General features: G+C 54.2%; 111 protein-coding genes, 4 tRNA genes and 3 riboswitches (2 of these 118 running past the window's edge). Of the genes, 93 read left to right on the top strand and 22 right to left on the bottom strand.

Annotated features, from left to right (window positions below; genetic code table 11):
• The 4 genes from ACAF76_RS06355 to ACAF76_RS06370 all read left to right on the top strand — a co-directional run.
• Window positions 1–1,140 carry the 3' portion of an aldehyde dehydrogenase family protein gene (locus tag ACAF76_RS06355; RefSeq protein ID WP_400163089.1) on the top strand. 297 nt of this gene lie to the left of the window's left edge, so only the last 1,140 of its 1,437 coding nucleotides appear in the window; its start codon lies off the left edge, out of view; it ends in the stop codon at window positions 1,138–1,140.
• 10 nt (window positions 1,141–1,150) lie between these two features.
• Window positions 1,151–2,155, top strand: coding sequence for a proline racemase family protein (locus ACAF76_RS06360; RefSeq protein ID WP_400163090.1), 1,005 nt, complete (start codon window positions 1,151–1,153; stop codon window positions 2,153–2,155).
• Between the two features lie 368 nt (window positions 2,156–2,523).
• Window positions 2,524–3,876, top strand: a complete 1,353-nt coding sequence (locus ACAF76_RS06365) for a glycosyltransferase (protein ID WP_400163091.1) — start codon at window positions 2,524–2,526, stop codon at window positions 3,874–3,876.
• A 178-nt stretch (window positions 3,877–4,054) separates the two neighbouring features.
• On the top strand, window positions 4,055–6,022 hold the full coding sequence (locus ACAF76_RS06370; protein ID WP_400163092.1) for an EAL domain-containing protein: 1,968 nt from the start codon (window positions 4,055–4,057) through the stop codon (window positions 6,020–6,022).
• A 109-nt stretch (window positions 6,023–6,131) separates the two neighbouring features.
• Here the strand turns inward: ACAF76_RS06370 and ACAF76_RS06375 are convergent, their stop codons facing one another.
• A complete protein-coding gene (locus ACAF76_RS06375; protein ID WP_400163093.1) occupies window positions 6,132–7,298 on the bottom strand; it encodes a dicarboxylate/amino acid:cation symporter in 1,167 nt (388 codons plus the stop codon).
• A gap of 283 nt (window positions 7,299–7,581) precedes the next feature.
• Here ACAF76_RS06375 and ACAF76_RS06380 point away from each other — a divergent pair, with 283 nt between their 5' ends.
• The 18 genes from ACAF76_RS06380 (at window position 7,582) to ACAF76_RS06465 (ending at window position 29,116) form a co-directional block, all read left to right on the top strand.
• Complete coding sequence (locus ACAF76_RS06380; protein WP_400163094.1) at window positions 7,582–8,559, top strand: zinc-binding alcohol dehydrogenase family protein; 978 nt, start codon at window positions 7,582–7,584, stop codon at window positions 8,557–8,559.
• Between the two features lie 219 nt (window positions 8,560–8,778).
• Window positions 8,779–10,419: an ABC transporter substrate-binding protein gene (locus tag ACAF76_RS06385; RefSeq protein ID WP_400163095.1), complete on the top strand. Its 1,641-nt coding sequence runs from the start codon at window positions 8,779–8,781 to the stop codon at window positions 10,417–10,419.
• Window positions 10,420–10,432: 13 nt separating this feature from the next.
• Window positions 10,433–11,389, top strand: coding sequence for an ABC transporter permease (locus ACAF76_RS06390; protein WP_400163096.1), 957 nt, complete (start codon window positions 10,433–10,435; stop codon window positions 11,387–11,389).
• A 5-nt stretch (window positions 11,390–11,394) separates the two neighbouring features.
• The gene (locus tag ACAF76_RS06395; RefSeq protein WP_400163097.1) at window positions 11,395–12,288 is read left to right on the top strand and encodes an ABC transporter permease; all 894 of its coding nucleotides are present in this window, start codon (window positions 11,395–11,397) and stop codon (window positions 12,286–12,288) included.
• Window positions 12,289–12,305: 17 nt separating this feature from the next.
• Complete coding sequence (locus ACAF76_RS06400) at window positions 12,306–13,328, top strand: ABC transporter ATP-binding protein (RefSeq protein WP_400163098.1); 1,023 nt, start codon at window positions 12,306–12,308, stop codon at window positions 13,326–13,328.
• A complete protein-coding gene (locus ACAF76_RS06405; RefSeq protein ID WP_400163099.1) occupies window positions 13,306–14,313 on the top strand; it encodes an ABC transporter ATP-binding protein in 1,008 nt (335 codons plus the stop codon). Before ACAF76_RS06400 ends, ACAF76_RS06405 begins: the two co-directional genes overlap by 23 nt.
• 19 nt (window positions 14,314–14,332) lie before the next feature.
• Window positions 14,333–15,469 (top strand): M20 family metallopeptidase, encoded by a 1,137-nt coding sequence (locus ACAF76_RS06410; RefSeq protein WP_400163100.1) that lies wholly within the window; start codon window positions 14,333–14,335, stop codon window positions 15,467–15,469.
• A gap of 51 nt (window positions 15,470–15,520) precedes the next feature.
• Entirely contained in the window at window positions 15,521–16,480 is a 960-nt protein-coding gene (locus ACAF76_RS06415) for a RimK family alpha-L-glutamate ligase (protein ID WP_400163101.1), read from the top strand.
• Window positions 16,481–16,892: 412 nt separating this feature from the next.
• Window positions 16,893–17,819: an ABC transporter permease gene (locus ACAF76_RS06420; protein ID WP_400163102.1), complete on the top strand. Its 927-nt coding sequence runs from the start codon at window positions 16,893–16,895 to the stop codon at window positions 17,817–17,819.
• An 8-nt stretch (window positions 17,820–17,827) separates the two neighbouring features.
• Window positions 17,828–18,802, top strand: a complete 975-nt coding sequence (locus ACAF76_RS06425; RefSeq protein WP_400163103.1) for an ABC transporter permease — start codon at window positions 17,828–17,830, stop codon at window positions 18,800–18,802.
• 9 nt (window positions 18,803–18,811) lie between these two features.
• Complete coding sequence (locus tag ACAF76_RS06430) at window positions 18,812–19,816, top strand: ABC transporter ATP-binding protein (protein ID WP_400163428.1); 1,005 nt, start codon at window positions 18,812–18,814, stop codon at window positions 19,814–19,816.
• Window positions 19,813–20,796 carry an ABC transporter ATP-binding protein gene (locus tag ACAF76_RS06435; protein ID WP_400163104.1) on the top strand — a complete coding sequence of 328 codons (984 nt, stop codon included), beginning with the start codon at window positions 19,813–19,815 and terminating at the stop codon, window positions 20,794–20,796. The genes ACAF76_RS06430 and ACAF76_RS06435 overlap by 4 nt, the downstream gene beginning before the upstream one ends.
• 73 nt (window positions 20,797–20,869) lie before the next feature.
• The gene (locus tag ACAF76_RS06440; protein WP_400163105.1) at window positions 20,870–22,516 is read left to right on the top strand and encodes a peptide ABC transporter substrate-binding protein; all 1,647 of its coding nucleotides are present in this window, start codon (window positions 20,870–20,872) and stop codon (window positions 22,514–22,516) included.
• 162 nt (window positions 22,517–22,678) lie between these two features.
• Window positions 22,679–24,577, top strand: coding sequence for a helix-turn-helix domain-containing protein (locus tag ACAF76_RS06445; protein ID WP_400163106.1), 1,899 nt, complete (start codon window positions 22,679–22,681; stop codon window positions 24,575–24,577).
• Between the two features lie 54 nt (window positions 24,578–24,631).
• The gene (locus ACAF76_RS06450) at window positions 24,632–25,843 is read left to right on the top strand and encodes an MFS transporter (protein ID WP_400163107.1); all 1,212 of its coding nucleotides are present in this window, start codon (window positions 24,632–24,634) and stop codon (window positions 25,841–25,843) included.
• A gap of 87 nt (window positions 25,844–25,930) precedes the next feature.
• Window positions 25,931–26,920 carry an ABC transporter substrate-binding protein gene (locus tag ACAF76_RS06455; RefSeq protein ID WP_400163108.1) on the top strand — a complete coding sequence of 330 codons (990 nt, stop codon included), beginning with the start codon at window positions 25,931–25,933 and terminating at the stop codon, window positions 26,918–26,920.
• A 133-nt stretch (window positions 26,921–27,053) separates the two neighbouring features.
• A complete protein-coding gene (locus ACAF76_RS06460) occupies window positions 27,054–28,079 on the top strand; it encodes a FecCD family ABC transporter permease (RefSeq protein WP_400163109.1) in 1,026 nt (341 codons plus the stop codon).
• Entirely contained in the window at window positions 28,076–29,116 is a 1,041-nt protein-coding gene (locus ACAF76_RS06465; RefSeq protein WP_400163110.1) for a FecCD family ABC transporter permease, read from the top strand. Before ACAF76_RS06460 ends, ACAF76_RS06465 begins: the two co-directional genes overlap by 4 nt.
• 82 nt (window positions 29,117–29,198) lie before the next feature.
• Here ACAF76_RS06465 and ACAF76_RS06470 read toward each other — a convergent pair whose 3' ends face one another.
• Window positions 29,199–29,987, bottom strand: coding sequence for a DUF1836 domain-containing protein (locus ACAF76_RS06470; RefSeq protein WP_400163111.1), 789 nt, complete (start codon window positions 29,985–29,987; stop codon window positions 29,199–29,201).
• A gap of 232 nt (window positions 29,988–30,219) precedes the next feature.
• Between ACAF76_RS06470 and ACAF76_RS06475 the strand changes: the two genes are divergently transcribed.
• The 13 genes from ACAF76_RS06475 to ACAF76_RS06535 all read left to right on the top strand — a co-directional run bounded on the left by ACAF76_RS06475 (window position 30,220) and on the right by ACAF76_RS06535 (window position 39,457).
• Window positions 30,220–31,539 carry a hemolysin family protein gene (locus ACAF76_RS06475; RefSeq protein WP_400163112.1) on the top strand — a complete coding sequence of 440 codons (1,320 nt, stop codon included), beginning with the start codon at window positions 30,220–30,222 and terminating at the stop codon, window positions 31,537–31,539.
• A 142-nt stretch (window positions 31,540–31,681) separates the two neighbouring features.
• Window positions 31,682–32,614, top strand: a complete 933-nt coding sequence (locus tag ACAF76_RS06480) for a manganese-dependent inorganic pyrophosphatase (protein ID WP_400163113.1) — start codon at window positions 31,682–31,684, stop codon at window positions 32,612–32,614.
• Window positions 32,615–32,721: 107 nt separating this feature from the next.
• Entirely contained in the window at window positions 32,722–33,696 is a 975-nt protein-coding gene (locus ACAF76_RS06485; protein ID WP_400163114.1) for an MBL fold metallo-hydrolase, read from the top strand.
• An 89-nt stretch (window positions 33,697–33,785) separates the two neighbouring features.
• Window positions 33,786–33,974: riboswitch (cobalamin riboswitch) on the top strand.
• A 138-nt stretch (window positions 33,975–34,112) separates the two neighbouring features.
• Window positions 34,113–35,102: an ABC transporter substrate-binding protein gene (locus ACAF76_RS06490; RefSeq protein WP_400163115.1), complete on the top strand. Its 990-nt coding sequence runs from the start codon at window positions 34,113–34,115 to the stop codon at window positions 35,100–35,102.
• Window positions 35,103–36,149, top strand: a complete 1,047-nt coding sequence (locus tag ACAF76_RS06495; protein ID WP_400163116.1) for a FecCD family ABC transporter permease — start codon at window positions 35,103–35,105, stop codon at window positions 36,147–36,149. It abuts the gene before it with no gap.
• Window positions 36,146–36,922 (top strand): ABC transporter ATP-binding protein, encoded by a 777-nt coding sequence (locus ACAF76_RS06500; protein ID WP_400163117.1) that lies wholly within the window; start codon window positions 36,146–36,148, stop codon window positions 36,920–36,922. Before ACAF76_RS06495 ends, ACAF76_RS06500 begins: the two co-directional genes overlap by 4 nt.
• A gap of 43 nt (window positions 36,923–36,965) precedes the next feature.
• Window positions 36,966–37,553 carry a bifunctional adenosylcobinamide kinase/adenosylcobinamide-phosphate guanylyltransferase gene (gene cobU / locus ACAF76_RS06505; RefSeq protein WP_400163118.1) on the top strand — a complete coding sequence of 196 codons (588 nt, stop codon included), beginning with the start codon at window positions 36,966–36,968 and terminating at the stop codon, window positions 37,551–37,553.
• 62 nt (window positions 37,554–37,615) lie between these two features.
• Window positions 37,616–38,185 (top strand): hypothetical protein, encoded by a 570-nt coding sequence (locus ACAF76_RS06510; protein ID WP_400163119.1) that lies wholly within the window; start codon window positions 37,616–37,618, stop codon window positions 38,183–38,185.
• Between the two features lie 33 nt (window positions 38,186–38,218).
• A complete protein-coding gene (gene thiM / locus ACAF76_RS06515) occupies window positions 38,219–39,040 on the top strand; it encodes a hydroxyethylthiazole kinase (RefSeq protein WP_400163120.1) in 822 nt (273 codons plus the stop codon).
• Between the two features lie 61 nt (window positions 39,041–39,101).
• Window positions 39,102–39,175, top strand: a tRNA-Arg gene (locus tag ACAF76_RS06520).
• A gap of 19 nt (window positions 39,176–39,194) precedes the next feature.
• A tRNA-Gly gene (locus ACAF76_RS06525) sits at window positions 39,195–39,268 on the top strand.
• A 19-nt stretch (window positions 39,269–39,287) separates the two neighbouring features.
• Window positions 39,288–39,364, top strand: a tRNA-Met gene (locus tag ACAF76_RS06530).
• A gap of 17 nt (window positions 39,365–39,381) precedes the next feature.
• Window positions 39,382–39,457: transfer RNA gene (locus ACAF76_RS06535), tRNA-His, on the top strand.
• A 127-nt stretch (window positions 39,458–39,584) separates the two neighbouring features.
• Here ACAF76_RS06535 and ACAF76_RS06540 read toward each other — a convergent pair.
• Entirely contained in the window at window positions 39,585–40,055 is a 471-nt protein-coding gene (locus ACAF76_RS06540) for a DinB family protein (RefSeq protein ID WP_400163121.1), read from the bottom strand.
• A 145-nt stretch (window positions 40,056–40,200) separates the two neighbouring features.
• Window positions 40,201–41,118 (bottom strand): EamA family transporter, encoded by a 918-nt coding sequence (locus tag ACAF76_RS06545; RefSeq protein WP_400163122.1) that lies wholly within the window; start codon window positions 41,116–41,118, stop codon window positions 40,201–40,203.
• Window positions 41,119–41,255: 137 nt separating this feature from the next.
• Between ACAF76_RS06545 and rarD the strand changes: the two genes are divergently transcribed.
• Window positions 41,256–42,164 (top strand): EamA family transporter RarD, encoded by a 909-nt coding sequence (gene rarD, locus ACAF76_RS06550; RefSeq protein WP_400163123.1) that lies wholly within the window; start codon window positions 41,256–41,258, stop codon window positions 42,162–42,164.
• 75 nt (window positions 42,165–42,239) lie between these two features.
• Here rarD and pdxK read toward each other — a convergent pair whose 3' ends face one another.
• Complete coding sequence (pdxK, locus tag ACAF76_RS06555) at window positions 42,240–43,055, bottom strand: pyridoxine/pyridoxal/pyridoxamine kinase (RefSeq protein WP_400163124.1); 816 nt, start codon at window positions 43,053–43,055, stop codon at window positions 42,240–42,242.
• Window positions 43,056–43,238: 183 nt separating this feature from the next.
• Complete coding sequence (locus ACAF76_RS06560; RefSeq protein ID WP_400163125.1) at window positions 43,239–43,409, bottom strand: hypothetical protein; 171 nt, start codon at window positions 43,407–43,409, stop codon at window positions 43,239–43,241.
• A gap of 194 nt (window positions 43,410–43,603) precedes the next feature.
• Between ACAF76_RS06560 and ACAF76_RS06565 the strand changes: the two genes are divergently transcribed.
• Genes ACAF76_RS06565 through ACAF76_RS06575 form a run of 3 tightly spaced genes read left to right on the top strand, consistent with a single transcriptional unit; the run spans window position 43,604 to window position 47,318 of the window.
• On the top strand, window positions 43,604–44,305 hold the full coding sequence (locus ACAF76_RS06565) for an ABC transporter ATP-binding protein (protein ID WP_400163126.1): 702 nt from the start codon (window positions 43,604–43,606) through the stop codon (window positions 44,303–44,305).
• Window positions 44,306–44,327: 22 nt separating this feature from the next.
• Window positions 44,328–45,773, top strand: coding sequence for an ABC transporter permease (locus ACAF76_RS06570; protein ID WP_400163127.1), 1,446 nt, complete (start codon window positions 44,328–44,330; stop codon window positions 45,771–45,773).
• A 21-nt stretch (window positions 45,774–45,794) separates the two neighbouring features.
• Window positions 45,795–47,318: an efflux RND transporter periplasmic adaptor subunit gene (locus tag ACAF76_RS06575; RefSeq protein ID WP_400163128.1), complete on the top strand. Its 1,524-nt coding sequence runs from the start codon at window positions 45,795–45,797 to the stop codon at window positions 47,316–47,318.
• Window positions 47,319–47,389: 71 nt separating this feature from the next.
• Here ACAF76_RS06575 and ACAF76_RS06580 read toward each other — a convergent pair whose 3' ends face one another.
• Complete coding sequence (locus ACAF76_RS06580) at window positions 47,390–48,157, bottom strand: class I SAM-dependent methyltransferase (protein ID WP_400163129.1); 768 nt, start codon at window positions 48,155–48,157, stop codon at window positions 47,390–47,392.
• Between the two features lie 191 nt (window positions 48,158–48,348).
• Between ACAF76_RS06580 and ACAF76_RS06585 the strand changes: the two genes are divergently transcribed.
• The 3 genes from ACAF76_RS06585 (at window position 48,349) to ACAF76_RS06595 (ending at window position 51,512) form a co-directional block, all read left to right on the top strand.
• A complete protein-coding gene (locus ACAF76_RS06585; RefSeq protein ID WP_400163130.1) occupies window positions 48,349–50,388 on the top strand; it encodes a hypothetical protein in 2,040 nt (679 codons plus the stop codon).
• Between the two features lie 101 nt (window positions 50,389–50,489).
• Window positions 50,490–50,687 carry a hypothetical protein gene (locus tag ACAF76_RS06590; protein WP_400163131.1) on the top strand — a complete coding sequence of 66 codons (198 nt, stop codon included), beginning with the start codon at window positions 50,490–50,492 and terminating at the stop codon, window positions 50,685–50,687.
• 27 nt (window positions 50,688–50,714) lie between these two features.
• Window positions 50,715–51,512, top strand: coding sequence for an EcsC family protein (locus ACAF76_RS06595; protein WP_400163132.1), 798 nt, complete (start codon window positions 50,715–50,717; stop codon window positions 51,510–51,512).
• Here ACAF76_RS06595 and ACAF76_RS06600 read toward each other — a convergent pair.
• Complete coding sequence (locus ACAF76_RS06600) at window positions 51,505–52,053, bottom strand: GNAT family N-acetyltransferase (protein WP_400163133.1); 549 nt, start codon at window positions 52,051–52,053, stop codon at window positions 51,505–51,507. The genes ACAF76_RS06595 and ACAF76_RS06600 overlap by 8 nt on opposite strands.
• 152 nt (window positions 52,054–52,205) lie before the next feature.
• Window positions 52,206–52,390, top strand: a riboswitch (Lysine riboswitch).
• 79 nt (window positions 52,391–52,469) lie between these two features.
• Here ACAF76_RS06600 and dapD point away from each other — a divergent pair.
• The 6 genes from dapD (at window position 52,470) to ACAF76_RS06630 (ending at window position 57,633) form a co-directional block, all read left to right on the top strand.
• Complete coding sequence (gene dapD, locus ACAF76_RS06605; RefSeq protein ID WP_400163134.1) at window positions 52,470–53,180, top strand: 2,3,4,5-tetrahydropyridine-2,6-dicarboxylate N-acetyltransferase; 711 nt, start codon at window positions 52,470–52,472, stop codon at window positions 53,178–53,180.
• A 14-nt stretch (window positions 53,181–53,194) separates the two neighbouring features.
• Window positions 53,195–54,403, top strand: a complete 1,209-nt coding sequence (locus ACAF76_RS06610) for an aspartate aminotransferase family protein (protein ID WP_400163135.1) — start codon at window positions 53,195–53,197, stop codon at window positions 54,401–54,403.
• Window positions 54,404–54,406: 3 nt separating this feature from the next.
• On the top strand, window positions 54,407–55,549 hold the full coding sequence (locus ACAF76_RS06615) for an N-acetyldiaminopimelate deacetylase (protein WP_400163136.1): 1,143 nt from the start codon (window positions 54,407–54,409) through the stop codon (window positions 55,547–55,549).
• A 320-nt stretch (window positions 55,550–55,869) separates the two neighbouring features.
• Complete coding sequence (locus tag ACAF76_RS06620) at window positions 55,870–56,466, top strand: hypothetical protein (RefSeq protein ID WP_400163137.1); 597 nt, start codon at window positions 55,870–55,872, stop codon at window positions 56,464–56,466.
• A gap of 112 nt (window positions 56,467–56,578) precedes the next feature.
• Complete coding sequence (locus tag ACAF76_RS06625; protein WP_400163138.1) at window positions 56,579–56,941, top strand: DUF4912 domain-containing protein; 363 nt, start codon at window positions 56,579–56,581, stop codon at window positions 56,939–56,941.
• 122 nt (window positions 56,942–57,063) lie between these two features.
• Window positions 57,064–57,633: an alpha/beta hydrolase gene (locus tag ACAF76_RS06630; RefSeq protein WP_400163139.1), complete on the top strand. Its 570-nt coding sequence runs from the start codon at window positions 57,064–57,066 to the stop codon at window positions 57,631–57,633.
• Between the two features lie 18 nt (window positions 57,634–57,651).
• Here ACAF76_RS06630 and ACAF76_RS06635 read toward each other — a convergent pair whose 3' ends face one another.
• Window positions 57,652–58,284 (bottom strand): glycoside hydrolase family 73 protein, encoded by a 633-nt coding sequence (locus ACAF76_RS06635; protein WP_400163140.1) that lies wholly within the window; start codon window positions 58,282–58,284, stop codon window positions 57,652–57,654.
• Between the two features lie 142 nt (window positions 58,285–58,426).
• Entirely contained in the window at window positions 58,427–58,855 is a 429-nt protein-coding gene (locus tag ACAF76_RS06640) for a DUF1885 family protein (protein WP_400163429.1), read from the bottom strand.
• 176 nt (window positions 58,856–59,031) lie between these two features.
• Between ACAF76_RS06640 and ACAF76_RS06645 the strand changes: the two genes are divergently transcribed.
• The 5 genes from ACAF76_RS06645 (at window position 59,032) to ACAF76_RS06665 (ending at window position 63,296) form a co-directional block, all read left to right on the top strand.
• On the top strand, window positions 59,032–59,556 hold the full coding sequence (locus tag ACAF76_RS06645) for a MarR family winged helix-turn-helix transcriptional regulator (RefSeq protein WP_400163141.1): 525 nt from the start codon (window positions 59,032–59,034) through the stop codon (window positions 59,554–59,556).
• An 81-nt stretch (window positions 59,557–59,637) separates the two neighbouring features.
• The gene (locus ACAF76_RS06650) at window positions 59,638–59,937 is read left to right on the top strand and encodes a DUF3055 domain-containing protein (protein WP_400163142.1); all 300 of its coding nucleotides are present in this window, start codon (window positions 59,638–59,640) and stop codon (window positions 59,935–59,937) included.
• 60 nt (window positions 59,938–59,997) lie between these two features.
• Entirely contained in the window at window positions 59,998–60,801 is an 804-nt protein-coding gene (locus ACAF76_RS06655; protein WP_400163143.1) for a lysophospholipase, read from the top strand.
• Between the two features lie 119 nt (window positions 60,802–60,920).
• Window positions 60,921–61,046, top strand: a complete 126-nt coding sequence (locus tag ACAF76_RS06660; RefSeq protein WP_400163144.1) for a GapA-binding peptide SR1P — start codon at window positions 60,921–60,923, stop codon at window positions 61,044–61,046.
• Window positions 61,047–61,166: 120 nt separating this feature from the next.
• The gene (locus ACAF76_RS06665) at window positions 61,167–63,296 is read left to right on the top strand and encodes a hypothetical protein (protein ID WP_400163145.1); all 2,130 of its coding nucleotides are present in this window, start codon (window positions 61,167–61,169) and stop codon (window positions 63,294–63,296) included.
• 95 nt (window positions 63,297–63,391) lie between these two features.
• On the opposite strand, the gene ACAF76_RS06670 is transcribed toward ACAF76_RS06665, so the two are convergent.
• Window positions 63,392–64,864, bottom strand: a complete 1,473-nt coding sequence (locus ACAF76_RS06670) for an aminotransferase class I/II-fold pyridoxal phosphate-dependent enzyme (protein ID WP_400163146.1) — start codon at window positions 64,862–64,864, stop codon at window positions 63,392–63,394.
• 165 nt (window positions 64,865–65,029) lie between these two features.
• Between ACAF76_RS06670 and ACAF76_RS06675 the strand changes: the two genes are divergently transcribed.
• Complete coding sequence (locus tag ACAF76_RS06675) at window positions 65,030–65,992, top strand: NAD(P)H-dependent flavin oxidoreductase (protein WP_400163147.1); 963 nt, start codon at window positions 65,030–65,032, stop codon at window positions 65,990–65,992.
• 85 nt (window positions 65,993–66,077) lie between these two features.
• On the opposite strand, the gene ACAF76_RS06680 is transcribed toward ACAF76_RS06675, so the two are convergent.
• Window positions 66,078–66,737 (bottom strand): YktB family protein, encoded by a 660-nt coding sequence (locus tag ACAF76_RS06680; RefSeq protein WP_400163148.1) that lies wholly within the window; start codon window positions 66,735–66,737, stop codon window positions 66,078–66,080.
• A gap of 234 nt (window positions 66,738–66,971) precedes the next feature.
• On the opposite strand from ACAF76_RS06680, the gene ACAF76_RS06685 reads away from it, so the two are divergent.
• The 4 genes from ACAF76_RS06685 (at window position 66,972) to speD (ending at window position 69,973) form a co-directional block, all read left to right on the top strand.
• Window positions 66,972–67,574 (top strand): DUF2118 domain-containing protein, encoded by a 603-nt coding sequence (locus ACAF76_RS06685; protein WP_400163149.1) that lies wholly within the window; start codon window positions 66,972–66,974, stop codon window positions 67,572–67,574.
• A gap of 252 nt (window positions 67,575–67,826) precedes the next feature.
• Window positions 67,827–68,333 carry a DUF4446 family protein gene (locus ACAF76_RS06690; protein ID WP_400163150.1) on the top strand — a complete coding sequence of 169 codons (507 nt, stop codon included), beginning with the start codon at window positions 67,827–67,829 and terminating at the stop codon, window positions 68,331–68,333.
• Between the two features lie 347 nt (window positions 68,334–68,680).
• Window positions 68,681–69,277 carry a hypothetical protein gene (locus ACAF76_RS06695; RefSeq protein WP_400163151.1) on the top strand — a complete coding sequence of 199 codons (597 nt, stop codon included), beginning with the start codon at window positions 68,681–68,683 and terminating at the stop codon, window positions 69,275–69,277.
• Window positions 69,278–69,568: 291 nt separating this feature from the next.
• Window positions 69,569–69,973 carry an adenosylmethionine decarboxylase gene (gene speD, locus ACAF76_RS06700; protein WP_400163152.1) on the top strand — a complete coding sequence of 135 codons (405 nt, stop codon included), beginning with the start codon at window positions 69,569–69,571 and terminating at the stop codon, window positions 69,971–69,973.
• A gap of 93 nt (window positions 69,974–70,066) precedes the next feature.
• Here the strand turns inward: speD and ACAF76_RS06705 are convergent, their stop codons facing one another.
• Window positions 70,067–70,669 (bottom strand): YhcN/YlaJ family sporulation lipoprotein, encoded by a 603-nt coding sequence (locus ACAF76_RS06705; protein ID WP_400163153.1) that lies wholly within the window; start codon window positions 70,667–70,669, stop codon window positions 70,067–70,069.
• Between the two features lie 135 nt (window positions 70,670–70,804).
• Here ACAF76_RS06705 and typA point away from each other — a divergent pair, with 135 nt between their 5' ends.
• Complete coding sequence (gene typA, locus ACAF76_RS06710) at window positions 70,805–72,640, top strand: translational GTPase TypA (protein ID WP_400163154.1); 1,836 nt, start codon at window positions 70,805–70,807, stop codon at window positions 72,638–72,640.
• Window positions 72,641–72,718: 78 nt separating this feature from the next.
• Here typA and ACAF76_RS06715 read toward each other — a convergent pair whose 3' ends face one another.
• Entirely contained in the window at window positions 72,719–73,198 is a 480-nt protein-coding gene (locus ACAF76_RS06715) for a glutathione peroxidase (RefSeq protein ID WP_400163155.1), read from the bottom strand.
• Between the two features lie 153 nt (window positions 73,199–73,351).
• Here ACAF76_RS06715 and ACAF76_RS06720 point away from each other — a divergent pair, with 153 nt between their 5' ends.
• The 4 genes from ACAF76_RS06720 (at window position 73,352) to ACAF76_RS06735 (ending at window position 75,732) form a co-directional block, all read left to right on the top strand.
• A complete protein-coding gene (locus ACAF76_RS06720; RefSeq protein WP_400163156.1) occupies window positions 73,352–73,528 on the top strand; it encodes a hypothetical protein in 177 nt (58 codons plus the stop codon).
• Window positions 73,529–73,531: 3 nt separating this feature from the next.
• Window positions 73,532–73,867, top strand: coding sequence for a YlaH-like family protein (locus tag ACAF76_RS06725; protein ID WP_400163157.1), 336 nt, complete (start codon window positions 73,532–73,534; stop codon window positions 73,865–73,867).
• Window positions 73,864–74,136, top strand: coding sequence for a hypothetical protein (locus tag ACAF76_RS06730; protein ID WP_400163158.1), 273 nt, complete (start codon window positions 73,864–73,866; stop codon window positions 74,134–74,136). The genes ACAF76_RS06725 and ACAF76_RS06730 overlap by 4 nt, the downstream gene beginning before the upstream one ends.
• Before the next feature lie 195 nt (window positions 74,137–74,331).
• Window positions 74,332–75,732 carry a hypothetical protein gene (locus tag ACAF76_RS06735; protein ID WP_400163159.1) on the top strand — a complete coding sequence of 467 codons (1,401 nt, stop codon included), beginning with the start codon at window positions 74,332–74,334 and terminating at the stop codon, window positions 75,730–75,732.
• Window positions 75,733–75,739: 7 nt separating this feature from the next.
• On the opposite strand, the gene ACAF76_RS06740 is transcribed toward ACAF76_RS06735, so the two are convergent.
• On the bottom strand, window positions 75,740–76,072 hold the full coding sequence (locus tag ACAF76_RS06740) for a DUF5665 domain-containing protein (RefSeq protein WP_400163160.1): 333 nt from the start codon (window positions 76,070–76,072) through the stop codon (window positions 75,740–75,742).
• 112 nt (window positions 76,073–76,184) lie between these two features.
• Here ACAF76_RS06740 and ACAF76_RS06745 point away from each other — a divergent pair, with 112 nt between their 5' ends.
• From ACAF76_RS06745 to ACAF76_RS06755, 3 genes are all read left to right on the top strand, one after another.
• Window positions 76,185–76,640 (top strand): pyridoxamine 5'-phosphate oxidase family protein, encoded by a 456-nt coding sequence (locus ACAF76_RS06745; protein WP_400163161.1) that lies wholly within the window; start codon window positions 76,185–76,187, stop codon window positions 76,638–76,640.
• A gap of 106 nt (window positions 76,641–76,746) precedes the next feature.
• Window positions 76,747–76,863, top strand: a riboswitch (SAM riboswitch).
• A 94-nt stretch (window positions 76,864–76,957) separates the two neighbouring features.
• On the top strand, window positions 76,958–78,124 hold the full coding sequence (locus ACAF76_RS06750; protein WP_400163162.1) for an aminotransferase class V-fold PLP-dependent enzyme: 1,167 nt from the start codon (window positions 76,958–76,960) through the stop codon (window positions 78,122–78,124).
• On the top strand, window positions 78,121–79,308 hold the full coding sequence (locus tag ACAF76_RS06755) for a trans-sulfuration enzyme family protein (RefSeq protein ID WP_400163163.1): 1,188 nt from the start codon (window positions 78,121–78,123) through the stop codon (window positions 79,306–79,308). Before ACAF76_RS06750 ends, ACAF76_RS06755 begins: the two co-directional genes overlap by 4 nt.
• A gap of 34 nt (window positions 79,309–79,342) precedes the next feature.
• On the opposite strand, the gene ACAF76_RS06760 is transcribed toward ACAF76_RS06755, so the two are convergent.
• Entirely contained in the window at window positions 79,343–79,963 is a 621-nt protein-coding gene (locus ACAF76_RS06760; protein ID WP_400163164.1) for a YhcN/YlaJ family sporulation lipoprotein, read from the bottom strand.
• A 182-nt stretch (window positions 79,964–80,145) separates the two neighbouring features.
• Between ACAF76_RS06760 and ACAF76_RS06765 the strand changes: the two genes are divergently transcribed.
• Window positions 80,146–81,480, top strand: coding sequence for a PhoH family protein (locus ACAF76_RS06765; RefSeq protein WP_400163165.1), 1,335 nt, complete (start codon window positions 80,146–80,148; stop codon window positions 81,478–81,480).
• A 300-nt stretch (window positions 81,481–81,780) separates the two neighbouring features.
• Here the strand turns inward: ACAF76_RS06765 and ACAF76_RS06770 are convergent, their stop codons facing one another.
• A complete protein-coding gene (locus ACAF76_RS06770) occupies window positions 81,781–82,287 on the bottom strand; it encodes a hypothetical protein (RefSeq protein WP_400163166.1) in 507 nt (168 codons plus the stop codon).
• Between the two features lie 63 nt (window positions 82,288–82,350).
• Between ACAF76_RS06770 and ACAF76_RS06775 the strand changes: the two genes are divergently transcribed.
• Together ACAF76_RS06775 and ACAF76_RS06780 are read left to right on the top strand one after the other, a co-directional pair.
• On the top strand, window positions 82,351–82,995 hold the full coding sequence (locus tag ACAF76_RS06775) for an MBL fold metallo-hydrolase (RefSeq protein WP_400163167.1): 645 nt from the start codon (window positions 82,351–82,353) through the stop codon (window positions 82,993–82,995).
• Window positions 82,996–83,034: 39 nt separating this feature from the next.
• Window positions 83,035–84,384 carry a CapA family protein gene (locus ACAF76_RS06780; protein WP_400163168.1) on the top strand — a complete coding sequence of 450 codons (1,350 nt, stop codon included), beginning with the start codon at window positions 83,035–83,037 and terminating at the stop codon, window positions 84,382–84,384.
• Between the two features lie 14 nt (window positions 84,385–84,398).
• Here the strand turns inward: ACAF76_RS06780 and ACAF76_RS06785 are convergent, their stop codons facing one another.
• Entirely contained in the window at window positions 84,399–85,463 is a 1,065-nt protein-coding gene (locus ACAF76_RS06785; RefSeq protein ID WP_400163169.1) for a coiled-coil domain-containing protein, read from the bottom strand.
• A 130-nt stretch (window positions 85,464–85,593) separates the two neighbouring features.
• Here ACAF76_RS06785 and ACAF76_RS06790 point away from each other — a divergent pair, with 130 nt between their 5' ends.
• Window positions 85,594–86,718, top strand: a complete 1,125-nt coding sequence (locus ACAF76_RS06790; RefSeq protein ID WP_400163170.1) for a class I SAM-dependent methyltransferase — start codon at window positions 85,594–85,596, stop codon at window positions 86,716–86,718.
• Between the two features lie 59 nt (window positions 86,719–86,777).
• Here the strand turns inward: ACAF76_RS06790 and ACAF76_RS06795 are convergent, their stop codons facing one another.
• Window positions 86,778–87,044, bottom strand: coding sequence for a DUF2626 domain-containing protein (locus ACAF76_RS06795; RefSeq protein WP_400163171.1), 267 nt, complete (start codon window positions 87,042–87,044; stop codon window positions 86,778–86,780).
• A 112-nt stretch (window positions 87,045–87,156) separates the two neighbouring features.
• Window positions 87,157–87,861, bottom strand: coding sequence for a helix-turn-helix transcriptional regulator (locus ACAF76_RS06800; RefSeq protein ID WP_400163172.1), 705 nt, complete (start codon window positions 87,859–87,861; stop codon window positions 87,157–87,159).
• 285 nt (window positions 87,862–88,146) lie between these two features.
• Between ACAF76_RS06800 and ACAF76_RS06805 the strand changes: the two genes are divergently transcribed.
• Both ACAF76_RS06805 and ACAF76_RS06810 read left to right on the top strand, forming a co-directional pair.
• Window positions 88,147–88,524, top strand: a complete 378-nt coding sequence (locus ACAF76_RS06805) for a Spx/MgsR family RNA polymerase-binding regulatory protein (RefSeq protein ID WP_400163173.1) — start codon at window positions 88,147–88,149, stop codon at window positions 88,522–88,524.
• A gap of 209 nt (window positions 88,525–88,733) precedes the next feature.
• A complete protein-coding gene (locus ACAF76_RS06810) occupies window positions 88,734–89,366 on the top strand; it encodes an RsfA family transcriptional regulator (protein ID WP_400163174.1) in 633 nt (210 codons plus the stop codon).
• A gap of 65 nt (window positions 89,367–89,431) precedes the next feature.
• On the opposite strand, the gene ACAF76_RS06815 is transcribed toward ACAF76_RS06810, so the two are convergent.
• The gene (locus tag ACAF76_RS06815) at window positions 89,432–89,899 is read right to left on the bottom strand and encodes an N-acetyltransferase (RefSeq protein WP_400163175.1); all 468 of its coding nucleotides are present in this window, start codon (window positions 89,897–89,899) and stop codon (window positions 89,432–89,434) included.
• A 287-nt stretch (window positions 89,900–90,186) separates the two neighbouring features.
• Here ACAF76_RS06815 and ACAF76_RS06820 point away from each other — a divergent pair, with 287 nt between their 5' ends.
• From ACAF76_RS06820 to ACAF76_RS06860, 9 genes are all read left to right on the top strand, one after another.
• Complete coding sequence (locus ACAF76_RS06820) at window positions 90,187–91,533, top strand: acetyl/propionyl/methylcrotonyl-CoA carboxylase subunit alpha (RefSeq protein WP_400163430.1); 1,347 nt, start codon at window positions 90,187–90,189, stop codon at window positions 91,531–91,533.
• 36 nt (window positions 91,534–91,569) lie between these two features.
• Window positions 91,570–91,782, top strand: a complete 213-nt coding sequence (locus ACAF76_RS06825; protein ID WP_400163176.1) for an acetyl-CoA carboxylase biotin carboxyl carrier protein subunit — start codon at window positions 91,570–91,572, stop codon at window positions 91,780–91,782.
• A gap of 57 nt (window positions 91,783–91,839) precedes the next feature.
• Window positions 91,840–92,757, top strand: a complete 918-nt coding sequence (locus ACAF76_RS06830) for a hydroxymethylglutaryl-CoA lyase (protein WP_400163177.1) — start codon at window positions 91,840–91,842, stop codon at window positions 92,755–92,757.
• A complete protein-coding gene (locus tag ACAF76_RS06835; RefSeq protein WP_400163178.1) occupies window positions 92,754–94,289 on the top strand; it encodes an acyl-CoA carboxylase subunit beta in 1,536 nt (511 codons plus the stop codon). The genes ACAF76_RS06830 and ACAF76_RS06835 overlap by 4 nt, the downstream gene beginning before the upstream one ends.
• Before the next feature lie 203 nt (window positions 94,290–94,492).
• The gene (locus ACAF76_RS06840; protein WP_400163179.1) at window positions 94,493–95,458 is read left to right on the top strand and encodes a ketopantoate reductase family protein; all 966 of its coding nucleotides are present in this window, start codon (window positions 94,493–94,495) and stop codon (window positions 95,456–95,458) included.
• Window positions 95,455–95,853: a DUF3397 domain-containing protein gene (locus ACAF76_RS06845; RefSeq protein ID WP_400163180.1), complete on the top strand. Its 399-nt coding sequence runs from the start codon at window positions 95,455–95,457 to the stop codon at window positions 95,851–95,853. Before ACAF76_RS06840 ends, ACAF76_RS06845 begins: the two co-directional genes overlap by 4 nt.
• Before the next feature lie 58 nt (window positions 95,854–95,911).
• Window positions 95,912–96,469, top strand: a complete 558-nt coding sequence (locus ACAF76_RS06850) for a helix-turn-helix domain-containing protein (protein WP_400163181.1) — start codon at window positions 95,912–95,914, stop codon at window positions 96,467–96,469.
• Window positions 96,470–96,587: 118 nt separating this feature from the next.
• Entirely contained in the window at window positions 96,588–98,210 is a 1,623-nt protein-coding gene (gene bshC / locus ACAF76_RS06855) for a bacillithiol biosynthesis cysteine-adding enzyme BshC (protein WP_400163182.1), read from the top strand.
• A 93-nt stretch (window positions 98,211–98,303) separates the two neighbouring features.
• Complete coding sequence (locus ACAF76_RS06860) at window positions 98,304–99,341, top strand: S-layer homology domain-containing protein (protein WP_400163183.1); 1,038 nt, start codon at window positions 98,304–98,306, stop codon at window positions 99,339–99,341.
• 96 nt (window positions 99,342–99,437) lie between these two features.
• On the opposite strand, the gene ACAF76_RS06865 is transcribed toward ACAF76_RS06860, so the two are convergent.
• Window positions 99,438–100,721, bottom strand: coding sequence for an APC family permease (locus tag ACAF76_RS06865; RefSeq protein ID WP_400163184.1), 1,284 nt, complete (start codon window positions 100,719–100,721; stop codon window positions 99,438–99,440).
• A 122-nt stretch (window positions 100,722–100,843) separates the two neighbouring features.
• Between ACAF76_RS06865 and ACAF76_RS06870 the strand changes: the two genes are divergently transcribed.
• The 12 genes from ACAF76_RS06870 to murG all read left to right on the top strand — a co-directional run.
• Window positions 100,844–101,755, top strand: coding sequence for a LysR family transcriptional regulator (locus tag ACAF76_RS06870; RefSeq protein ID WP_400163185.1), 912 nt, complete (start codon window positions 100,844–100,846; stop codon window positions 101,753–101,755).
• A 114-nt stretch (window positions 101,756–101,869) separates the two neighbouring features.
• Window positions 101,870–103,129 carry an adenosylhomocysteinase gene (locus ACAF76_RS06875; protein ID WP_400163186.1) on the top strand — a complete coding sequence of 420 codons (1,260 nt, stop codon included), beginning with the start codon at window positions 101,870–101,872 and terminating at the stop codon, window positions 103,127–103,129.
• 150 nt (window positions 103,130–103,279) lie between these two features.
• On the top strand, window positions 103,280–103,711 hold the full coding sequence (mraZ, locus tag ACAF76_RS06880) for a division/cell wall cluster transcriptional repressor MraZ (protein WP_400163187.1): 432 nt from the start codon (window positions 103,280–103,282) through the stop codon (window positions 103,709–103,711).
• A gap of 19 nt (window positions 103,712–103,730) precedes the next feature.
• Window positions 103,731–104,681 carry a 16S rRNA (cytosine(1402)-N(4))-methyltransferase RsmH gene (rsmH, locus tag ACAF76_RS06885; protein WP_400163188.1) on the top strand — a complete coding sequence of 317 codons (951 nt, stop codon included), beginning with the start codon at window positions 103,731–103,733 and terminating at the stop codon, window positions 104,679–104,681.
• Window positions 104,682–104,709: 28 nt separating this feature from the next.
• The gene (ftsL, locus tag ACAF76_RS06890) at window positions 104,710–105,138 is read left to right on the top strand and encodes a cell division protein FtsL (RefSeq protein WP_400163189.1); all 429 of its coding nucleotides are present in this window, start codon (window positions 104,710–104,712) and stop codon (window positions 105,136–105,138) included.
• 80 nt (window positions 105,139–105,218) lie between these two features.
• Window positions 105,219–107,603: a penicillin-binding protein gene (locus ACAF76_RS06895; RefSeq protein ID WP_400163190.1), complete on the top strand. Its 2,385-nt coding sequence runs from the start codon at window positions 105,219–105,221 to the stop codon at window positions 107,601–107,603.
• 68 nt (window positions 107,604–107,671) lie between these two features.
• Window positions 107,672–109,591, top strand: coding sequence for a stage V sporulation protein D (locus ACAF76_RS06900; protein ID WP_400163191.1), 1,920 nt, complete (start codon window positions 107,672–107,674; stop codon window positions 109,589–109,591).
• A 126-nt stretch (window positions 109,592–109,717) separates the two neighbouring features.
• Entirely contained in the window at window positions 109,718–111,196 is a 1,479-nt protein-coding gene (locus ACAF76_RS06905) for a UDP-N-acetylmuramoyl-L-alanyl-D-glutamate--2,6-diaminopimelate ligase (RefSeq protein WP_400163192.1), read from the top strand.
• A gap of 43 nt (window positions 111,197–111,239) precedes the next feature.
• Window positions 111,240–112,211, top strand: coding sequence for a phospho-N-acetylmuramoyl-pentapeptide-transferase (mraY, locus tag ACAF76_RS06910; RefSeq protein WP_400163193.1), 972 nt, complete (start codon window positions 111,240–111,242; stop codon window positions 112,209–112,211).
• Window positions 112,208–113,572 (top strand): UDP-N-acetylmuramoyl-L-alanine--D-glutamate ligase, encoded by a 1,365-nt coding sequence (gene murD / locus ACAF76_RS06915; RefSeq protein ID WP_400163194.1) that lies wholly within the window; start codon window positions 112,208–112,210, stop codon window positions 113,570–113,572. Before mraY ends, murD begins: the two co-directional genes overlap by 4 nt.
• Window positions 113,573–113,645: 73 nt before the next feature.
• On the top strand, window positions 113,646–114,740 hold the full coding sequence (gene spoVE / locus ACAF76_RS06920; RefSeq protein ID WP_400163195.1) for a stage V sporulation protein E: 1,095 nt from the start codon (window positions 113,646–113,648) through the stop codon (window positions 114,738–114,740).
• A 68-nt stretch (window positions 114,741–114,808) separates the two neighbouring features.
• Window positions 114,809–115,343, top strand: partial view of an undecaprenyldiphospho-muramoylpentapeptide beta-N-acetylglucosaminyltransferase gene (gene murG / locus ACAF76_RS06925; protein WP_400163196.1) — the beginning only. The gene runs 569 nt beyond the window's last position; only the first 535 of its 1,104 coding nucleotides appear in the window; it begins with the start codon at window positions 114,809–114,811; the stop codon falls past the right edge of the window.

Consider the following 115,343-nt stretch of genomic DNA (forward strand, 5'->3'; position numbering starts at 1 on the left):
GAGGTGATGAGAGGCGTCAACCTCCTGCGCTACTACGCTGCCGAAGGAGTGCGGGCGATCGGCAGCGTCATCCCTTCTGTCGAATCCGATGTACTCCAGTACAGCAAGCGCGTGCCGCTCGGTGTAACGGCGGTCATAACGCCGTGGAATTTCCCTGTCGCCATCCCGCTCTGGAAAATCGCCCCCGCCCTCATCTGCGGAAATACCGTGATCTGGAAGCCGGCAGAAAATGCCTCGCTCACCGCCGTTCGCCTGATGGAAATTCTCTCCACGCAACTGCCGCCGGGTGCAGTCAATCTAGTGGTGGGCAAAGGGAGTGAAGCAGGGGCAGCGCTGATCGAGGAGGCGCAGGTGGACGCGGTCAGCTTTACAGGATCGACGGTGACAGGAAAAAAAGTCGCTGTCGCTTGCTCTGCGCGAAACATCAAATTCCAGACCGAAATGGGCGGAAAAAACGCAGCGATCATCTTGCGTGATGCCGATCTGGAGAAAACCGTCCCGCTGCTGCTGAGCGGCGCATTTCGCTTTGCCGGGCAAAAGTGTACGGCTACCAGCCGGATCATCGTCGAGCGGGAGGTGTACGACGCATTGGCGCAACGACTGCGCGATGCAGTGATGCAATGTGCGGTCGGATCGGCACTGGACCCACGTGTCTACCTGGGCCCGGTTGCCTCGCTCGAACAGTACAAAAAGGTGCGACACTACATGGACATCGCCAGCCGGGAAGCGAACGTGGTGGCCCAAGGCACGATGCTGTCCGAAGAAGGCGAGGGCTATTTCCTCAAGCCGCTCGTCGTCTCGGGTGTCGGCTGCGGACACGCGCTGGTACAGGAAGAAGTGTTTGGACCGCTCGCCGTTCTTTTGCCCGCAGACGACTTCGAGCATACGGTCGCGCTCTGCAACCAGACAGTGTACGGCTTGAGCGCTTCTCTGTTTACCCGTGATTTGTCCTTGGCACATCGCTTTCTGGATGAGGCGCAGGCCGGGATGGTTCGCGTCAACCAGGAGACGGCAGGGGTAGAGTACCAGGCGCCATTTGGCGGGATGAAGCTGTCCAGCTCGCATAGCCGGGAGCAGGGACAGGCGGCGCTGGATTTTTACAGCGCGATAAAAACGTGCGCGATCAAGTACATGCTGTAAGGAGGGCGCCATGAACATCAACCGCTTGTATACGACGATTGACGCCCATGCTGGCGGGGAGCCGCTGCGGATCATCACAGGCGGCATCCCGCCACTCCGGGGCGAGACGATGCTTGCCCAAATCGCTTATTTGCGGGAGCATGCTGACCACGTGCGCCGAGTGTTGCTGCACGAGCCGCGCGGACATCACGGGATGTACGGCTGTGTAGTCGTGCCGCCGGTCAACCCCGGCGCCGACTTCGGCGTCCTGTTTCTGCACAACGAAGGCTACAGCAGCATGTGCGGACACGGGATTATCGCCGCAGTGACAGCGCTCGTTGAGACGGGATATATGCCGGTGAGAGAAGCTACACCGCGCATCGTCATCGATAGCCCGGCTGGTACGATCATCGCCCGCGCCCGCCTGAAGGGGGGCGAGGTTGAGTCCGTCTCCTTTGAAAACGTCCCGTCCTTTGCCTACGCTCTGGACGTGCAGCTTGCGATCGACGGTGTTTCTTTTCCTGTAGACATTGCCTTTGGCGGGGCTTTTTACGCGATCGTGGAGGCAAATGCTCTCGGGGTTCGCGCCGAGATCGATCAGCTTGCAGCATTGCAAACATGGGGGAGAGCGATCAAGGAACAGATCGAGTCGAAGATGCAGATTCAGCATCCGTTCGAACCGCAATTGCAGGGCATATACGGCGTGATCGTTACCGATGAAGCGCAAAAACAAGGCTCTCATTCGCGCAATGTCACGATTTTTGCGGACCGCCAAATCGATCGTTCCCCTTGTGGCACCGGGACAGCGGCCAGGCTTGCTGTCCTCTACCATCGCGGGCAGATTGCCAATGGCGAAGCGTTTGTACATGAGGGGATTGTCGGCAGCCAATTTACGGGTACTGTGATCGGCACGACCAAGGTCGGCGCGTACGAGGCTGTCATCCCGACGATCGAAGGGCGGGCCTTCATCACGGGCTTGCATCAGTTTGTCAGTGACCCGGACGATCCGCTAGCGGGAGGATTTTTGCTCGGGTAATAGACGTGCTTAGGCGCAGCAATAGACCGGCTACCGGACAGAGGCGGTCTATTTGCTTTTTTCGGTTCCAAAATTCTCGCAAAAGAGAGTCGTTAATAAAAGGGAAAAATATGGTAAATTGTGACTTTGGATGGTTTGTGATGCTGCCATGTGGCAGACGAATTTGAAGAGAGTAGGAGCTGGAAATCGTGATAGAATTCGGAGCGGTTCATTTTGAATGGGGAACGATCCAGCAGGCTTTTTCCCTTTGCTGAAAATATGGAATACTTTTTCTTCGCCACACCGCGATGCCCTATGCGTATACTTGAGGTAAAGGCAGTTGGACATATTGCCTAGGACTGCCAGACCAAGTGGGAGTTATGTATACGATGTCACTTCAACCAGAATCGAACCCAATGACTGAAAACAAGAAACCGCAAAAAGACAACTATTTGCCCATCAAGTCGAAATTTTTGATCAGCCATGGGGTGGCGATGCTCTGGATGTGCCTTTCCATCTGGCTCTCCCTTCCCTGGTTGCGCGAATTGGGCGAAATCACGGGCATGTTGCTCGCTGTCGTCATTATTATGGGCATTTCCTACATTCCCGGCTATATGAATGCCTTCATGGTATGCAGCCTGCTCATTGACCGTCAGCCAGAGCTCAAGGTCAGGCATCCCGAGGAACCACTGACGATCCTGATCGCCTGCCACAATGAAGAACAGGGGATCGGCGAGACGATTCGTTACATAGCCGATCAGGACTACGACGGCCACATTCGTGTGATCGTCATTGACAATAACTCAACGGACAAGACAGCCGAAGCGGCGCGACTGGCGGGAGTCGAGCACCGAGTGGACGTAACGGTAATCGCCGAGTCTACACCGGGGAAAAACCATGCCCTAAACACAGCACTTCCCCATGTCGAGACGGAATTGATGATTACACTGGATGCGGATACGCTGTTGCACAAATCTGCGATTCGTCATATCGTCTCGCGGATGTTGACCTCGCCAGCCGACGTATGCGCCGTAGCGGGAGCTGTCCTCGTCCGCAACAGCCGCGGCAATCTGCTAGCGAGAATGCAGGAGTGGGATTATTTTTTGGGCATTGCCAGCATCAAAAGGCTGCAGGGCTTGTTCCAGGGGACTTTGGTGGCGCAAGGGGCGTTCTCCCTGTTCAAGACGGAGGCGGTTCGAAGTGTGGGCGGCTGGCCGGACGCCATCGGGGAAGATATTGTCCTGACCTGGAGGTTTCTCGGGAAAAACTGGCGTGTCTACTTTGAGCCATTGGCGGTAGCGTTTACGGATGTGCCAGAAAGTTTCCTGCATTTTGTCAGACAGCGCAGCCGCTGGGCGAGGGGGATGATCGAGGCGCTGAAGATCATCAAGCCGTGGCAGCAGCCGATTCCGTACGTCCGGTATTTGACGTCGTGCAATTACATCATGCCGTACCTCGACTTTATTTACACGCTGTTTTGGATGCCGGGGCTCGTCCTCGCCTTCTTCGGCTACTACTGGATCGTCGGCCCCTTTACCTTGTTCGTGCTGCCGCTTACATTGCTGCAAAACTACACGCTGTACCGGTATCAGCGCAATGTGTTTCGGACTCTGAACTTGCGCATCCGGAAAAACCGATTCGGATTTATCCTGTACGTCCTGTGCTACCAGATGATTATGAGCCCTGTCTCAGTCTGGGGATACATGCAAGAGTTTTTTCAGTTGAAGCGCGTTTGGAAGTAATAATACTGGAAAAGGTTGCCGTCAGAATGTATGATTAAGTCAAGATCAGTCAAAATAAGTCGATTTTTGTAAATTGACCGGACATAGATTTTCTATCTGTGATTGGAGTGGGAAACTCTGCATATTGACGGCAGCTATAATTACTACATTAGTTGCACTATCTTTTTTGATAGCGGTTATGGCATCGTATTCCGCGTTGAACATAGCAGCGAAAATCTCGCAGGCGACGGGAAGAAAAAGCAAGTTTCTCTGGCTGTTTGCCGGAGCGTTCGTGATGGGAAACGGCGTCTGGTCGATGCATTTTGTGGGTATGCTGGCTTTTCACTTGCATATGCCTGTCGACTATGATGTGTGGCTCACCCTGCTTTCGTTGCTGGCCAGCGTCGTCTCCTCGTACATTGCGTTTTACGTCACGATGCCCAAAGAGATCGACTATGGCAAACTGGCAATCGGCGGATTTTTCATGGGCAGCGGCATTGTCGCCATGCACTACATCGGCATGGAAGCGATGATTATGCCGATGGAGCTGACATACGATCCCATATGGTGGGGGCTTTCTGCGGTAATTGCGCTGGTCGCCTCGTATGCAGCGCTCTTTTTGTTCCAGTACTTCCGCAGACATCCGGATTCGAAGTGGTTCAAATGGCTCTCTGCCATCATTATGGGGTTGGCCATTTGCGGCATGCACTATACGGGGATGCAGGCGGCGCTTTTCCATTCCCATGACACCGTCAACTTGCAGGATTATGTTGCACCGGACCTCTTCTTGCTATGGGGCGTCACGGTCACCGTCTTCCTCATCTTGCTCGTGTCTTGGGGCGCGATGTTTTTCGATCGCCACGTCCTCGAGAAATTGGCTTTCCTGGACAGCCTGACTGATTTGCCCAACCGCAATGAAATGAACCGTTTTTTCGATACCCACGCGGGAAAAGAGCGGCTTTGTGTCATGTTCCTCGATTTGGACCAGTTTAAAGCGATCAATGATACGCTCGGCCACAATATCGGCGACCTGCTCGTCAAAGAAGTGGGCAACCGATTGCGGCAATACGTGCGTGACGATCAGTTGGCGTTTCGGATTGGCGGGGACGAATTTTTGATCATCTTGATCGGCCACAGCCAGGAGTATGCAGAGCGGTTGGCGGAACAAATACTGCAGCAGATTAAACAGGTATACCAGATTGAAGGAAACGAATTGTACGTCACCGGCAGCATCGGAATCAGCATCGGCTCCTTGCAAGACGGGAATCGTGCGGATTTGTTGAAATCGGCCGATACGGCGATGTACAAGGCGAAAAATATGGGGAAAAACCGCTACTGCGTGTACACGGAGGAAATGGGCATCCAGGAAGTCCGGAAAATGCAGTTGGAAAAGGACTTGCAGCGGGCTTTGGATAATCGGGAGTTTTTTATCGTGTACCAGCCCAAATGGAATGTAAAAAACAACCAGTTAGCCGGGTTTGAAGCATTGCTGCGCTGGAACCATCCGCGCCTCGGTGTGGTACCTCCGGGGGAATTTATTCCGATCGCCGAGGAAACGGGTCTGATCGTCCCGATGACCAACTGGACGCTGGCGGAAGTATGCCGCCAGTGCAAGGACTGGCAAAACCGGGGATTGGAGCAGCCTGTCTCCGTCAATCTTTCCGTGCGTTTGTTTCAGACCGGCGGCTTGACCGAATTTGTGCGCAGAATATTGTGCGAGTTCGAGCTTGACCCTGGCCTGCTCGAACTGGAAATCACGGAGTCCATGGTTTTTTACGATATGAAGGAAATCGTGTATCAGCTTGAGCAGATTCGTTCCTTGGGCGTCCGCGTCTCGATGGATGACTTTGGAACCGGCTATTCCTCGATCGGTTTGCTGGATCAGATTCCGATCGATGCGCTGAAGCTGGACCGCCTGTTTACGCGCGATCTGGAAAGTCCGAGCAAGCGTGCGATCATCCATGCGATTATCCTGATGGCGGAAAGCCTGAAGCTGGATGTGATTGCCGAAGGAGTCGAGAATCAGGAGCACATTCATTTCCTGACGGAGCTTGGCTGTCATGTCATGCAAGGGTATTACTACGGCAAACCGATGAAAAATCAGGAAGTGGAATTGTGGGTCCGCCGTGATCCCGATCAGATGAGTATTCAGCCGACGGTAACATAGCTTCGTTCGATGCACAAAAAAGAACCAGCCCGACAGGTTGGAAGGAGTCCGCGTCCTTCCCGGTCCGTGAGCTGGTTCTTTTTATTTTGCGATGAGGAACTGTCGCGCCTCAAGCGGCATCCGATTTGCTCAGACGATCTGTGATTGCGGCAAGCGCACCGTCGCCTGTCACGTTGCAGGCTGTTCCGAAGCTGTCCTGGGCGATGTAGAGGGCGATCATCAGTGATGTTAAGGTAGGGCCGAAGCCGAGCATGCTCTCCAGCAAGCCGATAGCTGCCATTACCGCTCCGCCTGGGACGCCCGGTGCTGCGACCATGGTCACGCCGAGCATCAGAATGAACGGGAAGATCATGCCAAACGAAGTGGACATGTCGTGCAGCATCATCACCGCCATCGAACAGCAGACGAGCGTAATCGTGCTGCCGGAAAGATGGATGGTCGCACAGAGCGGAACGACGAAATCGGCAATTTTTTCGCTTACGCCGTTTTTCTTGGTCTGGCGCAGCGTGACCGGAATCGTGGAGGCCGAGGATTGCGTTCCGATTGCCGTGAAATAGGCCGGGAGCATGTTTTTGATCATGCCCAGCGGATTTTTGCGGATCATTTGGCCGGCGACCAGGTACTGTACGAGCAGGTAGACGAGATGCAGGGCAATGATGATCACGAATACTTTGGCGAAGACGGACAAAATCATCTGTACTTGACCGCCGTACGTCAGGTTCGCGAACAACGACATGATGTGGATCGGCAGCAGCGGGATAATGACCGAGGAAATCAGCTTTTCCACGATCTCGCGCAGATCCACCATCACCTTTTGCAGCGTGTCTCCCTTGATTACGGCAGAGCCGAGTCCAATCGTAAAAGCGAGCAGCAATGCTGTCATCACGCCCATGACTGGCGGCATGTCGACCGTAAAATACGGAGGCAACAGCGCTTCCTCTGGATTGGCAAACTCTTTTGCCAGGCTGCCTACATCCAGGATGTGCGGAAAGAGGCTGGAACCGACGAAGAAAGCCAGCAGTCCGGCGGCAATCGTGGACAAATAGGCGAGTCCGGCTGTCAGACCGAGCAAGCGACCTGCCCCTTTGCCCAGTTCTCCGATGCCGGGAGCGATAAAGCCGATAATGATCAGCGGAATCACGAAGCCGAGCAAGTTGCCGAACAGCCCGCTAAATGTGGCGAAGACTTTGACTACAGCTTCCGGAGCGACCGCTCCAATTGCGATGCCGAGAATAAGTGCGATGAGAATTTTGGGTAGTAAACCAAGTTTTTTCATGGTGATCCTCCAGTAGCAGATGGAAGTGATGTCCGTGTCAGGTGGACACTGTTCCTCTTTATATGGACTGATGCAAACGTACCATAACAGGGCACCCCATGTCTCTATGTCTGACGAAAGTAACACTAGTAAAAATAGTTCGAATAGTAATGTTTTATTGAATAATATAACGTACCCGCGTCCTGCCGCCAGCCTGTGAGTTGCTGCACTTCTTCGTATCTTTTCGTTGCATTCATCAGGATGATTTTGGATGATAGACGTAACAGACAAAGGAGGCATGCACATGAAAGCGGTAGTCGTTACTGCCTATGGCGGAACGGAGCATATGGTCTATACGGATGTTGCGATACCGGAGCCGGGTCCGGGACAAGTGTTGATCCGCGTCACAGGGACGAGCGTAAATTTTGCGGACATCAAGTCACGGTATGGCAAAAAAGGCGGAAAGCTGCCATTTGTACCCGGATTGGACGTCACCGGGGTAGTAGAGCGCGTGGGCGAGGGAGTGGAGCGCATCCAGGTCGGCCAGCGGGTCATCGCTTTTCCCGCCGAAGGTTCCTACGCGGAATATGCAGTGGCGAGTGAAATGCTTACCTTTGCCGTGCCCGACAGCATCGACTTGCGGACGGCAGCGGCTTGCCCGATCGTTTCGTTTACTTCGTACAAGCTGCTGGCGGAGGTAGCCCGGGTCGAGCCAGGGGAGACGGTTCTTGTCCACGCGGCCGCAGGAGGGATCGGGACGACGGCGATCCAACTGGCGAAGCTGCTCGGGGCAGGCAAGGTGATCGGTACAGTTGGACAGGTCGGCAAGAGAGACATTGCCTTGGAAGCGGGAGCGGATGAGGTCATCGTCTACGAGAACGCCGCTTTTGCTGACCAGGTAAACGAGCTGACAAACGGCGAGGGGGCAAACGTCATCCTCGATTCCCTTGCTGGCAGAGTCACCGAAGAAAGCATCCGCTGCCTGGCTCCTTATGGCCGTCTCGTCCAGTTCGGGAATGCCAGCGGAGGAGTAGGCACATTCAAAACGTCAGACCTGCACACGAGCTGCCGTTCTGTGCTTGGCTTCAGCTTCGGTACGACGCGCAGCAAACGGCCGCAGCTCTTGAGCAGTACCGCTGAAAAGGTGCTCCGGCTGCTCGCGGATGGCTCTCTGAAGATCAAGATCGGCAGGAGCTTCCCGCTGGAACAGGCGGCGCAGGCGCACGATTGGGTGGAGAGCAGGCAAAGCACTGGGAAGGTGCTGCTGGAGGTAGTGGAGTAACAAAGTAGTTTTAGCTACATATCGAATGCGACTGTGCGTTGTTTTTGAACTGGCTTGGTCACAAGAGGAACTTTCCGGCGGCTGCTGCGGAAAGTTCCTTTTTTTGGATACCGGACAAACGGGTTGCAGTTTGCAGTGCCTAATTCCCTTAATTCCTACTTGACAACTATGTTTTATATGTTTACCTTAATATAAAACTACTGGGGGGAGAGTCCAGACATGAAACGATCATCACAACGCATTTTGGCAAGGCTCCATCTGAAAACGAAATTATTCCCCATTTTGCTTGCTGGGGTTTTTGCCTTGACCGCATGCGGAAACAACACAACCGGGGGAACTGCAAACGAGTCGGCAGGCACAGGAACGAGCTCCGCCGAACAGGAGGCCCCGGCGGCAGGCGGCGTGCTCAATATTGCCTATCCGGCCAAAGCAGCTACCCTCGATCCGCATACGACAACCAATGCCTCGACGAAAGATATTGCCCGGCAAATTTTTGAACCGCTGGTGACGTTGAACAGCAAATACGAAGTCGTTCCGATGCTGGCAGAGTCGTACGAGGTCAGTGAGGATGGCCTGTCGATCACCTTCCCGCTGAGAAAAGGCGTCAAGTTCCACAACGGCCAGGAAATGACTGCTGACGATGTCGTGGCGTCCATGGAGAAATGGCTGAAGGTTTCGACACAGGGAAAAGCCAACCTGGCTGGGGCGACGATTACCGCCCAAGATCCGTACACAGTGGTGCTGCAACTGGAAAAGCCATCGCTTTTGACGCTACATATCCTCGCTGACACTGCGCCATTCCCGGCGATCATGCCGAAGGAAATTATCGAAGAGAGCGGTGTCGAGGCAGTCAAGACGTTCGTCGGGACAGGTCCGTTTGAGCTGGTAGAGTGGAAGCAGGATCAGTACGTTCATCTGAAAAAATTCAACGACTACTCTGCCCGCACCGAGCCAAGCGACGGACTTGGCGGCAAAAAGGAAGCGCTGGTAGACGAGATTTACTTCCACTACGTGACCGATGAATCGACACGCGTGGCAGGGATTACGACCGGAGAGTACGATATCGCCTTCAGCATCCCGTTTGACAATGCGGAGCAAATCGAAAATACACCCGGCGTCGACAGCTTCGTCAGCGAAGGCGGCATGACCACGTTCGTCTTCAACAAAAAGTCAGGACTGTTCAGCAACGTGAAAGCGCGCCAGGCAGTCAATGCCGCGCTCAATCTGGAAGAAATCCTGATCTCTGCCTATCGCGACAACCGCTATTACACGCTCGACTCCGGGCTGGCGCTTCCCGATCAAACCGATTGGCACAGCAGTACAGGGAGCGAACTGTACAACCAGCACGACCTGGAAAAAGCGAAGCAGTTGCTGGCGGAATCGGGCTATAACGGCGAGGAAGTGACGATTCTCGTTACGCGTGATTACCCGGATTACTACAATGCCGCAGTCGTCGCACAGCAGCAGCTCAAAGAAATCGGGCTGAACGCCAAGCTGGACGTGTACGATTGGCCGACGATGCAGGAGCGGCGCAAGGATGACAAGGTGTGGGATTTCTTTGTAGTCGGTTTTGCAGTCCGTCCGACACTGCACCAGTTGCCGTTCCTCGACTCGCGAGCCGACTATCCGGGCTGGACCAACAGTCCGCAGATCGATCAGCTTCTCGACGGTATCCAAAGCGCATCGTCGATCGCAGAAGCGAAACCGCTGGTCGATCAACTGCAAGCCAAAGTGTGGGAGGAGCTGCCGATCATCAAGCTGGGCAACCGCGTCAACATGGCAGCCGTGGGTGAGCATGTCCAGGGGCTGCAGGACGTAATTGGACCGATTTTGTGGAATGTCAGTACGGCGAAACAATAGGGGGTAACATCGTGTGAGCGGGTACATCCTGAAGCGTCTTCTCTCCACGCTGCCGATTCTCGCAGTCGTAGCGACGGTCGTATTTCTGATCGTCCATTTGACTCCGGGCGATCCGGCGGCGGTCATGCTGGGAGATGAAGCGGGGGAAGCCGAAATTGCCGAGCTTCGGGAGCAGCTTGGCTTGAATCTTCCTCTTCCTGTCCAATTTTATCACTGGCTCGTCAACGTCCTGCAGGGAGACTTGGGACAATCGTACTTTTCGGGTATGCCGGTGACCCGCTCCTTTGTGGAGCATCTCGGACCGACGTTTTCACTCGCCGTCCTGGCGCAGATCATCGCCATTTTGATCGCGATTCCGATCGGCATTTTTGCAGCCAGACGCCGAGGGTCACTGGCTGATCAAGCGGTGATGGGAGTCTCTTTGCTGGGGATATCCGTGCCCAGCTTTTTGCTCGGCTTGTTCTTGATTTTGCTGTTTGCCGTACAGTTGAAATGGCTCCCGGTCGCCGGCTACAAGCCACTTGGCGACGGCTTGTGGAACCATTTGCGCTACCTCATCCTGCCGGCGCTGGCGCTCGGCTTTATGCAGGCTGCCTTGATCGCACGTATGACCCGCTCATCGATGCTCGACATCATCGCGGACAATTACATCAAGACGGCGCGTGCAAAAGGCTTGAAAGAGCGCATCGTCATCTACAAGCACGCCCTGCGCAATGCGTTTATCCCGATCCTGACGGTCATCGGCGAGACGTTCGGCGGGCTGGTCACGGGTGCTGCCGTCGTGGAAACGGTATTCAACATCCCCGGGATCGGCCAGTTGATCATCAGCTCCGTCGAGCGAAGGGACTATCCCGTCATCCAGGGGACCGTGCTGCTGATCACGGTGACCTACGTGTTTCTCAACCTGATCATCGACTTGCTTTACGGGGTGGTAGACCCGAGGGTTCGTCTGAATCGCAAAGAGAGGTAGTTGGCATGAAAGTCATTACGGAACGAGACGTTTTCTCGATGCTGGAGATCAAAAAGGAGCACCGGCAGCGTAACGTGCGCCGCTTTTTGGGCAACAGGCTGGCCGTGACCGGCTCTGCCATCCTGCTCATCTTCGCGCTGCTCGCTGTATTCGCTCCTTTTCTGACGGCATACGGTCCGCTTGAGGTGGACCCGGTAAACCGTCTGCAGGCACCGAGCAGCGAGCATTGGTTCGGCACGGACAACTTCGGCAGGGATTTGTTCAGCCGCGTGCTGTACGGTTCGCAGGTGTCCATATCGGTAGGCTTGTCCGTGGCGGCCGTCGCCTCCTTTCTCGGCTTGGTGATCGGCCTTGTGTGCGCCTATTACGCGATCCTGGATCATATACTCATGCGGATTTGCGACGGCTTGTACGCGTTTCCCTCGATATTGCTGGCGATCGCGATCGTGGCTGCGATGGGACCGAGGAAAAGCAATGTGATTCTGGCTCTCATCATCGTGTACACGCCCTCGGTTGCCCGCGTTGTACGCTCCGTTGCGTTGGTCGTGCGCGAGCAGATGTACATCGAAGCGCTGCGCGCCCAGGGTGCGAGCGCCTGGCGGATCATCTGGGTCCACATGGCGCCCAATTCTACTTCCCCGCTGATTATTCAGACGACCTATATCTTCGCCTCTTCGATCCTCACCGAAGCGGCACTCAGCTTTCTCGGGGCAGGCATTCCCGCTCCCGATCCGAGCCTGGGAAATATCCTCCTGGATGGCAAATCCGTCATCTTCACAGCCTGGTGGATGACCGTCTATCCGGGGATTTTCATCATGCTGATGGTCCTCGGACTCAACCTGTTCGGTGACGGATTGCGCGATTTGCTCGACCCCCGCCACAACGAGGCGAAGAAATAAGAAGAGGAGGAAGAGGTATGTCCAACGAGCATGAGCATCTGCTGGAAGTCAGGGAATTGCGCACCTCCTTTGCAACCGAGCGGGGATTGGTCACCGCGGTGGATGGCGTCTCCTTCCATGTTGATGCCGGGGAGACTGTCGGCGTAGTCGGCGAATCGGGCTGCGGCAAAAGCGTCACAGCCGAATCGATCCTGCGGCTCTTGGAAGAGAAAAAGACGAGGTATGAAGGCGAAATCCGCTATCGCGGCACGAATTTGCTCACGCTCTCCACGGAGGCGATGCAGCAGATTCGCGGCAATGAGATCGCGATGATTTTTCAGGACCCGATGACCTCGCTCAATCCCGTTTTTCCGATCGGCGACCAGATTGCAGAGGCGATCGTGCTGCATCAGCAATGCTCGAAAAAAGAAGCGCACGCACGCACGGTAGAGATGCTGCGGCTGACCGGAATCCCGGCACCCGAACAGAGGGTACGGGAATATCCGCACGAATTGTCCGGCGGGATGCGGCAAAGAGCGATGATCGCGATGGCGCTCGCCTGTCAGCCGCAGCTGCTGATTGCAGATGAGCCGACGACGGCGCTGGACGTGACGATTCAGGCGCAAATTCTCGATCTGATGCAGGAGCTGAAGCGACAATCGTCGATGGGCGTCATCCTGATTACTCACGATCTGGGGGTAGTCGCCGAAGTTTGTACGCGTGTCATCGTCATGTACCTCGGACAGGTGATCGAGGAGGCGGATGTGGAGACGCTGTTCGATAATCCGCTGCATCCGTATACGCAGGGGCTGATGAAGGCGGTGCCGACACTCGACTCGCAGCGCGGGCAAAAGCTGCACGTAATCAAAGGCATGGTCCCTTCGCTGCATCAGATTCCCCAGGGCTGCCGGTTTGCTCCGCGCTGCGAATACGCGGACAGCCGCTGCACCGAGGAGGCGCCACAGTTGCAATCCATTTCGGGGCAGCACAAGGTACGCTGCTGGCACGCCGAAAAATTCATCAAACAGGGGGAGGAACATGGACTCCACCAGGCAAACTGATACACAAAATGTACTTTTGCGCGTACGGGGATTGAAAAAGTGGTTTCCCGTAAAAAGCTCGCTGGGACGCACGGTGCGCCACGTCAAGGCGATCAACGACGTTTCTTTCGACCTGTACGAAGGCGAAACTTTTGGCCTCGTCGGGGAGTCGGGCTGCGGCAAGAGCACGACTGGACGCAGCATCCTGCGCCTGATCGAGCCGACAGCGGGAGAGATCACGTACAGGGGCAAAAATGTGCTGGAGCTAAAAGGAAGCGAGCTGCGCTCCATCCGCCAGGAAATGCAGATGGTGTTTCAAGATCCGCACTCTTCCCTCGATCCGAAAAAGCGGGTTGGCTACGCGATCGAAGAACCGCTGATCATCCACCGGCTCGGCTCCAAACAGGAACGGCTGGAGCGGGTCCTGTCCCTGCTCGAAAAAGTGGGGTTCAGCGAGGAGTACTACTATCGCTACCCCCATGAGCTGTCAGGCGGCCAGCGCCAGCGGATCGGCCTGGCCCGGGCACTCGCGCTCAATCCGAGGCTGATCGTGTGCGACGAGCCGGTATCGGCGCTCGACGTCTCGATCCAGTCCCAGGTGATGAACCTGCTGCAAGAGATTCAGGCCGAGCTCGGGCTGACCTATCTGTTTGTCGCGCACGACCTCAGTGTTGTCCGCCATATTGCCGATCGCGTCGGCGTGATGTACCTGGGACAACTGGTCGAGCAGGCGCCAACCGAGCAGTTGTACGCGGAGCCGCTTCACCCGTATACGAAATCGCTTTTGTCTGCAGTTCCCATACCGAATCCCAGGGCAAAGCGGGAGCGCATCCTGCTGCGTGGCGAAATTCCATCGCCATTGAATCCGCCGTCAGGCTGTATCTTTCACACCAGATGCCCGTTTGTCATGGAAGCGTGCAAAAGCGTAGTCCCGAAGAGCAGGGAGGTTGCCCCGAACCATTATGTGCAGTGCCATTTGTACGACGAGGACTTGAGCGCCAAATAAGAGAGGAGCGGGTAGTACGATGCATGCCTTTTTACAATCCAGGGAAGAAGAGATGCTGCAGCTATTGGAGAAGCTGGTGAACATCGACAGCGGTACCTACGTAAAGCACGGAGTCGATGCGGTAGGAAGCGTTTTGCAAAAAGAGTACGAGGCGCTCGGCTACGTGGTAGAAGTCCACGAGCAGCCGGAGCTAGGCAACAATCTCACCATTCGCCACAAGGACGCAGTGAACCCGCAAATTCTGGCGATCGCCCACATGGACACCGTCTTTGTGGAAGGAACCGTTAGCGAACGCCCATTTACCCGAGATGAAAAACGCGCGTACGGACCGGGCGTATTCGATATGAAAGGCAGCCAGGTGGCTCTGCTGTACGCCTTGAAGGCGCTGATTGAGGAAAACGAGGACGCCTGCAAAAACGTCGTCATTCTACTGAACAGCGACGAAGAGATCGGCTCGCCGCAATCCCGGCCGCTGATCGAAAAAGTGGCGCGGGAAACGAAGTACGCCCTGATCGTCGAACCGTCGCTGTCGAGGGAGACGGTCGTCTCTGAGCGAAAAGGCGGCGGCAAATACTTTTTGAAAGTAAGCGGGATCGCCGCTCATGCTGGCGGGGAACCGGAGAAGGGACGCAGCGCGATCGAGGAGCTGGCGCATAAGATCATCAAACTCCATCGATTGACGAACCTGGAAGCTGGCGTTACGCTTAATGTCGGGATTATTCAGGGCGGTACGTCCGTCAATACGATTTCGCCGCACGCATACGGTGCGTTGGATGTGCGCGTGGAAACCCCGGAGCAGGCGGAAGAAATCGACAGGGCGATTCGGGACATTTGCGCTATCCCTGATGTGGAAGGAACGACGATCGAACTGACCGGCAAAATGCGCAGGCCGCCGCTGATCCTAAGCGAGCAGTCGCGCGAGCTTCTCGCTGTCGTACAGGAAGCGGGACGCGAGCTGGGTGTGGAGATTACCGACACGAAAAGCGGGGGCGGCTCTGACGGCAACCTGACCGCAGCCGTCGGCGTGGCGACGATTGACGGGTTGGGTCCGATTGGCGGCAACGCGCACAGCGCCGATGAGTATCTGGAGATCGATTCACTGGTCGACAGAACCTTGCTGCTCGCCTCGATTATCAAAAAGCTGTCCGCAAAGTAAGGAAATTTCTGTACGATGTACACAAACGAGAATGGGAAGGGGCTGCATACTGTGAAGAAAATATACATCATCCATGAAAACAGCGAATGGACGGTTCACCTGACAAGAAGATTGGAAGAATTGGGGCTTCCTTATGAAGAGTGGTTTCTCGACGAAGGAACGGTTGACCTCTCTGCGGCACCACCGGAGGGAGTGTTTTACAATCGGATGAGCGCTTCTTCGCACACGCGCGGACACCGCTACGCTCCTGAGCTGACCGGCGTGGTGCTGTCCTGGCTGGAGGAGCACGGGCGCAAGGTGTTTAACGGCAGCAGGGCGATTCAGCTTGAAGTCAACAAGGTGTACCAGTATGCAGCGCTGGCCAAACACGGAGTCCGTACGCCGAAGACGATCGCGGCCGTCGGAAAAGAGCAAATCGTGAAAGCTGCCGAGCAATTCCTCGGCAAGCCGTTTATCACCAAGCACAACCGTGCGGGCAAGGGGCTCGGAGTGCGTCTCTTCTATTCGCTGGAAGGCTTGAAGGAATACGTGTACGGACCTGAGTTTGAAGACTCGGTAGACGGCATTACGCTGATCCAGGAGTACATTCAGGCACCCGAGCCGTACATCACCCGCTGCGAGTTTATCGGTGGCAAGTTCCTCTACGCTGTGCGCGTCGATACATCGGAAGGCTTCGAGCTCTGCCCGGCAGACGCCTGCCAGATTGGCAATTTGTTCTGCCCGGCTGGCGAGGAGACGGAGCAAAAGCCGAAGTTCCAGATCATCGAGGGCTTCCGTGACCCGATCATCGAGAAGTACGAAGCAGTGCTTGCGGCAAACAACATTCAAATCGCCGGTATCGAGTTCATTCGCGACCAGGCTGGTGAGATTTTTACCTATGACATCAATACCAACACCAACTACAACTCCGATGCGGAAGCGGCAGCAGGCACATATGCGATGCTGGAGCTGGCCAGGTATCTGGGCAAGCATTTGGAACAGGAAGAAAAGACTGCCAGTCCCGTACTGTAAAACAGCGCCTGCGACATCGATCGCATAAAGCGAGCCAGCTGATCAGAAGGCTCGCAACGTACACGAAAAGCACTCTCGTCCGAAACAGGAGGGGGTGCTTTTTTGGCTATAAAATTTTTACACCCCCTCATAAAAGATTTTAATACTACTTGAAGATAGGATCGGATATAATTATGCATAATTATTCGAAAATTACGATTTGAACGAAAGGAGTTGAAATTTAGATTTGAACGAAAAGTCATAAAACCCCTGTCCGGGAAGAGGTGTCTTTCCCCGAAATTTTTCTTCCTTCTTTCATCAGTAACTTCGGAAAACATCGGCAGTACCAAGTAACTCCTTGCCGGAAGCTGCACTGCTTGCAAGCATCCGCCGGAAGATGAGAGGATCACACGTTGCTGAAAGGAGTTAACGCATGGGCGGATATATCGTCAAACGGCTTTTGGCCGGTTTGCTCACCTTGTTTGTTTTGATTACCGTCACCTTTTTCCTCATGCATGCCATTCCCGGGGGACCGTTCAGCCCCGCGGAAGAACGCAAAATTCCCCGAGCCGTACTGGAGCGCATCGAAGACAAATACGGCTTGAACGATCCGCTGCACGTCCAGTACGTCAACTATCTGAAAAACCTTGCCCAGGGAGATTTGGGCATCTCATTCAAACAGATGGACGTCTCTGTCAACGAACTGATCGAACAAGGCTTCCCCGTCTCTGCCAAGGTCGGCATGATTGCGATTCTCGCGGCACTGATAGTCGGGATTCCCCTCGGCATTACCTCGGCTACCAAAAGAGGGCGTTGGCCCGACTGGATTTCCATGATTATCGCCACTGTCGGGATCTCCGTCCCCAACTTCGTCCTGTCCGTCCTGATGCTGTTTTTCTTCGCCGTCTGGCTCAAATTGCTGCCTACCTTCGGCCTGACGACGTGGCAGCATTACGTACTTCCCGTCGCTGCGCTGTCCTTTACGCCGATTGCCTACATCGCCCGCCTCATGCGTTCGAGCATGCTGGAAGTGATGCGGCAGGACTACATACGGACGGCGCGAGCCAAGGGCGTACACGAGTTGAAGGTCGTCTACAAGCATGCGCTAAAAAATGCCATCATTCCGATTATTACCTACTTGGGTCCGTTGGTTGCCGTTCTTTTGACGGGGAGCTTCGTCGTCGAGAGAATCTACTCGATCCCGGGAATCGGACGGGACTTTGTAACCAGCATCAGTGATCGCGATTATTCCGTGATTTTGGGAATGACCATCTTTTTCGGCGCGTTCATCATCATCTGCAACCTCATCGTCGACATTCTCTACGCAGTGATCGACCGTCGAGTAAAAATGGATAAGTAGGTGAACACATGATCTCAATCCGACTGGATGACAACGGTAAACCAAGAAAGCATGACGACCCGTACACAGACTTGCCAGACGATATGTTCGAGAAGCTGGACGAAGAGGGGAAGGGTAGCAACGAAACGATTGCCCGCCCCAGCGTCTCCTACTGGCAGGATGCCTGGCGCAGATTTCGCAAAGACCGCCTGGCGATGATCGGCCTCTGTTTTCTGATCGTGATGACGACATTTGCCATTTTCGGGCCGATGCTTTCGCCATACACGTACGATGGACAAAACCTGAGCAACGGAAATCAGCCGCCGTCGTCGGAGCACTGGTTTGGCACCGACAAGTTTGGCCGCGACATCTTTGTGCGCACGCTGTACGGCGCGAGAATCAGCTTGCTGATCGGCTTTGTCGCTGCTGCCATCAACATGGTAATCGGAATCATTTACGGTGGAATCTCCGGTTACTTTGGCGGCCGCGTGGACATGGTGCTGATGCGGATCGTCGACATTTTGATCGGCATTCCGGATTTGCTCTGGATCATTCTGGTGATGATGTTTCTCGGAAACAGTATACAAAGTATTCTGATCGCGCTTTGCCTCACCTCCTGGATCGGGACGGCGCGCATCGTCCGCTCGCAGGTCGTCAGCTTAAAACACCAGGAGTACGCACTCGCGGCACGCTCCATCGGTTCGTCCAACCTGCGCATCTTGTTCAAGCATCTGATTCCCAACAGCATCGGGCCGATTATCGTTACCGTTACTTTCCTCGTCCCGTCCGCCATTTTCTCGGAAGCCTTCCTGAGCTTTTTGGGGATTGGCATCCAGGTGCCGATCGCAAGCTGGGGAACGATGGTCAACGATGCGATTCCGACTTTGCTGACACAGCCGTACCAAATGCTGTTCCCTGCGCTGATGATCAGCTTCACGATGTTTGCCCTCAATTTTATCGGGGACGGACTGCGTGACGCGCTGGACCCAAGGCTGAAGAAATAAAGGTGGGTGTTGGATGTGAAATTGCTCGAAGTAAACAATCTGAAGACGACTTTTCATACGGATGCAGGGCAGGTGCAAGCCGTGCGCGGCATCTCGTTTCACGTAAACAAAGGGGAGACGGTGGGAATCGTCGGAGAGTCGGGATCGGGCAAAAGCGTCTCGATGCTCTCGATCATGCGGCTGCTCCCCGACAATGCCAGGGTCAATGCCGATCTGCTCGCGTTTGACGGCGAAGAAATTCTCGATATGGACCAGAAAGAGATGCGCAAAATCCAGGGCAACGAGATCGGGATGATCTTCCAGGACCCGATGACCTCGCTGAACCCGTTGTTTACCATCGGGGATCAACTGATCGAACCGATCCGCATCCACCAGAAGCTGTCCAAGGCGGAAGCGAAAAAAAGGGCGATCGAAGTGTTGAAGCTGGTGGAAATCCCCAGCCCGGAAAGCCGGCTGAACCAGTATCCGCATGAATTTTCCGGCGGGATGAGGCAGCGGGTCATGATCGCCATCGCCATCTCCTGCAATCCCAAGCTGCTGATCGCCGATGAGCCGACGACCGCGCTCGACGTTACGATTCAGGCGCAAATCCTGGACTTGATGCAGGAGCTGAAAAAGAAATTCGATACCTCGATCGTCCTGATTACGCATGATCTCGGCGTCGTCGCCAGCATGTGCAATCGCATCATCGTCATGTACGGCGGACAGATCGTCGAGGAAGGAACGACCCGGGAAGTGTTCTACAACCCGCAGCACCCGTACACCTGGGGCTTGATCCGTTCCATGCCGAAAGTAGAGGAAGGGGAGAAAAAGAAGCTCATCCCTATCCCCGGCAGTCCGCCTGATTTGCTGGCACCGCCCCAGGGCTGTCCGTTTACGGCCCGCTGCGAGCATGCGATGAAAGTCTGCGCGCAGCTTCCACCGGTCCCTCTCTCCGTATCAGAGAGCCATCGCGCCGCCTGTTGGCTGATGCACCCGAAAGCGGCCAAGGTGAAAGGGGGTGTGCCGGTATGACGTCAAAGCAGGAGACCCTGGTTGAGGTGCGGAACCTGAAAAAGCACTTCGTCGTGAAAAAAGGGCTGTTCGGCCGCAAAGCCACCTTCCTGAAAGCGGTGGACAACGTCAGTTTTTCCATCCAGAAAGGGGAGACGCTCGGCTTGGTAGGCGAATCCGGCTGCGGAAAAACGACCGCCGGACGCACGATTCTCAAGCTGTACGAGCCGACGGCAGGCGAGATTCTGTTTGCCGGAGCGCCGTTGCAGAACCTCACACACAAGGAACTGCTGCCCTACCGCAAAAAGATGCAGATGATTTTCCAGGACCCGTACGCCTCGCTCGATCCGCGCATGACTGTTGGCGAGATCATCGGCGACCCGCTGGATGTGCACAAGATGTACGAAGGACAAGACCGCACCGACCGGATCAAGGAGCTGATCGAGCTGGTCGGACTCAAGCAGGACCACATCAACCGCTACCCGCACGAGTTTTCGGGCGGACAGCGACAGCGCATCGGCATCGCCAGGGCGCTGGCGGTAGAGCCGGAGTTCATCGTCTGTGACGAGCCGATCTCGGCGCTCGACGTCTCCATCCAGGCGCAGGTGGTCAATATGCTGGAAGAACTGCAAGAAAAATTCGGCTTGACCTATCTCTTCATTTCCCACGACCTGTCGATGGTCCGACACATCTCGCACAAGGTAGGCGTGATGTACCTGGGCAATCTCGTGGAAATCGCTGATGCCCACGAATTGTATACCAATATGCAGCATCCGTACACGAAGGCGCTGCTCTCGGCCTTGCCGATTCCCGATCCTGACCTGGCGGAGAAAAGCGAGCGGATTCATCTCCAGGGCGATGTGCCAAGCCCGCTTAACCCGCCGCCGGGATGTGCCTTCCAAACCCGTTGTGCGTACGCGGTACAGGCGTGCCGGGAAACGAAGCCGCAACTGAAGGATATGGGCAATGGACATCAGGTTGCCTGCCATATTGTTCACTAAAAAACGATTGCGGGTATGGAAGCTGTCTCATACGACAGATTTTCATAGAAAACAAAACAAGAGGGGGAACAACATGAAAAAGTTCGTCAGCCTGATCGGCAAACTTGCTTTGGCGGCAACGGTCATCGCCGGCTGCAGCTCCACCAGCTCCACGCCAAGTCCGGGTACCAGCGAAACACCGGCGCCGGAAGCCAGCGGGGATCAAAAAGAGAAAAAGATTATTTACGCGCTACCGGACGAGCCGGAGACACTCGATCCCACGATGAACTCATACTCTCGTTCATCCATCGTTCTGCAAAACCTGTTCCGTGGGCTGTACAAGATCGACCAAAGCGGTTTGCCTGTGCCTGCTCTGGCGAAAGAGACGATCGTCGATGAGACGGCTACGAAGTACACCTTCAAGCTGGACCCGAACGCCAAGTGGAGCGACGGCCAGCCTGTGACCGCACATGATTTCGAATACTCCTGGAAGCGCGTGCTGAACAAGGACCTGGGCTCCGGGGCGGCATTTGACCTGTACTACCTGAAAAACGGCCTGGCGTACAACGAAGGCAAGGTCAGTGCTGACGAGGTAGGGGTAAAAGCAGTCGACGACCTGACGCTGGAAGTCGAGCTGGAAAACCCGACTACCTACTTCCTGAACCTGCTCTGTGCGACCTCCTACTATCCGGTTCGCAAAGATGTCGTAGAAGGCACCGACGTGTGGACAAAATCACCGGAGACGTACCTGTCGACCGGACCGTTCACCCTGGCGGAGATTCATCCAAAGCAAAAATACGTGCTGAAGAAAAATCCGAACTACCTGGATGCCGACAAGGTACAGATCGACACATTGGAGATCGTCTTTATCGAATCGCCGGAAGGGGAGCTGGCTGCCTACACGAATGGCGAAATTGACGTGTCCGACAACGTCAGCAGCGAAGCGACGGCGCAGTACAAGGATACGCCGGAGTACGCCACCGCAGCGCGGATCGGTACGTACTACTTCGACTTCAACACGACCCGCAAGCCGTTTGACGACCCGCGCGTGAGAAAGGCATTCGCGATTGCCATCGACCGCAAAGCGATCGTGGAAAACGTGCTGCAAGCAACGTACAAAGTCGCCTACGGGTTCGTGCCGTACGGAATGCCTCACCTGGTCGATACCGACAAGCAGTACCGCGACGTAGTCGGTGACTTGTTCAAGGAAGATATCGAAGAGGCAAAACGCCTGCTCGCCGAAGCCGGTTATCCGAACGGTCAAGGCATGCCGGAAATTCAATTCCTGACGATGTCCAGCAATACCGACAAAGACATCGCCCAGGCATTGCACAGCATGTGGAAGGAAAACCTCGGCGTCGAAGTCAGCATCCAGACATTGGAGTCGAAAATTTACTGGGATGAACTGGAGATGGGCAATTTCAGCATCGCCCGAAACGGCTGGACGGGAGACTACCTCGATCCGATGACCAACCTGGCACTGTTTGAGACAGTCAATACAGCCGACGACAATCGCTGGAGCAACGCCGAATACGACAGGCTGCTGAACGAAAACAGGGCCATCCAGGATCAGGTCAAGCGCTCCGAAAACTACGCCAAGGCTGAGCAAATCCTGATGGATGAAATGCCGGTCTTCCCGCTCTACTTCTACCAGGACGACTATCTGGTGAAGCCGCATGTAAAAGGCGTAATGAAAAACTACATCGGCCATACCTACTTCGAATACGCCTACATCGAATAGCAGATCGCGATGACGTGAAAGCTACAAGACCTTCGGGAGCACATCCCGGAGGTCTTTTTTCCGGGCAATGCGCTGTTTTTATTGATGATGAGAATCATTATCGATATAATAAATGCATCCAACCAAGGTATATGTTGACACGACGCGAGAGGGGGGAAGAACGTGTCGATACGAGATCAGCTACTGCTGTGGAATCATGCTGCCTTGCATGTGTTGGACGTGCGCCATACTGAACTGAGGTCGGGAGAGGTACTAGGTGGCGACCGGCTATCGGACAGCGTCTTTATGCTTGCCAGTCAAGGAAAGGCGACGATCACCATAGACGCGACCGCCTACGAGGCAGCTCCTTGTTGGATCGTGCACGCAGGCGCTGGAGCGACGGTAGAGACAGTCCGGGTATGGGAGGAATTCGCGTGCACCATCGTCACCTACCGCATGGTGCTAGCAGCCGCGACGCCTCTGCCAGCGGGGCTGCCGCAATCGATTGCCCGTTTGCAGAGGACATACAGCTTCCTGCCCCGCTATCCGCTCTCGCTTCTGCAAAAAATGGAGCAGATGCACCAAGGCTGGCAGGATCGCGACGAGCTGGCGAGGTTTCACGTCCAGGCACTGTTCCATCAATTTCTCTATGAACTTGTGAAGCAGATGCGTGAAGAGGGAAGCGAGCGGACACGTCCCACTCTGGTCGGGCATGCCGTACAATACATCGAGGAGCACTACGCCGAGGCGCTTTCGCTACAGTCCCTGGCGGCGATGCTGGATTGCAGCGCAAGGCAGTTGCAGCGCATGTTCCGGGCGGAGCTGAATGTAGGGCCGATGGAGTATTTGATCCAGGTTCGCCTGAAAAAAGCAAAAGACCTGTTGCTGCTGGAAGACGCGCCGATCGCGCACATCGCCGGAGAGGTCGGCTACGCGGACAGCTACTACTTCAGCCGTATGTTCAAAAAGTACGTGGGCATGTCGCCGAGCCAGTTCAAGGAACAGGCATTGCAGCAGGGACCCCGTCGCCAAAATCCATCTCGCGTGTCGCAAATGTACATTGTCTCCAAAGAAACGCTCTTATATAGTGAAGCTGTCGAGAATGGTTTTCTTTCTCACACGCAAAACGAAGCGGCAAAGCTCGCATACAGCGATTCACAAGCAGCGCTTCCGGTCGGCAGCGAAGATGGCGGAGGAGTGGCCGACAACAGCAAAAGAGAAGCCAGAAAAGAAGGGGGAATGGCAGTCAGCGCCAGCAGACCGCTTCCCTGCAAGCAGGACAGCAGGGGGTGGAGAAAGCGCCCCAGACGGATCGCCGTCCTTGATTACCAGTACGTTGACCAGCTTTGGGCGTTGGGCGAGCAGCCGGTGGCTAGCGTCGTCGGCACGAGCGACACCGGTTCATTTCTTCGCTACGTGAGTGATGAGCTGGAGGGAGTCAGGATGATCGGCACAAAGGATCAGCCTGATTTGCAGGCGATTGTCGCAAGCGAGCCGGACCTGATCATCTGCACCCAGCTCCATGTGCAGTTGTACAGCGAACTGGCGAAAATCGCGCCGACACTGGTACTCGACAGAAATGAGGACTGGCGCGTGACGCTGCCGGTCTTGGGAGAAATCGTCGGGAAGCCTCGGCAAGCGCAAAAAGTGATCGACGAATACAATGCAAAGATCGTCCATCTGAAGGATGCGCTGCGAGCCAAGCTGGGCAGGCAGACGGTTTCCCTGATTCGCCCGCGCGACAACGCGATCCGGCTGCATACGACCTCGCATCGAACCGCGAAGATTTTGTATCGCGATCTCGGTATCGCCGCTCCGGCCATGGCCGTGGATCACCAGCGGACAAGCTCGCTCTTGCCGCTTGACGCGATTGCGGCATTGGACGCGGACCGGCTGTTCGTCTTGCAAGACAATACGAATGCAAGGCTGACGAATGAGTACCGACAGACCGCGATTTGGCAAGGCCTGAACGCCGTGAAAGCCAACCATGTATGTACCGTGAACACGACGGTATGGATCGGCTACTACGGTCCGATCGGCAACAACCAAGTCGTCGATCAAATTGCACGAGCGCTTTTGTAAAAACCCGGTAGGGGGAAGGAATGGGCCATCATCGTGGAAAAGTGGAGACGGAACTTGTTCATTCTTTGTTTCGGGCAATTTCTCACCACGGCTTCCATGAGCTGCGTCACTCCGTTTTTGCCGCTGTACTTGCAGGAGCTGGGAGTTGCCGATCAGGGCGAAGTGCTCGTCTGGTCGGGTCTGATCTACGGTGCCAACCTGCTCACTGCCTTTCTCTTTTCGCCGGTTTGGGGGAAATTTGCTGATCGTTACGGGCGTAAAGTCATGCTTGTCCGCTCCGCCTTCGGCATGGCGATCACGTTTACCTTGATGGGGTTTGCGACGAGCCCTGCGCAGCTCCTGCTGCTTCGTCTGGCGAACGGAATCATGTCCGGCTTTGCTCCTGCTGCCATCGCCTTGACAGCGACAAATACGCCGCAGGAACGAAGCGGCTACGCCCTCGGTATTTTACATTCCAGCACGGTGGGCGGCAGCGTCTGCGGACCTCTGCTGGGAGCAGTGCTCGCGACCCAATTCGGCTTCAGTGCTGTATTTTGTATTACCGGGGTCAGCCTGTTTGTCGCTGCTGTGATCGTCATTTTCTGGGTCAAGGAGAAATTCGAGAAAAACCAAAGTACAGTGAAGCGAACGGACTTCGCCCAGGATTTCCGGCAGATCATCTCGCAAAAGCCTGTTGCGTCGCTGTTTGTCTCCGCTGCATTGGTCAAGGCGGCGATGATCGGCACCGTACCGCTTATCCCGCTGTACGTGCAGATGCTCGCACCCGATCAGCAAAACGTCGTCCTGCTGACAGGCGTCGCTACAGCAGCGCTGGGGATCGCCAACATGCTATCGGCGCCGCAATTGGGAAAGCTGGGCGACAGGTTCGGCACGCATCGCGTATTCAGGCTGGCAGTAATGGGAGCGATTGCGTTTATGGTTCCGCAGGCGTTTGTCCAACAATTGCCGCAATTCATCGCATTGCGGTTTTGTACAGGGGCGTGCCTGGGCGGTCTGATGCCGTCGCTCAATACGCTGATCCGCCACTACGCCCCAAAAGGCATGGAAAGCAGGACGTACAGCTATTTTCATTGCTCCGTGTTTTTGGGAGGAATCGTCGGCTCCAGCGGCATGAGCGTGCTCGCCTCGCATTTCGGGCTGCCGACTGTCTTTCTTTGTTCAGCCGCACTGCTCGCAGCCAACCAGCTTTGGCTGAAATGGAAGGTGATCCCGCATATCAGACCTGAATCGTCTGCTGATGCTGACGGGCTGGGAGGGGGCAGGTGAGTCGGGATGTGCGGCAATATGCCCCTTTATATATGAGAATGAGAATCAAATTCGAGAATGTTGATGAAAACAGAGGGGGAACGCAGCGTGTTTCGTAACAAAACATTATCCGTATTTCTTTCATCCGTTTTCCTGCTGGCATTGGTGATCGCGGGCTGCGGAGGCAGTCAGCAAGGCGCGGCGCCGAATACGCCGGCACCGGCAGAAACGCCATCTGAGGCGGCAGCGCCGCAAGCAGCCGAGACGAGATCGATCGAGCATGCGATGGGCACTACCGAGGTCACAGGCACTCCGGAAAAAGTGGTCACCTTGTTCCAGGGGGCTACCGATGCTGCCCTGGCACTAGGCGTCAAACCTGTCGGGGCTGTCGAGTCGTGGATCGAGCAGCCTTGGTATTTGTACATCCGCGACAAAATGGAGGGCGTGACCAATCTCGGTTCGGAAAACCAGCCCGACCTGGAGGGGATCATCGCCCTGCAACCGGATTTGATCATCGCATCGAAAACGCGCCATGAAGCGATTTACGAGCAGTTGTCGGCAATCGCCCCGACGGTGATGACCGAAGAAGTCCATCTGTGGAAAGATACGCTGAGCCTGTCCGCAGAAGCATTGAACAAAAAAGCGGAAGAGGAAGATTTCCTCGCCGATTGGGCGAAAACGGTCGCGGACTTCAAGGAAAAAATGGGCGATCAACTGAACCTGGAGGTAGGTATCGTCGACTTCCGTCCGGACCATGCCCGCATCGTTTACACCGGTTTTTCCGCGCTCGTCCTGGATGAGCTGGGCATCAACCGTCCGACGAGCCAGCAAGGCGAAGATTGGGGGATCAAGCTCACTTCCAAAGAGAACATCCCGCAGATGGACGCTGATCTGATTTTTGACCAGACGGCGCAAAGAGACGACGGACGACTGGATTTGCGCTCAGACTGGACCGGTCATCCGCTCTGGAAAAATTTGCGCGCTGTCGCCAACAACCGCGTGTTCGAGGTGGACGCAGCGGTGTGGAACAACGGCTCCGGTCCGCTGGCGGCGAAGGAAATGGTCGCGGATCTGTATGAGTTCTACGGATTGAAATAGCTACTAGAAAAAGGAAGCTGTTGACGGACAGTGTCGACAGTTTTCTTTTCGTACGATCAGATTTGCCTGTGCCTTATGGCTTGGCAGTTTGCGCTGTTTTCTTCATGTCCGCTCAAAAAAAGGGAGGATTGTTGTGAGACCATTGTTGCACCAGACCTTTTCAAAGGTGCTGGGTTTGGTGTTTGCCCTCATACTGCTTTCGATTTCCTTTATCGCAAGCATCGCCTTGGGAACGACCGATATTCAGTTTCAAACGGTAGTGGAATCGTTTCTCCGGTATGATATGGCTTCGGACGAGCATGTCATTATCCAGACGACCCGGCTTCCCCGCGCTGTATTTGCCAGCCTGATCGGGGCCAATCTGGCCGTCGCCGGAGCGCTGATGCAGGCCATGACGCGCAATCCGCTGGCCTCTCCGAGCATTTTCGGGATCAACTCCGGGGCGGTGTTTTTCGTCGTGCTGGCACTGGCTTTTTTGCCGATTTCACGCCTCGACCAACTGATCTGGATCGCTTTTCTGGGAGCGGGCATTTCCGCCTTTACCGTCTATTTTCTCGGCTCCCTCGGGCGCGAGGGGATGACCCCGCTGAAAATCGTGCTCGCCGGTTCTGCGATGTCGGCGCTGTTTTCCTCGATGACGCAGGGTATGCTCGTGCTCAATGAATCCGGTCTGCAAAACGTGATGTTCTGGCTGGCTGGTTCAGTGGCGGGCAAAGACATCAAGGACTTGCTGCCGGTCTTGCCCTACATGCTGGTCGCGGGGATTACCGCGCTGCTCTTGGCCTACCCGGTCAATATTTTGTCTACCGGCGAGGATGTGGCAAAAGGACTGGGGCAAAAAACTGGACTCGTCAAAGTCGTCATCGCGATCACGGTCATCCTGCTTGCAGGAAGCTCTGTCGCCGTAGCGGGCTCCATCGGCTTTGTCGGGTTGGTGATGCCGCATATCGCCCGCTTTTTCGTCGGGATCGACTATCGCTGGGTGATCCCCTACAGTGCGGTCCTCGGCGCGATATTGCTGCTGCTGGCGGATGTAGCGGGACGCTTTCTGATCATGCCCCAGGAGATGCCGCTCGGGGTGATGACAGCATTGATCGGGGTGCCATTTTTCATTTATACGGCTCGGACAGAGTTCCGCTCGAAAGGGGCTTCGCCATGAACCGGCTATTTGCTTTCCGCAGCAAGACAGGACGTTTTTCCTTTCTGTTGCCGCAAAAAACGATTGTCATCGTCAGCCTGCTGCTTGTCATACTGATCGCTGTTTTTGTGCTCAGTGTTATCCTCGGGAGCAAATTGATCTCGCCGATTGAGGTGTTTCGCACGGTCATGGGCTGGGGAACGGCGGAGAATGCCTTGGTGCTCGGCACGCTGCGGCTTCCGCGCGCTGTCCTCGCCGTGCTTGCCGGAGCGGCGCTGAGCGTATCCGGGGCGCTCTTGCAAGGGATCGTGCGCAACCCGCTCGCCTCGCCAGATATTATCGGCATTACGGGTGGGGCTGCGTGTGCAGCGGTGGCATTCATCACCTACCTGGGGGGAGCCGTCAGCATCAAATTGCTGCCGGCAGCTGCATTTACCGGCGCAGCTCTCGTCTCGCTGGTCATCTACGTCCTTGCCTGGAAGCGCGGAGTCACTTCGACGAGGCTCGTTCTGATCGGGATTGGCGTGGCCGCGGCGACGAGTGCGCTGACCATGCTGATGATTGTGCTCAGCCCGATTACTGCCGCGAGCAAGGCGTATATCTGGATGACGGGGAGCATCTACGGCGCTTCCTGGGTCCAGGTGTACACGCTGCTCCCGTGGGTGTTGCTTTTGCTGCCGGTGGCGATGCTGTACGCGCGTAATCTCAACATTCAGGAGTTGGGCGACGATGTGGCAAAAGGCTTGGGCAGTCCCGTCCAGCGCCATCGGTTCGTCCTGCTGTTTATCAGTGTGGCGCTGGCTGGTTCGGCTGTCGCGGTCGTAGGAGCGATTGGCTTCGTCGGGTTGATCGCCCCGCACATCGCGCGCAAGCTGGTCGGTCCTTCGTATGGCGGCCTGCTGCCGGTAGCGGCCCTGATCGGCAGTCTGGTGCTGTTGACCGCCGATACGATCGCGCGTACGGCATTCCTTCCCCTCGATATTCCCGCCGGGGTATTTACCGCCAGCGTAGGTGCGCCGTTTTTTATTTATCTGCTGTATCGCAGTCGACATGCATAAGACGCTTGTGTTCCGACATAAAAAAACAGGAGATCCCCTGCTGCGTATGCGAAAGGGATCTCCTGTTTTTTGCTCGCCTGCTTCACATCGGGCCGAGATTGCGCAAAAAAATCGTCGCGTTCAAGTATTGCTTGGACAGCTTCTGAAAGTAGGCAGACTGCACGGAGAGAATGGCGATGACGATCGTATTGGCGATCGCTTCCTTCTGCTCGCTGTTGAGATGGGTGAGCTCTTCCACGTAGCTTTTGGCTTTTTCCTGAATCCGGCTGTCCATCAACTGCACGTGGGCGCTTCCCGAAAACGGCTTTACCGCGGCATCCACGACGTGGTCGTTGTCGTGGTCCAGCTCTTCAAAAATCGAGGAGTATGCGGCGTACAGGTGGAGAGGGCTGAGCAGGTCGTCATCATAATCATCGGGATTGTGAAAGATAAGGGAGAAAAGTTTGCGAATCGATTCGAAGTCGAGCGTCGCTTTCAGGTCTTCCACGAGAAAGAGCAGCGCAGCCTGCTCAATCGAGTATTTTTTTCCCTGCCGTGGCGTTCCGATCCACTCCTTGATCTCGCGCTTCACCCAGTTTTGCACAGAAGTAATCGAAAAATGGGTATGCTCAATCTGATTTCCCAATGTGACGATTTCACTTAACGACAGGCCGGGGTTGCGATTCTCCTGTTTGATCAGCTTTTCCAGGATCGGCGGGAGCGAAGTGGCGATAAAGGCGGAGAAGCTCTTTCCGCTGCGAATATCCTGCTTGTGGTTGCTCGACCATGCCTTTTGCAGGATGGACAGCGGAGTGTCGGGATGCTCGCCATCGCCCTGCAAGCAGATCAGAAGCTGCGACATTTCTTTTCGGGTTAGTTGCAGAAGTTCCACATGACGTCCCCCTTTGCTACAAAAATAGATAAGTTCATGTGACCTTATATTATGATTAATCAATAGGATTTGTCAAAAGACGATTCCAGTGAAAGCCCCAATGACGTAAACTGGCAGGATCGTCGAAAATGAGTAAAAATCGACCGAAAACAGGCCTGGTGTCGTTTGCTTGGAATAGGCTGCTTTTTATACAATTACTGTAGAAGTTACAAATACAAAAGGGGATAGAACATTGTTAACTCTAAACTTGTTTCTGGTTGCTGTGCTGATTTTTCTCACTGCCTTTTTCGTCGCCACCGAGTTCGCGATCGTTCGCTTGCGTTCGAGCCGGGTAGACCAGATGGTGCTGGAAGGTCGGAAAAATGCGCTTGCTGTAAAAACAGTAACCAGTAACTTGGATGGCTACTTGTCTGCGTGTCAGTTGGGAATTACGCTTACCGCACTGGGACTCGGGATGTTGGGAAAGCCGACGGTCGAGCAAATCTTGTACCCGCTTCTCGCTCCGTTCATGTCGGCCCAGCTTGTCGGGATCATCTCGTTTATCACGGCGTACCTGCTTGTCACCTTCCTGCACGTGGTCGTTGGCGAGCTTGCTCCCAAGACGGTCGCGATCCAGAAAGCGGAATGGGTCAGCTTCGTTTGTGCCCGTCCGATCATCCTGTTCTATAAAATCATGTATCCGGCAATCTGGCTGTTGAACGGTTCCGCGACGAAATTGCTGCGACTGTTCGGGATGAAGCCCGCGAGTGAGCATGAGGAGAGCCACTCCGAAGAAGAGCTGCGCCTCATTCTCAGCGAAAGCTACGAAAGCGGAAAGATCAACCAGGCGGAGTACGGCTACGTAAACAATATTTTTAACTTTGACGAGCTACTGGCACGTGAAATCATGGTGCCGCGTACCGATATGGTGTGTCTGCATCGCACCGATTCCTTGCAAAAAATCGTGGACGTGATGAAGGAAGAACAGTACACCCGTTTTCCGGTCATCGAGGAAAGCAAAGACCAGATTGTCGGCGTGCTGAACACGAAGGAGCTGTTCCTGCGCCTGGCAGATGACAAGCAGCTTGACATCGAGAAGCTGATTCGCCCGGTAATCACGGTCTCAGAAGCGACTCCGGTCAAGGACCTGCTGAAGATCATGCAGAAAAAAGGAACGCATATCGCAGTGCTGGTTGACGAGTACGGGGGTACATCCGGAATGGTCACGATCGAAGACATCCTGGAGGAGATCGTCGGTGAGATTCGCGACGAATTCGACAGTGAAGAGAAGGCGGAGATCGAGGTGCTGAAGGGTAACGAGCACCTGATCGTCGACGGAAAAGTGCTGCTGTCCGAAGTCAACGACCTGCTCGGCGTAGACATCGACGAAGACGAAGTGGATACGATCGGGGGATGGCTGTACAGCCAGAAGCCTGCATTGAAAGAGGGCGTGGAGTGGAGGTACGGAGATCTGTCGTTCATCATCCGCAAAAAAGAAAAACACCGTATCCGCAAAATTGAGATTCGCAAGCTGGTGCCTGAGCCACAACATCAGCTGGCGCAAACCGAGTAACCGAAAACCAAAAGAGGGTGTCCCAAGGCTTTGGCCGGACGGCCCTCTTTTTTTCGCTTGCCGAACGCGCAATGACAGATGGGATTATCGGCAATTGTGTGGTATAATTTTCTCGCCAAAATACGAATAAGGGGTATGCGAAGTGGAAAAAAAACTGATCTTCGGCCATAAAAATCCGGATACCGATTCGATTTGCTCCGCATTAGTCTATGCGGACCTGAAAACAAAGCTCGGCGACAACGTAGAGCCTGTCCGTCTGGGCACGGTCAATTCCGAGACGCAGTTTGTCCTCGATTACTTCCAGGTACAGGCGCCTCGCCAGGTGGAGACTGTCGCAAACGAAGTCAAAGAAGTGATCCTCGTCGACCACAATGAGCGTCAGCAGAGCGCGTCTGACATCGAGCAGGTGCAGGTAGTGGAAGTCATCGACCACCACCGCGTAGCCAACTTCGAGACAGCCAATCCGCTCTACTTCCGCGCGGAGCCAGTGGGCTGCACGACGACGATCCTGAACAAGCTGTACAAGGAAAACGGAGTTGAGGTACCGAAGCAAATCGCCGGTCTGATGCTGTCTGCGATCATTTCCGACACGCTGCTGCTGAAATCGCCTACCTGCACCGAGCAGGACGTGAAAGCAGCGCATGAGCTTGCTGCTATCGCAGGCGTCGAGCTGGAAACGTACGGCTTGTCCATGCTGAAAGCGGGTGCTGACCTGAGCGACAAAACGATTGCGCAGTTGATCTCGCTGGACGCCAAGGAATTCCAGATGGGCAACGCCAAAGTCGAGATCGCCCAAGTCAACGCAGTCGACGTCAACGATGTGCTGGCTCGCCAGGATGAGCTGGAAGCGGCTTTGTCTGCGATTATCGCAGAAAAAGGGCTCGATCTGTTCGTCTTCGTCGTCACCGACATCCTGAACAACGACTCCTACGCGGTTGCCCTGGGCAGTGCGGCACACGCTGTGGAAAAAGCCTACAACGTCAAACTGGAGGGCAACAAAGCGCTGCTCAAAGGTGTCGTCTCCCGCAAAAAGCAAATCGTCCCGGTCTTGACCGAAACTTTTCAATCGCTGTAAGCAAACGACAATGACAACAGGAAGCTGCCGTACGTGAGGATACGGCAGCTTTTTTCCAACGTAAATACGCGTGTTTCCGCGAAAACGCTGGACAAGGAGGAAGGAATGTGGAAGAGAAAGTAGCTGGCAAAGAACCAATCGATCTGGGAAAGCGCGTCTGGCTCATCGACGGCTATGACAGTGGACTGCCTGAACGAACGGGGATTTATGTCATTGAAGAAGAGGAGCTGACGCTCGTCGAGACAGGACCTAGCCCGTCTGTTCCCTACATACGAGCCGGCCTGGAGCGGCTCGGCTACACGCTGGAGCAAGTGAAGTACATCATTCTCACCCATATTCACCTGGATCACGCAGGAGGAGCAGGTCTGCTGCTCGCGGACTGCCCGAATGCAACCATCGTCGCGCATCCCAAGGCAGTACGCCACCTCGTCGATCCGACGCGCCTGATCGCAGGGGCACAGGCGGTCTACGGGGCGTTGTTCGATTCCTTGTTTGCTCCGATCGTTGCCGTGCCGCAGGAGCGGATTGTTGCCAAGCATGACGGCGAAACCTTGCAGATTGGTCCTGCCTGCACACTTCAGTTTTTGGATACGCCGGGACATGCCAACCACCATTTCAGCATCTACGATCCGGTGAGCAACGGCATGTTTACGGGGGATACAGCGGGTGTGTACTACTGCCAGTTGGCGCGCGAAGGCGTTCCGTTTTTCCTCCCGTCCACGTCACCCAATCAGTTTGATCCGGACAAGATGCGAAGCGCGATTGCCCGCTACCGCGAGATGAAGCTCGATCGGCTGTACTTCGGCCATTTCGGCATGAGCGAGCAGGTCGAAGAAGCGTATCGCCAGGTGCTCCGCTGGCTGCCGATCTTCGTCGAGGAAGGCGAAAAGGCGTACGCCGCCGGACGCGGATACGAGCAGCTGCGCGACAGCCTGTTCGCGCGCGTGAAAGATGAGCTGCGGCAGCAGGGCGTCGACGAGGAGCACGAGCTGTTTTCCTATATCCGCATCGATGCGGAAGTCAGCGCCATGGGTCTGCTCGATTATATGCAGAAACGAGAAGCGGCAAACGCACAAGCATAAGCTGCGAACTTTCGCTTGTTCTTTTTTTCCCGCAACAATGCTATGATGGTTGTATTCTGCAAAAACGATCAGCAATGCCAACCAACATCATAGTGGTACAGTCGACAGGTGCCTCGTTGCCAGACGAGGTGAAAAGGGAAGCCGGTGCAAATCCGGCGCGGTCCCGCCACTGTAAAACGGGTAGCGCTTTCGCAAACCACTGTTTCCAAGCTGAAACGGGAAGGGGAGGGCGTCTGACACCCGCAAGCCAGGAGACCTGCCTGTCGAATATCGCGCGTTCCTTCGCGGAAAGGAGCGGCCGAATCAGGATGCCTGAAAAGCCGACCCTTTGTATGTCCATTTTGGATTCAAAGGGTTTTTCTTTTGTGCGAACGCAACCACAATGAGCAAAAAGGCAAGGGAAGGAAGAATGTACGATGAAAAGGCTTCGCAAATGGTTCATACCCGCGCTGGTGATCCTGTATTTGACAGGCTGCAGCGGCACGAGTCAGGTAACCACCCCTCAGCCTGAGACGAATCAGGGCACCCAGCAAGCGGCGGAATCTGCCGGAGAGACAGAACGCAAGACCGTCTACCCGCTGACGATCACCGATGCGACGGGCAACGAAATTACGTTTGAAAAGGCCCCTGAGCGGATCGTTTCGACGTCGCCTGCCGAAACCGAGATTTTGTTTGCCCTGGGATTGGGAGAGAATGTAGTCGGTGTTTCCGATTACGACGATTATCCTGCGGAGGCGCTGGCCAAACCAAAGGTGGGCGGCGTTACTTCGCCGAATGAAGAAGCGATTCTGGAGCAAAGCCCGGATTTGGTGATCGGCGGCATCTCCATGGAGCGACCGGTTGCGCAGAAGCTGCAATCGCTCGGCTTGCCGGTATACATTACCCATCCCTCCAGCCTGGATGAAATTATGCAAAACATTTTGACTGTCGGCATCATCACCGACCGCCAGCAGCAAGCAGAAGACGTGGTAGCGCAGATGAAAGCCGACATCAAACGGGTGTCGGATGCGCTTCAGGACATACAAGCAGACGATCAAAAGAAAGTGTACATCGAATTCGCGCCCGGCTGGACAGTAGGCAAAGGCGAGTACATGGACGAGCTGATCGCCTTGGCAAAAGGGATCAACATCGCCGGCGACACCGAGGGCTGGAATCAGATCAGCGAGGAAAAGGTGCTTCTGGAAGACCCGGATGTCATCCTTTACGCGGACGGAGTGACGGATATGACGACAGGCAAGAGCCTGGATGAGATCATCCTGAACCGCAGCGGCTGGGACAAAATCACGGCGATCCAGCAAAGTCAGGTATTCGGACTGGACCAGAACATCCTCTCACGTCCGGGTCCACGCATTACACAAGGGTTGATCGAAGTGGCAAAAGCGGTTTACCCGGATCGGGTGAAGTAAATGAAACGCAGGCTCTTGGCATGGATGGGAGTAGGCGGTATCATCCTGCTGTTTTCCACCATCGCCAGCATTTCCATGGGATCGGCCAATCTGCCGCTGTCGCAGGTGTGGATGATCATCCTCCATCAGATTCCGTTTGTTGGCGATTGGGTCCCGGTCACATGGGCGGATTCGGCGGAGCAGATCGTTATGAAGGTGCGTTTTCCTCGCGTGATTCTGGCGATTTTGGTCGGTGCTTGCCTGGCGCTGGCGGGAGCCGGCTTTCAGGGAGTTCTGCGCAATCCGCTGGCTGATCCGTATACGATGGGTGTCGCCTCGGGCGCTGCAGTAGGAGCGGCTTTTTTGATTTTATTCGGGCTTCAGTTCGCTTTTTTCGGCGAGTGGGGGATTCCGATCGTCGCCTTCGTCACGGGCTGCTGCAGCTTGTGGATCGTGCTTGGCCTGGCGAGAACCGAAGGAGTCCTTCATACCGAGCGTCTGATTTTGTCTGGCGTAGTGGTGCAGGCGTTTTTGGGCTCTTTCGTCTCGCTTATGGTCTCTTTGTCCGACAAGGTCGTCAATGAGATCGTCTTCTGGCTGATGGGCAGCCTCTCGTTTCGCGGCTGGTCGTATTCGTACGTACTGGTCCCCTATTTGCTGGTCGGCTTTCTCATCCTCGTCTCCTACGCTCGTTCGCTCAACCTGTTCGCCTTGGGAGAGCGGCAGGCAGCCCATATGGGGGTACAGGTTGACCGGACGAAGCTGATCGTCCTGCTCGTCTCTACGCTTTTGACAGCGGCGGCCGTCTCGATCGCGGGGATCGTCGGCTTCGTCGGACTGGTCGTGCCGCATCTGGTGCGACTGCTCGTCGGACCTGACTATCGGATTTTGCTGCCGGTGGCCACGGTTATGGGAGGAGTGTACGTCTTGTGGGCGGATACGCTGGCCCGTATGCTGCTCAGTCCAACCGAGCTTCCGCTGGGTGTCATTACCGCTTTTCTGGGGGCGCCGTTCTTTGCCTACCTGCTGAAACGAAACAAACGGAACAGGGAGTGGATCGGACGATGATCCGGGTAGACCAACTGGGCAAACGATACATGCACAAAACCGTGCTGCAGGCTGTGACATTTCACGTCGACAAGGGCGAGTTTTTTGGCGTCATCGGTCCGAATGGAAGCGGCAAGTCGACGCTTGTGCAGATCATGTCCGGCCTGATCCGGGGTGATGAGGGCACGGTGGCGATCGACGGGAAAAACATCGAGCGCTATTCGCGCAAGGAGCTGGCGCGCATCCTGGCTGTTCTCGAACAGGAGACGTTGCCGCCGGTCGGTTTTCAGGTGCGTGAAGTGCTGGAAATGGGAAGGTTTCCGTACCAGAACTGGCTCGGCGAAGAGCGGGAGGACGCCGGAGCGCTCGTGGATGAGATCGTGTCCTTGCTGGAGCTTGAAGATTTGCAGCACCGCACCTTGGACCGCTTGAGCGGCGGGGAAAAGCAGCGTGTTGCCTTAGGCAAGGCGCTGGTCCAAAAGCCGCGTATTCTGCTGCTCGACGAACCGACGACGTATCTGGACATCGGCTATCAAATTCAGTTGATGGATATCGTCCGAAGCTGGCAGCGGACGACGGGAGTTACGGTCGTCGCCGTGTTGCACGACCTGAATCTGGCTTCGCTTTACTGTGATCGCCTGCTGCTGTTGAACCAGGGCAGACAGGTCGAGACAGGCAGACCGGACGACATCCTGCAAAGCGGCCTGATTGAAGACGTGTACGGGACGCGTCCGATTGTGTTGGAGCATCCCGTTCACCATCTGCCGCAAATCATGCTGCGCGCCGGTGAATGACGAGTCATCGGACCTGGCAGCGAGCAAAAGGGGGAGATGCCAGATGGCAATCTTGGTGACTGGAGGGGCGCGCAGCGGAAAAAGCTCGTTTGCCGAATCGTATGCAGCCCACTTGGGCAAGCGGGGCATCTATATCGCGACGTCACCTGTGTTCGACGATGAACTGGAAAGCCGCGTCCGTCTGCATCGGCAGCGGCGCGACCAATCCTCCTTTTCCTGGGAGACAATAGAGGAGCAGTTTGCGCTGGACAGCCTGCTGCAGAAACTGGGCGAACGCGAGGAAGTGGCGCAAAAGGAGACGGTAGTGCTGGTCGACTGCCTGACGCTTTGGCTTTCCAACTGGCTGTTGCGGCTGGAGTATTCCTCAGGAGAAGCAGGAGTGTTGCAGCAAATCGACGCATTGCAGGAGGCGATTCGCCGCTTTCCGGGGAGCTTGTTGCTCGTCACGAACGAGGTCGGCTACGGGATCGTGCCGGAGCATGCGCTCGGGCGAATGTTCCGCGATCTGGCGGGGATCTTGAATCAGCGCACAGCCAAAGCGTGCGAACAGGTATTCCTGGTGACTGCCGGAATTCCGCTCGAAATCAAAAGCAGAGCGTTTCACATGGAGAGAAATAACAATCCAACATAAATGTCCGCGGCTCCCTGTCCGATACCAAAAGAAAGGAGGATTTCGGGAGAGGGGCACCTGCGATGACGACCAATTACTACTTTACTTGTACCAAATGCGGAACCAGAGGGGGTTCTCTCAGCAATCAGGCCTGGGGGTGGGGCAATTTTGAGATCGTCGAGAGCTTCAAATTTCTCGCCTTCCACATCAGCCACTGCGGCGAAGAATCGATCCGGGTCATCTCGGAGGAAGCGGATGATTACATCGATTTGCTTCACGACGAGTACAATCTTTTTTTGGAGGAGACCAAAAATATTTTCCCTCATTCCCGCGACTGGGAGTTTCTCGTTCGTTCACAAGAGCTGCCGACAGACGAAATCAAGCAAAAATGGGTGGATGAGCAGCGGATTCCATACCGGGACGAGCGGATGAAAGTGACGGGGAAAATCAAAGAGCTGCAGATCGTGAAGCAAGGGGCTGGCCACTACATCTACCGTGGTCAGGTGGCGTGCACGGACGGGCGACTCAGGGCAGTCCTGGCAAATGCACGCGAACTGCCCAAGTTGGAGCAATCTTATGTTATTATCGGTAAAGAACAAGCACATCCCGAATTGGGACATGTAATGGAAGTTCATAAAATGGTTCCGGTCTGATAGCTGCAGCAAAAAAACGGAGGTTGAGACAGCATGCTTGAGAAGGTAGCACGTACATTGGAAAAGGTACGGGAGCAAAATCCGTTGATACACAACATCACCAACCGGGTGGTCACCAATTTTACGGCGAACGGCCTTTTGGCTCTGGGAGCCTCTCCCGTTATGGCGCATGCCAAGGAAGAAGTTGCCGAGATGGCGAAACTGGCTGGCGCCGTAGTCCTGAACATGGGCACACCGGATGAAGCAGAGGCAGAAGCGATGGTCATCGCCGGCCAGTCCGCCAATCAGCACGGGGTTCCCGTCTTGTTTGATCCGGTTGGGGCAGGGGCTACCTCGTACCGGCTGGAGCTTGCGCGCAGAATCATGCGTGAGGTAAAAGTAGATATCGTCAGGGGAAATGCCGGTGAAATTGCCAACCTGATCGGAGAGGCGCAGCAGATGAAAGGGGTCGACTCGACGGACAGCACACAGGACATCGACCAAATGGCGGTAAAAGCAGCCGAGCAGTTGGGTACAATCGTCGCGGTTACCGGTAAAGTAGACATCATTACAGATGGACGTACAGTGTACCGCATCGAAAACGGCGATCCGATTCTGACGAAGGTAACAGGGACGGGATGCTTGCTGACTTCGGTGATGGGAGCGTTTGCTGCCGTGGAGCGCGATTTTCTGACTGCTGGCGCAGCGGCTTTGGTCAGCTACGGAGTGGCTGCCGAGAAGGCAGCGCGCCATACGATCAACGAGGGGCCGGGCAGCTTCCAAATCCAGTTTGTAAACGAGCTGTCCAAAGTGACGAGCGACGATGTGAAGCGCATGGGCGCTGTTTCAGAAGTGGCGCAAGCGGTTCATTCTTGATTTTTGCATCAAGATATGGTAGACTGTTTCGTACCGAGTTGGAGCAAGACGAGTAACGTATGTGCCCTTAGCTCAGCCGGATAGAGCGTTTGACTACGAATCAAAAGGTCGGGAGTTCGAATCTCTCAGGGCACGCTCTTCTTTCTCGGTTTGCGCGGGTGTAGTTCAATGGTAGAACCCCAGCCTTCCAAGCTGGTCGCGTGGGTTCGATTCCCATCACCCGCTCCATTGTCATTTTCTCACTTTTGGCGGTGTAGCTCAGCTGGTCAGAGCGTTCGGTTCATACCCGAAAGGTCGGGGGTTCGATTCCCTCCACCGCTACCAAGTGAAGATCAGGCATGGCGGTCGTGGCGAAGGGGTTAACGCACCGGATTGTGGCTCCGGCATTCGTGGGTTCGAGTCCCATCGATCGCCCCATACAAATTCATGTGCAATCAGACAGTGTCATGCGTACAGGCAGACAATAGCAAGCCCGGCAAGGACGAGATTCGCTTGGTCCTGTGCCGGGCTTTTGTATATGTACGATTCTCCGGTCAGGTGGTTGTCATTTCTGATGCGGGACGAAGCGGCGGATGCTGTTGATCGCAGCCAGGTGAAGCCCTTCGTGAAAGATCGTGCGGACCAATACTTGAGCGATTGTGTGCATCCCTGATTCTGTAGCGGGGAATTCTTCCTCAAGCCGATGGCTGTACATGTCGCGTATCTGCCCGGGCTGTTCCGCCAGAAGCTGGCGAAGCGTGTCCAGCGAAGGCGGCGGGCTTGTCCAGTCAGCAGGCTTCGTTCCGTAGCCGAACCACTCGCGAAACCCTGCAGGCAGCGGAATCTCCTCTTTTGTCAGATGCTGGAGCCACAAGTATTGGTCCAGGTACAGGTGGCCCAAATGCCAGCGGATGTTGTTGTTGAATCCGGCAGGAATGACGTCCGCCATGCTTTCCGTGACACCATCGATCGCCCTCAATGTCTCCTCTCGATAATCCTGCACTTGCTGCAGCAGCACTGTATGCCGTTTTTCCATTTCAAGAGCTCCTCTCCTTTTTTATCTCCCTAATTTCTGTAAAATGATCCGATTTCCTGCTGATTGCTGTCAAAATGTTTCACAGCGAAAACAAGCGCACAGGACAGATCGACGTCCCGCACGCTTGTTGTAGTTGGCATATGGTTTAGTCATGCACGTTGCTGCTCTGCCGTCCCTGAGAGGAAGGCAGGAGCCGGCTCCAGGCAATCTGCGGCACGGCGATGGCAGCGAGAATCATCAGCACGCCGCCCCACTGGGTAATGGAGACAGGCTCATGCAGGACAAAGCTGGCGATCAGCACGACGGCTGGCAGTTCCATCGCGCTCAGCATCGTCACCAAGCCATTGCCGAGGCGGGGAACACTGACAGCCAGGCAGTAGATCGGAATGACCGAACCAAAGAAGGCGACGAGCAACGCGTACGGCAACATTCCCTCCAGCAGCCTGCCGTTCCACAAATACGAGGGCGGGTAGACAAAGGAAAGCATAATGGCCGCCATGCCGATGGAAACTGCACTGCGCAAAAACGGGTTCATCGCCGGAGCGAGCCGACCGTTCAGGAAAATGACAGTAGCAAAGCTGAAACCAGCCAGCAGTCCGCTTGCCAAACCGGTCAGGCTGACGTCTTGCAGCCCGCTTTCGCCAAGCCCGCTGGCAAAAAAGGTTCCGCCACTCAACATTACGAGGGAAATCCAGGTGGCACGATCCGGCCACTTTCGTGTGGAAATTGATTCCAGAAACACGCCAAACCAGGTAAACTGAAAGAACAGGACGATAGCCAGCGAGGCGGACACTTCGCTTACCGCCTGGTGGTACAAAACGCTCGCCAGCGCCATCACCAGGCTGACCGGAGCGAGCAGTAAGAGATGGCGAATACGAATTGACTCCCGCGACAGAAAGAAGGCGAAAGATGCCATGATGATGCCGCCAAACCAAAGTTGGCCGCTGCTCAATTCACCAGGTGTAAAGCCTGCTGCAAATCCGCGTTTCATTGCCAAGGACAAGATTCCGTAGCTGCAGGCACCGAACAAGACGAGCAGGACATAGCGCCAGTTTTTGATCATTGTTTTTCGACCTTTCTCGTATAAAAAAGAAGTGAATCTATTGTACTATAGAGATAAAATTGCTACAATTAAAAATTAGTCAACTTTAACTTAGTGCAGTGGTAGTGAAATAACAGAGAGACGTGGAGGCAAGAGTAATGAAACGGGGAATACTGTACGCTGTAATTGCGTACCTGGCATGGGGCTTGCTTCCGTTGTACTGGAATTTGTTTCAGTCGATGGGGGCCTTGGAAATATTGGCCCACCGCATTGTATGGTCATTCGTGTTTGTTGCCGTCATTTTGACGATTTCCAGGCGCTGGCGCCAATTGCGCAGTTCTTTGCCTGACATCAAAAGCAAAATTGCGATGCTCGTCTGCTCGCTGACCATCAGTGCCAACTGGCTGATTTTCATATGGGCCGTTACCAACGGCAAAGTGATGGAGACGAGTCTTGGCTACTACATGAATCCGCTGATCAGCGTCTTTTTTGGCGTCCTGTTCCTCAAGGAGAGGCTCTCCAAGGGACAGTGGACTGCACTGGGACTGGCGGGAGTGGGCGTGTTGTACCTGACCTTCCAGTACGGGGTATTCCCGTGGGTGGCGCTGTCGCTTGCCTTGACGTTTGCCCTGTATGGTCTCGCGAAAAAGATGCTGCGGATGGACGGAATCATCGGCGTCACTCTGGAAACGCTTTTGGTCACACCGATCGCGCTGTTGTATCTGGGGATGCTGCAGACACAGGGAACAGACGTGGCCTGGTCGATGGATGGCTGGAAAATTGTTCTCTTGACGCTCAGTGGAGCAGCGACAGCGCTGCCGCTGATGTGGTTTGCCGAAGCGACTAAGACCTTGCCGCTCTCCACAATCGGCTTTATCCAGTACCTCTCTCCGACGATGTCGTTGATTACAGCGGTGTTCCTGTTCGGAGAGCCGTTTACGGTCACGCATCTGATCAGCTTTACATGCATTTGGTCAGCGTTGGTCGTGTTTACGGTCAGCTCGATGAGGAAAAGAGCAGGCAGTGTATCCAACCAGACGGAAGCAGCATTGAAGAGAGAAGGATGAGCAAACAAAACAAACTCCTGGTGCAATCACTCGTACCAACGAGATGTGCCAGGAGTTTTTGCATGCTCGTATCGTTTACGCCTTGCCGCTTTGCCGGTAAGCGCCGTGGTTGGTCGGCCCTACATACTGGTTCAGGGCAAAGGAATGGCGGATGGCTTCCGTAATGAAATCTTTGGCCAAAAGCACTGCGTCGCGTACGGCACTTCCTTTTGCCAGCTCCGCACAAATCGCCGCAGAGAAGGTGCATCCGGCGCCATGCGTGAAGGTCGTGTCGAAGCGCTCGGCTTCCAGCACCTCAAATGATCTTCCGTCGAAGAAGACGTCGACTGCATGCTGATGCTGCAGCTTGCCGCCGCCTTTTACGACGACATATGCGGTACCCATTTCGTGAATGCGCTTGGCCGCTTCTTTCATGTCGTCGACGGTTTGCAGCGCCCCCATTTTGGCGAGAATCGCAGCTTCGAACAGGTTCGGGGTGGCAACAGTGGCATGCGGCAAAAGAATTTCCCGCAAGCTGTTGGCGATCTCCGGATGGAGCGCTTCGTCGGCACCTTTGCAAATCATCACCGGGTCGACGACTACGTTTTTCAGCTGGTACTGCGTGATTTTTCGCGCCGCCAGCTCGACCAGCTCTGTTGAGCCGAGCATCCCGGTTTTGGCTGCGTCTACGCCAATCCCGGAAAGAACCGTCTCGATTTGTTTTTCCAAAACGGCAACATCGATGGGAAACACTTCGTGGAACCAGCCGTTGTGCGGGTCCTGGGCGACGATGACGGTAATCGCGGTCAGCCCGAATACGCCGCGCTCCTGGAAGGTTTTCAGGTCTGCTTGCAATCCTGCTCCGCCGCTTGTGTCAGATCCTGCAATGGTCAATGCTTTCCGAATGGTCATATCTGTTTAGCTCCCTTTTTCACCGCTTGATGAACGTCAATCAGCGATAAGTAATTATGATTAGTTTCTATTGAAGAGGAAAAGTGGCAGGATGTCAACAACTTCCCATAACAGTGCAGTACACATGGGCAAATAAAAAAGCTCCCGCATGGGCGAGAGCCTTTGATTTCCAGGCGTTTGCCGTTATTTCGAAGTAGCGTGATGAAAGGAGAAACTGATTGGCATCGACATCGATTTGGAACGCTTCAGGGCAAGCTGTTTGGCTTGTTTGGCTGCTTCAAACATGCTGGGTGCCTTGATGATTTCGATCCATTGACGAGTGGTAGTTTCAAACAGAAAACGATAGATTCTCATCGCGATTCTTCGCCTCTCCTCAAGTATTTGACGTCTTCATTGTATCAAATTTTCTGAAAAACGAATGTTACAGTTATATGTAGATTCCATTAAATGAGAAAGAAAATTTTACAAAAAGCTGTTACGTTTTACCATCTTATTCGTCTATAAATAAGATATTATTTTTTTGTTTCTACAAATGGGGGAAAATGGAAATGCAAAATGCAACAGGGGAACTGACGGTCAAGGATGTTAACCACAGCTATGGGACCGGCAAGCTCAAGGTACCCGTCCTGTTTGACATCAATCTGCACATCCAGCGGGGAGAGTTCGTCTCCTTGTGCGGCTCGTCTGGCTCCGGCAAATCGACCTTGCTCAACTTGCTGGCGGGCCTGACCAAGCCGGATGAGGGCGGAATCTTTGTCAACGGGGAGGAAATCTCGCGTTACAACGAGAACCAGTTGTGCCTGTTTCGCCGCAGGTGCATGGGCTTTATTTTTCAGTCGTACAACCTCTTGCCCAATTTGACGGCGTTGGAAAATGTCGAGCTTCCGCTGATTTTTGCCGGAGAAGGCATCAAGAAAAGAAGGGAGAAAGCGACGGAGATTCTTCACCGCGTCGGGCTGGAAGGAAGAATTCACCACCGCCCCAACGAACTCAGCGGCGGGCAGCAGCAGCGGGTCAGTATCGCCCGTGCGCTGGTCAACGAACCGAGCATCATCCTCGCCGATGAGCCGACGGGAAATCTGGACAGCAAGACCGAGCTGGAAATTCTGGGACTGATGCGGGAGATGAACAAGGAGAACGGAACGACGTTTATCATTGTTACACATGAGCAGGAAGTGGCGGAGCGCTCCGACCGGGTTATCTACATGCAGGATGGGCGCATTGTACAAAAAAGGACAAGACCTGCGTAGGAAAGGTATGGGGTGAACAACAGTGAAATGGATAGACTCATTTCGCATCGTCTGGAGAAACCTGTGGCGGATGAAGCTCCGCACAGCGCTTACCTCCGTCGGTGTGATGATCGGCACGGCTGCGATCGTAGCAATGATGGCATTGAGTATCGGCCTGAAGGATAATGCGGTAAAAAGCCTGGAAAGTTGGGGCAGTTTGACAGAGATGGATGTCGCTCCGCTGTACTGGATTCCCGAAGAAGACCGGATGATCCCGGAAGACGAGCGCAAGAAGCTGAATGCGGCGGCGGTGCAGGAATTGAAGGCAATCCCCGGCATCGCGGCGGTGATGCCGATCAAACGCATGTACGAAAATACGAGGCTGGAAGTAGGCAGGCGGCAAGGCTACGTCGATCTCATTGGTGTAGACGTGCGGGAATCGGCGGACTACCGGAAAAACGACGTGGAAAAAGGGACGTATTTGAGCGGGTCGCCGCAGGAAATCGTCGTCGGCGCTGCTGTCGCCAGCAATTTGCGCGACGAGGAAAGAGAACAGCGGGAAGCGCGGCGCCGCAACGCTGGCGGCAATCAGCAGGAAATGTGGGAAATGCCTTCTCCGATGGGAGGCGGCACGCCTACAGCCTTCAACCTCGTAGACAAGGCAGCGACACTGGTCGTGACGCGGGAGTACCGGCTCAATGACGAGCCGAAGTTTGAGAAGAAGGAAATTCGCGTACGGATTGTCGGGCAATTGTACCCGTCCGAAAACGGTCGTGATTCCCATTCGGTCTACGTGCCGCTGCCGCTGGTCATGGAGCTGTACGAGTGGTTGAACCGCAGCGGCGGCTTTGACGGCGGGCAAGCCCAGTCTCGTGCGCGGCAGCAGGGGAATCAGCAGAACGAGTTTGAGTTTGACCAGATTACCGTAAAAGTAGAGTCCCGTGAGCAAGTGGAGAGCGTCGTTCAAACATTGCGGGAAAAAGGCTACGACGTCTGGTCTCCAGCGCGGGAGCTGGAATCGATTAACCAATTCTTCTTCGTCATCCAGCTCGTTCTCGGTGGAATCGCTGCGATCTCCCTTCTGGTAGCGACGATCGGGATCGTCAACACGATGATCATGTCGATCCTCGAACGGACGAAAGAGATCGGGATTATGAAGGTAATTGGCGCCACCGTGTTCAATATTCGCTGGCTGTTTTTGATGGAGTCCGGATTTATCGGATTGATCGGCGGTGTTGCCGGACTGGCGATGGCCTGGGGCGCTGTCGAAATAGTGAATTACTTGGGAGAATCGGCCGGATTGCTGCAATCGATGGGCATGGGGTACGGCGGAGGCGCGGATGGCGAACAAATTCGCCTTGCCTACATTCCTACCTGGCTCGCCCTGTTTGCCATTGGCTTCTCCTTTTTGATCGGCCTGTTGGCAGGTATTTTTCCGGCGATACGCGCGTCCAGACTCAGCGCTTTGCAAGCAATACGCTCAGAATAATAGAAATGTGGGGAAAAGCAGATGAATAAGAAAAAATGGATCATTATAGCATTGGCAGCCGTCGTTCTGGGAGGCGGGGGCTACGCCGGCTATCAAGGGTTCTTTGCCAGTAAACCGGATGCGGATGACACGTTCATGGAGGAGCCGGCCTATCCGACAGCAGCCGTCGAGCTGGGCGACGTGACACAGACGATCTTCGCCCCCGGCACGGTAGAAGCGAAGGCACGGGAGGAGGTTCGTCCCGAGGTCAGCGGCAAGGTGGAGAGGCTGCTCGTTCAGGAAGGGCAGACAGTGAGCAAGGGAGACGTCCTGTTTACACTCGATGGGACCGACGACATGCTCGAAATCGAGAAACTCGAGCTGGCGATCACCCGCGCCGAAAAAGACCTGGATGAACTGAAACAGAAAAAAGATCGGATTATCGCAACGGAAGAAGGAAAGGTAACAGAGGTGCTGGTGCGCAAAGGCGATACCGTCACTCCGGAAAGCATCGTAGCCAAGCTGATGGTAACCGGCTATTTGAAGATCACAGGGAAATTTTCCGCTTACGAGGCAGACCAGTTCCGCGTCGGACAAAAGGTAAAGGTATTTATCACTTCGACGCTCTCTTATGTGGAAGGTACGGTCATCAAAATCGACACCACCGGAAAGAAAGAGCTGGGTCTTGGCGGCGAACACGACATCGAGGTGCTGGTGAAAAATCCGGGGGCGCTGTACGCAGGAGATCTCGGTGAAGTGCAGTATACGGATGAAAAAGGGTTGTTTTATGGCAGCCAAATCCGCATGCCGTTTGAATTCCCGGATGAGATCGAAGTCAAGGCAGGCACTCATGGAATTGTCGATAGCGTAAATATCGAAAAGGACGATCTCGTCACGATCGGGCAGGAACTGATTCGCATGGATATGACGACAGCCGGGCTGGAGCTGCGTGAGAAAGAGCTGTCGTTGATGGAGGCAAAGCTGACACTGGAGCAAAAGCGCCGGGATATTGCCAAAAAGAGAGTCGTGGCCCCGATCGGCGGCGTCATTACCAAGCTGAACGTCAAAGAGGGAGAGACGCCAACCGGCAGTGAACCGGCAGCGATCATCATGGACACCTCAACCGTCTACTTCGTCGCTGCGGTAGACGAGATGGATATTCCGAAAATCGCAATGGGGCAGCAGGTAGATGTCTACTTGACCGCCTTCGGAAATGAATTCTTCCAGGGAAAAGTCGTAGAGCTTCCCAAGGAAGGTACGGTCGAGGACAAGGATGTCCGCTTCCAGGTAAAGGTGGAACTGAGCGAAGCGTCGCAGATGAAGCACGGAATGACCGGGGACTGCGACATTTACGTAGCCCACAAAGAAGGGGTAAAACGCTTGCCGCTTAATGCCGTGGAAATCTTGGAAGCAGGCAAAGGATCGGTCATGGTGAAAGACCCGGCGTCAGGGGAGATGATGCCGAAAGAAGTAGAGATCGGCGTAGAAGGAACTGACTTCGTGGAGATTGTGGACGGCCTTGACGAAGGAGAAGAAGTCATGGTCATGGGTGGTGGCATGTACTAAAGTACGAAAAATCAATACCCGGCTGCCTTGTCGATCGCAGACAAGACGGCCGGGCTCTTTTTTGTGCAGGGTCAGTGCGGTTTTTGGGCGATGATACGAATTCTTTTGTAGTCCACGATCCACTCTCCGTCTTTGTAGAGGGCTGGACGCAAACACACTGCCACTTCTTCACATACCCGCTGGCGTTCTTCTGGATGCAGCCCAGCGAAAAAGGAATCGGCAAACGAGTCGAGCCAGTGGCGAAGTCCCTGATCTCCGTCCGGCATCTTCGTCGGGCGATCAAAATGGGAAGCCAGCGTCACGCGAAACCCTTGTCGCTCCAAAAGCGACGTGTATTCGCCAATGCTCGGAAAGTACCAGGGATTGCGCTCGTCGGCCGCGATGCCGCGCTGCGCCAATACCGTGCCCAACGCATCTACGACCTGCTGGCAATTTTCTTTGCCGCCGAATTCCGCGACAAATCGTCCACCGGGTGAAAGAGCCAGCCAGACGCTCTCGATAACTTCCTGTGGCCGCTTCATCCAGTGCAGCGCCGCATTGGAAAAGACGGCGTCAAAACGTCTTTCGCTGCGAAACGTATGTCCATCCGCTACGAAAAACGAGAGCGACTGGTATTTTTTCTTGGCTGCTGCGATCATCTCGGGGGAGAAATCGACGCCGACCACGCTGGCGCCGGCTGCGGCGATTTTCGCGGTCAAATCTCCTGTTCCGCATCCCAAATCGAGGATGTGCTCACCTGCAACAGGCTGCAGCCACTCTATCACACCACTGCCGTACTGGGAGACGAAATTCATCTTTTCATCGTACAAGCTCGCATTCCAACTGTTTTTCTGGGTCATGGAAATCCCCTCCTGAAGCCAGTGTAACCAGTTGCATGAGTATTCGTCAAATCTATAATAATTATGAATTCGATAGTTTTTAACTATATCAAAAGGGAAATAATACCTTCCCGCATTTGACAGGAGTTAGTCCGATTGTGTCGAATACTAGGCAGATAAAAATTGCCATCCAAGAAAGTGAGAGGGAATACGTGAGAAAATGGGTTGCATCTGTGCTTCTTGCCAGTCTGATGACCAGCAGTCTTTATAGCGGGATCGCTGTTTCGCCTGCTCAAGGCGCACAAAACCATGCGACAACCGGCAGCCAGCTGTCGCAGATGATCAAAAAGCCGGTACATGAGAAGATTGTCTTCAACGATTATCAGGTCGCTGGTTTAGATCTGAACGGATGGAATTGGGTGAAAAATGACGAGTTTATTTTGCCGCCTGATACGCCGCTCGATATTGACGTGACACAGGTGACGTACGGGGATGGCGATACTTTCAGCCAAAGCAAGGTGCTCCTCGACGGGATCGAGCTTTCCGAATACGCGCAAGCGATGTCCGCAGATGAGGCAGCTTTTCGCTGGCAGCTTCCGCGCTTCACCATCCCTGCCGAAAAACTGAATGCAGGTGTACATACATTGACGTTTGTCGCAACAGATGGGTACGGTCAGGAGAGTCGCGTACACGTTCTGTTTCGCGTTGAAGCCAAAAATTTCCCGCTGATCTACCCGGGTGAGGTGGCGCAAGGCGAGAAAATCCACAACGGTGAAATAGTGCCGATTTTGGGCGAAAACGGCTCCAAAAGCTTCGTCAGCAGTTTGCCGGGCGATTGGCGGCTGACGGACAAGAAGACAGGCTCCTTGATCAAGACCTTTTCCGGTTTGAAATTTACGACTGGTGTCCTGCTGGCGGGGGAGTACGAACTGTCCTTTCTCCCGGATGATCTGACTCTGTTTCCTTGGCAAGCTACACTGCGCATCGGACAGCCAACACTTTATATGGGAACGGATGAAAACGGCCAGCAGTTGGAGGACAAACAAACCATAACCGCCAAGAAGGATGCCACGACAGTCCAGCTATTTTCCACGTTTCCGGGTTCCTGGCGGGTAAGTGGAACCGGACAGACGCTGGCCGGATCGAACCAGTTTGATGTAGAGTTGCCAGCGTTTCTGGCGGGCTTGACCGTCTCTGTAACCTTTGAGCCGGATCAGGGAGACGCCGCGTCCGAGGCAAAGAATCGTACGGCGATGACGGTTCAAATCAAGGTTCCGGGCACTGTCAAAGCATGCGAGACGGGGGCGGAGTCGGCAACGATGGATTTGTTGAGCCAGCAAAACAGAAGCTCCACGCTGATGATTGAGCGAAGCAATTTGCGCTCCTCGCAAGAAATTGTGAAGGTGTACCAGGACCCGATCTACGGCATCTGGCTCGGAACCGCAGCAGACCATATCGAATACGGCAGCAGCGCTGATGACGAGGAAGGACCGGGGGTATGGGCGATCAACAATGTGGTCGTCGACGATGCGAAGCTGAACTGGGATCACACCGGACTGGAATTGTCCCAGCTCGGCGTGGGAAGATATAAAATCAACTACTACAGCAAGGAAAATCCGGATCTTTCATGGTGCGGTACGATTCAATTGATCGAAGGAGCCAAGCCGAAACCTTCGGCTCCCGCATGCGAGATTGGCGATAGGGGAGAAAGCCCCGACCTGCTCCCCATGAAGCTGCATACGAAAAGCGGCAAGGAGTACACAGACGGCGATCGGATTGAAGTAGATTCTCGTTCACTGGAAGACCTGGAGGAGTTGACGCTGTCATCAACCCACGCCGCATTCAAAGGAATGAAAAAGGTGAAGAGGGAAAAGGACAAGGAGGACCGACGCTTCCTGTATGTGGCGGACACCGTATGGGAGTACGGAAATGTGCCGTTTGGAGCGAGACATGTTTTCGGCACCTCCCCGATTTTCTCCTCCAACGAAGTCGTCGTCTCCTATGAAGGGGAAAAACTCACGACGATTCGGCCAAGCCGAAAGGAAGATGAAGTGCCCGGAGGACGTGACACGCTCAATCTGCAATCCATCATCGAACGGGATGGACGCAAGGGGGAATATACGGTCGAAGTCATCAACTACATGACCTACCTCCAATGCAGTGTCGTCTCCTCTTCTCGTTCCTACTCCAAAGAGGTGACGGAAGAAGAAGAGGAGCAGCGGCTGCTGTTTACCGTTGTAGTCGGCGAATAGCTTACCGACAGTCCAAGCCCTTGCTTGAGCGCGAGGGCCTGGACTTTTTTTGGTAGGACAGGTCAAAGCGGTCGGCCAAGCGAGTTCTAGGAGGGGTGAAGATGACAGAGGAACAGCGCGCCCTGCTGGAGAAATTCGGGTTCCACGCAGAAGGCGGATTGGTGAAACATAAGAAGATGGGAATCGTAAAAAAAGAAGAAGAGTTCGCATGCTTTTTCACGGAGGCGGAGCTTCGTGATTTTATCCGTGAACTGTTGCGAAACCAGTGCAAGTGGAAGCGGGCCGACGCAGACAGCTGAATCATGCAAGAGAAGTGGAGGCAAGAAATGGAGACAAGAGAACAATTGCTTCGGTCGCTGGCTGAAGTAGAGGCGTGGGAGAAGGCGCAAAATGATTTGTGGTTTTGGGAAAAGCTGGGGAGACTGCCGTTCGTTCTGCTCGACCGGGTCACGCCGGCATTCATCCGCGAAAAGCTTGGAATGGCAGTCGATGAGCTGGCCGCCTTTCTCGAGACAGGCGGGAAGTACCTGATTCAGGATCAAGCCGTATACAGCCGGTTTCGCAGCAAAGCAGACCCGCTTCAGCAGGCCAGCTACGGCGCGACGACGGTTGCTGACAGTCCGCTTTCGCTGATGAACGAAGTAGCCAATGAGTTGCGGGATTCACGCGCTACCTTTGCCACTGTACAGGGAGCCACGACAGGGATCGGCGGCTTGTTTACGCTTGCGATCGACATTCCCTTGCTCTTGGGGACCTCGTTGAAAATCCTGCAAGAAATGGCGCTGTGCTACGGCTATCGGCCAGAGGAGAAGCGCGAGCGGCTGTTTATCGTCAAATGTCTGCAATTCGCCTCTGCCGACATCGTAGGCAAAAAGGCCATCCTCGACGAGCTTTCGCGCTTTGACGATCCTGCTGCGCAAAAGGATGTAGTCGCCCAACTGCAAGGATGGCGTGAGGTAGTGCTGACCTACACGGAGAATTTTGGCTGGAAAAAGCTGTTTCAGCTTGTTCCGATCGCTGGCATGCTGTTTGGCGCCTATATCAATCGCTCTACAGTCCAGGACGTCGCCGAAGCCGGAATGATGCTGTACCGCAAGCGGCGGATTCTGGAGCGGCTCAAGTAAATTCTTCTGCTGTCATGGCATAGATAAGATGGTCTTCCCATACGGCGTTTATTTGCAGGTAGCGCAACGAAAGTCCTTCCTGGCGAAAACCGTTCTTCTCGAGCACGCGGATCGAAGCCGTGTTTCGCGGCATGACCCCCGCCTGGACGCGGTGCAAGCCGGCTTCACCGAAGGCAAAGGAGAGCGCCAACTGCACGGCCGTGGACATGTATCCCTTGCCGTTGTGCGTCTGATCGAGAAAGTAGCCGATTGTCGCGTTTTGCCAGGCACCGCGGACGACGTTGGCCAAAGCGACCCGTCCGATCAGCTCGTCGGTGGCCGAGAGGTATATGCCAAAGGCGAAGCCGGTGCCGGCAGCAAATTCCCGTTCGGCCTGCTGCATCAGTTCGTACTGTCCGTCATAGGTGAAATAGGATGCGCTGCGGATCGGTTCGAACGGCTGCAAAAATTCGCGGTTTCGGATACGAAGCGACAAAAGCTGCTCAGTGTCGCTCGTACCCATCGGACGCAATGCAATGTCATCTGTTTGCAATGGGCGCATACAATCACTCCTTACAGGAAAATGAGCAGGCATTTTCGATCATACCACGTAAAATTGTTGGAAAATAGAGTGTTTACTCACTATACTGATAACAAGAAACAAGTTGCCACATCTTGTGGAATTTGATAGAGTAAGATGAAATTCGGATAATGAATCTAAATAGAGGTGCACAGAGGATGAGTACTTTTTTTGCAGGCTGTCAGGGGACAGGAAAAAAGGAAAGGCTGAAGTGCCGAAGCTTGTGCCGCTCCCCTGAAGCGCAGAGGCTGGGATTGACGTGAAGAACCAAAATCCTGTCATGGAAGGCAGCAGCCTTTCGTGGAGCGCTATTTACGATTTGCTTGCGAGAGAATCAAAAGCAATGGGATAGCGAATGCTACTCATTGCTTTTCAATGTTAAAAAGGAGGATTTCCCAGTGAACATGATGGATGCACATGAAATTATCGCGTTTATTCAGAAAAGCGAAAAGAAAACCCCGGTCAAGCTGTACATAAAAGGTGAGCTCGACGGGATCGACTTCGGCGCCAATGCCAAGGCGTTTATTACAGGCAATACCGGCGTCGTGTTTGGCGAGTGGAAGGAAATAGAGCCCGTACTGGCACAGCACGCAGACAAAATCGAGGACTACGTGGTGGAGAACGACCGTCGCAACTCGGCAATTCCGCTGTTGGACATGAAAGGAATCCAGGCGCGTATCGAGCCAGGCGCAATCATTCGCGACCAGGTGACGATCGGCAATAACGCTGTCATTATGATGGGCGCTTCGATCAACATCGGTGCCGTTATCGGAGAAGGAACGATGATCGACATGAACGCGGTAGTAGGCGGACGCGGCACGATTGGTAAAAATTGCCATATCGGTGCTGGCGCAGTCGTTGCCGGTGTCATCGAGCCACCATCGGCTACCCCTGTCATCATCGAAGACGATGTGCTGGTCGGAGCCAACGCGGTCATTCTCGAAGGCGTCCGTATCGGCCAGGGCTCTGTCGTTGCCGCTGGCGCGATCGTAACCCAGGACGTGCCGCCGAACGTAGTCGTAGCGGGAGCACCTGCACGCATCATCAAGGAAATCGACGACAAAACCCGTTCGAAAACAGAAATCATGCAAGAGCTGCGTCAGCTCTAAGGGAGAGAGACAGCATGGATTGGCAATCGCTCGATGAACGATACATCATCTCCACCTACAAAAGGCTGCCGATTGCAATCGACAAGGGAGAGGGCAACTACTTGTACGATACCGAGGGGAAGCGGTATCTGGATTTGTTCACCGGCCTGGCTGTAAACGTGCTGGGCCACTCCCATCCACGCATCGTGGAGGCACTGGTGGAGCAAGGCAAGAAATTTTTGCACATCTCCAACGTCTTCCTGAACCAGCCGGCGATCCGTCTCGCCCAGCGTCTGGTCGAAAACACGATCCCGGGCAAGGTGTTTTTCAGCAACTCCGGGGCAGAGGCGACAGAGGCGGCGATCAAGCTGATCCACAAGTGGACGAAGACAGAAGCACAAGGGCGCGAAGGAGTAGTCGTCCTGCGCAACAGCTTCCACGGCCGAACGCTTGGCGCCGTTCGCCTGACGCGGCAGCCGGGCGTGTACCAGGACTTCCCGCAGCCGGCTTTTCCGGTCTTTGAGCTGGAGGCCAACGATGCAGACGGATTGCGCGAGATTTGCAAGCAGGCCAAACCGGCCGCCGTATTGATGGAACCGGTTCTCGGCTCCGGCGGAGTGATTCCGCTGTCGGAGAGCTTTCTTCAAGAGGTGGAAGCGATTTGCCAGGCAGAAGGGATGCTTTTTGTCATCGATGAAATTCAGACAGGAATGGGACGCACAGGCAAGTTGTTTGCGTACCAGCATGCCGGCGTCAAGCCTGACATGATCCTGTTTGCCAAAGGCGTGGGCGGAGGCTTGCCGCTGGGCGGAGTGATTGCCGGTCCGAAGCTGATGAACCAGTTCAAACCGGGCGACCACGGGACCACGTTTGCTCCTTCGCCGCTGTCTGCGGCTTTGGGCAATGCCGTTCTGGATGAACTGCTGGACCCGACCTTCGCTGCACATGTCAACGAGGTGATCGTCTACCTCTGGGATGGCCTGGAGCAATTGCGCCAGCGTTTCCCCGATCAGCTCCAGGAGCTGCGCGGAAAAGGCATGATGGTCGGTATCCCGTTGCACATCTCGGCGGAAGAGGCCAGCCAGCTGCAGAAAAATTTGCTCGCCGAGGGAATCTTGGTGGATGTTACGCAAAAGACGATTGTCCGCCTGCTGCCGCCATTGACTCTGACAAAAGCGGATGCAGACCAGTTCCTGTCCGTCTTCGCCCGACATGTAGCGGCTTTTGCCGCCAAGGAGGCGTGAGGAATGAGCGAATCGCCTTTTGTGCAAATCCGGCGAGATCTGCACAAAATTCCCGAACCGGGCTTTCAGGAAGTAAAAACACAGCGCTATCTGCTTGACTATATCGCGCGTTTGCCGCAGGAGCGGATGGAGATCAAGACGTGGCGCACAGGTATTCTCGTGCGCCTGAACGGGACCAATCCGAAGCGCACATTTGCCTGGCGAACCGATATGGACGGTCTGCCGATCCCGGAAGAGACGACGTATCCGTTTCGCTCCGAGCATGAGGGCTTCATGCACGCCTGCGGACACGACATGCACATGGCGATTGCGGTCGGCTTGTTGACGCATTTCGCCCACCATCCGCTTGCGGACAATCTGCTGTTTGTCTTCCAGCCTGCCGAGGAAGGGCCGGGCGGAGCACAGCCGATGCTGGAGAGCGCGGAATTTGCTGCGTGGCGTCCAGACTTTATTTTTGCCCTGCACATCGCACCGGAGTATCCGGTCGGGCACATTGCCACCAAGCCAGGTTTGCTGTTCGCCAATACGTCAGAATTGTTTATCGACCTGGTCGGCAAGGGCGGACATGCGGCTTTTCCCCATAACGCCAACGACATGGTCGTAGCGGCCAGCCATCTGGTCACGCAACTGCAGTCGATCGTCGCCCGCAACATCGATCCGCTCGATTCTGCCGTCATCACAGTCGGCAAGATCGAAGGCGGCACGAAGCAGAATATCATCGCGGAAAAGGCGAGGCTGGAGGGAACGATTCGCACGTTCTCGATGGAGTCGATGCAACGGGTGAAACAGCGCATCGAATCCATGGTCAAAGGCGTCGAAGCCAGCTTTGAATGTACAGCGACGATCGACTATGGCTGTGGCTACTGCCAGGTTTTCAACGAAGAGTCGCTGACGGAAGCGTTTATCGACTGGGTGGAGCAGGATTGCCCGGACGTGACGATGATTTGCTGCAAGGAAGCGATGACCGGCGAAGATTTCGGCTACTTCCTGCGCGACATCCCCGGTTTTTTGTTCTGGCTCGGCGTGCAGACGCCATACGGCCTGCATCATGCCAAAATCGAGCCGAATGAAGAGGCGATCGAAGTTGCGATTCGCCTCGTATCGCGCTACTTCACCTGGCTGTCGGCACAGTCGGAAGCCGAGTGAGCACAGCCCGCATGAAACCGTACGATCACGTCGAGCCCGGTGCCTCTCAAGGTACCGGGCTTGTTTTTTTGCCTTTGCTCGAAATAAAAACAGACAAGTACAAAATGTGAAATCATTTGGGGCGATAAAGTCAGGTTATTCACAAGTTTTTGTGTATAAGTGGCGTTAGCCCTTTATGCGTCTGTTGTGGATAATGTGGATATTGTTGAAAAAAGTTCTGAATCAAGCACAACTATTTTCCGTTATGGGCGTATAAGGTAATGAGAAGATTTTTCGGATCAATTACGCGTCAATGCGCACACATAATGGAGGTATCACACATGAAAAAAGTATGGTTGTCTGCCCTTGTTGCCGTGGCAGTTGCGGGAGTAGGGGGAGCCACAGCACTGGGAGAAGGAGCACTGCGCATTTATTTGGACGGTGATCGCATAGCCGATGAGCTGCCATCGTCGGCTGCGAAGGCACAAGAGGACGTCATCAACAAATTGGGCGGCTTCGTCGACTACAATGCCTCTTCCGGCCGGATGGAAATCATCAAACCGAATGTGAATGTCATGGTACTCGAAGGAATTCAACAGACGAGAAACAAAACGCTCGTCTTCTCCAATCCGATCAGTGGCTACACCGACAAAGACGTACCGCGCACCTTCAACGTCTTCGTCGAGGTAGACGATGCCCCTGCTGCCAGGGAAGTGCAAATGAGACTGCAATTGATCGGTCCTGACGGCAAGACCGTAGACCGGGGGAAAGAGTGGAAGTACAACACCCAAAGAGCAAACAGCTTCTACTTCTCAGAGCCGTTCGTCTCGACCAAGCTGGAGCAGTATGGCACCTACAAAGTACAAGTACAAATGAAGTACGACGACCAGCGCAGCTATGTGACGGTGGGCGAAAACTCCTTTACAGTCGGGCGGTAAAAAAGAACTAGCCTGGATGCGTTTTCAATGGACTTGACCACATGGTATACTACATTCATAGCCTGATACATGGTTGGTGGCAAGTACAAAGGGAAAGGAACGATGGGAGCAAATGGAGACAAATCCCGCGCGATCATCCACAGACACAGAAGGCCCGAGTATACACATTGCCTGGAAGGATGAACAGTCCATCCTGGCAAAGTGGGAAATGACGAAAGAATTCGAAGAGGAAGTGGAGAGGAAGTTTGCCATTCCGTTCGCCGAATTGCCTTTCGTCCTGCGCCTTTACGATCTGACGGAACGCCAAGAGATACGCAACGACGGCAGTGACCTGTACACCGATTTTGACATCAATCACCGTTCGTCGGAGTGGGTCTTGTACGGAGTGACGCAAGGAATGTCCTGCTGCGTCGATTTAGGAATCCGCATGGTGAATGGAAGGTTCTACTCGCTGTCGAGATCTCAAATGATTTGATCAACTGTATGCTCATGGAAAAGGCTCTTTCATTGGAAAGAGCCTTTTTTGTTTATTCGCAATTGAAAAGAAACCTTTCCTGACAGGTCTTGCTAAGATGAATGGCAAAGGGGGAGACACGAATGAAAACGAGCATCGTATTCATCCATAGTGCGGGACCGCAAGAAGGGGATCAAGGAAGCAGCGGCCTGGCAGCCAGCTTGCAGGCAGCGTTCGGTTCGCAGTACGAGTGTATTTGCCCGCGCATGCCGGAACCGGAAAATCCGAGCAGTGCAGAGTGGGGGAAAAAGATTCAATCTGAACTGAAGAATCTGCAGGGAGAAGTCATCCTGATTGGTCACTCTCTGGGCGGAACCACGCTTTTCCAACATATCGCGGATGCAGGGAATATCGACCGTGTAATCGGGATGTTTCTCTTGGGCATGCCGTACTGGGGTATTGATGAAGAGTGGCAGCGAGAAGAATTCGTTTTGCCTGACCACTTCGCCATCCAAGCCCGCAAGATCGCACATCTGTACTTGTACCATAACCGTGATGACGAGATCGTTCCCCTCACACACGTGCGGCACTATGAAAAGCAGTTGCCGTTCGCCACGCTTCGCGTGCAGGATGAAGGCGGACATTTGTTTGCGAATGGCTGCCCGCAACTGGTACGCGATATAAACAGCATTTTGCAGCGTGGAGTGGACTGAACGGTTTGCGTGTACGATCTACGATTTGCCGCGCTGTTTGTCGAGCAGGCGCAGGGCTACTGCCAGCACCGCCCACACAGGCATCGGCTCATCCAGCTTGCCTAGCCACTCGGGAGACGTAATCAATCCCTCAGCCAATGCTCGCTTGCCCAATTCCGTTTTCCACGGCGGGATCGGTGCTGTCACATTGTCGTACTGCTTGAGATTGTACGCGTTGATCAGGCGGGAGAGTTTTTCTGCGTACTGCGGATCGGTCGCATATCCTGCGCTTTGCAGTGCCTGGGCGGCCGCTTCCGGGGTATTCGCCGTGACGACTTGCCGGTAATTGGGCTGGAGCAAAAATTGGGCGTGGTCGTCAAACGACTGCTGGAAGCTGGAATACGCTTTAAATTGCGAAGTCCGATCGACAGTTCGCCCGTTCTCCACTTCCTTGCTGACGATGGTTACCGAACCAGCCGGCCCGCTTCCTTTAATCCCGAACAGATTGTAGGAATAGCGGCCGGTGGCTTGGTCGACAGGCACGTTTTCCCCCCATCCGGTTTCGAGAATCGCCTGGGCAATCGTAACGGAAGGAAAAATTCCGGATTGCAGGGAGGATTGTCGGGCAGGGCCCGCGATTTGTTCGATAAACGCTTGTTGTCGGGTACTCATCCGCTCACCTCACGCATATCGATAGTATTATCGGCTACGTGAACAGGATATGGCTGGAGCGGCGAGAAGGGGAACAGGAACGGGGAAAATAGCAAAACAGCCTAACGAGTCGGCTGTTCCTAGTTTGCGGCTATGGGGAGATTTACGGTTTGCGCGGCTGAAAATACTGGACCCGTTTGTTGAACAAGTGAAGCTCACCTTTGTAATCCCGGGCCAGGTAGCGGCAAAATTCATTTGCTTTTCCTTTGTCGCCGTTCGTTGACGAGTCGGGGAGAGAGACTTGGATGTAGTGTTGCACTTTTCCGTCAACTTCTTTGGAGCCTACAGCGACGACGATCACTTTGTAGACACTGGGGTCTTTTCCGCGCAGCAGGAACCATCTGCCTTGGCCTTCCGGGCGCTCCTCCAGCATGTAAGGAAAAGCGGTATCCGCATATGACCAGCCAAGCTGCTCCCCGGTCTTTCTGGTCATCTCGATGTAGCGGTGAAATTTGGCTTTGACATCTTCAATGTCTGCTTGCGTGGCTGTCGAGCCCTCTACGAAATAAATATAAGCGGATTGCAGGTTCACGATTGCCATCACTCCTCGTACCGGAAACATTGAATTTAGTGTAGCACTGCTTCCACTCTTTGGCAATGTGCCAATTTGTCGCCAAAGCAATTGCGTGTTTATTCTGAAAAGTGTAAAATATAAATACTATTTACCACGTGATAGTGGAATGATAAAGAATCTGTGGAGGAATTGCCATGCAGGAGGTCTCAATCCGTAATGTTTTTGAAGCATTAAATACGATGCGCGCTATCGATGTGGTAAACAAGGAAGACTGGGAAAAGGCAGCCAAGGAAGCGGAGCTGGATTCCTCAGTTCAGCTCAATATTTTGTGGATTATTTACTGCTACGAAGGCGTACGTGTCACGCAGATTGCAGATTGGACCTTTTGGCATCCATCGTCGATTGTGATCCATATTAAAAAGTTGATGGATAAAGACATGGTTGCGATTGAAAAGTCAGAACTCGACGGTCGAGTCGTTCACGTCTATCCCACGGAAAAGGGCAAGCGGGTAATCGAACAAAGCCGACGCAACATTCCATCGATTTTCCGGCTTACGTACGCGTTGTCCAAGATGGAAGAGCGGTATAGCACAGCAGTAGTCGATCTCTTTTATGAATGTTTGTCCTTTGTTGCAGAGTCGCTGCACGGGGAGGAGAAGGTTCGCTGGATCCACGAAGGCGAAGACCGGGTTGTGAATCCGAAGCATCTGATCAGTTGAGCTTTTTTGAACGCGCGGTAGCTATCGGCATATGCCGTTGGTTATACTAAGAATGAAAACTTCAAACAAGGAGGGATTGCTATGGAGCATTTCGACCACCTGTACGACGAGTCGGAAAACGCCAAGGTTCGTTTTCTCGGCTTTGCGTCTGATGAAAGTCGCCACGACTTCGGGATCGTGTACTCCCACAAGTTTTATGGAAAGCCTCTGGTCATCTGTATGCAAACCGGGCAGTCTACACTCCTTTGTTCGGAGGACGCTGTGAACCCCCGCTATCTGCAGCAAGTGTTCCGGCTCCGTTCAGAACGTGAAGCCGAAGCACTCTCAGCGTTTTTTCAAGAGTATTTGCCGACTATCTCGTTTGAAGAAAATCAGTACTAGGCCACGAGCAGGAGATTTCTTCTGCTCGTTTTCTCGTTTTGCGTCAGGAGGGAGGAACGCGTGTACATCAAGCACAAATGGCTTGTCACTGACGACGACTCACAAGGGATCGTCGTGCTCGTTCACGGCACGGGAGAACACTACGGCCGCTATCAGCATGTAGGCGAGTATCTCAATCGATGCGGCTGGGATGTCTATACGGGTGATTTGCCCGGCTGGGGACGGACGAGTGGGAGAAAGGGGCATATCGATTCGTTTGCCCAGTATACCGATACCGTTCGGGCATGGGTCGAGGAGGCGTTGGAGGATGCTGCTGAAAGAAGGCCTGTTTTTTTGTTGGGACATAGTCTGGGCGGGTTGGTCGCTGTCCGTTTCATCACAGCGTACGAGCGTCGAGGCGAGCTTGCCGGGATGATTCTCAGTTCACCCTGCTTGCAGCTAAAACTGCAGGTCCCTGCTTGGAAAACGCAACTGGCCCGGCTTTTGGACACAATCTGGCCGACCTTGTCCATGGCAAATGGAATCACGCCCGAGATGGTATCGCGGGACCCAGAGGTGCAAAGGGCGTACGTCAGCGACCCCTACAATGTCCCCAAAGTAAGTGTGCGCTGGTTCCAGGAATTGCATCGGGCGATGGACGAAGCGTGGAAACAACGGAAAAAGCTGGACATCCCCCTTTTGGTGCTGCAAGCGGGAGACGACAGTTTGATCGAGTCCGCGGCGGTGGAGCGGTTTGCAACAGGGCTGCCGCATTGCACGTTCCATCTGTTTCCCGGCTTGCGGCATGAATTGTTGAACGAACCTGAAAAGAACGAAGTGATGCAGAGGATCGAAGGGTGGATGACGGCGAAGAAGAATCATTAATGTGACATACTAATTGGAAGCAAATGTGCGAAAAAACAGTATTGACCGCTAGTAATGTGACATATTATTATAAATATAACATCACATTGAATTGCAGGTTGATACGGAGGGAAGCACAAATGGGGACAATCGTGTGCCAAACGTGCGGTACGATCATTGAGCATTTTGAATCGAATCAGGTGAAAACGCTTTACGCTGTGTGTCATTGCGACACATGCAAAGACGACGAACAGCATACAAATTAATGGAAAGAATGGGACGCTTTGAAAAAGAGCGTCTCTTTTTTTTGACAAGATTTTCATTATGAAGCATAATGAAATGTAAACATAAGAAAAAAGAACCATGGGGTAGAAGGAGGACTAAACATGAAACGAAAACGCATCCAGGGGTGGCTGGCAGCGGTTATGCTGGTATCCACACTATGGAGCGGGACACCTGCACATGCTTACACGATTGGAAAAGAAGAAAAAGTTACTTCAGGCCAGCCAGAGGTAGCAAGAGCAGGGTTTGACATCAGCAAGGATTACGCTGTCTGGATTGCAGCGGGGGACAAGCAGATTACCCTGTATGATGTTGACGACGCGACAACGACGAAGATCGGTGATGCCCGCTCGACCAAGACCAGTCCGCGTGTGGACGGTTCCTATGTGGTCTGGATTGATTCGCGCAACGGAGGAGGAGACGTCTACCTCTACGATGTGCAAAGAAAGAGAGAAAGCCGCCTGTCTACAAGCTCTACAGTCGTTTCCGGCCTGGAGATCGCCGGAGATTACGTCGTATGGACCGATGAGCGCGACAAGGGTTCCGATATATACCTCTACGATATTTCACGAGAAGAGGAAATCAAAGTTTCCACCAGCGGAGAAGCAAAAAATCCGACGGTGAGCCACACTGGCTACATAGCGTGGGAAGACAAGCGCAACGGCAACTGGGACATTTACCTCTACACCATCAGCAGCAAGAAGGAAACGTCGGCTGTTCTCGGCAGAGGCGACCAAATCAATCCGTCTCTGTACCAGAGCCAATTTGTGTACGAGGACACCTCCAACGAGGAACTGTACTCCTATACGATCAGCAGCGGCCGCACTTCCAAGATGACGTCCGGATCAAAGCCGCATCTGTACCGCGATACCGTGGTGTTCCTTTCCGGTACGAGAGCGATGGCTGGCGAGGTCGGGGAAAGCAGGACGACGCGAATCAGCTCCAGCGTCTACAACCGCGATGACATGTCGCCGCGCGTGTTTGGCGATTATGTATTGTACGCAAAACGCGACAGTGACGACAAGCTGATGCTGTATATGTACGATCTGGATGAAGGCGAGGAAATCTCTATCGGCGAAGGAGCCGGAACGCCAAGCTCCCCTGACGCCTCCGATCTGTACATCGTGTATCTGTCGGACACAAGAAACGACACGAGCGTAGTCTTGTACGATGTGGAGAACAATACGAGCAGAACAATCAGCCCTGAACGCAGCAGACCGGAGCGGCCTGTGGTGAGCAACAGCTTTGCCGTTTGGTACGATAGACGCGAAAGCGGTTTGGTGGCGTACAACATCCGCAGAGACACCATGACCACGATCAGCGGAAGATCGGAAAAGCCTTCGAGAGATTTGTACGAGGTGGACGGCAAATACTTGCTGTGGGTCAATACATCTGGCCGTACCGAACTGATGCTGACAGATTTGACTACTGGCCAAGGCTCCAGCATCACTCGCTTGAGCAGTGAACCGCACAGCATTGACATTTATGAAAGATACGTTGTGTGGGTGGAAAATGAAGGGCGCAACCGAGGCAGTGTGTACCTGTATGATTTCGACCGCAAGAAACGAACGCAAATCCGCCGAAATGTTCAGGTAGAACAGGCTTCTGTCGGCGATAATTACGTCGTCTGGAGCGAATATACCGAGAGTGGCAACTGGAAGATCTACTATTACGACATCAGACGCGATCGCGTCAGTGAATTCCGCAAGCTCAACACGGGAGACCAGATCAATCCGCAGGCTTCCCGCAACATGATGATCTTCGAGGACAACAGCAGATCGGACCGAGCCAGAGATTACTACTTCGATCTGTACGAGATGGACAATGATCGTTACAGCAGCAGACTCTGGAGTGACAAAGCGAAGATGGATTCGGTGCGCATCGGCGGCAATCGGGTAGTCTGGATCGATGAGCGGGATCGCGATCCGTTTGTCTACACGCTTGCTTTTGGCAGAGCGCGCGTAGAGGACGACATTGATTTTGGCGACGATGATGGCGGTATTGATTTTGATAATTACACTGAATATTCGATGGTGGAAGTGATATTTGAGTCAGGTGCCTTTAAGAACATTGTTGTAAACAATGCCTTCGAGGATGTACACTTCGTAGCCTATCCACGGACAAATGCTGAACAGAACATGAGTATAGAAGACATACTCTATGATTCTAAAGGCTTCCAAAGATTCCTTTCAAATACTAACTGGGATGACATGGTCGTCCGCGTATACAAATAAAGCACAGGCAAGACGCAAACAGCAGGCTGCCAGGATCACGTTGATCCTTGGTAGCCTGCTGTCGTTTTTGTGTGTATGAGCCTGGTGCGATGCTGCTAGCCGGAAATGGCTGTTTGCCGCTTCACTACTTTGATCGTTTTCAGTGATTCGTCTTCTGGGCCTTGCACGGGCAAGCCGGCACGGATGTTTTCCTGGATGTACGCGATGTTTTCCTCTGTAATCACTTCACCAGGCAAGAAAATCGGAATCCCCGGAGGGTAGACCATAATAAACTCGGTAATGACCCGACCGGCCGCCTCTACCAGCGGGATCGTTTCTGTCTCTGCGTAAAAGGCGTCGCGCGGAGAGCTGGAGAGAACGGGTATACTCGGCAGGGAGATCGTCGGCTTCTCTTCCGCCTGGACGTGCGCGAACTCGATGGACAGATCGCGCAGGGCGCTTACCAGCGTTTGAATGGTTTCTTCCGTATCGCCTGCCGTGACGAAACAGAGGATGTTGTACAGGTCGCTCATTTCCACTTCGATGTTGTACTTGTCACGCAGCCAGTTCTCCACTTCCCAGCCGGTGATGCCAAGATCACGCACGTGGATCAACAGCTTCGTCGGGTCCATCGCGAACGTCGCTGGCTGGCCGAGAATTTCCCGGCCGACACAATAAATGCGCGGAATTTCGTTGATCTTTGTGCGGGCTTTCTCCGCAAGCTGCATCGCATATTCCGTCATCTGCTGGCCGTTTAGGCTCAGGTGCTGGCGTGCCATATCGAGCGAAGCAAGCAGGATGTAGGAGGTAGAAGTGGTGGTCAGCATGCTCAGCACCGTCTTCACCCGATCCACATCAACCAGACCTTCGCGGACGTTGAGAATCGAGGTTTGCGTCAGCGAACCGCCCAGCTTGTGCACACTGGTCGCGGCCATATCCGCGCCAGCCTGCATCGCAGAAATCGGCAAGTCTTCATGGAAGTGAATATGCACGCCATGTGCCTCATCGACCAGTACAGGAATACCGTGGTGATGCGCCAGCCGCACGATGCTGCGCAAATCACCTGCTATGCCGAAGTAGGTCGGGTTGATGACCAGCAGTGCCGCTGCGTCGGGATGTGCCTGCAGGGCGTTGTTCACCGCTTTTTCCGTGATGCCGTGGGAAATGCCCAGACGCTCGTCCATCACCGGATGAATGAACACGGGAATAGCGCCTGCAAAAATAATCGCCGACATGATGGATTTATGCACATTGCGCGGGACGATGATTTTGTCCCCGGGGCTGCACGTCGCCATAATCATCGCCATGATGGCACCGCTTGTACCTTGCACAGAAAAAAATGTATGGTCAGCTCCGAATGCTTCGGCAGCAAGTTCTTGCGCCTCTTTGATGATTGCCTTTGGATGGTGCAAGTCATCGAGGGGGGCGATGTTGATCAGGTCGATGGAGAGAGCATTTTCGCCGAGAAATTCGCGAAACGCCGGATGCATACCCATGCCTTTTTTATGACCCGGAATGTGAAACTGGATCGGGTTTTTCTTGGCGTGCTCCAACAACCCGCTGAACAAAGGTGTTTTCATCTGTCTCATTACGATCCCTCGCTTTACAAATCAATGGGTACAGGGGAAAAAACAAACAAATTGAGTATAGCAAAACAAGATCGGAAAGCAAGTGAATTTTTATTCAGAATACAGCGGAAACAGGAGATTTTGGCTGCAGGCGAGAACTTTGTACTACAGTGAGGTGAGGCATGCATGAAAACGAGAGTAACGGAATTGCTGCAAATCAAATATCCGGTCGTTCAGGGAGGACTCGCCTATCTGGCCTACGCAGATTTGGCAGCGGCTGTCTCCAATGCCGGCGGACTGGGGCAAATTACCGCGATGTCCTTGCCATCCGAAGACGCGCTGCGCGAGGAAATTCGCAAAGTGCGCCAGATGACGAACAAACCTTTCGGCGTCAATTTTGCCATTGGACAGCACAATCGCACCTACGAAGCGATGCTTGACGTAGCCATCGAGGAAGGCGTCCCGGTCATCTCGGTCACAGGCGGCAATCCGGAGCCGCTGATCCGCAGGCTCGACGGCACCGATGTGAAAAAGCTGGTGCTGGTCGCGTCCGTCAGACAGGCGCAAAAAGCAGAGTCGATCGGAGCGGATGCGGTGATGGCGGTCGGGCAGGAAGGCGGCGGACATCTGGGGCGCGACGATGTCGGCACATTTGTACTGATTCCCCGCGTCGTCGACTCCGTCCGGATTCCCGTGCTCGCGAGTGGCGGGATCGGCGACGGCAGAGGGATTCTCGCTGCCCTCGCTCTGGGGGCAGAGGGTGTCGAGATGGGCACGCGCTTTATCGCTACAAAGGAATGTGTCCATGCACATCCTGCCTATAAGGAAGCGATCGTAAAAGGGACGGAGCAGGATACGGCCGTGATCAAGCGAACGCTCGGTGCGCCGGGTCGGGTAGTGCGCACACCTGGCTCCGACAACATCTTGAAGCTGGAACAGCAAGGCGCAGGATACGAAGAGTTGAAGGCGTATATCAGCGGAAAAAACAATCGCACGTTTATTTATGAAGGCGATGCGCAAAACGGATTCGGCTGGGCAGGACAGGTGATCGGGCTGATCGAGGATGTTCCGCCCGTGCAGGTCTTGATTGAGCGCATGTTCCAGGAGCTGGACGACACGCTGGAGCGGCTGAAAGGTTACGGCAAGTAAGACGCTAGCGGCCTGTTACAAACAAAAAGAACAGGAATCCGCCATTTCCACAAGCAAGCGGACCTGTTCTTTTGCATATATCTTATCACACGCGGGAAGACGCTACAGATTCCGCTTCCACGCCGCTCAACCGATACAGCCTGGTCAGGACGGAGAAGGTTTCCTCCAGCCGGGCAAGAAGGGCCTCACCATCTGCGAGGATCGGGTCGTTGCGATCAATGTTGATCCCGCACAAAATTTCTGCTTTCTTTACTTGTGCCAGCCGGTCAATCAGCTTTTCCACTCCAGCTCTCCCCAGCTCTGCCTGCGGTGTGCTTTCCGGCTGCATATGATCCGGGGACCAGCGGAAATGGTCTGGAACAAATGACAAAATGTCATCGAGATGCGTGCGAAGTGCCTCGCTTACTTGCCCCTTGGCAGGCGACTCGTAAATGACGGCGAACCAGACGAACAGATGGGTTCCCCACAAGCCGACCTGAAAGTGAGGGTGCTTTTTGTAGCCTCGCTTGTCAGCAGCCCAGGCCACCCACGTATCATCTGGAGGATTCACGGTTCGACGAGCGTGCTTGGCTACGTGAACAAACATTTCGTTGCCGCAAGCAACAGAAAGGACGGGTGAAAAATGCTGGCCCAACGCCTCCAGCTTGGGGCGGATGATGGTCTTGATTGCATCCATGCGCTGGTCGAGTCCATCTATGGCAAACACATCAAAATCTTCTTGAGAAAATCCGGGAAAAACGGTCATGGCAATACCACCTCTTCATATGTACACAGTAATCAGTAGCGCATGAACAGCATAGGAACATGTGCGCTTTGTAAAGGGAGCTTGGAAAACCTCTACTATGATAGCATACCACACAGGAAAAAAATACACGCGGGAAATGAATAGCAAAACGGCAGTCTGAATAATATGATATACCACGCACTCCCTTACAGGCATTGGTTTTATCTGAGAATTCTGCCAATGGGAGGGGCCTGGATGAATCTGGGCAATGAGCTGGAGTATTTCCAACTGACAGTATGGTTTGATCGAGTCACCTTGCACGCGATGTTGAAGGCCCTCGTCGAAGCAGGGGTGAGTGTTACGTGGAAAGAATCTCCCGAGCAGTTTCACCTCCTCGTGAATACCACAGACGGTTTATCTGAATGGACGATGCGTCGGCTGAACGGTTCGTACAAACTGCAGGTGACAGGGGTGTCGATCCATGACTCCCGCGTAGCCTCGGTACTGAATCGCTTTGTCGAGCAGGCAAAAGGGCATGCGATCATTCGCAAAAGCATCGATGACGAAAGTGTGCGAATGACCTACATTCGCTACGGAGAGGCCGTCAGAATAGTGGAGATTAAAGGAGATGAGAAAACAGTGATTTATGAAAAATCGTGCAAAGTAACCATGGAGCAGGTCATTGCCGCATTGAAGCGGCGTGATTCAGAGGCGCGCATTCCTGTCTTGCGTTTGGAACTGGATTATGAGCTGGCTACGTTGTATGATGCGATACATGCAAAGGATCATCCGCAAATGAAACGATCGAAGGAACGGCTAAAACAGCTTCGCAGAGAGATGCTGCTTCTGGAAGCGTAGTGACTGGAGGATGTCAAAACGGATATGACGGAAAGCGATCGGGAGTAAAAAAGCGACTTCTCGCAAAGGAGAGAGTCGCTTTTTTACGTGGCAAGGCAAGGATTTCATCCGCTGGTGGCTTGGTGCCAGAGCGTCTGGCGCAGAATTCTTCCATGGTTTTTGGCAGACAATATTTGAACACGAGACTTGGTGAAGGTACAATAGTATAGGCTTTGCGTACGTAACTTAGCATGAGAAAGGAAGAAACGCTTCATGGAATTGTTCCTATCACAAGTCACAAACGGGCCGATCCTGCTGTTGGCGGTTGCGGCACTCAATCTGATCTTGCTGCTCATTATCGTGATTCAATATGTTCGGATCGGCCGCATACGCAAATCCATGAATCGATTGTTGACGGGGACAAGCGGGGCCAATCTGGAAGAAGGCATGCACCGGATTCTCGACCAGTTGGATGATGTGAAAAAAATGCAAAGGGACCAGCAGTTTCACATCAATCGCCTGACCCAGCGCGTCGCTTCGCAATGCAGCAATGTCGCGGTCGTCCGTTACAATGCCTTCGGGGAGATGGGGAGCGATTTCAGTTTTTCTATAGCGATTGTGGATGATGCCAAAAACGGTGTGGTGATTACCAGCATTTTCGGACGGGAAGATTCTCGCGTCTACGCCAAACCGCTGACCGCCGGAGTCTCCACCTACCCACTCTCCGAAGAGGAACAGGCTGCGATACGAAAGGCGATTGGTTCACAGATCGGTGCGTAGCATGTGGCGATAAACGGATGAAATTTGACGTATGAGAAAGAATGACGGAGTTCTTTTCTCCTCCTTAGCGCCAAACCTGGTTTTCTCGCTTATTTGCGAATATTCATCCACTATTTGCTCAAGACTTTTTATTAGGCTTGATGTATAATTAGTACTGTCAAGGATGTCTGTTTTGCAAATACGAAAAGTAGGTGATCCGCCTTCAATTCCCAAATCGATACTCGATTCCCGGGGCAAGGCCAGGTTCAACAACATTCTTTCGTTGACACTTAGCGCAACTCCTCAGCGTTGGGAAGCGGAAATGGTCACATATGGCCCATGCAAACCAAAAGAATTGAGGAGATAGTATGGCACAGCGTTTAGCAACCAATTACGCCAAGGCCTATTTTACGATGAGTGAAGAAGAGCTGGAGCAATTTGTCTCTTTGTTCACCAATGAACATATTTCCGTCGATGTTCAAGTATGCGAAAACGGTGATCGCGAAGTAATATTTACTGATAAGAGCGGGCAAATTCAACTGAATTTCCTGCGCACTGGCAATTTGTATTCTTGTGACAGTTCCTACCTGATCCGGGATGTTCAACTGGCTAACGTGATGAGAAAAGCCATGAAAGTATTTCGTGGCAAAGGAATTGTGCACCGGATTTACGATGGCTTTACGATGGTGTACCACTACGATCAAGGATCGGTAGTGAGCATCCGGGAGCTGTCGGGTGACGAAGAAACGACTGTTTTTGAAAACACCGCAGCGTATGTGTCCCGCGAGCTGGAGAGCTTGTTTCAGCAGACCGGCGGGGAGCGCCAAATCGAAGAGATTCGTCTGGAGACGGACCGCTTGCTCGATTTGCGCAACTGGGCGATGCGGGCTGCACCCAATCAGTTGGGGGCAATCGACACGCGCTTGGCGGAACTGGCGAAGAGATTGTTTGAACTGGAAGTATAAATGAAGTGAAAATGGGCGTTCTGCTACGGGCAGCGCCCATTTTTTTTGGCGGGACTCCCCGGACGCCGTACAGTATGGGAGTTGCTGGTGGTCGCACTGTTTTTTTGGATAAAAAAAGGTATTGTCAAAGTAGGCAAAAGCATGATATGTTTGTTTTCGTTGGAAACAGGATTAGGAACCAGGATTCACTGTAAAGGGTGGAGAATCAAGAGAGAAACCGCCCCCATTAGTGAATGACGCAGGTCCTAGCGATGTTTAACATTACACTTGCTAGGAAGGGGGAACCGAAAGATGGAATACTCGACTTTCGGAAGACACGTTGCTGTTGACACATGGGGAGTTCAATTTGATTTGTTGAACGACGCAGAATTTTTGAAGAAGGAAATGATTGAGGCTGCAGAAGCCTGTGGCGCTACAGTTTTGAGCGTCCAAGCAAAGCAGTTTTCTCCTCAAGGTGCTACTGTTTTGGTTCTTCTCTCAGAAAGCCACCTGTCCATTCACACCTATCCAGAGCGTGGATTTGCTGCTTTGGACTGCTACACATGCGGGGAGACTGTTGATCCCCAAGTCGCCATTGACTACCTCGTTTCCGTGCTGAAGCCGGAAAAAACCTACGCGAAAAAGCTTGTTCGCGGAACTGGAGAATTGCAAGTAGTCGAGCCTGAAATCAAACTGGCTGAATTGGCAAGCAAGTAACCATTTTGAATCAGTATGTTCAAGAGGTGCGGAAAATCAGTCCGCACCTCTTTCTATGTGGCATAGATGCACGATGCGACAGCTGCCTGTCTGTCAGCGAGCCTGGGGGCTTCTTCCTTCTGAAAGCTGATGGAGCATGCTCGTAAAGTGATGGTCGATGGAGCCGTACGGTGCATTGGGACCGATTGGCACATTTTGTTCCCGCATCGTTGCCTGTTGATAAATGGCGGCGTTCATGGCCCGCAACTGCTGGAACATCTGCGGGTCCGAGGTGACGTAAATATTCATGTTCGGTGCGATGGCGCGGGTGGTGGAACGTACCTGGCTGCGGACGACTTCCAATTGCTGTCCCTGCAAATTGTTGCGAACGACGATCCCGACCACTGCATCCGAACCTTTGACGATCACGCTGGCACGCACGACACCCGGAACTTCGTTGGCTCCGCGGCCCAGCAGTTCGGCCATATGCTGATTGTAGCCGTTTACCGTAAACCCTTTGCGGTAGTTGTTTTCATTGACGTTCTTGGTGTATGCCGAATGCCCGTGGGCAAGGCTATTGTAAGAGCGTTGAAGCTGGGCTTGCTGCGTCTGGTCGGGGGCATGGTTCGGCTGTGCGGCATTATTGGAGCCCGCGCAACCCGCCGCTCCAAAAAGAAACAGCATGCCTGCCAGGACATATGTCCATTCTTTTTTCATCGGGACCACCTCCACCTTTAGTATGGCGCGAAGCAGACGATTTACTCCGTGGAGACCGATTTGGCATGCAAAAGCCATTGTGGTGTTGATTGCGAACTGATAATATGGAAGGTATGCAAAATAGAGGAGGTTCACATGAAGCGTCTTGACATTCGTAACATCGCCATTATTGCCCACGTTGACCACGGGAAAACCACTTTGGTCGACAAACTGTTGATTCAATCGGGCACATTCCGCAGCAACCAGCAGGTAGAAGAGCGTATGATGGACTCGAACGACCTGGAACGGGAACGCGGAATTACGATTTTGGCAAAAACAACATCGGTGAAATACAAAGAGTTCACCATCAACATTCTCGACACACCGGGGCACGCTGACTTTGGCGGCGAAGTCGAACGGATTATGAGCATGGTAGACGGTGTCCTGCTGATTGTTGATGCTTTTGAAGGGTGCATGCCGCAAACCCGGTTTGTTCTTAAAAAGGCGCTGGAAGCAAAAGTGACTCCAATCGTGGTAGTAAACAAGGTTGACCGTGACAATGCACGTCCACAGGAAGTCATTAACGAAGTGTACGACCTGTTTATCGACCTGGATGCGACAGAGGATCAACTGGAGTTCCCGATCGTATACGCTTCAGGCTTGCAGGGAATCGCCGGGCTTGAGCCAGACAAGCTGGAAGGCGACCTGCGTCCGCTCTTTGACACAATCGTGGAGCATATGCCAGCCCCTGATGCGGACGAAGCGGCTCCGCTGCAGATGCAAGTGACGATGCTCGACTACAACGACTTTTTGGGTCGTATCGGGATTGGCCGCATCTACCGCGGAACGATGAACGTCAACGACATGGTGTCCGTGACCAAACGCGACGGCTCTGTGAAGAAGATGCGCATCCAAAAGCTGTTTGGCTTTTCCGGCCTGCAACGCGTCGAGCAAAAAACGGCAAAGGCCGGAGACATCGTCGCGATTGCCGGTCTGGAAGACATCAACGTAGGGGAGACCGTGTGCGATCTGGATCATCCTGATCCGTTGCCGCTCCTGAAAATCGACGAGCCTACGCTGCAAATGACCTTCCTCGTCAACAACAGCCCGTTCGCCGGACGCGAAGGAAAGCACGTCACTTCCCGCAAGCTGCGCGACCGCTTGATGTCCGAGCTGGAGACTGATGTGTCGCTGCGCGTGGACGAGACCGATTCGCCGGACGCCTTTATCGTCTCGGGCCGTGGTGAGCTGCATCTGTCCATTCTCGTGGAAAACATGCGCCGTGAAGGCTTCGAGCTGGCTGTCTCCAAGCCGGAGGTCATCGTGCGCGAGATCGACGGACAAAAGATGGAGCCGGCAGAACTGCTGGTGATCGACGTGCCGGAAGAGTACACCGGTCCAGTCATGGAAACACTCGGTCTGCGCAAAGCGGAAATGGTGAACATGATCAACAACGGGTTTGGTCAAGTGCGCCTTGAGTTTATCATTCCTTCGCGAGGTCTGATCGGCTATCGTACCGAGTTTTTGACGATTACGCGCGGCTACGGGATGATGAACCACTCCTTCGACAGCTACCGCCCGCTGGTGCAGGGCTCTGTCGGCGGACGCCACGCAGGGGTGCTGATCTCGCATGAAACAGGAACAGCGACTACCTACGGCCTGATGTCTGTCGAGGACCGCGGTACTATGTTTATCCAGCCGGGTACGGAAGTGTACGAAGGAATGATCGTCGGCGAGCACAACCGCGACAACGATCTGACGGTAAACGTCTGCAAGGAAAAGCATGCCACCAACGTCCGCTCCGCGACCAAGGATGAGACTGTGAAGATGAAAACACCTCGTCTGCTGACGCTGGAAGAGGCGCTGGAGTATCTGAACGACGATGAACTGTGCGAAGTGACGCCGACTTCGGTGCGCCTGCGCAAAAAATACCTGAACAAATCGGACCGCGAGCGCTACGAAAAGCAAAAACGCTATGTAGCGCAAACGTAAGCGCAACACCCGATTGCGAATAGCAAAAAGCCGTTCTGCCAGAGCAGCAGAGCGGCTTTTTTGTTGCCAAGATGGTCTTTACGCTTGCAGGAGAGCTTCGATGTCGGATGCTAGTTCTTCCGGCTGCACGCGCGGATTGATACGCTTGACGACGTTCCCGTTGCGGTCGAGGAGGAATTTGCCGAAGTTCCATTCAATGTCCTGCTCTTCACCGTTTGGAGCATGTGCTTTCAAGTGCTGGTAGAGCGGGTGGGTGTCTGGACCGTTTACATCGATTTTGGCGAACATCGGAAAGCTGACGCCGTAGTTTCGTTCGCAAAACTCGGCGATTTGCGCCTCGCTGCCGGGCTCTTGTCCAGCGAACTGGTTGCAGGGGAAGCCGAGAACGGTGAAGCCTTTGTCGCGGTACCGCTCGTACAATTCCTGCAATCCCTTGTACTGCGGAGTCAGTCCGCATTGGCTGGCCGTATTGACGATCAGCAGGACATTTCCTTTGTACGGAGCAAGCGTCGTATTCTCGCCGGAAATCGTCGTTACCGCAATATCAAAAATGCTCATGTGCAATCCCGCCTTTTTGTCATTTTTGTCCATCATAGCATGTTCCGGCAACGTCAGACCAGGTGGTGGGTGCAGCCTGTACACTCTTTTTGACAGGCTATTCGCCACCTGATAAAGTGAAAGCATAGAACCTGATGTGGGAGTGGACACAGATTGAAAAACGGAACAGGAGAAATCGGCAGCGAGGTACTGGCCCCATTTCTCGTATCGCTACAGAATCAGCATCTTCCTGAGACGCCGGTGAAGGGTGAAAGCACGTACAGCAAAGCAAACATCTGCCTGCATGGCGTGGATCATCACGGCATGTTCCGGACAGAACAGGAGGTGTAAGGGATGGAATGGCTTCAACTTGCATCGACGTACGACCCCGCCAATCCGGCCCAGCTCTCGGTATACGACAGCTTTCGGGTGTGGGCGGACCAGAACCGTACGTGGATTATTTTCGTAGAATTAATTATTGTCTATTACCTCGGATTTGCCACGACAATTCGCATGCCGATTTTGAAAACAGCACTGCTGCTGATCTTCTTGTTTATCGGCTCGCTCATTTTTGCCGTGTTGGACGGTCTCTTGCCGGTGAAAAGCTCGCTTATGGTGGCGATCGCGATTCTCGTCATCGTCAAGCTGAGGGTTAAGCCGGACCCCAACCAAAGAGGAGGAGTCTCGTGAAGCGCGAAGATGCCTTGTTTAACTGGCTGCAGATTCAAATCGTCGCGGACGCTCGCCCGGATGACCGGTCGGCGCAGGATACGGCATCGTTTTTTCGGGTGATTTTGCAGGAGGACCACCAGATACAGCAACTAGCCTATCGTCGCGAACAGGACTGGTACATACTCACCGGACACACTGCCGAGGAAGCCTTGGAAAAGCGCTACCCTGCGGAGACAGTAGAAGCGCTGCTTATCGCAATCGAGAGTGAACCCCGTTACAACACGTAATGTCAGGCGGAACAAGCCCCGCATGCTTCTGTATCGTTCAGAACATGCCGGGGCTTTTTTCCTGTGAGTGCCGGTCGTGCACCGAGCGAAAAGACCTGGTTTTCTGTTTCGTGCAACCTTTTCTCCCTCCTTTCCGTCAGTGAGACAGTCATCAAACATCAGCGCTTTTTATGGGACATAAGGAGGAACAAACAGATGAAGACATTCCTGAAAAAACCGATTGTGGCGGTTGCGGCAACCGTTTGTCTGATCGGCGGGATTACACCGCTACTGGCAGATGCCAATTCTTCGGCCAGCTCAAGCTATGTAAAGGTAGTGATGAATGAGGAAGGGGACCAGGTAACGCGTTATCATCTGCGGGATCTGGCGGAAAACCATCCTGATGTGCTGAACATGCTGCTGAAAAGCCAGGCAGACCATCTGTACATCATCGTAGATGAGCTGAACCTGGATAAGCATCTGCAGACGTATATGGAAGAACAGCGAGAAGAATGGGAATCAGTGTATCAAAATCACTACAATGACATCTGGCTGGAGGTTCGCTTCAACGATGCCGAGGAGAAACAGCAAATCGTCAGTGCGGAGGCGGAATCGAAGGACGGCAAGGTATACCTCAAGGGAATTGTCACTTCACAAGTAGACCAGGTCGTGGTGACAAAGCCAAATGGCGATACGATTACCGTCAAACCGACGCGTGAACATACCTTTGCGGTCAGCTTTACCGTCGAAAAAGACAGCAAGGAGCAGTATGCGACCGTATCGGCTTACGCTGACACGCGACTGGTCGACCGCCAGAAGGTAAAGCTGGAGGTGCCGGCTGACGAAACGGCACAGCTGCACATTCACAGTCAGGCCGTACTCGACCGCAAGACAGATAAGCTGTTTGTCCGTGGTCTGGTGAAACTGGATGTCGATCAGGTCTATGTATCGTACGAGGGAGCCCGAAAGAAAGCATCTGTGAAAAAGCTGTGGGATGGCGTCGGCAGCTTCAACGTAACCGTGGATGACATCAAGACGGCCCAGACTTCCGACAAGGTGCAGCTGGAGTTGTACCGTGACGGCGAGAAAGTGGGAACGGTCGAGACCGAATTGCAATTCGTCAATGAAGACAAAAAGGAGCCCGTCTACAACTTCGCATTGACCGGAACAGCCGCTGTCATGGATGCCAAAGAGAAAAAAATACAGGTGAAGGGCGTTTTGCAAGGCTATGATCCGAAATCCAAGGCAAGTCTTGCAGTCGTCGTCCCTGCCGGCGTGAAACAAACCGTGAAGCCAAACGACAAAGGGGAGTTTGTCATCAACATCATCCTGGCGAGCAAGAACCGTTCGTTTGAGGGCGATGCAGTGAAGCTGGCCTTGTACGTCGACGGAGAACTGAAGCTGGAACAGTCGATCCCTGTTACGGTTGCGCAAAAAGAAGAGAAGGGCAAACAGCCACCAAACGGAAACGCCTATGGCTATTGGAAAAACAAGGACAAAAAATGGGATCGCGATGATGACGACGATGACGATGACGACAATGATGACGACGACGATAATGATGATGACGATGACGATGATGACGACGACAAACGCAAAGGAAAGAAAAAAGACTGACGCTTGCCTACGGTGAATGGCGATATGATTCGACGTAATCCATGATTTGGCGGATGTAGTCTCCGATGAAGGGAATCGAGAAAAAATGGGAGACGAGCGAGCCAAACACCGCCAAAACAATCGCCGTACCAATCGTTAATCCCAGCCCCCTGGCGAGTCCTGCGAGGAAATTGGTCCACAGCAGCTTGCGGGGGGCTGTATAGTTTTGCACAATATCGGCAAGACGAATATCTTCGAGAAAAAGTGCGATTTTGTCCATTCGCTGGTTTAGTTTGCGGGCTTCCTCCAACTCTGCAAGCAGTCGGTCCATTTTTTCGAGAAGACGGTCAGTCGGTGTCATTGCTTCTCCTCCTTTTCCAATATCTTTCTTTTTCCAAATGTGCTATTGCGATCCAGGCGATCGAGAGAGTAAAATAGACGCACAACCCTTTTCCGCAAAGGAGGGCAGAGGCATGTCAGAAACCATTTCGCAGACGTTGTCGGAAGACCTGTTCTCGCTTTTGCAGAACGAGCGTTTTGTCACCCTCGCCACCATTGACTACGAAACGGGTGCTCCTGCGCTGCACTCCTTGTCCTGGGCGTATGCCGTTACCCCGCAGTTGATTCGCTTTGCAGTGGACAATCGCTCCCGCATCCTGACCAACATCACAAAGCATGCCAAGGTCGCCCTTCATCTGATCGGCGCCGGATCGTCCTATGCGATAGACGGGCTGGCCACGGTGAAAACCCGCCAAATGGATAGCGTGCCGATCAAGCTGGCGATGGCAGAGATGGCGATTGTGTCAGTTCGCGACATTATGTTTTATGGTTCCCGAATCCGTGTAGAACCACAATATGAAAAAACATATGCCCAGCATGCGGCGGAAAAGCTGGATCGCCAGGTAATGACCGCGTTAAAGCAAGGCTAGATCGGTTGGGAATTTTCCAACAAAATTTTTTCAAAAAACACTTGACACAATACAGATTATTCCGATATATTTAGTGTGCATTTAACATGACAACTGAATCGCAATCTTCTTATCCAGAGAGGCGGAGGGACTGGCCCGATGATGCCCGGCAACCAATCACCTATACACGGTGTGATAGTGGTGCTAATTCCTGCAGAGTGGTGACCACTCTGAAAGATGAGAAGGGTTTGCTTACGGAGACGTAACAAAGCCTTCTTTCTTGAAGAAAGAGGGCTTTTTCATTGCCCTCGAAACAGACGAAGGGAGACAGGAACCAGATGCACGTAGAGACAAAGCTGGTACAAGCAGGAGTTGGCAGGGACGAAAAGACCGGTGCGATCAATTTTCCGGTGTACTACTCGACAGCGTACCGTCATCCGGGTGTGGGGGAAAGCACAGGGTACGACTACACGCGCACAGGGAATCCGACGCGGGAGGTGGTGGAACAAACAATTGCCGTCGCCGAAGCCGGTGATGCTGGATTTGCTTGCTCCTCAGGCATGGCCGCCATTCAGACTGTCATGGGGCTGTTCTCCCAGGGGGATCATCTCCTGGTCTCCGTCGATTTGTACGGCGGAACGTACCGTTTGTTCGAACAGCTCCTGACGCGATACGGCCTTTCCTTTACCTACATTGACATGCGCGAGACGGACCGGCTGGCGGAGGCGATTCGTCCGCAGACAAAAGCGCTGTTCATCGAGACGCCGACCAACCCGCTCATGCAGATTGCCGATCTGGCGAAGCTGGCCGACATCGCGCGGCAACACGATCTGCTGACGATCGTAGACAACACGTTTCTCACACCCTGCTGTCAACGCCCGCTGGAGCTGGGAGCGGACATCGTCCTGCACAGCGGCACCAAATACTTGGGCGGTCATAACGACGTCCTGGCCGGACTGATTGTCACCAAAGGTGCTGAGTTGACGGAAAAGGTGAAATTTTTGCACAACACGATCGGCGCAGTGTTGGGTCCGCACGAAAGCTGGCTGCTCGTGCGCGGCATGAAAACGCTGGGGTTGCGTATGGAAAGACACCAGGCCAACGCGCTGCAGATCGCCCGTGTGTTGCGCGAGCATCCTGCGGTTACAGACGTTTTTTACCCGGGATTGACCGATCATCCGGGACATGAGATCCATAATCGCCAAGCTAGCGGCTACAGCGGCATGCTGTCGTTTCGGGTTGCCTCGGCCGAGCAGGTCCAGCCGTTTTTGCAAAGCCTTGGCCTCATCTCCTTTGCGGAAAGCCTCGGCGGCGTAGAATCGCTGTGTACGTACCCGGCGACCCAGACGCATGCCGACATCCCCAAAGACATCAGGGAGGAAATCGGCGTCTGTGATCGTCTGCTGCGGCTCTCGGTCGGGATCGAACATCCAGATGATCTGATCGCCGATCTGACACAGGCTCTGGACCGCAGCCTGGCTGTTGCAGGAGGTGTTGTACGATGAATTTCGCGACGAAATTGCTGCACGGCAGCACGACCCTTGACCCGGCGACAGGCGCTTCGTCGGTTCCGATTTACCAGGCGTCGACCTTTCACCAGGCGGATCTGGAGCAGCCGGGGGCGTTTGATTACGCCCGTTCCGGCAACCCGACGCGCCAAGCATTGGAGGAGGCGATTGCCGCTTTGGAGGGAGGAGAGCGGGGATTTGCCTTCGCTTCCGGGATGGCTGCCATATCCGGGGTGTTCATGCTGTTTTCCGCTGGCGATCACATCGTCGTAGCCGAGGATGTGTACGGGGGCACCTACCGGTTTTTGACCAGAGTGTTGTCGCGCATGGGCATTGAGGTTACGTTCGTCGATACGACCAGCCTCGAAGCGGTACAGGCAGCGATTACGCCCGCGACCAAAGGGCTCTACCTGGAGACTCCCTCCAATCCGACGCTGAAGGTGACCGACCTCGAAGCCGTATGCCGGATTGCAAAGCGGCACGATCTTTTGGTCATCGTTGACAATACGTTTTTGACGCCGTACTACCAGCGTCCGCTGGAGTGGGGAGCCGATGTCGTCGTCCACAGCGCGACCAAATTCATCGGTGGCCACAGCGATGTCGTAGCGGGCCTGGCGGTGACGCGCAGCGCTTCCCTGGGGGAACAGCTCTATTTGATCCAAAACGGCATTGGAGCCGTCCTCGGCGTGCAGGACTGCTGGCTGGTAATGCGCGGGCTGAAAACATTGAAAGCCAGACTCGATGTCAGCAGCCGTTCCGCCGGACAGATCGCGTGCTGGCTGACGCAGCATCCTGCTGTAGAGAAAGTGTATTACACCGGGCTGCCGGAGCACGAAGGACATCTCGTCCAGGAACGGCAGTCGAGCGGACACGGAGCAGTGCTCTCCTTTGACGTCGGCAGCAAGGAGCGGGCGAAGCAAGTGCTGCACAATGCCCGTTTGCCGCTTGTCGCCGTCAGCCTCGGTGCTGTGGAATCGATCCTGTCTTACCCGGCGATGATGTCACATGCAGCGATGCCGCAGGAAGAACGGGAGAGCCGTGGGATTACCGACGGCCTCATCCGGCTTTCTGTCGGACTGGAAGACGTAGAGGACTTGTTGGCGGATTTGGCGCAGGCTTTGCATGACCTGCCGCCTGTGGAACTGGATACGGAAGCGAAAAAGACATTCTCCCGAGCGTAATGCTTGGGCAGAATGTCTTTTTTGGCTCATATCTCTAATGTTGGCGCGTGCGGTTGACGTCGATATCCTGGTTCCCGTGCGGTCTTGCCCTGCCGTTGTTGTTCATGCGCTGTTCGTTTTCGCGCGTCGGCTGCTGTTCGCGCTCCTCCACATGTCGTGGCATTTGCGGGATGATGCGGCCGACAATATCAGCCAGTTCTTCGGCAAAGCCGCTGACGGGACGTCCATTGCGAATGTCTGTAGCCATCTCGCGCAGGCGCTGGTTTATGTCGGCATCCGCAGTGACCGCGGCTCTCGCGCCTGCTGGGTCGGCCTTCAAAGCCTCCGCTACGGAGTATTTGATCACTCCGACCTCCGAGCGGTCGAGATGGGCGTTTACATCGATTCCGACGACCGCGTTCCTGCCGATGACGACCGCGGTTGCTCCCTTCACATTGGGAACTTTGCGAGCCAACTGGACAAGTCTGTCCGCTGTTTGCTGCGAATTTACGTGATGCCCTCGGTTGGGAGCGGTTTGCTGTACCCGCTGTGTCCGGGGCGCATTTTGATCGGGCTGTGGTGCCGCCTGATTGGCTGGCGGATTGTTGTTCGTCGTGCAAGCGGTGAGGACAAGGCAAAGGGTAAGGGTTGCAAGTACGTTCCGTTTCACAGACATTCTCCTTTTCCTGTATTTCCTTACCCGTATTGTTCTCCCGCACCCCCAATTTCATTCTGATGCCGCTCAAGACTATCTGCGGTTGAACCTACATAAACTGGTAATACATCACGTCGGCGCGAAAAAGCAACCTCCTTAAAAACTGCATATCGTAAAGAAGAAGGGTAATAGGAGGCGAGATTTTGAAGAAAATCTACGTACTGGACACCAACGTACTCCTGCAAGATCCGCGGGCAATGTTTGCCTTTGCTGACAATGAAATCGTCATACCAGCTGTCGTATTGGAAGAAATCGATTCAAAAAAGCGGTACATGGACGAAATAGGGCGGAATGCCCGGTACGTGGCACGTTTGCTGGACAGCTTTCGGGAGCACGGACACCTGCATGCCGGTGTTACCCTGGAAACGGGCGGGCTCTTTCGCGTAGAGCTGAACCACTCCTCGTTTCAGCTTTTGCAAAAGCACTTTACGGAGACGACCAATGACAACCGTATCCTGGCGGTTGCGCTGAATTTGCAAGAAGAAGAAAATCGCTCGGAAAACCCGCGCCCTGTCATCCTCGTCAGCAAGGATGCGTTGATGCGCGTAAAGGCGGACGCCCTGAACCTGAAGGCCGAAGACTTTCTCTCCGATCGGGTCGTAGGGGAGTACACGAGCCTGTACACCGGGTACCAGAAAATGCTGGTATCTTCTGATATTATCCAGAGCTATTACACGGCGCGAAAGCTGAACCTGACGGCCTGTTTTCCACAGTATCGCTTTCACCCGCATCAATTTCTCGTCTTGAAGGATGAGCTGAACCCTTCTATCTCCGCGATCGGCAAGGTCGATCCCGAAGGAAAAACGCTGGAAATGCTGATTTCCGATGATGATCCGATCTGGGGAATTCGCGCCCGCAATGTACAGCAGCGCATGGCAACGGAATTGCTGCTGCGCGACGACATTCCGCTCGTCACGATGACCGGCAAGGCTGGAACGGGCAAAACGCTTCTGGCACTCGCTGCCGGACTGCTGCAGATCGAGGACCAGCAAAAATACAAAAAGCTGCTGGTAGCACGACCGATTGTTCCACTGGGAAAAGACATCGGCTACTTGCCTGGCGAAAAGGAAGAAAAGCTGCGGCCGTGGATGCAGCCGATCTACGATAATTTGGAATATTTGTTCAACACGAAGCGTCCGGGGGATCTGGACAAGATTCTCGCGGGGATGGGCAGCCTGCAAGTGGAAGCGCTGACCTATATTCGCGGGCGCTCCATACCTGAGCAGTACATCATTATCGACGAGGCGCAAAACCTGACCAAGCATGAAGTGAAAACGATTCTGACGCGGGTGGGAGACGGCTCGAAAATTGTGCTGATGGGCGATCCTGAGCAAATCGACCATCCGTACCTGGATGAAAGCAACAACGGGCTGACCTATGTCGTCGACGTGTTCAAGGATCAGCGCATGGCCGGACATATCCGCCTGGAAAAGGGAGAGCGCAGCCTGCTGGCGCAACTGGCCGCCGACCTGCTGTAAACGACGCCCAGAAAAAGCGGGCATAAAAACGCAAAAACGGCTCATACTACAACTGTCGAGCCCGATGATTCATGGTGAAACGGCGAAAAGCCTTACAGGAGGCGAAGAACCGTGGATGGTCATGATCGTGCGAGCGACTGTAGTCGATAGGCGGAAAACCGAGTTCTTGCGGTAACTTTTCTCTACATGGAGGCTGAAGTGCCAAAGAGAATAATCGGTAATACCCCATAAGCAATTCGGGCTCGACAAGGACCGCTCCCTATTTGGGAGCGGTTTTGTTGTGGGCTTCAACACAAGCCGTTATGACATTCCGCGATGCAGCCAGCGAAGCGATACGTGATACGCCTTGGCAATTCCTTCTGCCAACTCGATGAGGCTGCTCTCCAGTACCATGACGGCCGGCGAACCGTCCGTCGCTGCGATTTCCCCAATCAGATGCTCGCGAAGCTGTTCGCGTGCTGCCCAGCGATCTTGTGCATCGCCCGCCTCTTGCTCGACAGCAAACAAAGCCACCTGCTCTGCGAATAAATACGTGCGTCCGCTTTGGCTGACAAAGCCGACATCGTCTACCCGTGCAAGCGACTCGCCCTGAGGAATGTAGAGCAGGGTCATTTCCTCCCCGAGCATTTGTGCCTTGCCGAGAATCTGCTTCAGTTCCTCACTCGCATCGGCTTCCTCTACGATAAAAAGCATCCCGTCTCGATCAAAGACATTGACACGATCGCCAATTTTATGTATGACTTGAGCATAGAAGCCGGGAAGTTTGCCTGTCGGCACTTGCATTTCCACACCGTACACGGTTTGCATCAACATCACCACCTGTAGCCTAGTATGATCGTACTTTACCAAAAAATGAAGGAGGTTCCCAGCATGAACCCGCAACTTTCCATTGAAAGCTACGCGCTTGGCGCATTTCAAACCAACGCTTACATTCTGACCAATCCGCAAACCGAAGAGAGCATCGTGATCGATCCGGGTATGGAGCCGGATGTGCTGTTGCACGCGCTGCGCGACAAAAAGGTAGTGGCAATCCTGCTGACCCACGCTCACCTCGATCACATCGGCGGGCTGAACCAGGTCCGCGCTCTGACCAATGCCCCTGTATACATACACCCGCTTGAGCAGGAGTGGCTGACCAATCCCGATCTGAACGGCTCCAGCCGCTGGAACCTGCCGGAACCGATCATCTGCCAGCCTGCTGACCATTTATTGGCTGATGGGCAAGTGCTGCACCTGGCTGGACTGTCGATTAACGTCCTGCACACACCCGGCCATTCTCCGGGAAGCTGCTCGTTTGTAATCGGTCAGATCTGCTTTGGCGGCGACGTTCTGTTTGCCCAAAGCATCGGCAGGACCGATTTGCCCGGTGGAGATTACGAGACCTTGATGAACAGCATCCATGACAAATTGTTCGAATTGGATGATGAAACCGTCGTCTATCCCGGCCATGGTCCGATGACGACGATTGATGCAGAGAAAACGTACAATCCGTTTGTGAATGGCTTGCTGCGCTAAATACACGCCTGAATCAATCAGGAAAAAGGAGCCAATTGCATGACTGGATTACGGCGTACCTGGATTATCGCGGCGATACTGGTCGCAACACTTGCCGCAGCTTGTGCCCCTCTTCGGGAAACGGCCGGGCATGGAACAGCCACCCCCGTGGCTGGCTATGTACCGGAGAAGGAAGGGGGCACAGCTCCGTCAACACAGGCTGATCCCGTGCAGCCCGATGCTTTTAAACCTGCTGACCCGTACAGCAGCACACCCGAGACGAACGAGCCAGAGAGCGGTGACACTGAAGCCGATGGAGAAGATGATTTGTCACGATTTCCCGAAGAGCGTGTGACGCTGATGGCTGTCGGCGACATCATGGTTCACGACCAGCAGTTGGAGGCGTACCGGGACGGTCAGACCGGCAGTTATGATTTCATGCCTTCCTTCGTTCACGTCAAACCGATTTTTCAGGAAGCAGATTGGGTCATCGGCAACCTGGAGACGACGCTCGCCGGAAGCGAAGCCCGCTATTCGGGGTATCCGATGTTCAACTCTCCGGAGTCGCTGGCAGTCGCCTTGAAGGAAATCGGTATGACTGCAGTCACGACTGCCAACAACCACTCGCTGGATCGCAGAGAGCAGGGAGTGCTCAAGACGATCGACCATCTGGACGAGCTGGGAATTCTTCATACCGGGACATTCGCCAGTGCGCAGGCGCGTGATGAGCCGTTGCTTCTGCAAAAAGGCGGGATAACGCTCGCCCTGCTCTCCTACACGTACGGGACCAACGGCATTCCGATTCCGGAGGGCAAATCGTACCTGGTCAACCTGATCGACCCTGCACTGATCAAGCAGGACATTGAGCAGGCGAGGCAAAAAGGGGCAGACCTGGTCGCGGTGGCGCTGCACTTCGGCAACGAATATGAGCGTCTGCCGAGCGCCATGCAGAAACAGACAGCAGAACTATGTCTCCAATTCGGGGCGGACATCATCTTGGGCTCGCACCCGCACGTTGTCCAGCCGTACGAGTGGAAGACCGTGACACGGGAGGACGGCACCGAGCATACAGGCTTCGTCGCGTACTCGCTGGGCAATTTTATTTCCGCGCAGCGGTGGGACTACAAGGATGTAGGGGTGATCCTCAAGCTCGAGTTACTCAAGGCAGGGAAAGGCGAGGTTGTGATCGAAAACGTCGAACTCATTCCTACGTACGTCTACTTTTACCGCAGCAGCGGCAAGCGCAACTACGTCATTCACCCTGTCCCGCACACATTGGAAAAATGGCGAAGCGGGGAAACAGTGCCACATCTGAGCCGGGAAGCTCTCGAGTACATGCAGAAACTGGCCGAGGAAATACCCGCGCACGTTGAGCCTGTCGTAATCGAAGAACAGCAAAAAGCCAGCTAGTCTCTCGCTGGCTTTTATTGCGGGAAAAATCCGAATTGCAGCTTCAAATGCAGCCTCAGTTGTTCGTCGGCGAGCGTCAGTCTCTCGACGAAGACGTTGGGGGAAATCAGCTCCGGGTAGAAGCCGAGGTCGTACATCTTCTCCATCTCCTCGACAGTCGCTTGCGGCAATTCAAAACCGTCGAAATGCAGGGAGTTGATGTGAAATTTCAGATGAGTGGGCGAGACGAGCTCGTAGTTGCCGGTAATTTTGAGCTGCATGTGATCGTAGCTGCCTTCGACGATGAGCTGATTGTCTTCGAAAACGAAGCGGGATTGTTCAAACAGCTCGTTTTTGCTGGCCAAAAACTGGTTGAAATCGTCCTGGGTGATCGTAAATGTATGGGAAAACAGTCCGTTGGAACGAATTCGTTCGCTCGTTGCCAGTTCCGGTACTTGCAGCATGACCTCGGAAAGCGTGGCAAAAAACTTTTGGAAAGCCGGCAGCCCGCGCTTTTGCCAGTCGATCAGCAGATGGTCCATCAACGCTTGTACACTGCTCGGATCGTCGAGCATTTGCACGTTCCGTTCCTTCTCCGCCTGAACCGCCAGCATTTCCGCCAGACGCCCTTCGTACGTCTTGCGCAGGGTAGCGAGCGTTTCCAGCCGCTCCGTCTGCTCCGTGCGCATCGCGTTCATCTTTTCCTGCTCGGTGTGATAGGCTTCCAGCCGGTTCATGTCACGCTGATACAAGAATTGATAAAAATCAAACATCAGCAATAGCTGATTGAAGTTCTCGGCTTCGAACAACAACGTCAATAAAGTGGGACGCTCCCCGGTGTAATAGGCGTGGGCGACCTTGCCGGCCTGACGCCGCAGCGCCTGTATTTTCAATTTTTGCCGCTGCAAATCTATTTCCAGACGGGCGATGTCGCTGTTTGTTTTGGCTTCTTCTGCTTTGATGCTCTGAAGCGTTCGTTCCAGCTCTTTTTGCGTGAGGTGCTGCTGCAAGATGATTTGCTCCAGCGGAACTGACTGCTCCTGTGCCGACGCAGTCACAGGCAGGGCGATGAGCAACAGGACGAGCAGAATTTTTCGCATAGTTTCACCTTTTGTCGTCGTGATCGGAAAGAGAATTACCGGGAAATGGAACTTTCCTCTCCACATTGTATGACTTCTTCTCGTATTATAGCCTTATAGGTGCGAATTTGGGTAGCAGGAGAAGTGACAAATGGACCTGATCGAAGCAATCCGGGAAGAAATCAGCAGAAGTACGGAGCGGGCAATACCATTTTCCCGCTACATGGAGCTGGCTCTCTATCACCCCGAATGGGGGTACTACACGGTAGATAGCCAGAAGGTAGGAAAAGAAGGGGACTTTTATACCAGCGCAACCGTTCATCCGGTCTTTGCGGAGACGCTGGCGGATGTCACAGCCAGGATGTGCGAGGCAGCAGGTCTTGCGTCCCCGGCACTGGTGGAGATCGGCGGAGGGACGGGGGCGATGAGTGCGGCGCTGCTCGCTCATCTGCGGGAAAACCATGCCGGGCTGTACGGGCGGATGAAGCTGGTTATGATCGAGACGAGCCCGTACCATCGCGAGCTGCAGCGGGAAAAACTGGCCGAGCACAACATCGAAAAAAGATGGTACGACTCTCTCGCGAAAGCAGCAGAAGCAGAGCGAGTCGAGGGAGTGGTGCTCTCCAATGAATGGCTGGACGCTTTTCCTGTCCACATCGCGAAAAAGGGAAACAAGGGCTGGCAGGAGCTGTGGGTCAAGTGGGAAGAGGGCAGCTTTGTCGAATCGTTTGGTGAGGTGACGGAGGAGCTGGCAGCAGAAATCGAGCGACTGAAGCTGGCCAAAGTCCCGTCCGGCGTTCGCATCGAGGTCAATACGGGGATGGAACAGGCGGCGCACGACCTCTCCCGGCTGCTGCAAAAAGGCTACGTGATCACGATAGACTACGGTGACTTGCAGGAGGAGCTGTATCACGAAAGCCGCAAAGACGGCACGCTGATGTGCTTCTATCGGCATCAGACCGGCATGAGTCCGTACGAAAACGTGGGGCGGCAGGACATAACGGCCCACGTCAATTTCAGCGCCTGGATGGAGTACGGCGAAAAGGCAGGCCTGCATACGTGCGCCTATATGCGGCAGGATCAGTTTTTGATCCGCAGCGGCCTGTTGGAAAAGGCTGTCGCCCACAATGACCGCGACCCGTTTCAGAGCGAGGCGATGAAGCGCAATCGGGCGATCAGGCAGTTGATTGATCCGGGCAGCCTGGGCGGACGGTTCCGCGTCCTGGTCCAGTCCAGACAAGTACCTCCGCATGCGCGCGACCTGTTTTGCATCTAATCCGGAAAACAAAAAAAGATGCCCGTTTGCGCGGGCATCTTTTTTGCTGTTGCATGCTGTTACATGATCATGTTCAGCAGGGCGTGATCTTGTGGACCTACCGGCATTACGAAGAACGTATAGTAGGTAAATCCGACAAATGACACGAACATGAAGCCAAAGAAAATGTTTAAGTACGTTCGCTCAGTAAGATTCAGGTAGCTGAGCGCTACAAAGAAAGCTGTCAGGGCAAAGAAAATGAGTGCCATCGGGTAAAGTTGTGCCCAGAAGGCCATCAAAGCGATTACAATCGTCCAATACCCCAAGACGCGATACATACGATCCATCCGTATCCCCCCTTTTCGCGTAATCGGCAATATTTACAAGATTCCTTTCCCATTATATAGGACAGGTGAACAAGTGTAAACGGGAAGCTATGACGGTTTTTTTAACAAGTAACTAATCGCAGCGAATCAGCGTGTAGTTACACGATTGGCAACCCTTTTGCATCGATTCGTCTTCGCGTAATTCAATGTTCCCCAAATACGTTTCAAATATTCCTGTCAAAAGGGCGTTGTGCATTTTGCATATGGAGCTGGGGTACTTCTTGGCGGAGTCGGAGAAAGTGCAATTATGCACGCGAAAGCGCAAGCATCCGTTATTGAGCAGCTCGATTTCCGGGCGCAGTCCCTGAGCGACGACCAGCCGGTTGATGTGGCCCAGCTTTTCTTCCATCGACAGCTCGGGCAGATTGATCCGCTCCTGGGCAATCGCTCGTTTTGCCATCTCGGTACCCATCCGGTAGCCCATCGTAATCAGTGCATCTTTCCCCGCCTCACCGAGTGAGAGCAGACTCTCGATCGCAATGTCGGCGAGCAACTGGTAGTCGCGTGGAGGGAATTGCAGGCTGACGACCTGGTCGGACAAAGAGTACAGGCGGCTTGGACGTCCTCCTTTGCCGCTTTTGTCTGTAACTGATATGAGGAGATTGACGTCTTCCAGCTTCGTCAAATGAAGCCTGGCCACGTTGGGGTGGATGGAAAAATGCTCGGCGATTTCCTGTACGGTAATCGGCTGTTTGCTGTTGGCCACATATTGATATATGGAAAAACGGGTGGGGTCCGCTAAAGCACTGGTTAATTTGTGAGCATCATCATATTGCACGGCCTGGTCCCCCCTTTTGGTATCAAGACATTGACAAATCACTATAAGTGTATCCGATTTTTCGCATGATGTTAAGGATGTAGTGTGTTGCCAGCCAGATATGCCCATTTCCGTTCCGATTTTTTAGATTAACTACTATTGACATAGTGTTAACTGTGCATATATAATCCGAAGTAAGAAATATTTTTATTAGCTTACTTTTATATAGTAACTTGGACTTTTATTATAATGCAACAAGCAATAAAAGGACCAGGGTTGCAAAGATATGGAACGGAGGGGTAACCAATGGCAGTTGCTGAACGTACGCGAACACAAAAAATTACGTTTTTTACGTATCCGAGCTGTACCTCATGTCGTAAGGCAAAAGCATGGTTGTCAGAAAACGGAGTGAACTACGAAGAGCGTCATTTGTTTAAAAATCCGCCGACAGCAGAAGAGCTGATGGATATCATCAAAATGACTACAAACGGGCTGGACGAGATCTTGTCGACGCGCAGCCAGCGTTTCAAAAACCTCGATGTCGACATCAATGAAATGTCGGTAAAAGAGCTGCTGGAATTGCTGAGTGAAGAGCCCCAGTTGCTCAAACGCCCGATTTTGACAGACGGAGAAAACCTGATTGTGGGCTACAACTCCTCTGCGATGAAAAATTTGCTTTCCTAAAAAAGGAGCCGGTCGGCTTCTTTTTTTTGCCTGCATAGGCTTCCCGACTGTCGCAGCCCACTTCCGGCTGGGATATAGAAAGGTTTCTTCCGTTTAAACATGTATTCGCTTGGACATACTTTTTCTAGTAGAAAGCGATTCTACAAGAGTAGGGAAAAGCATAGGATGAAGTACATCATCCTTTTTTAAGGTTACGGGAGGGACTTATTATGGTAGCTTCCAGACAAGACGCTTGGACTGAAGACGACGATCTCGTATTGGCAGAGGTTACACTGCGTCACATTCGCGAGGGTGGCACACAGTTGGCCGCGTTTGAAGAAGTCGGACAACGGCTGGGAAGGACTGCTGCTGCTTGCGGTTTTCGCTGGAACAGTTGTGTGCGCAAGCGTTACGACGCGGCGATCATGATAGCCAAGAGCCAACGCCAGCAATTGAAAAAGATGGGGAGGATCGTGACCCCTACCCCGGAAGAGGCACAAGCTGTTTCGGTGCCTTCGAAAGAACCGGTCCTGCCGCAACGTGCCTCCCAGCAGACAGGTGACGAGGAGGTGCAGATTGAAGCGGTCATTCGTTCGCTTCAGCAACACAAGGAACTGTTGCAGCGCCTCAAGCAATTGGAACAAGAGTTGGAAGGAAAAGAATTAAAAATAAAAGAATTGGCGGAAACTGCGCAACGTGCCAAGAAGGAGCTGGAGCAGGTGCAAGGGGTAAACGAGGACTACCGGGCGCTGTTGCAGATCATGGAGCGGGCTCGCAAGCTGGCCTTTTTGCAGGAAGAGGATTCGTCCAAATCTATTTTCAAAATGGACGAAAACGGAAATCTGGAGCGTGTGGAGAAGTAGGACAAAATATAGATAAAAAAAGAAGCGGTAGTTCCGCTTCTTTTTTTGTGTCCGCTTGATGCGACCTAGTCCTGCAAAGCAACACCCTCAGGCAGCCATACATAAGGGTTTTCGCCGCGGTCGCGAATCGGGTTGTATTTTACAGGAGTAAAGCCCATTTTGATCCAGAAGTCGTCTGCACGACAACGGGAGTTGGTCTTGATCGGGGCGCCGAAGCTTTTTGCGTGCTTCACCAGCGCGGTTCCGTAGTCCTTTTTGCGGTAGTCGGGCAAAACCTCCAGCTTCCACAGCTCGTAGTAATCTTGAGCTGGCTGGAAGTAACGGTCGTACTTCCCATCGATTTTGTAGAGGCTCATCCGGGCCACCAACAAATCGTTGTCGTAAATGCCGTAAAAAGGAGATTCCGAGTCGTTCTCGACGATGTTTGCCTCCAGATCTTCCTTCATGGAAAGCTCCTCCAGGCCAAACTCGCGAAACTTCTGGAATTCCTCCAATGTTTTATAGTTGATTTGCAAACGCTTAACTTCAAACATGGGTTCGCCACTCCTTTCAAACGCTTTGCCTTCCACAGCCCTTTGGCTTATCTACATTATACACCATTCTGCTCATCCGGTAGAGGTTTTCTTCACGAATCGACAAATAGCCGGACAGGAAATGTTTGCGTTATCATGGTAAAAATTTAAAAATTATCCTAGAACTATGACAGCGCTCATGGCAAAATAGAAGAAGCAGCAAACGCGAATACTCGGGAAATTCCAAAGATGTGAACGCTTTCAAATGTCCTTCATACCTGAAAACAAAGGAGGTCATGTTCATGCTTATGCGTAAGGTTTTGATTGCAAACCGCGGCGAGATCGCGAGGAGAATCATTCGAACGTGCAAGGCTCACGGAATCGCGACGGTAGCTGTATATTCCGACGCTGACCGGAATATGCCGTTCGTGCGGGAAGCGGATGAAGCCTTGCACATTGGTCCGCCCCCTGTGCCGCACAGCTATTTGAATGTTGAAGCGATCATTGCGGCTGCCAAACAGAGCGGTGCAGATGCTGTTCATCCCGGGTACGGATTGCTGTCAGAAAATGAAGCCTTTGCCCGCCGCGTGCGGGATGAGGGACTGGTGTTCATCGGTCCGACACCGGAAGTGATCGGCCAGATGGGCGACAAGCTGACCGCTCGAAAGCTGATGAAGCAAGCCGGTGTCCCTGTCGTGCCGGGCAGCGAACAAGCAATTGCCACGGCGGATGAAGCGGCTGCGCTGGCGGCGGAGTTCGGCTATCCGGTGATGCTCAAGGCGAGCGCTGGCGGCGGCGGCATCGGGATGCAGATTTGCCGCGAGGAAGCAGAGCTGCATCAGGCTTTTCAGACAGCGCGCAACCGCGCCAAAGCGTACTTTGGCAATGACGACATGTACGTGGAAAAGTACGTGGAAAAGCCGCGCCACATCGAAGTGCAGATTGCCGCCGACCAGCACGGAAAGGTAATCCACCTGCTGGAACGGGAGTGCTCGATACAGCGCCGCCACCAAAAGGTGATTGAGGAAAGCCCCTCTCCCTTTTTGGACGACGCGCTGCGGGAACAGCTTTGCCAGGCTGCGGTCAGGGCAGGCGAGGCAGTCGGCTACACCGGCGTAGGGACGGTCGAGTTTATCGTCGACCAGGAGAAGCATTTTTACTTTCTGGAAATGAATACCCGCTTGCAGGTGGAACATGCGGTCACCGAAGAAATGATCGGCATGGATCTGGTCGCGCTGCAGTTGGAGATCGCCAGCGGAAAGCCGCTTACCATCCGCCAGGACGATGTAAAAGCCGTCCGGCATGCGATTGAACTGCGGGTGTACGCCGAAGATCCGGTCAGCTTTTTGCCGTCACCGGGAACGATCACCTTGTACCAGGCGCCGCGCCTGGACGATGTGCGCATCGACGACGGGGTGGAGAGCGGGACGCAGGTGACGCCGTTTTACGATCCGATGATTGCCAAGGTGATCGCCTCCGGTGCGACCCGACAAGCCGCTATCGAGCGGGCGCGTGAAGCGATCGGGCAATACATGATTACCGGAATCAAAACGAACATTCCGTTTTTGCTGGATGTGCTGCAAGACGAGCAGTTTGTCCAGGGGAACTACACGACGTGGTTTGTCCAGGAACGCATGTCTAAAACAGTGAAATAACATACGACGAAATGTCAAATAAGGAGTGGGGATTCGATGAAACAAGTAGCAGCGAATATGGCAGGAACCGTTTTTAAGGTGCTGGTGAAGGCCGGCGATCAGGTCAGCGCCGGGCAGGATGTCATCGTCCTGGAATCGATGAAGATGGAAGTGCCGATTGCCGTACAGGAGGCAGGACGGGTGAGCGAGGTCAAGGTCCGGGAGGGCGACTTCGTCAACGACGGAGATATTATCCTCGTAGTGGAGTAACCCCGTTTTTTGTATGTTTGCCAACTGAGCGCTCGCTTGGAAAGGGGGGCATAGTGCGTGAAGGTAAAAATTGTCGAAGTCGGCCCGCGCGACGGTTTGCAAAATGAAACCGAAATTTTGCCGACCGAGGTCAAGATTCAACTGATCCACAAGCTGGCTGGGGCGGGGCTCACGTCGATCGAGGCAACCTCTTTCGTCAGTCCCCGCTGGATTCCCCAACTGGCAGATGCTGAGGAAGTGCTCACGGGCATCGAGCGAAGGCCGGGAGTCGTCTACTCCGCTCTCGTCCCCAACCTGCGCGGACTGGAGCGGGCGCGGGCGAGCGGGCTGACCGAGGTCGCGGTGTTCATGTCTGCGTCCGAGACACATAATCGCAAAAACATCAACAAGTCGATCGAGGATACGTTGCCCGTTTTGCAGGAAGTCACTCGGGAAGCAATCGCCCTCGGCATGCGGGTACGCGGCTATGTATCGACCGTGTTCGGCTGTCCGTATGAAGGCAAGGTGCCGATCGAAAACAGCCGCAGGATTGTCCGGGAGCTGCTCACGATGGGCGTCTATGAGGTCTCGCTCGGCGATACGATCGGCGTGGCTACCCCCAAACAGGTGCTTGAGGTTTGCGAAGTGCTCGCCCAGGACGTGCCAACCCGGCAGTTGGCGGGTCACTTCCACAATACGAGGGGCACCGGACTGGCCAATGTACTGGCTGCGCTGGAAGCGGGCATTCGCACGTTTGACAGCTCGATTGGCGGCTTGGGCGGTTGTCCTTACGCTCCAGGGGCTGCAGGGAACATTTCCACAGAAGATTTGGTATACATGCTGCACGGCATGGACTACGACACCGGGATTGACCAGACCCGTTTGCTGGAAGCGGGCCTGTACGTCCAAAAGCAGCTCGGCCGCGAACTCGACTCCAAGGTGCTGAAGGCACACCAGGTGGCGAAGCAATTCGACGAAATAGGAGGGTGCAGATGAGCAGAGGAAATGCGGAATTGGAAGCAAAAATAGCAGAGGTCATGCGAGGCGGGGAAGACAAGTATCACGCCAAGCTCAAGGAGCAGAACAAACTGTTTGTCCGCGACCGCCTGCGCCTGTTGTTCGACGATGAGTCTTTTGTCGAGGATGGCCTGTTCGCCAATGTGCAGGCAGGCGACCTGCCGGCAGATGGTGTGGTCACGGGAATGGGCAAAATCAACGGACAGACAGTGTGCGTCATGGCCAACGACTCCACTGTGAAGGCCGGCTCCTGGGGAGCGAGAACGGTCGAAAAAATCATTCGCATTCAGGAAACTGCGGAAAAGCTGAGCGTGCCGCTTGTCTATCTCGTCGATTCGGCAGGCGCGCGGATTACCGATCAGTTGGAAATGTTCCCCGGACGCCGGGGCGCAGGACGCATTTTCTACAACCAGGTGAAGCTGTCGGGCAAAGTCCCGCAGGTGTGCATCCTGTTCGGACCGTCGGCTGCCGGCGGTGCCTACATCCCGGCTTTTTGCGACATCGTCATCATGGTCGAGGGCAACGCCAGCATGTACCTGGGCTCACCGCGCATGGCTGAAATGGTCATCGGCGAAAAGGTGACACTCGAAGAGCTCGGAGGAGCGCGGATGCATTGTTCGGTCAGCGGCTGCGGTGACGTGCTGGCCGCTACTGAGGAAGAAGCGATCAGCCAGGCGCGTGCGTACTTGAGCTTCTTTCCCGCCAACTTCGCGCAGCGCCCGCCTGTCGCATCGTCGCAGCCCCCGCTTGCGACGGCCAGACCGATCAGCGAGATCGTCCCGGAAAACCAGAACGCCCCGTTTGACATGCGCGAATTGATTACAGCGCTGGTGGATGAGGGATCGTTTTTTGAGATCAAAAAGCTGTTTGCGCAGGAACTCATCACCGGACTTGCCCGCATCGACGGCAAAGCGGTGGGGATTATCGCCAACCAGCCACGGGTAAAAGGAGGCGTCCTGTTTGTCGATTCGGCTGACAAGGCCGCGCGCTTCATTACCCTTTGCGACGCGTTCGGGATTCCGCTGCTCTTTTTGGCAGATGTGCCCGGATTTATGATCGGCACTGCGGTCGAGCGGGCCGGGATCATTCGCCACGGCGCCAAGATGATTTCCGCGATGGCGGAAGCGACCGTACCGAAACTTTCGGTCATCGTGCGCAAGGCGTACGGGGCAGGTCTGTATGCGATGGCAGGCCCGGCGTTTGAACCTGACGTATGTCTCGCCTTGCCGGGAGCGCAGATTGCCGTCATGGGACCGGAAGCGGCGGTCAATGCCGTCTACAGCAACAAAATCAATGAGATCGAGGACGCGCAGGAACGCCAGGCGTTTATCGCCCAAAAAAGAAAGGAGTACCAGGAGGACATCGACATCTATCTGCTGGCCTCCGATCTGATCGTTGACGCGATCGTTTCTCCGGACCAACTTCGCTCCGAGCTGATCTCGCGCTTTGCGGTATACGAAAGCAAACACCAGGTGTTTTCCGTACGAAAGCACCCTGTCTACCCGGTATAGACGTTTACACACACGGACTGTCTTTCGCCCTCGAAAGCAGTCCGCCTTTTTGTCCCGGCCAAAAGCAAAAAGAACAGCGCAAGGCAATGGGTATCCAGCAGCAAATTTTGCGATAATTTCGATACTTTTTCGTGCCAATCAATTGCTCATTCTCCTAAACTCTGCTATTCTTTAAATAAGTATTGATTAATGTAGGTGAACAAATGGAGGCAGCAGCAATTCACTTCCGTACGGTTGTGGTTGGCGGTGGTTCTGTAGGCTTGTTATACGCTGCGAGACTCGTTCGGAGCGGTCTGTCTGTGTCGATTGTGACGCGCAGTCCACGGCAGGCGGAACAGCTTGGCGAAAGCGGACTTTTGTTCAAGCAACTGGATGGGCAAAAAGTCCTGGTTCCGGTCGAGGCAAGCCCTGCAGGCGATGGTTTGCCGGAAGCGGACTTGTACGTGCTGACGGTAAAACAGAACGATTTGCCCGGCTTGTTGCCGGCGCTTCGCGACACGCCTGACCATGCGCGCGTGCTCGCTTTGCAAAACGGCATGGGACACCATGAGCTGCTGACGCAAGTATTGCCTGAGGAGAGATGCTTTTACGGGATCCATACAGAGGGGGCACGGCGCATCCATGAGTGCGAAGTAGAGCACACGGGAAAAGGCGCCCTGCGAGTCGGACCGTGGCAGGAGCGGCAGGAGCAAGACTCGATTATGTCCGCTTTTGTCCGAGCAGCCAACGCTGCCGGGATCGACACCATTTACGAGCGCTCCATCGAGCCGTTCGCTTGGCGAAAACTGCTGGCGAATTCCCTGATCAATCCTTTGACGGCAATTTTTGAAATTCCAAACGGCGCATTGCTTGAAAATTCACATACAAACGTGCTGATGCGGGAATTGTTTGTGGAAGCATCTGCTGTTGCAGCGAGCTGCGGCCAAAAAATAGGGGAGTCGGATTGGCAGGAAATTGGCAGTATTTGCCGAAATACTTCCCGAAATCTATCCTCCATGCTGCAGGATGTGAAGCTGCACAGGCAGACGGAGGTGCAAGCAATCAATGGCTTTCTCGTACAAAAAGGGAAAGAAGCTGGTATCCCGACTCCGTTGCATGAAACTTTGCTTCGCATAGTGCTTCTCAAAACTTGCCTGGGAACTGAGAAGGAGGGAGGCGACAGTACATGACCGTGTTGGAATCGATCTGGTCTTTCTTATGGGGCATGCTTACCGTTATCCCATTTCTCGGTTTTCCGATCGCTTATCTGCTGATTTTTGCCTGGAAGCGGGACAAGCGGCTGGCCTGCAGGTGGGCAGTCAATGTTACGAATCTCCTGTTGATTCGCTCTACTGTCGTCGCGTACAGAGAGATATGGCCGGAGTCGGTATCGGGCTGGTGGTGGGTATTCTCTGTTTACTTCCTGCTGATCGCGTTGCTGGGCTGGATGCAGATAAAATGGAAAGGGAAGCTCTCCCTGAAAAAAGCCGGATTTTCCGCATGGCGATTGTCGTTTCTCTTGTTCGGATTCATCTATGTACTGTTGATTACGACCGGCGTAGTGAAGACGATGAGTGTCGTGTAAAAACGCAGATGTTCATACATAACCGTTTTGATATCCGAGTAGAAAGAAGGTTGGAAATATGCGACTTCCCATCGAGACAATCGGACACAAAATTCGTATGATTCGCAAAGAACGTGGTTTTACGCTGGAGATCATGGCCAGCAAGACCGGGCTCAGCAAAGGTCTGCTCAGCCAGGTAGAGAGGGGGATTTCACAACCGTCCCTCGACTCTCTTTGGAAGATCACCAAAGCGCTCGAGTCACCGATTATCCACTTTTTTGAGGATATTGACCAAAAGCAGGTGCATGTGACGCGCAAGCAAAAACGCAGGCAGTTGGTCTTCCCTGAATCTACAGGTACGTATTCGTTGCTCTCTATGGGTGGAAGCGCCAAGCTGGGAATGCTCGAGGTCCGGCTGCAGCCAGGCCAAGCGGTCGCAGACAAATTTGTCCAATCGGATGGCGAAGAGTGCTTCACCGTCATCACAGGAAGTGTAACCGCCCGCTTTAACGACGAGGAATACGTTCTTGAAGCGGGAGACAGCATTTCCTTTGATAGCGCCAAAAATCACCTGATTGAAAATTCCGGAGACGAGGAAGCGGTGCTTATCTGGTCCGTCACCCCGCCACAATTTTAAAGAATACGCTCATTCCTGCACTTTGACAACCCATTCAGGTGGGTTGTTTTGTTTTTTATGGCAGAGGAGCGTGTTATAATTTGCTTTGACCATGGCCTCAAGAAAGGTGAGCTTGTAAATGAAAGTAATGAGCGTAAGGCTTCCGCTGGCCAACCGATTGGCACATGATTACGTACTGGGGAAAGAATCGGCAGTCGCATGCTTCGGCTATCATCCCTACGAGCAGGCATCGTATCGGGAACGGCTGAACTGGCTGCGTGGTCAGGCTTTTCCCCATCGGGAGCGGTTGGCGGATGGATTATATACGTACAATCAAAGCGTGGACAATCATCCGGAAGCACTGAAGCGGATTGAGGCGCTGCGATGTCCGGACACTTACGTCGTCATCGGCGGACAGCAGGCAGGCGTGCTGACGGGTCCGCTGTATACGATTCACAAGGCGGTACATCTGATTCAGGCAGCGCAAAAACTGTCGGCTGAATTGCAGACCGAGGTGATTCCTGTTTTTTGGATCGCCGGAGAAGATCACGACATCGATGAAATCGATCATCTGCATTGGCTGATCGATCAGGAAAGAGGCGTACATAAGGAACGAGTAGAGCTGCAAAAAAAGGGAAGGAAATCGGCGAGCCAGCTTCCTGTGGACGAAGAGGCCTGTCAGCGGTTTCTGGAAGCATTTTTTCATGCCCATACGCAGACAGAGCATACGCCGTCGATCCGCGCCCTGCTGGAGGAAACACTTCGTGCCGCGACATCGATGGCGGATTGGTTCGCCCGCATCATGGCGCGGTTGTTTGGCAAGCACGGGCTCGTGCTGGTGGAATCTTCGCTGCCGTTCGTCCGGGAGCTGGAGCGCCCGATGTTTCGCAAGGTGATCGAGCAAAACGAAGAGATTTCCCTTCTGCTGGGAAAAGCGGAGGAGCGGCTGGAGGCAGCAGGCTATCCGAAGCAGTTGCAGGTGGCAGAAAACCAGGCAAATCTGTTCCTTTACGAAGACGGAGAGCGACTGCTGCTGGAACGCTACGCAGACCGCTTCGTCAACCGGCGTGCCTCCTACACGAAAGAAGAGCTGCTTCGCCTGCTGGAGGCAGACCCGCAGCGCTTTAGCGCCAATGTGGTCTCTCGCGCCTTGATGCAGGAGCATCTGTTTCCGACGCTCGCCTTTGTCGGCGGGACGGGCGAAGTGGCGTACTGGGCGTATTATCGCGACGTATTTGCTGCCTGCGGGCTGCAACTGCCGATCGTGGTGCCGCGCATGTCTGTCACGTTGCTGGAAGGTGCGCTGGGCAGGCTGCTGAATGGCTTTGACCTGCGCATGGAGCAGGTGCTGACCGGCTTTGCCGACTGGAAGCGCACGTGGGAAGCGCAGCAGGTTCGCCATCCGCTGGAACAGAAGTTTGCCGAGACTCGTGAAGCGCTGCTCGCCGTCTACCGTCCTTTGGTCGAGGAAGTCGTGAAGCTGGACCCGGGGATGGAGAGACTCGCCGGGAAAAATACGACGTTTTTGCTGGAGCAGGTCAGCTTTTTGGAAGAGCGGCTCATCCGTTCCTTGCACGAGCGCGAGGATGTCGCCTGGCACCGGGTGCGGCGGATCGAGGCGGCATTGCTGCCGGATGGCGGCTGGCAGGAGCGGAAACTGTCGTTTTTCTCGTTTGCCAACAAGCACGGCCTTACGCTTGCCGACCAGCTCGTGGAGGCTCCGTTTGCCCTGGATGGCAGCCATCAAATTTTTTGGTTGTAAAAACTTCCACCCCTTCCTTCTATTGTCCTGAAACATTTTCGGTAATTCCTGCGTCCTACGTAGGACAGGAGTGCTGGATGTAGGAGGATTGGAATGCGAAACAAGTGGAAACAAATCGGACAAAAAATCGCTGCGCACGTTCTCGCGTTCACCTGTATCGCAAGCGGGCTGTCTGTCGGCAGCGCGATACCGGCGACGGCACAGGAGAAGACCGCCTTTTCGGATACGAGCGGCCACTGGGCTTCCCGGGAAATCGCAGCGGCGGTGACAAGTGGCTTGGTTCGCGGATTTCCTGACGGCACGTTTCGTCCTGATCAGTCCATTACCCAGGAAGAGTTTCTCGCCATCGTCGAGCGGATCATTCCCTCCTATCCGGGACGAAACAAGGCGCAGCTTGAGCAGACGTCCTATATGGCCAGGGTAAAAGGACGCTGGTCTGAGGGGACCTACCTGCACTTGCTGTCGGCGGGAATAATGGCTTCGGGAAATCCCGGGGATTCGCTGGATCGGCTGGAAGGTGCGCGGATCATGCTGGCAGCTTTGGGGCAGCAGTCGGAGGGAGAGAAGTACCGGGCGACCAAATCGCAGTTTTTCCCTGACCTGCCTGTGGAAAACACACAAGCAGTGATGATTGCCTATCCGGCGTACAAGCTCGGCATGATGACGGGCTATCCGGACGGAACCTTTCGTCCCAAGGAGAAAGTCAGCCGAGCGCAGGCGGTCGTACTCGCTTCCCGCTTGAAGGACAAGATTGCGGAGCTGTTTCCAGGCGACGTCAGCGAGGACGAAAGACGGAAGATGGCAAACACTGTTGCAAACTTTGTCAAGGATGCACTGGAAACGCAGAAAATACGGCGCTTTGATGAGCTGGTCGGCTATGTGCAAGAGCGCAATCTCCCGGTCAGCGAGAAGTTTTTGCAGGAGCATTTCTCCTTTTTGAAGTACGAGCTGTACGATCCCGCCCGCATGCCCCAGTTCAACGAGCTGATTTATTACGCCCGCATCGGCAGGGACAAGTACCGGATGACGGTGCAATACTATGGGGGCGAGGGAATGGGCAGCATGGACCGGACGTTTTACCTCTCTTCCGCAGACAGCCGGACATTCCGCTTGATCGGAAAAGACGAGTAGGCAAAAAAAGACCACACATCGTATAAAAGGGGCTTTCCCGGATCGTCAGCATCGACGAAGGGAAAGCCCCGTTTCATTTGCCTGGTTTGCCTTTCATTAGGTAGAGATGCTGCCTTTCGGGCGCGTGTTGGTACGGGAAAAAAGCAGGACAGCGACGACGACGAGCAGTGGGTACAAGGCAGCCCAGCCGAGAAAAGGATACAAGCCGAGCGTACAGATCAGCGAGATCCAGGAGGCGATTTTGCCTGACAGGCTGTCGCGCAGCAGTTTGATTCCGGCGAGACAACCGCCGATGTACGTGGCGATAAAGGTAGCGTTCGGCAGCTCCAGCAGATCGGACAGGCTGACTATTCGGAAAAACAGCGCCAGCAGGACGAAGAAGAAGCAGATCGTCAGAAACAGCAGACCACCGACAGGGGTGCGGTAGCGGGAATGGAGCATCCCGAACCAGCGCGGAGCGACTTTCTCCTGTGCCAGCGAATAGGCGATGCGCGAGGCGGCGCCGACGTACACATTGGTCGAGGCGACACAAATAAATAGCGCAACTACAGCTACAAACCAGCCTCCGACGGGCCCGAGTGACAGCTGGATCATATTGCTCAGCGAGGAGGCGGTGATTCCGTTTCCGTAGCTGTGGGTGGCTACGGTCATCAACGCGACGGAAAAGTACAAAAGCGCAATCAAGCCCGCACTCCAAAAGACGCCGCGAATCGCATGGCGGGTATCGACCATCTCCCCGGACATATGGGTGACCGCTTCCCACCCGATAAAGCACCAGAACATCAAACCGGCAGCCTGGGCGACGCTGATCCAGCCGTTGGGCACAAACGGCGTGAAGTGGACAGCCGAGGCGTGGGGAATGGCAGCCATCACGGCGAGGATCAGAATCGACACGATCAGGGAGATGACAATCGTCTGCAAGCGGGCTGCCACTTGCAGGCCGATCAGGTTCATCCACAGCACGGTCAACAGAATCAGAGCTGCACAGATGTACGTCTGTGTATCACCCCAGTTGAAAAGCACGCCGATGTAATGCGCGCCAGTGACGCTGACAATCGGTGCGCCGAGCGGGACAGACAGCAGAAAGAACCAGCCTGTCATCGTCCCGAACCGGTCTCCGTAAGCCTTCCGCACAAAAGAGGAGACGCCGCCCGAACTGGGGTAGCGGGCGGACAGCAAGCCCATCGTAATTCCCATCGGCAAAACGAGGACGGACATCAGCAGCCAGGCCAGGATCGAGGCAGGGCCGGCTGTTTCGGCCGCCATCCCGGGAATCAGCAGTACGCCGGAGCCAAGCACCGAACCGATGTACAAGGCGACGATTTGCGGCAGTCCCAGCGTCTTTGTCAGACCGGCAGAGTGTGCGACCATTTTTTTCATAGCGAATTCCCTCACTGTTCATCGAAAATGTACGGTTAGCGTAGCATAGACAGAAAGATCGGTGTTATCTATAATATTAGATAATTACAATCGATATTTCCGATGGAAAGAGAGGGAAGAGCATGGATACGCGCTACTTGCAAACCTTTCGCGAGGTCGCCAAATGGCAAAGTTTTACGCGAGCCGGAGAAGTTTTGGGCTACGCCCAGTCCAGCATTACGACGCAGATTCAAAATCTGGAGAACGAATTCGGCGTGATTTTGTTCGAACGCTGGGGGCGCAAGATCAGGCTGACCCACGCCGGGGAGGTGCTGCTTGGCTACACCGAACAACTGCTGGCGATGCTGGATGAAGCGAAGGCGCAACTGTCGGATCACGCAGAGATGGCCGGCACACTCAGTGTTGGCACGGTCGAATCGCTGGCCGCCTTTTACCTGCCGCCCTACCTGCAAATCTTTCGCAAGGAGCATCCCCAGATGCGCGTCCAGCTCCACCCCGGAATTTGTGCCGATCTGCGCCTTGGGGTGAAAGATGGGACATACGATTTCGCCTTTATTCTCGACCAGCGGCACGAGCATCCGGATTTGATCCACGTCGACCTGGGCGAAGAAGAGCTGGTCGTCATCACCGCACCCGGCCATCGCCTGGCCCAGGCAAAGCGGGTGGAGGCGAGCGATTTTTCCGGAGAAAACTGGATTTTTACAGAGGCAGGCTGCAGCTACCGCACGATGATCGAGACTGTACTGCGTGAAGCCGGAGCCAGCGTCAACTCCTCGCTGGAATTCGGCAGCATGGAAGCGATCAAGCAATGTGTCAGCTACGATCTGGGCATCGCGCTGGTCCCGAAAATCGCCGTTGTCGAAGAGGTGAAAAACGGCAGCTTGGCGATTCTGCCCTTTTCCCATCCCGATGTCCGGGTCTACCGCCAGCTCGTCTACCACAAGAAAAAATGGATGCCGCAAGCGCTGCGCTATTTTCTCGAGCTCTTGTCCGCAAAGCAACTGGACGTACAGCGGCTGGCAAAGCAGGCGTAATTCGCTGCACTTTGTTTTTTGGTGTGAACAGGAAAAAGGGATGATGCCTGTACTTGCGTATGATATGATAGAGGCGAAGTTTTTCTCGATGACAAAGGAGGTTTCATTTCATACATGAACACAGTATCGGAAAGCATCGTAAAAGATATGGGTTTGGCGCATAACGGCCACCTCAAAATCGACTGGGTAAAAGAGCATATGCCAGTGCTCAACCGGATTCGCGAGCGTTTTGAGAAAGAAAAGCCGTTTGCAGGACTGAAAGTGGCAATCTCTCTTCACCTGGAAGCGAAAACAGCCTACCTGGCAAAAGTAGTCCAAGCGGGCGGTGCGGAAGTGACGATTACCGGCTCCAACCCGCTGTCCACGCAGGACGATGTCTGCGCGGCGCTGGTCGAGGACGGCATCCGCGTCTTCGCCAAGTACAATCCGGACCCAGCCGAGTACAAGGAGCACCTCATCAAGACTCTGGAAACACGCCCTGATCTGATCATCGACGACGGTGGAGATCTGGTGACAATCCTGCACAGCGAGCGTCGCGACCTGCTCGCACAAGTACGCGGCGGCGCGGAAGAGACGACGACCGGTATCCTGCGTCTGAAAGCGCTGGAAAAAGAGGGCAAGCTCGAATTCCCGATGGTCGCCGTCAACGATGCTTTCTGCAAATACTTGTTTGACAACCGTTATGGAACAGGCCAATCCGTCTGGGATGGCATCAACCGCACGACCAACCTTGTGGTGGCGGGAAAAACTGTCGTCGTAGTCGGCTATGGCTGGTGCGGAAAAGGCGTGGCGATGCGCGCCAAAGGCCTGGGTGCAAAAGTAATCGTGACCGAGATCGACGCGATCAAAGCGGTCGAAGCGTACATGGACGGATTTGAAGTCATGCCGATGAGCGAAGCGGCAAAGCACGGCGACTACTTCGTAACCGTGACCGGAAACCGCGACGTCATCCGCAAAGAGCATTTTGAAGTGATGAAAGATGGCGCGATTTTGTCCAACGCAGGACACTTTGATGTCGAAGTGAACAAAGTGGAGTTGAAACAACTGTCGACATCCACGCGAATCGTCCGCAAAGACATTGAGGAATTTGTCATGGCTGACGGTCGAAAATTGTACCTCCTGGCAGAAGGCCGCCTGGTCAACCTGGCAGCAGGGGACGGACATCCGGCAGAAATCATGGACATGACATTCGCCCTGCAAGCTGTCTCCCTGGAGTACGTCAACAAGCAGTACGAGTCGATCGGCAAGCACGTCCTGAACGTGCCGTACGAACTCGACGCGATGGTGGCACAGTACAAGCTCGAGGCGCTCGGAATCGGCATCGACAAATTGACAGAAGAACAAAAAGCATACCTGGACAGCTGGGTCGAATAACCTGCGAACCCCGTCCTTTCCCGGTAAAAAAATAAACGAAAAAATCCTGCATACAAATGCGGGATTTTTTTTTATAATAGCAAGTAGGCACCCAAGTGGGGAAAAGTGGGGGAAAGTGGAGCGAGTTTGACGGAAGGTGGGGGACAGGGTATGTTCATGGGCGAATTCCATCACAACATAGATGAAAAAGGCCGCCTGACGATCCCTGCCAAATTCCGTGAAGGCTTGGGAAGCTCCTTCGTCATCACCCGCGGAATGGACCAATGCTTGTTTGCCTATCCACTGGATGAGTGGAAACAACTCGAGCAAAAGTTGAAGTCGCTGCCTTTTACCAAGGCGGATGCACGCGCCTTTACCCGTTTTTTCTTTTCGGGGGCAACCGAATGTGAGTGGGACAAGCAGGGAAGGGTAAGCATACCATCCAATCTGCGCGAACACGCATCGATCCAGAAGGAGTGCGTCGTGATCGGCGTCTCCAACCGCGTCGAGGTGTGGAGCAAAGAGCGTTGGGAAGCGTACTTTGCAGAGGCAGAGGGCTCCTTCGGGGAGATTGCCGAAAAGCTGGTTGATTTTGAGCTGTAACAGCGCAGAAAGAACGGGAGTGACAATGTTGTCCTTTCATCATGTAACGGTATTGCGTGAAGAAGCAGTCGCCGGTCTGAACATCAGACCAGGTGGGATATATGTGGATTGTACATTGGGCGGAGCGGGCCATAGCAGCCTGATCGCCTCGCAGCTCACGGAAGGTGGCCGCCTGATTGCCATCGACCAGGACGACTGGGCATTGGAGAATGCCCGCGAGCGTCTCGCTCCGTGGCTGGACCATGTGACACTGGTCAAAAGCAACTTCCGCCATCTCAAGGAGATCGTAGCCGATATGGGGCTCGGTGGCGTGGACGGCGTGCTGTTTGATCTGGGCGTATCTTCCCCGCAGCTGGACGAAGGAGAGCGCGGGTTCAGCTACAATGCCGATGCGCCGCTGGATATGCGGATGGATCAGCAGGCGTCCCTGTCCGCATACGACATCGTCAACGAATGGGAAGAAGAAGAGATCGCACAGGTGATCTGGGAATACGGGGAAGAGAAATTTTCCCGGCGAATTGCCCGGCAAATCGTCGCCTACCGCCAGAAGAAACCAGTCCAAACGACCGGCGAGCTGGTGGAAATTATCAAGGAAGCGATTCCGGCGGCAGCCAGGAGAAGCGGGCCGCATCCGGCAAAACGGACGTTTCAGGCGATCCGGATTGCCGTCAACGACGAACTGGACGCATTTCGCGAGGCCGTCGTCGATGCGATCGACGTGCTGAATCCCGCGGGCCGGGTCAGCGTCATCACCTTTCATTCGCTGGAGGACCGGATTTGCAAGCAGGTCTTTCAGGAGTATTCCAAAGGCTGTACGTGCCCGCCTGCGTTACCGGTTTGCACATGCGGCCATGTGGCGACAGTCAAGGTGATTACGCGAAAACCGGTGCTGCCGAGCGAAGAAGAGCTGGAAGCGAATCCCCGCGCCCGCTCAGCCAAGCTGAGAGTGGCAGAAAAAATAGACCAGTGACGGCTCAAAAGAAGGAGTGACACAAGAGATGAGCTATTATTACCGGGGCAATCTAGCAGTGGACATCGAGCGAGAAGAAAGCTCGCGGTCTGTTACGAAAGTAAAGAGAAAAATCCGTTTCAGGCAGTCGATCCCGACAGGAGAAAAGTTGCTCTATTTGCTCTTCATCTCATTGACCGTAGCTGGACTGGGGTTTGTCGGCGTGCGCTACTCGCAAATCTCCCAATACCACTATGAAATTCAAAGCGCCAAAAAGGAAAATGAGCGGCTGGCAGAACAAAACGCCGCTTTGCAATTGCAAATTGAACAGATGAGCAATCGTGATCGCATCCAGAAAGAGGCGGAACGTCAGGGCATGGTGTTTAACCCTGCAGCCGTACACGTAATCGGCAAAACCGACAAAATGGCTCCAGCGACGCAAACGACAGAAGACTCCCAACAGACAACGCAGCCTTAATGTTACTTGCGATTGATGCGGTAACATTTTTTTTCTTGCAGATTCGTTCCTGAAAAATTTACCTGCCGTGGAGTGAGATGATGGAAACGAAAAAACGTGTCAACTGGCGTATTCTCTTATTCGCTTTTTGCATCATTATCGGTTTTTCCGGTTTAGGCTTCCGCGTCTGGTGGCTCCAATCCGTGGAAGCGGCCAAAATCATGGAATACGCGAGAAGCCAGTGGGACTGGGAAAAAACGCTGAAGCCAAAACGCGGGGCGATCATGGACCGAAACGGCGAGATTTTGGCCTATGAAGGAAAAGCGTATACCGTAAATGCGCGGTTGAAGCCGCTAAACGACCGGGATGAGGACTATGTAAAAGACCCGTACTACACGGCGACGACCTTGGCCAAGATTCTCGACGCTCCGGTGGACAAGCTGCACGAATATTTGACCAGACCTGATTCCAAGGTCGTACTGCTGGGGCGGTGGGGGAACAAGATCACCGAGGAGCAGAAGGGGCTGATCGAGCAGGCCAAATACCCCACGCTGCCGAGCGGTGAAAAAGTGAAGACAAACCAGCTTCCCGGCATCTACCTGACGGAGACGACGCGCCGTTTCTACCCGAACAACAGCATGGCTGCCCATCTGCTCGGCTACCTCGATTTCGAGGATCAGCCGAAAATGGGGCTGGAACTGCAATTGGATGACGCGCTGCGCGGCGAAATGGGCGAAATGGCTGTCTTGACGGACGGTGCCGGCTACTTGTTGCCCGATGGCGAAAAAAGCTACAAGCCCGCAGAGGATGGGTACAATGTCTACCTGACGATTGACAGGCAGATTCAGGATTACGTCGAGCAAGCGCTGGACGAGATCGAGCAGAAGTACAAGCCCCAGGGGATGACTGTCGTGGTCACGGACCCGAAGACGGGGGAGATTCTGGCGATGGGGAACCGGCCGCAGTTCAACCCCAACCGATACTTCGAGGGCATTACCAACTACACCAACCACGCCGTTACCTCGATGTTTGAGCCGGGTTCCACGTTCAAAATTATCACCTTGGCTGCGGCAATCGAGGAAGGCTTGTTCAACCCGAATGAAGAGTACATGTCAGGTACATATACGATCAAGGGACAAATTCCGATCCGCGACCACAATCAGGGGGCGGGCTGGGGAAAAATCAGCTTCCTCGAAGGCGTACAGCGCTCCAGTAACGTCGTGTTCGTCAAGCTCGGCTACGAGCGTTTGAAACTGGATAAGCTCAGAGCCTATATCGAAAAATTCGGAATGGGTGCCGTGACCGGAATTGAACTGCCTTTTGAGAAAAAAGGAAACATCTCCAACCTGGAAAACCCCCGCTCTCCGCGTGACTGGGCAGTGACGACCTTTGGGCAAGGGGTTACGGTTACAGCGATACAACAGGTGGCGGCAGTCGGCGCGATTGCCAACGGCGGCGAATTGCTGAAGCCGCAGATTATCAAGGAAATGCGAGATCCGCTCACGGGTGCTGTCGTTAAGCGTTCCCAGCGCGAAGTCGTGCGGCGGGTGGTCAGCGAAGCGACAGCAAAGCAGACGCGCGACATCCTGGAGACCGTCGTTACCGGTGAGGCAGGTACAGGGGCTGCGTATCGCATCGACGGCTATCACGTCGCCGGAAAAACCGGGACGGCGCAAAAATATGAAGGAAACAAGATCAAGGAAGGCCATTACATCGCCTCCTTCATCGGCTTCGCTCCCAAAGACGACCCGCGCCTGTTGGTCTACGTCGTCGTCGATGATCCGCAGACGAACGAATGGTACGGGACGTGGGGAAGAACGATGGTAGCCCCGATCTTCAAATCTGTCATGGAAAGAAGCCTGCAGTATTTGCAGCAGCAGCCTGATTTGCCGGCGGGCGCAGAAGAGATCAGTAACGAGGTCAAAGCTGCGGGACAAAAAGCGGTAGCCAGACCCGTCCAGGAGATGACGCTCGCCAAGTTTGAAGGGATGTCCACCACTGCCGCGAAAATGCGCGCAGAGGAAGACGGGCTAGGCGTGACCGTCGTCGGAACAGGGACAAAAATCGTGGAGCAGCACCCGGCTCCGTATGAGAAGGTGACACCTGGGCAAAAGGTTGTGCTGATCACCGACCGCGTAGAAGGAACGCAGATGCCGGACTTTACCGGAAAATCATTGCGCGATGTGATGGAGTTCGGCTCGCTGCTGAACCTGCAGGTCCGGGCAGTCGGCTCGGGATTCGTCTACCAGCAGAGCATCAAGCCGGGAACGGTGTTATCCGGCGGCGAACTGTTGATGGTCACCTTGAAGGCGGAATCGGACCCCGAAGTGCCTGAATTGCCTGTAGACGCAGAGGCAGAAGAGGGAGAGACAGAAGCAGACGATTCCGAGACGAAGGTGGAGGAAGAGCAGGATACAGGCTCATCCGGGACGTCCCCGCCAGGCGATGATACGGGCCAAACAGGGCCTGCGGGCAGCGGCCAGTAACGGTTCTAACCTGTCCCCCCGAAGAATAGGGTTAAGAAGAGACAACCTTATTTTGAGGGGGGACTCGTTTGCGAGTATCCAACGCGACCGTACGCCGTCGTATCTTTATTGCGCTGGTCATCGGCATTGTTTTGTACACTGCGCTGATTACCCGACTCGGTTACGTACAGCTGGTAGAGGGACCAAAACTGGCTGATATGGCAGGCGACCTGCTGAAACGCGATATCAAATTTCAACCGGACCGCGGGCGAATCCTCGATCGCAACGGCAATGAACTGGTCACGAACATGAGCGTACCGACTGTAGTGGCAGTACCGGCCCAGATCAAAAATCCCGAAGAGACGGCCAAGCAGTTGGCGATCATCCTCGGACAAAGCGAAGAGGAAGTCTTCAAGGCGATCACCAAGAGGGCGATGGCCAACGACAAAATCCCGGGTGGAAGAAAGATTTCCGAGGAGACAGCGAGAAAAATCCAGGAACTGAATTTGCCGGGGATCTATCTCGCTGGCGATTCCAAACGGTTTTATCCGAACGGCACGATGGCTGCCCACATTCTCGGTTTTACCGGTGTGGACAACCAGGGATTGACAGGACTGGAGAAAATCTATGATCCGTTTCTCAAAGGCAAGGAAGGGTATGTTTCTTTTCCTTCCGACGCGACTGGCAGAATCATGCCAGGAGGTTCTGAGGAGTACGTCGCTCCTGTAGACGGAATGGACATGTACTTGACGATCGACAGCCAGATCCAGGCGTTTATCGAAAGGGAACTCGACCAGGCAGTCGTCGCCTACCAGCCCGATGATGTTTTGGCGATTGCGATGAATCCGAAGACGGGAGAAATTTTGGGCATGGGCAGCCGTCCCACTTTTCAGCCAGACAAGTACCAGGAGTATCCGTCAGAAGTGTACAACCGCAACCTGCCGATCTGGAAAACGTACGAGCCCGGCTCTACGTTCAAGATCGTCACGTTGGCTGCCGCGCTGAACGAGGGCGTGATCAACCTGAACGAAGGCTTCTACGATCCCGGCTACATCACCGTCGCGGGCAAGCGGCTGCGCTGCTGGAAGCGGCAGGGACACGGTCAGGAGACGATGCTGGAAGTAGTCGAAAACTCCTGCAACCCAGGTTTTGTCACGATGGGGCAGCGCCTGCAAAAAGAGCGTTTGTTTGAGTACATTAAAAAATTCGGCTTTGGCCAAAAAACAGGAGTAGACCTGATCGGGGAAGAAAACGGGCTGCTGTTTTCGCTCGATCGCGTCGGACCGGTTGAGCTGGGAACCACCTCTTTCGGCCAAGGGGTGTCGGTCACCCCGATCCAGCAGATGGCCGCTGTCTCTGCTGCGATCAATGGAGGCAAGCTGATGAAGCCGTACATCGCCAAGGAATGGCGAGACAGCGTGACCAATGACATCATCGGCAGGACCTTGCCGACGGAAGTTCGCCAGGTCATCTCGCCGGAGGTGTCGGCGCAGGTTCGCTACGCCCTGGAAAGCGTAGTCGCGCGTGGTACAGGCGGCAAGGCCTACATCGAAGGGTACCGGGTAGGAGGAAAGACAGGTACTGCCCAAAAGGTAAGAAACGGCCGTTACGTCGATGGCGAGTACATCGTCTCCTTCATCGGCTTCGCTCCTGCTGACGACCCGCAAATTCTCGTCTACTTCGCCGTCGACAATCCGAAGGCGCTCGCTTTCGGAGGTTTGATCGCCGCTCCAAGTGTCAAAAGTATTATTGAGTCCTCCTTGCAGCATCTCAATGTGGAGAAGCGAAAAGACGGAATCAGCAAGGAACTGAACCCGGCGCTGGGCGAGCGCGCCCCGATCGAGGTCCCCAACATGGTAGGACAGACGATGCAGGATGTCGCGACTACGTATGATACGTTGCCACTGGTCGTTTCCGGCAAAGGAAAGTACGTTTTGCAGCAATCGCCTGCACCGGGAACGAAGATCGATGAAAACGGAAAAATTCGCATATACCTTGGTGACAAATGAATTGATTCGCTATACAATGGGATTTCGGAGGCGGAGGAGAGTAGTCTTTACTACGGGCGCTCACCTCCGCCTTTGTACAAATCGTCAAGTTTTTGTCTATACTAGAGTAGATTGGGGTCCTGTTCCATGTTATTACGAGATCTGCTTTCACCTCTTCTGGCAAAGAAGGTACACGGAGACGACAACATTGAAATCACAGGCATAACCGCTGACTCTCGCCAGGTGAAACCCGGATACTTGTTTATTTGTCTCACCGGATTTACCGTGGACGGACACACGTTTGCCAGCCAGGCGGTTGAAAGGGGTGCTGTTGCGGTTCTTGCACAGCGCGATCTTGCCGTTGGCGCCACATTGATTACGGTAGCTGATACGCGGCGTGCGATGGCCATCCTTGCCGACCGTTTTTACGGTTCGCCCACCCGCGAAGTGAAGGTGATCGGCGTCACCGGAACCAATGGCAAAACGACGACAACGCATCTGATCGACAAGATTTTCCGCGATCAAAACAAGATGACGGGGTTGATTGGCACGATTCATATGCGCATCGGAGACGTAAGCGAGGAAGTAAAAAACACGACTCCCGATGTGATTGATTTGCAGAAAAGCTTTCGACGCATGTGCGATTGCCATACGGAGTACGCTATTATCGAAGTGTCATCCCACGCCCTCGAACAGGGACGAGTTCGCGGATGCGATATACATACTGCCGTTTTTACCAATCTGACGCAAGACCATCTCGATTACCACCAGACGATGGACAATTACCGCAACGCCAAGGCGTTGCTGTTTTCCCAGCTCGGCAACCACTACGAGTGGGACCGCATGAAGACGGCTGTTCTCAATGCGGATGACGAAGCGTCCAAACTGTACGAGCGGGTGACGCCTGCGCGCGTCCTGACTTACGGGATCGAGCAGCAGGCAGACGTGCGTGCGCGCGACATTGCGATCACGAGCAAGGGCACTTCGTTTACCGTGGACAGCTTCGCCGGCACACTGCCGTTTCACCTGAAACTTGTCGGGAAATTCAACGTCTACAACGCCTTGGCAGCGACTGCCGCAGCTCTGGCGGAAGGCGTGCCGCTTGCTGACATCAAGGCGAGTCTGGAAGCAGTTCCCGGGGTGAACGGGCGGTTTGAGTCGGTCGATGCCGGACAGCCTTTCTCCGTTTTAGTCGACTACTCGCATACGCCGGACAGTCTGGAAAACGCCCTGTTGACCGTTCGCGAATTTGCCAAAGGTCGCGTCTTTTGCATCGTCGGCTGCGGGGGAGACCGGGACCGGGGCAAACGCCCGATCATGGCGCAAATCGCAACAAAATACGCCGATTGGACCGTCTTAACTTCAGATAACCCGCGCAGCGAAGACCCGCAGGCGATCATCGACGACATGATCGCAGGGCTGGCTGGAGTGGAGGCGGAGCGCTACGTAGCCGAACCGGACCGTCGCGAAGCCATTTTCCAGGCGGTGCAACGGGCCAACAGCGAAGACGTGATCCTGATCGCCGGCAAAGGGCATGAGACATACCAGATTATCGGCAGCCAGGTGCTTCCGTTTGATGACCGCGAAGTCGCGAAGGAAGCAATTTCAAAGTATTGCCGTGAATAGAGACAGTATCGACTGAATAGCATCAGAGAAAGGAGGTTCGGGCATGTTCGCTGACAACGTACTCATCGTCACGATCGTCGCCGCGTTTCTCATCGCCGTACTCATCGGACCCTTGTTTATCCCTTTTCTTCGCCGCCTGAAATTCGGTCAGGCAATCCGCGAAGAAGGGCCGCAATCCCATCAGAAGAAAGCGGGTACTCCCACCATGGGAGGAACGATCATTCTTTTGGCACTCATTTGTACCGTGTTGAAGTTTGCAAATTCCACCATGGAAGTTTTCTTTCTTTTACTCGTAACGCTCGGATACGGCTTGATCGGATTCCTCGATGACTTTATTAAAATCAGAAGAAAGCACAACCTCGGATTGACCGCCAAGCAGAAGTTTGCCGGTCAGATTTTGCTGGCGATTTGTGCCTATATCCTCCTGTTGCAGATGGGCCACGACACCTCGCTGCACCTGCCCGGCACGCCGTGGAACCTCGAACTGGGGTACTTCTACTTCCCGTTCCTGCTCTTCCTGCTCGTAGGTACGACCAATGCCGTCAACCTGACGGATGGTCTGGACGGATTGCTTGCGGGCACAGGGGCGATCGCCTTTGGCGCGTATGCCATTATCGCCTGGTTCGGCCAGCAGTACGACACGGCTATTTTCAGTGCAGCCGTTGTAGGTGCGGTACTCGGCTTTCTCGTGTTCAACGCCCATCCAGCCCGGGTATTCATGGGTGATACCGGGTCGCTGGGGCTTGGCGGCGCGTTGGCAGGGATCGCCATTATGACCAAAACGGAATTGCTTCTGGCAATTATCGGCGGGGTATTCGTGGTAGAGACGCTTTCCGTCATTTTGCAGGTCATCTCTTTCAAGACGAGAGGAAAGCGGATTTTTCGCATGAGCCCGCTGCACCATCACTTTGAACTGACAGGGTGGTCAGAGTGGCGTGTCGTCGTCACCTTCTGGCTGGTCGGGATGATGTTTGCCGGACTTGGCGTATACCTTGAGGTGGTGACTATCAAATGAATCGCTATCGCGATCAGCACGTAGTTGTTTTGGGTATGGCAAAAAGCGGTGTGGCAGTGGCAAAGCTGCTTCACCGCTTTGGCGCGCATGTCGTCGTAAACGACCAGAAGCCGCGTGAACAGGCAGCGGGAGTAGAAGAGCTGGAAGCGCTGGGGATCACCTGCATCTGCGGGCATCACCCGGACGATCTGATCCATTCCGGTGTTTCTTTGGTCGTCAAAAATCCGGGGATTCCGTACGAGGCGTTCCCGGTTGCCAAGGCCGTGAGTCTGGGGATTCCGGTCATTACCGAAGTCGAGCTCGCCTATCAGATTTCCCGGGCGCCGATCATCGGCATCACCGGCTCCAACGGGAAGACGACGACGACGACGCTCGTCGGCCTGATGCTAAAGGAAGCGGGCATCGATGCGTTGGTCGGCGGCAATATCGGCACGGTGTTGTGCGGCCTGGCAGAAGAAGCCAGGGCAGACCAGTGGCTGGTCGCCGAGCTGAGCAGCTTTCAATTGCAAGGGACAAAAGAGTTTCGTCCGCGAATCGGCGTCTTGATGAACCTCTATCCGGCGCATCTGGATTACCATCATTCGCTGGAGAGCTACCTGGACGCGAAGATGAAGCTGTTTGCCAATCAGGGCACGGACGATGTCGCGGTGCTTCCGTACGATCAGCCCGAGCTGCGCGAACGCTTTGCCTCGCTGCAAGCGCAAACGTATTATTTTAGTAAAAGTGAAAAATTATCACGCGGGGCTTATGTGCAAGACGGCATGATCGTCTATGCAGACGGCGAGGGCAATGATGAAGAAATCGTCGCCGTAGCGGACATTGCCGTGCCACATGTGGACAATGCCTTGGCTGCCGTCATCGTCAGCAGACTGGCGGGCGCGGACAAGCAGTCGATCGTGCGCGTGCTGTCCGCTTTCGCAGGAGTCGAGCACCGCATGGAGTTCGTCGCCAACATCGCCGGCGTCTCCTATTACAACGACTCCAAAGCGACTAATCCGGAGGCGGCTTCTCGCGCGCTGCAGGCGTGCACGCAGCCTGTCGTCTGGATTTGCGGCGGGCTGGATCGAGGCGTTGATTTCAAGGAACTGATCCCTATCATGCAAGGCAGGGTCAAGGCGATGGTCGCGCTGGGCGAGACGGCTGACACGATGCTCGCGCGGGGGGCAGAAGCAGGGATAGGCGAGCGAATCCGTGTCGATACTGTGGAGGAAGCCGTTCAAGCTGCTGCCAGTCTGGCGCAGGCAGGAGACATCGTGCTCCTGAGTCCAGCGTGTGCGAGCTGGGACATGTTTCCTTCGTTTGAAGTGCGGGGGAGCATGTTTAAGGACGGCGTGCATAGACTTAAAACAAGCCTAGCATAACGTCCCCGGTCAGCCCTGCAACAGTAGAACATGAACACGAGCGGGACGGCATGAGAAAGGATGACCAGCCACGATGAGCAAGGTACGCTCTGCCCCCGACTTCGTACTTATTTTTGCAACACTTTTTTTATTGGGAATTGGCATCGTGATGGTGTACAGCGCCAGCGCGATCGTCGCCCAGAAGCCGCCGTTTTCTGATCCATACTACTTTGCCAAGCGGCAGTTGATCTTCGCTCTGCTCGGCATTACCGCGATGTACATCACTATGAATATCGACTACTGGGTGTGGAAGCAACTGGCCAAGGCCGGATTTTACGCCAGCATTGCCCTGTTGATCATCGTCCTGTTGATCGGGATTGAAGTAAACGGCTCCAAAAGCTGGCTCGGCTTCGGCGCGTTCGGGATTCAGCCCGGAGAGTTTGCCAAATTGGGTGTCGTCGTATTTCTGGCCAAATGGCTGTCCGAGAACCAGAAGCAAATTGTGCAATTCCGCAAAGGGCTGATGCCGGCTTTGGCGATTCCGGTGGTCTGCTTCGGATTGATCATGCTGCAGCCGGACCTGGGCACAGGGACCGTTCTCATGGGAACGGCGATCGTGATGATTTTCGCTGCCGGCGCCAGGATCAGCCACTTCGTCGGCCTGGGACTGGTCGGCGTTGCCGGATTTGTCGCTCTGGTCGTCTCCGCACCTTACCGCATCAAGCGAATTACCTCGTTTCTCGATCCGTGGTCCGATCCGCTCGGTGCCGGCTATCAGATCATCCAGTCTCTGTACGCCATCGGTCCCGGCGGGCTGCTCGGGCTTGGCCTCGGACAGAGCAGACAAAAACATTTGTATCTGCCGGAACCGTACAATGACTTCATTTTCTCCATCGTCGCCGAAGAGCTCGGCTTTATCGGCGGGACGCTCGTGCTGCTCCTGTTTTTGCTTTTGCTCTGGCGCGGGATGCGCACGGCGATTACGGCACCGGACCTGTTCGGAAGCCTGCTGGCCCTGGGGATTATCGGCATTGTCGCGATTCAGGTCGTCATCAATATCGGGGTCGTCACCGGGATGTTTCCCGTCACCGGGATTACGCTGCCTTTTTTAAGCTATGGAGGTTCCTCGCTCACCCTGATGCTGACAGGCATGGGTGTACTGTTGAACATCTCCCGTTTTTCCAGATAGACATGCTCGCATCGATTGCTGGTCAAGCATGCGAATTTCCTACTAGGGCATAAAGGGTGTGTTTGCGTATGCGCGTCGTCCTTACAGGCGGTGGCACAGGAGGACATATTTATCCGGCACTTGCGGTGGCAGGGGAGATTTCCCGCCAAAATCCGCAAGCTGCCTTTTTGTATATTGGGAGCAAAAACGGACTGGAGGCAAATCTCGTCCCGCGTCAGGGCATGCCATTCCAATCTGTGGAGATCAGCGGGCTGAAACGCAAGCTCTCGCTGGATAATCTGAAAACGCTGTGGAAGTTCGTGCAGGCGGTAGGAGATGCGAAAAAAATGCTCCGCCAGTTCCAGCCCGATGTCGTGATCGGCACCGGCGGCTACGTGTGCGGTCCGGTCGTCTACGCTGCCTCCAGGCTGGGGATTCCGACGATGATTCACGAACAAAATGTCGTTCCCGGCTTGACCAACAAGTTTCTCGCGCGTTCGGCGACGAGGGTGGCGGTGTCGTTTTCCGAGTCGCTGCCCCTGTTCCCGGCGGGCAAAACCGTACTGACAGGCAACCCGCGGGCAACCGAAGTCATGCATGGAGACAAAGCCAAGGGACGCAGCT

The organism is Brevibacillus sp. TJ4, assembly GCF_044627595.2.
Classification (GTDB): domain Bacteria; phylum Bacillota; class Bacilli; order Brevibacillales; family Brevibacillaceae; genus Brevibacillus.

Coding starts and splice junctions, on each gene's coding strand:
- ACAF76_RS06360 (WP_400163090.1), top strand. CDS start 1,151: ATGAACATCAACCGCTTGTATACGACGATTGACGCCCATGCTGGCGGG.
- ACAF76_RS06365 (WP_400163091.1), top strand. CDS start 2,524: ATGTCACTTCAACCAGAATCGAACCCAATGACTGAAAACAAGAAACCG.
- ACAF76_RS06370 (WP_400163092.1), top strand. CDS start 4,055: ATGGCATCGTATTCCGCGTTGAACATAGCAGCGAAAATCTCGCAGGCG.
- ACAF76_RS06375 (WP_400163093.1), bottom strand. CDS start 7,298: ATGAAAAAACTTGGTTTACTACCCAAAATTCTCATCGCACTTATTCTC.
- ACAF76_RS06380 (WP_400163094.1), top strand. CDS start 7,582: ATGAAAGCGGTAGTCGTTACTGCCTATGGCGGAACGGAGCATATGGTC.
- ACAF76_RS06385 (WP_400163095.1), top strand. CDS start 8,779: ATGAAACGATCATCACAACGCATTTTGGCAAGGCTCCATCTGAAAACG.
- ACAF76_RS06395 (WP_400163097.1), top strand. CDS start 11,395: ATGAAAGTCATTACGGAACGAGACGTTTTCTCGATGCTGGAGATCAAA.
- ACAF76_RS06400 (WP_400163098.1), top strand. CDS start 12,306: ATGTCCAACGAGCATGAGCATCTGCTGGAAGTCAGGGAATTGCGCACC.
- ACAF76_RS06405 (WP_400163099.1), top strand. CDS start 13,306: ATGGACTCCACCAGGCAAACTGATACACAAAATGTACTTTTGCGCGTA.
- ACAF76_RS06410 (WP_400163100.1), top strand. CDS start 14,333: ATGCATGCCTTTTTACAATCCAGGGAAGAAGAGATGCTGCAGCTATTG.
- ACAF76_RS06420 (WP_400163102.1), top strand. CDS start 16,893: ATGGGCGGATATATCGTCAAACGGCTTTTGGCCGGTTTGCTCACCTTG.
- ACAF76_RS06425 (WP_400163103.1), top strand. CDS start 17,828: ATGATCTCAATCCGACTGGATGACAACGGTAAACCAAGAAAGCATGAC.
- ACAF76_RS06435 (WP_400163104.1), top strand. CDS start 19,813: ATGACGTCAAAGCAGGAGACCCTGGTTGAGGTGCGGAACCTGAAAAAG.
- ACAF76_RS06440 (WP_400163105.1), top strand. CDS start 20,870: ATGAAAAAGTTCGTCAGCCTGATCGGCAAACTTGCTTTGGCGGCAACG.
- ACAF76_RS06465 (WP_400163110.1), top strand. CDS start 28,076: ATGAACCGGCTATTTGCTTTCCGCAGCAAGACAGGACGTTTTTCCTTT.
- ACAF76_RS06490 (WP_400163115.1), top strand. CDS start 34,113: ATGAAAAGGCTTCGCAAATGGTTCATACCCGCGCTGGTGATCCTGTAT.
- ACAF76_RS06495 (WP_400163116.1), top strand. CDS start 35,103: ATGAAACGCAGGCTCTTGGCATGGATGGGAGTAGGCGGTATCATCCTG.
- ACAF76_RS06500 (WP_400163117.1), top strand. CDS start 36,146: ATGATCCGGGTAGACCAACTGGGCAAACGATACATGCACAAAACCGTG.
- cobU (WP_400163118.1), top strand. CDS start 36,966: ATGGCAATCTTGGTGACTGGAGGGGCGCGCAGCGGAAAAAGCTCGTTT.
- ACAF76_RS06510 (WP_400163119.1), top strand. CDS start 37,616: ATGACGACCAATTACTACTTTACTTGTACCAAATGCGGAACCAGAGGG.
- thiM (WP_400163120.1), top strand. CDS start 38,219: ATGCTTGAGAAGGTAGCACGTACATTGGAAAAGGTACGGGAGCAAAAT.
- ACAF76_RS06540 (WP_400163121.1), bottom strand. CDS start 40,055: ATGGAAAAACGGCATACAGTGCTGCTGCAGCAAGTGCAGGATTATCGA.
- ACAF76_RS06545 (WP_400163122.1), bottom strand. CDS start 41,118: ATGATCAAAAACTGGCGCTATGTCCTGCTCGTCTTGTTCGGTGCCTGC.
- rarD (WP_400163123.1), top strand. CDS start 41,256: ATGAAACGGGGAATACTGTACGCTGTAATTGCGTACCTGGCATGGGGC.
- pdxK (WP_400163124.1), bottom strand. CDS start 43,055: ATGACCATTCGGAAAGCATTGACCATTGCAGGATCTGACACAAGCGGC.
- ACAF76_RS06560 (WP_400163125.1), bottom strand. CDS start 43,409: ATGAGAATCTATCGTTTTCTGTTTGAAACTACCACTCGTCAATGGATC.
- ACAF76_RS06565 (WP_400163126.1), top strand. CDS start 43,604: ATGCAAAATGCAACAGGGGAACTGACGGTCAAGGATGTTAACCACAGC.
- ACAF76_RS06575 (WP_400163128.1), top strand. CDS start 45,795: ATGAATAAGAAAAAATGGATCATTATAGCATTGGCAGCCGTCGTTCTG.
- ACAF76_RS06580 (WP_400163129.1), bottom strand. CDS start 48,157: ATGACCCAGAAAAACAGTTGGAATGCGAGCTTGTACGATGAAAAGATG.
- ACAF76_RS06590 (WP_400163131.1), top strand. CDS start 50,490: ATGACAGAGGAACAGCGCGCCCTGCTGGAGAAATTCGGGTTCCACGCA.
- ACAF76_RS06595 (WP_400163132.1), top strand. CDS start 50,715: ATGGAGACAAGAGAACAATTGCTTCGGTCGCTGGCTGAAGTAGAGGCG.
- ACAF76_RS06600 (WP_400163133.1), bottom strand. CDS start 52,053: ATGCGCCCATTGCAAACAGATGACATTGCATTGCGTCCGATGGGTACG.
- ACAF76_RS06610 (WP_400163135.1), top strand. CDS start 53,195: ATGGATTGGCAATCGCTCGATGAACGATACATCATCTCCACCTACAAA.
- ACAF76_RS06615 (WP_400163136.1), top strand. CDS start 54,407: ATGAGCGAATCGCCTTTTGTGCAAATCCGGCGAGATCTGCACAAAATT.
- ACAF76_RS06620 (WP_400163137.1), top strand. CDS start 55,870: ATGAAAAAAGTATGGTTGTCTGCCCTTGTTGCCGTGGCAGTTGCGGGA.
- ACAF76_RS06625 (WP_400163138.1), top strand. CDS start 56,579: ATGGAGACAAATCCCGCGCGATCATCCACAGACACAGAAGGCCCGAGT.
- ACAF76_RS06630 (WP_400163139.1), top strand. CDS start 57,064: ATGAAAACGAGCATCGTATTCATCCATAGTGCGGGACCGCAAGAAGGG.
- ACAF76_RS06635 (WP_400163140.1), bottom strand. CDS start 58,284: ATGAGTACCCGACAACAAGCGTTTATCGAACAAATCGCGGGCCCTGCC.
- ACAF76_RS06645 (WP_400163141.1), top strand. CDS start 59,032: ATGCAGGAGGTCTCAATCCGTAATGTTTTTGAAGCATTAAATACGATG.
- ACAF76_RS06650 (WP_400163142.1), top strand. CDS start 59,638: ATGGAGCATTTCGACCACCTGTACGACGAGTCGGAAAACGCCAAGGTT.
- ACAF76_RS06660 (WP_400163144.1), top strand. CDS start 60,921: ATGGGGACAATCGTGTGCCAAACGTGCGGTACGATCATTGAGCATTTT.
- ACAF76_RS06665 (WP_400163145.1), top strand. CDS start 61,167: ATGAAACGAAAACGCATCCAGGGGTGGCTGGCAGCGGTTATGCTGGTA.
- ACAF76_RS06670 (WP_400163146.1), bottom strand. CDS start 64,864: ATGAGACAGATGAAAACACCTTTGTTCAGCGGGTTGTTGGAGCACGCC.
- ACAF76_RS06675 (WP_400163147.1), top strand. CDS start 65,030: ATGAAAACGAGAGTAACGGAATTGCTGCAAATCAAATATCCGGTCGTT.
- ACAF76_RS06680 (WP_400163148.1), bottom strand. CDS start 66,737: ATGACCGTTTTTCCCGGATTTTCTCAAGAAGATTTTGATGTGTTTGCC.
- ACAF76_RS06685 (WP_400163149.1), top strand. CDS start 66,972: ATGAATCTGGGCAATGAGCTGGAGTATTTCCAACTGACAGTATGGTTT.
- ACAF76_RS06690 (WP_400163150.1), top strand. CDS start 67,827: ATGGAATTGTTCCTATCACAAGTCACAAACGGGCCGATCCTGCTGTTG.
- ACAF76_RS06695 (WP_400163151.1), top strand. CDS start 68,681: ATGGCACAGCGTTTAGCAACCAATTACGCCAAGGCCTATTTTACGATG.
- speD (WP_400163152.1), top strand. CDS start 69,569: ATGGAATACTCGACTTTCGGAAGACACGTTGCTGTTGACACATGGGGA.
- ACAF76_RS06705 (WP_400163153.1), bottom strand. CDS start 70,669: ATGAAAAAAGAATGGACATATGTCCTGGCAGGCATGCTGTTTCTTTTT.
- typA (WP_400163154.1), top strand. CDS start 70,805: ATGAAGCGTCTTGACATTCGTAACATCGCCATTATTGCCCACGTTGAC.
- ACAF76_RS06715 (WP_400163155.1), bottom strand. CDS start 73,198: ATGAGCATTTTTGATATTGCGGTAACGACGATTTCCGGCGAGAATACG.
- ACAF76_RS06725 (WP_400163157.1), top strand. CDS start 73,532: ATGGAATGGCTTCAACTTGCATCGACGTACGACCCCGCCAATCCGGCC.
- ACAF76_RS06735 (WP_400163159.1), top strand. CDS start 74,332: ATGAAGACATTCCTGAAAAAACCGATTGTGGCGGTTGCGGCAACCGTT.
- ACAF76_RS06740 (WP_400163160.1), bottom strand. CDS start 76,072: ATGACACCGACTGACCGTCTTCTCGAAAAAATGGACCGACTGCTTGCA.
- ACAF76_RS06745 (WP_400163161.1), top strand. CDS start 76,185: ATGTCAGAAACCATTTCGCAGACGTTGTCGGAAGACCTGTTCTCGCTT.
- ACAF76_RS06750 (WP_400163162.1), top strand. CDS start 76,958: ATGCACGTAGAGACAAAGCTGGTACAAGCAGGAGTTGGCAGGGACGAA.
- ACAF76_RS06755 (WP_400163163.1), top strand. CDS start 78,121: ATGAATTTCGCGACGAAATTGCTGCACGGCAGCACGACCCTTGACCCG.
- ACAF76_RS06760 (WP_400163164.1), bottom strand. CDS start 79,963: ATGTCTGTGAAACGGAACGTACTTGCAACCCTTACCCTTTGCCTTGTC.
- ACAF76_RS06770 (WP_400163166.1), bottom strand. CDS start 82,287: ATGCAAACCGTGTACGGTGTGGAAATGCAAGTGCCGACAGGCAAACTT.
- ACAF76_RS06775 (WP_400163167.1), top strand. CDS start 82,351: ATGAACCCGCAACTTTCCATTGAAAGCTACGCGCTTGGCGCATTTCAA.
- ACAF76_RS06780 (WP_400163168.1), top strand. CDS start 83,035: ATGACTGGATTACGGCGTACCTGGATTATCGCGGCGATACTGGTCGCA.
- ACAF76_RS06785 (WP_400163169.1), bottom strand. CDS start 85,463: ATGCGAAAAATTCTGCTCGTCCTGTTGCTCATCGCCCTGCCTGTGACT.
- ACAF76_RS06790 (WP_400163170.1), top strand. CDS start 85,594: ATGGACCTGATCGAAGCAATCCGGGAAGAAATCAGCAGAAGTACGGAG.
- ACAF76_RS06795 (WP_400163171.1), bottom strand. CDS start 87,044: ATGGATCGTATGTATCGCGTCTTGGGGTATTGGACGATTGTAATCGCT.
- ACAF76_RS06805 (WP_400163173.1), top strand. CDS start 88,147: ATGGCAGTTGCTGAACGTACGCGAACACAAAAAATTACGTTTTTTACG.
- ACAF76_RS06810 (WP_400163174.1), top strand. CDS start 88,734: ATGGTAGCTTCCAGACAAGACGCTTGGACTGAAGACGACGATCTCGTA.
- ACAF76_RS06815 (WP_400163175.1), bottom strand. CDS start 89,899: ATGTTTGAAGTTAAGCGTTTGCAAATCAACTATAAAACATTGGAGGAA.
- ACAF76_RS06820 (WP_400163430.1), top strand. CDS start 90,187: ATGCGTAAGGTTTTGATTGCAAACCGCGGCGAGATCGCGAGGAGAATC.
- ACAF76_RS06825 (WP_400163176.1), top strand. CDS start 91,570: ATGAAACAAGTAGCAGCGAATATGGCAGGAACCGTTTTTAAGGTGCTG.
- ACAF76_RS06835 (WP_400163178.1), top strand. CDS start 92,754: ATGAGCAGAGGAAATGCGGAATTGGAAGCAAAAATAGCAGAGGTCATG.
- ACAF76_RS06840 (WP_400163179.1), top strand. CDS start 94,493: ATGGAGGCAGCAGCAATTCACTTCCGTACGGTTGTGGTTGGCGGTGGT.
- ACAF76_RS06845 (WP_400163180.1), top strand. CDS start 95,455: ATGACCGTGTTGGAATCGATCTGGTCTTTCTTATGGGGCATGCTTACC.
- ACAF76_RS06850 (WP_400163181.1), top strand. CDS start 95,912: ATGCGACTTCCCATCGAGACAATCGGACACAAAATTCGTATGATTCGC.
- bshC (WP_400163182.1), top strand. CDS start 96,588: ATGAAAGTAATGAGCGTAAGGCTTCCGCTGGCCAACCGATTGGCACAT.
- ACAF76_RS06860 (WP_400163183.1), top strand. CDS start 98,304: ATGCGAAACAAGTGGAAACAAATCGGACAAAAAATCGCTGCGCACGTT.
- ACAF76_RS06865 (WP_400163184.1), bottom strand. CDS start 100,721: ATGAAAAAAATGGTCGCACACTCTGCCGGTCTGACAAAGACGCTGGGA.
- ACAF76_RS06870 (WP_400163185.1), top strand. CDS start 100,844: ATGGATACGCGCTACTTGCAAACCTTTCGCGAGGTCGCCAAATGGCAA.
- ACAF76_RS06875 (WP_400163186.1), top strand. CDS start 101,870: ATGAACACAGTATCGGAAAGCATCGTAAAAGATATGGGTTTGGCGCAT.
- mraZ (WP_400163187.1), top strand. CDS start 103,280: ATGTTCATGGGCGAATTCCATCACAACATAGATGAAAAAGGCCGCCTG.
- ftsL (WP_400163189.1), top strand. CDS start 104,710: ATGAGCTATTATTACCGGGGCAATCTAGCAGTGGACATCGAGCGAGAA.
- ACAF76_RS06895 (WP_400163190.1), top strand. CDS start 105,219: ATGGAAACGAAAAAACGTGTCAACTGGCGTATTCTCTTATTCGCTTTT.
- ACAF76_RS06905 (WP_400163192.1), top strand. CDS start 109,718: ATGTTATTACGAGATCTGCTTTCACCTCTTCTGGCAAAGAAGGTACAC.
- mraY (WP_400163193.1), top strand. CDS start 111,240: ATGTTCGCTGACAACGTACTCATCGTCACGATCGTCGCCGCGTTTCTC.
- murD (WP_400163194.1), top strand. CDS start 112,208: ATGAATCGCTATCGCGATCAGCACGTAGTTGTTTTGGGTATGGCAAAA.
- spoVE (WP_400163195.1), top strand. CDS start 113,646: ATGAGCAAGGTACGCTCTGCCCCCGACTTCGTACTTATTTTTGCAACA.